Below are 113921 nucleotides of genomic sequence, written 5' to 3' on the forward strand. Positions count from 1 at the left end.
GCGCTGCCGGTAGCCGTTGCGGGAGTTGATCCGCTCGCTGCTGCGCTCGCCATAACCGGCCCCGCACATGCTGTCGGCCTCGGCTGACATCAACGTCTCGGCCATGGTCTTCACCATGGATCGCAACAAGTCGGGGTCGTCGGTGTCGATCTGCTGCGCCAGCCACTGCGCGGGCGTCACACTGTTGTCTGCGGCCATCACGTGTTCTCCTTCGATCTTGGTTTGCGCCTTCGAAGGATCACGCGATGGCCGTCATCATTTCACGACGACACACCTGTTGACCAGGTCAAACTCGTACACCACTCCCGTGGACGCAACCGCGAGTGAGGCGGGGCGCAGAGCGATGGCCTGATGGAGCCTGGGTTCAGGGCGGTGAACGGCGGGTGCAGGTCTGACGTCAGGAAGAGTGGTCTTCTGGTATCGCCAAGAAGTGGCTGTGTTGTGAAGGGCCACCTGCTCCCTAGGTTGTGGCTTTCCTCGTGTTAGGCATTGGCTGCTTGTCCATGTTTCCAGGATGGTCGATGCCTCAGCTCTTGCCCTAAGGAGATCATTTGATCAGCATCGGCAAGCTCGTGCCGTCCGACCGAGATGTGTGGGAAGGCCTGTTCAGGGCGTACATCGACTTCTACCAGCGCGTCGAACCGGCTGAGATGTACGAACGCGCATGGCAGGAATTTCAGGCGGACACCCGCATGCATGCCTTCGGCGCGCGCCTGGACGGTCGACTCGTCGGTATCACGCACTTCCTGGTCCATGCCAGCACCTCGGCCCCTGACGCCGACGTCTGCTATCTCCAGGATCTGTTCACCGCCTCCGACGTCCGGGGCAGGGGAGTGGGGCGCATGCTGATCGAGGCCGTCGCAGACTGGGCTCGTGATCGCGGTTGCTCCCGGGTCTACTGGAACACTCATGAGTCGAACAGCACCGCGCGTCGTCTGTACGACAAGGTCGCCGAGAACAGGGGTTTCATCAGATATCAGATCGAACTGCCCCGGTAGGGCTTGATTGACGGTTGCTGCTCTCGCCTTGAGGTCCCGTTCTGGGCGATGAGAGTGGGTCACGACGGATACCGAGGGAGAGGTCAGGCCAAGGGAGAGGGGGATGTGGGCTTGGCGGCAGCCGGGGTGATCGCCGGCGGAGCAGGTTGAGTCACCGCAAGCGGTCATCCTTGTCACCTGGGCCCTCCAGATGCCCGCGAATGAGGGCAAATGGCCCCGCTGGGCAGGCAAAGCGGGGTGGCGACGTCCAACGCTTTTCCGAATCCAGGTAGCGTTCGCACTATGGCATCGCCAACTGGAACCACCGACGCACCCTTCGGTCGCATGTTGACCGCGATGGTCACGCCGTTCACCCATGACGGCGACGTTGACTACGCGGGCGTACGGCGCCTGGCCACCTTTCTGGTGGACGAGCAGCGTAACGATGGTTTGATCGTCAACGGGACGACGGGTGAGTCGCCCACCACCTCGGACGATGAGAAGCGACGGATTGTCGCCGCCGTCCTGGAGGCTGTGGGTGATCGCGCGATGGTTGTGGCCGGCGTGGGGACGAATGACACTCGCCACAGCGTCAAGCTTGCCAAGCAGGCGGCGGAGGTGGGGGCCCACGGTCTGCTGGTGGTGACGCCGTACTACAGCAAGCCTCCGCAGGAGGGGCTCTATCGGCATTTCACCGCCGTTGCCGACGCCACCGAGTTGCCGGTGATGCTTTACGACATCCCGGGACGCAGCGGCGTACCGATCAAGACTGAGACGCTGATTCGGCTGGCGCAGCACGACCGCATCGTGGCCGTGAAGGACGCGAAGGGCGATCTCTTTGCTGCCAGCCAGGTGATGACGGCGACCGATCTCGTCTTCTACTCCGGTGACGACCTGCTCAACCTGGCCTGGCTGTCCCTCGGTGCCGCAGGGTTCGTGAGCGTCGTCGGACATGTGGTGGGCTCCGAACTGGCTCGCATGATCGCGTTGCACAAGAGCGGTGACGTCAGGCAAGCGCTGGCGGTACACGGCCAGGTGGCCCCCGTGGTGGACGGGATCATGCTGAAGGCCGGTGGCGCGATCATGGCAAAGGCGGCACTGAGTCTGGTGGGTGTGCCGGTGGGATCGGTACGCCTGCCGCTCGTGGACGCGACAGAGAAGCAAATCGCCGAGCTGCGTGCTTGCCTGGTAGCCGGCGGGGTGAAGTTGACGGACGCATAGGAACGGGGAGGAACCGGGAGTTTTGAGAACACGATTTGACCATGGGGGCCGGGCATGAGCCATCCGCATCCTGAGCTTGGCCCCCCGCCGGAGCTGCCGTACGGCGGCTTGCGCATCGTCGCGCTCGGCGGGTTGGGTGAGATCGGCAGGAACATGGCCGTCTTCGAGTACGACGGTCGCCTGCTGGTCGTCGACTGCGGGGTACTGTTCCCCGAGCCCGACCAGCCGGGCGTCGACCTGATCCTGCCCGACTTCGATTACATCAGGGACAGGCTCGACGACATCGAAGCCGTCGTCCTGACACATGCCCACGAGGACCACATCGGGGCGGTTCCCTACCTTCTGCGCGAGCGGCGCAACATCCCGCTCATCGGATCCAAGCTCACGTTGGCCCTGATCGAGGCCAAACTGACGGAGCACAGGATCCAGCCGACCAAGCTCGAGGTCATCGAGGGTGAACGGCACGTCTTCGGGCCTTTCGACTGCGAGTTCCTCGCGGTGAACCACTCGATTCCGGACGCGCTGGCCGTGGCGATCAGGACGCCTGCCGGCATCGTCCTGCACACCGGCGACTTCCGTATGGACCAGTTGCCGAGCGACGGCCGGCTCACCGACCTCGGCGGTTTCGCCAGGCTCGGCACCGAGGGTGTCGACCTGCTGATGTCGGACTCCACCAATGCCGAGGTGCCGGGCTTCGTCACCAGTGAGCGGGAGATCGCGCCGGTCATCGACGAGGTGATCCGCACTTCCGAGCAGCGCGTGATCGTGGCCAGCTTCGCCTCGCACGTGCACCGCATCCAGCAGGTCATGGACGCCGCGGCCAAGCACGGCCGCAAGGTCGCCCTGGTAGGACGGTCGATGGTGCGGAACATGGGGGTGGCCCGCGATCTGGGCTACCTCAAGGTGCCGCCGGAGCTGATCGTCGACTCGCGTGACATCGAGGAGTGGCCGCCGGAGGACGTGGTGCTGGTCTGCACCGGCTCCCAAGGCGAGCCGATGGCGGCGCTGTCGAGGATGGCCAACCGCGATCACCCGATCCGCATCGCCGAGGGCGACACCGTGTTGCTGGCCTCGTCCCTGGTACCGGGGAACGAGACCGCGGTCAACAAGGTGATCAACGGGCTCACCAGGTGGGGCGCCCGCGTCGTGCACAAGGGCAACGCCAAGGTGCACGTGTCCGGACACGCGGCCGCCGGCGAGCTGCTTTACGTCCTCAACCTGACCCGTCCCTCGAACTTCATGCCGGTGCACGGGGAATGGCGACACCTGCGGGCGCACGCCAAGCTTGCCGCGCTCACCGGTGTTCCGGACGACCACATCGTGATCGCCGAGGACGGCGTCGTGGTGGACCTGGTCGACGGCAGAGCGAGGATCGTGGGAGCGGTTCACGCCGGGTACGTCTATGTTGACGGCACCTCGGTCGGCGAGATCACCGACACCTCGCTGAAGGATCGAAGGATTCTCGGCGACGAAGGATTCATCTCGGTGGTCGTCGTGGTCGACTCCGCCACTGGGAAACTCACCGCCGGCCCCGAGATCCACGCGCGTGGGTCCGGCATCGATCCGGCCCAGTTCGAGGAGTTCATTCCGCAGATCGAAAGGGCGCTCCAGGAGAAGGCCGCAGACGGTGTGGTCGACATGCAGGAGATCCGCCGAGTCGTGCGTCGCACGGTCGGCCGGTGGGTCAGCGACACCTATCGTCGCCGTCCCATGATCATCCCTGTCGTGCTCGAAGTCTGAGCCTCTGGGTGGTACGGCAGGCGCCTGAGCCTGCCGTACCAGCGGTTGCGGACCGAACCTCTGCCGCATCGGCCCTCGCTGGGTACGGAGACCCGCGATGGCTATCTGTTCTGACCGAGGGCGCCTGCGGAAGATGTCATGGCTTGCCGGACGGCGGCGGACACGCCGTACCAAGGCCCCTAGAACGCGCAACTCAAGCGTCCCTCCTGCGAATGAGCCAGACGGCGGCCAGCAAGGGAAGAACCGCGTACGCCACCGATACGGCGACGGCCGCTGGAGGAGACAGCAGTGAGCCGTACACCGAAGTGGTGATGAGGTCGCCGGTGATCTCTCGGGCCAGCGCGCCGATCATGACCGAGCCCAGCCGTTCGCTCCAGGGTTCCGGGATGTTGCCCACGATCATCGGGATCACATAGACAAGCCCCACCAGCAAGGTGATCGCGCCTGCAGCGGAACGCAGAAACGCGCCCAAGCCCAGGCCCAACAGAGCGAAGACCGTCACCGTGAGACCGGTGACGAGCAGGAACGGTAGCTTGTCCGTAAACGGGACCAGATAGGCGCCGGAGAAGCGGTCACCAAGCACCCCACGCGAGACGAAATAGGTTCCGAACACTGCAATCGGGCCAATGACCAGGCTCACTGCGGCCACTACGACGGCCTTTGCGGCGAGAATCGGCCATCGACGGGGGACGACCGTCAGACTCGTTCTGATCAAACCGGTGGTGTATTCAGAAGTGATGACCAACGTGCCCAGGACACCCATACAGAGCTGCGGCACGATCACCAGGACCTCTTCCAGGTCTGCCACCCGGGCGCTTGCGCGCTGCTCCACTGAGGCGTTGTCGTACATGCCGGCCGCCATCGAGGCGAGGGCCAGGCCCAGGAGAATCGTGCCGAGGCTGATACCGACGACGAGGTAGGAGGAGCGGACGGAACGCACCTTCAGCCACTCCGAAGTGAGAACACTCATGCGTCCCTCCGCTTGAACATGACGAAACCGACAATGAGAGCGATGGCCGGATAGAGGAGGAGGGCCAGGAGTGCGGCCCATGGCGGTAGGAGGCCGTCGCCAAGCCGTGACGAGAGGCGATGACCGGCCAACTGCGGAACCAGGTTCGGCAGCAGCAACGTGGCAACACGCGTGCTCCACGGCGGAGGCAGATAATTGACGACGCCGGGCAGGATGAACAGCAAGGTCACCACCGAAACGATCGCCCCCGCCGTAGACCGCATGGCCGCCCCCAGACCGAGCCCCACCAAAGCCAGCGCAGTCACCGAGATCCCCGCGGCGAACAGCATCGGCAGATCATCGGCCAAAGATGTCTCGTTGAAGCCCAACCGGTGGCCGGCGGCGATCAGGCGGCTCGCCGAATAGGTGACCAGCAGAACGACGTACGCCGTTGTCGAGGTGGTCAGGCCGACGACGACGGCCTTGGCCAGGAACAAGGTGCGGCGCTGCGGGACGACAGTGAGACTGGTACGGATCATTCCTGTCGCGTACTCGGATGTGATCGCGAGTACGCCCAGGACGGTCAGGCTCATCTGAAGGAGTGGCAGGAATCCCTGTTCCGGCGCGGCTGCCTGGACGGACCCTCGTTCGTCGGCGAGGCCGCCGACATAGACCGCCCACACCGCGCCGAGCATCATCATCAGTGCGGCAGCCCCCACCACGTGCCAGGTCGAAGTCACCGACCGGAGCTTCAGCCACTCGGACGACAAGGTTGCCTTCATCTCGTCGCACCGAACTGCACGCTGCTCGCAGTCAGGGCCATGTAGGCGTCTTCCAGTGAGGCATGGCCCGCGGTCAAGTCGGCTACCGTGGCGTGCGCGATCAGCCGCCCTCGGCCGAGGACCACGATGCGTTCAGCGGTCAACGCCATCTCACTCATCAGGTGACTGGAGAGCAGGACCGCCCTTCCCTCGCCGGCCAGCGAACGCATGAGGTCGCGGATCCAGCGCACGCCGTCGGGGTCGAGGCCGTTGACCGGCTCGTCGAACAGCAGGACGCCAGGATCGCCGAGCAACGCGGCGGCGATACCGAGCCGCTGTTTCATGCCGAGAGAGAAGCCGGCCACGCGTTTTCGCGCCACATCCGTCAGCCCCACCTGTTCAAGGACCTCAGCCACCCTTGTGGTGCCGATGCCGTTGGTGGTGGCCAGGCAGAGCAGATGGTTGTAGGCGGTGCGCCCACCGTGGACGGCACCCGCATCGAGCAGCGCCCCCACCTCGTGCATGGGTTTCCTCAAAGAGGCATAGCGTCGGCCGTTGACCAGGGCCAAGCCGGAGGTCGGCGCATCCAGGCCCAGGATCAGGCGCAGCGTGGTGGACTTGCCGGCGCCGTTGGGGCCGAGGAAGCCCGTCACATGGCCAGGCTCGACCGTGAAGGACAGATCGTCTACGGCGAGCGTGTCGTCGTACCGCTTGGTGAGGTGCTGAAGTTCGATCACGCTGAACAAGATGCGGCACGCCGGGTCGCCGCCGCATCGGACCACGGTCCGAACTTCAAGGTCAGACCCTGGGTTGACGTGCTCAGCTTGGCGAGCGGCTACCGTTCAACACGTGAACGAGAACCACCCCTTCTTCGCCAGGCGTTGGAGCCGCCGCCAGTTGATCATGCTGGATCTGGCGGCGGCGCTGGGGTTCGCGTTCGTGTTCTTCACAGCTGCCGTCACCACGCCGGATATGCCGCTGTGGATGAAGATCGCCCTTCCGTGCGGGCTGGGATTGCCGCTGGCGGTGCGAAGGCTCTGGCCTCTCCCCGTCTTCTGTCTCACGCTGTTGCTCGCCGTCACCGCCGCGATGGTGGATGCGGTGGCGTACGCCTACATCGCACCCGCGTTTGCGATGTACATCGTTGCGATGTCCGACAGGCTGGGAACCCTGATCCCATCCTCGGCCATCGGTGTGGTGAGCATGATCAGTGTGCTCGGGCTGGTGGTGGCAGGGGGAGCGCCACGCGAGGGCGCTCCGTTCTGGCTGGTGCACATCGACCAACCGCTGGTCGGGATCGCGGCGCTCGGCGGAGCCTGGACGATAGGGCGGGCTGTGCGGGAACGCCGGCTGTACGCGGCGCGGGATGCCGAGCGATTTGCGGAGCATGCGGTGACGCAGGAGCGGTTACGCATCGCGCGAGAGCTGCACGATGTCGTGACCCACAGCGTAGGACTGATCGCGGTCAAGGCGGGCGTGGCCAATCACGTGCTGGCCACCAGGCCGGAAGAAGCACATGACGCCCTCCGCGTGATCGAGACTGCCAGCAGGAGTGCCTTGGTGGAGATGCGCCACCTGCTGGGCGTGCTGCGTTCCAACCAACTGCCCGATTTTGCTCCCGTGCCGGGGATCGCAGGATTGGAGGGCTTGGCGGAGCAGGCCAGGCAAGCCGGGGTTGCGGTCGAGCTTGATCTACGGATCGGGGTGGCTGACACCGACGAGACGCGGCCAGGAGATCGTGTTCAGGCTGGCAGCACGTCACGTGGCCGGGCAGACAGGTCGTCGCGTGAAGAAGAGGAGCCTTGTGAAGGGCCGCGCGCCATGCCTCCGAACGGCGACTGTGGGCCGCACGAAGACCTGTCGGGGGGAGCCACCTCCGTGCCTGGAGTGGGCGGAGATCGAGAAGCCACTGTGGCGGGAGGGAGACGGTTGCCTGACGGTGTGGAGCTGTCTGTCTATCGCCTCGTGCAGGAGGCGCTCACAAACGTGGTCAAGCACGCCTCGCCCACTCGGTGCCGGGTGTCCGTTGCCGCAGAGGAGGGTGAGGTACGCATCGAGGTGATCGACGAAGGGCCGGGCAAGCGCTCGTTGTCCCCGGACGGCGCCGGTCACGGACTTATTGGGATGCGGGAGCGGGTCATGATGTACGGCGGGGTGTTCGAAGCGGGGAATCTGCCGCGAAGGGGCTTCCGTGTGTTCGCGTGCCTGCCCTATCAGGAGCTCTCGTGATCAGGGTCGTAGTCGCTGACGATCAGGCCCTCCTCAGGGGAAGCTTCACGATGTTGGTCGATTCCGAGCCTGACCTGATGGTTGTTGGCGAGGCGTCGACCGGTTCCGAAGCCGTGTCGGTCGTCTTGGAGCGGCGGCCGGATGTGGTGTTGATGGATGTTCGCATGCCGGAGATGGATGGCATCGAGGCGACGCGGCGCATCGGGGCTGTCTCGCGAGTTCTCGTGGTAACCATGTTCGATCTTGACGCGTACGTCTACGATGCGCTTCGGGCTGGGGCGAGCGGGTTTCTGCTCAAAGACACGCCGCCGGCTGACCTGCTCGCTGCCGTTCGGGTGGTTGCGAGCGGCGAGGCTCTGCTGGCGCCCACGGTGACGCGACGCTTGATCGAGGAATTCACGAAGACTCCCGTGGTGCAGCGGCCGCAGGGGCTCGAAAAGCTGACGGGTCGCGAGCGGGAAGTGCTGTTGTTGATCGCTCAAGGACTTTCCAACGGGGAGATCGCTGATCATTTGCGGTTAAGTGTGGCCACGATTAAGACGCATATCGGCCGGTTGCTGGCGAAGCTGGGGGCGCGCGACAGAGCACAGCTGGTCATCGCGGCGTACGAGAGTGGGCTGGTTTCCGCAAGGCGATGACTCGGGGTGAACCTGATGTGAGATGTCGGGTGGGACGTGCTTGCCCAGGTAGGGAGCTGGCGCCTTCTCGCGAGTGACGAGTGGACCTCAAGTGGTCGGTTCTGTCGGCGGCGATGCGGTGGGTTCTGAGCCGGAGTTCTGATGCGGTGCGGTATCTCAAGGGATCGGTGGACGGTTGGCGTAGGTTGCGCGGATGGAGTGGGGCCTTTGTGGCGATCCTCTCCATGTGCCCTTCTGTGTGATGGAGTGCAATTTTGGCTTCCTGGGGTGCTTGGCGCCTATTGGGTACCTCAGGAATTGTGATGATCACGCTTTGACTGCGCAGAATCTATGTAAGGGAACGCGGCTGGTGAGTATCAGAAAACACGAGTCGCAGCGCCATGGTCGAAATCTGCCAGGTTGATCGGAGGGTTGGGCGTTAGGCCGTCGCCAAGCTGTGGACGGTGGCCTGGCTTGCGAAGGGTTTGGCCGCCACCGAACCGGGCCTGTGTCAGGGGCGGACGTGCTGGCGCCTTGATGTGGCCGCCATTGATGTCAATGCGACAGGTGGAGCTGGCAGAGGGTATTTGTCCGGTAACAGAGCACTTGAGTGCGGCACGGAAATGCTGTGTGCGAGAGCCGGCCCGCGTGGGCACCCATGAAGGGGTGGTGCCCACGCGGGCCGGGTGGAGGAAGAAGGTAGGTGCCCGCGCGGGCAAAATGGAGGGGGTTTCTAAGTGCCCGCGCGGGTGTCTGTGGGATCCTGTGTTGGATCGGACTTGTCCTACTTTGAACAGGTTAATGCGGTCCCTGTTCGGGTTTCCGGCTCGCTCAGGGGAAGATTACTAGTCGGACGCCTCTTTGTGGGCGTGAATCCTTATGTTGATGCTGGTGGGGTTGGTGAGCGCGGGCGGTTCAGTAGCAGCGGATTGAGAATCTTCTTCCGCGCCTTCTGGGGGATTTTCGGGGGTTCGAGTTGGTAGTCCCCGATCTTTCCTAATCCTAGATGGGCGTGGGTGGGGTGGAAGTGGAGAGGGAGCCGGATCGTGCTCGTCTTCGGCTTGTGCTTCCTCTAGGACTCGTGCCCAGGTTCCGTCTTCGGTCCAGCGTTTGAATCGTTCGTAGCAGGTTTGCCAGGGGCCGTAGCGCTCTGGGATTTCCCGCCAGGTTGCTCCAGTCTCGAAGCGCCACAGGATTCCGTTCACTACTTGCCTGTGTCCCCGCCAAGGCCGGCCGGGGCCTGCGGCAACCGGGAGCAGAGGTGCGATTCGTTCCCATGCCTTGTCGGTCAACTCGCCACGTCTCGCCACGGGTCACAATCTAAGCGGGATCAGGTGGTCGTTGTAAGGGGGTTATGGAGGTGTTCTTGGGGCGGAAGTGTGTGGGCGGGGCGGGAACGGCGAAAATGCCTGGCTATTTGAGAGATACGTCTGTGAATCTTGAAGGTTGACTGTTTTTGGAGTTTGTTTTCGAAGGATGATGATATTTCGTGTGACTTGGGGCTTGCCGGGATGACTTGGGGAGGCGCTATTCGCGCACTTTGAGGTGAAATGCTTTGATGGATGCCTGTTGGAGGTGCGTTGCATTTGTCGTGTTGGGTGACGATGACTTTTTGGGTGCACCTTGATGGTTGTTTGTGAATGCCGGCGAGGTGTGGGTGAGTGGCAGAGCGGGGAGGAGGGTGCCCCCCGGGTGGGAACGGCTCGCTACAGAGGCGCCTCGTGCGAGGGGTTGCCTCGGCGGGGTTGAGGGGCGGGGCGGGTCGCGTCGCTGGCGAGCCTTGGTGGTCGTGTGTAGTCGATGCTTCGAGGTGTATTCAGAGGCGCTCGGGTGGCTTGCCTGGTTGGGGGCGTCTGAGGTGCGGTGTTCGGAGTTTGGGATGCGGTGGTGAGGGGTGCGCGTGGGGGATGTGGTGGTGGGGCTAATGGCCTCGTGGTGGAGGTGGGCGGAAAAGTAGATTTGTCTCATGAGTGATGTGCGTGTGGTGTTTCGGAAGTATGGCGGGGCTCTGCACTGGAACCATCCGGGCAGGGTGCTTGGGGATGATCAGCACGGGATCTGGGTGGCGGTGCCGGGAGGGACGGTCGCGCGGAAGGGGGAAGGGCCGGCCGTCAAGTGGGAGACCCACGCGATCATGCTCTTCCCGCGGGATGCCTGGTGGACGGCATCGTTCAATGCGGCGCCGCATCGTAGTGAGGTCTACGTGGACGTCACCACGGTTCCAGAGTGGCGTGATGACGAGGTCACCATGTTGGACCTCGATCTCGACGTGATCAGGATGCGGGACGGGCGGCTCATTCTCGATGATGAGGACGAGTTCGCCGAGCATCAGGTGCTGCTGGGGTATCCGCCGGAGTTGGTAGCTCGGGCGGAAGAGAGTGCGCGGTGGTTGATGGATGAGGTGGGGGCGCGAAGGGGGCCGTTCGGGGGAGCGCACCTGAAGTGGCTTGCGATGTTGGATTGAGTGCCGTCGGAGCTGGTGGTGGGGTTGGGACGGCAGGAGCCCAGTCCTGGGCCGGGGACATTGCTGGGACTGGGTGGTGTGTCGGTCGTCGGGTACGGCGGGTGGCGGGCTGCTCGGGTGGGTGATCTTCGGTGCTGGGCTGCGATGCAGGTTGCGACGTCGACGTCCGGTAGGGGGCGGCTTGATCTGAGGGGTGGGCTGTTCGGTGGGTGAGGAGTCTGCTTCCGCTGCGTTGCTGCCGTTTCTGGTCGGGCCGGCTGCGGGCTTTCCTAAAAGCGGCGGGTGTTGGGGTTGCGTCTGCGGCTGATCTTCACCGTTGGCGGGTTGTCGGTCAGCCGTTGAGCCTGTCTCTGCCTCGGTCGGGCTGTTGGCGATCTAGGCAGGTGCGTGTCTGGGCCTCGGGCGTTGATGTGGGGCACGTGCTGATGGGTGTGTATCTGGTGGTCAGCTGATCCGGTGCTGCTGGTGATCGGTGAGTTAGACGCTTCGGGTAGGCGGCTGGGTATGGGGCTCGATCTGTTCCGAATGTTGGTCGGTGTCCTGTGATGCGTGCGTAGCTGATTCGGGTGGCTTAGGCGCTCTTCAAGGCAGTTGCGTGGGGGAGTTTGTGGTGGCTCGTGGTTCGGGCCTCGATGCTCGGGGCGCTCATCGGGGGGGGAGGGGCCGCATGTCCTGGGCTGGGGTCTCTGCTGGCGTTATGGGCGCGATCAGAGCTTTGTTGGTGTTGAGGTCAGGGGAGATGGCGTAGGGCGTTTGTGAGGGCTGAGAGGCGCTGAGGGGAGGCCAGACCTGCGTGGTAGAGGTGGAATTCTGAGGCGCCGGCGTGGGCGTAGGCCTTCAGGTGCTCAGTCAGGGTGGTTGCGTCGGCCGGGCGGGGTGGGAGGGCCAGGACGTAGGCGCCTACTCGTTGGCCAGGGGTGCACAGGTTCGCCAAGGCGGTGAGGCGGGCGGCGTCTGTGGTGGTGTCGCCCCAGCAGTTGCCTACGAGGACGTCCAGGTCTGGGTCGCCGTCGGGGAGGGCGGCGAAGGGGCCGGTCGCCCAGGGGGTCGGGTTGGCGTGCAGGGTGATCGGCGTGGTCGGGGCCGTTGTGCGGGCGGCGGAGAGCAGACGGTGGCGGAGGGCAGCTGACAGTCGCACGCGGATCGCACGTACCTCGTCGGTCAGCGGGCCGAGGGCGTGGTCCATCGTGTCGGCCTTGGGGGGATAGGGGTCGGTTTCGGGTGAGGTGGTTGCTGGGTGGTCGAGGATTGTGCGGATTCGAGGGGCGGTTTCTGAGGGGTAGTGGGGGGTGCAGGTTCTGCAGAAGCAGAGGGAGAGGAGGTCGGTGTCGGTGGGGGTCCAGTCGGCGCCGGAGGTCTTCTCGTGGATGCTCTGGTGGGTGAACCCCATCGGTCCGCAGGCCTCCAGGATCAGGCCGTCCGGTTCGGCCAGGGTGAGGGTTTCCGTGACGAGGGTCTCGCAGTACTCCAGGACGTCCTCGTGGGCGGGGCATAGGGCGTACGGGTAGGGGTCGCCGAAGGCGTTGCGTACGACCAGGTCGGGGAACCGGGTGCCCAGGTAGGAGTTGTGGGTGAGGACGATCCAGGCGTGGACCTTCAGGCCGGCCCGGCGCAGGGCCGTCTGGGCCTGGAGATAGGCGTCCGGCGGGGTCCAGGTGGGAGCGGCGGGGACCAGGCGGGACCAGGTGTGCAGGCGGATCGGCAGGTAGAAGGCAGGGTGGGGGACGTCCAGTACGCGGTGTGCGGGGTGGTACGGGGTGACGGCGCGGGTGGAGTGATAGGCGGCCGCCAGGGCGATCGTGTCCACGCCCAGTTCGGCGAGGCGGGTGGGGGCCGTCGGGTCGCCGACGACGTCCCAGGGATAGACGTAGGCGACGTTCACCAGCGGGGTCTCCTCGTAGAAAAAGTGGGCTCGAAACGCCGCATGTAGGTGGTGTCGTCGCGGGCCCGGACGCCGCACGTCTCGTACTGCTCGTTCATGATCGCCAGTGCGTCGCGGTCCAGTTCGACGCCGAGGCCGGGGCCCGCGGGGACCGGTACGGCGCCGTCGGTGAAGCGCAGGCTGCCGGGGAGCACCACGTCCTGGCCGTCCTGCCAGGGGGTGTGGGTGTCGCAGGCGAAGGTCAGGTTCGGGGTGGCGGCGGCGAGATGGGTCATCGCGGCCAGGCTGATGCCGAGATGGGAGTTGGAGTGCATCGACAGGTCCAGGCCGAAGGTGCCGCAGACCGTGGCGATGTGCGCCGATCGTACGAGGCCGCCCCAATAGTGGTGGTCCAGCAGGAGCACGCCGATCGCGCGGGCGGAGATGGCGGGGGGCAGGTGTTCGGGGGTGACGACGCACATGTTCGTGGCAAGGGGCATCGGGACGGCCGCGGCCACCTCCGCCATGCCCGAGATGCCCGGTGTGGGGTCCTCCAGGTACTGGAGGGCGCCGTCGAGTTCGCGGCCGACGCGGATGGAGGTCTCGACGGTCCAGGCGGCGTTGGGGTCCAGGCGGAGGGGGATCCCGGGGAATGCCGCGTGCAGGGCCCGGATGCCGGCGATCTCCTGGTCGGGCGGCAGCACGCCGCCCTTCAGCTTGATCGAGGAGAAGCCGTACTCCTTGATCAGGAGGGCTGCCTGTGCCACCAGGCCCGCCTCGTCGAGGGCCGGGCCGAAGCGGTCGGGGTCGGCGCCGGGGTGGGCCGCCCATTTGTAGAAGAGGTACGCGCTGTAGGGGACGGCGTCGCGGACGCGTCCGCCGAGCAGGTCCACGACCGGTACGCCGGCCGCCTTGCCGCGGATGTCCAGACAGGCCACCTCGAAGGGGGAGAAGACCCGGTCGACGCTCTTCTCCTTGGTGGCGACGCCGGTCAGGCCGTGCAGGTCGGTAACGACGTCGCCGACGGTCGCCGAGACGCGGGCGTACATCTCGTTGGTGGCATGGACGTCGAGGCCGAGCAGGACCTGTGCGCACTCGCGGACCTTGGTGAGGTGGCCGAGGTCGCCGTAGGTCTCGCCGAGTCCCGAGATGCCCTCGTCCGTGACGATCTCGACGATGGTGCGCAGGGCCCATGGTTCGTGCACTCCGGCGGCGTTCAGGAGGGGCGGATCCCGGAAGGCGACGGGGGTGACGTGGATCTGCCGGATGATCATTTCAGAACCGCCGTCCATATATGTGAACAAATGCCAGATTTGTGGACAGGTTGCCGCCACTGTAAGAATCGGGCTCAGACAGTGTCAAGACTGCGAAGGGCCATGTGATGATCTACGGATACGACCCCAGGACCGGTGAGACCGTGGGCAGCGCCGTGCCCGAGACCGACAGCGCCGGGGTCGGTCTGATCGTCTCCGCGGCGGCGGCGGCCGGCGCCGCGTGGCGGGCGACCCCTGCGGACGAACGGGCGCTGGCGCTGGAGGCCGTCGCCGACGCGCTCACCGCGCACGTGGACGAACTGTGGCAACTCGCCGACCAGGAGACCGCCCTCGGAGAGATACGGCTGCGCGGCGAGGTGGCGCGTACGGCCGGCCAGTTCAGGCTCTTCGCCCAGGTCGTCCGGGACGGCGGCTACCTGGAGGCCGTCATCGACCACGCCGACCCCGCGCTCACCCCGCCGCGGCCGGACGTGCGGCGGATGAACCATCCGCTGCCCGGTGTCGTCGCCGTCTTCGCGGCGAGCAACTTCCCGTTCGCGTTCTCGGTGGCGGGTGGCGACACCGCCTCGGCGCTGGCCGCCGGGTGTGCCGTGGTGGTCAAGGCGCATCCGGGGCATCCGAACACGTCCGAGCGGGTGGCGAAGATCGTACGGAATGCCCTGCCATATCCGGACCTGCTCGGGCTGGTGCAGGGGATGCAGGCAGGCGTCGATCTGGTATGGCATCCGCGGGTGGTCGCGGCCGGGTTCACCGGGTCGGTGGCGGGCGGCAAGGCGATCCGGAAGCTGATCGACGAGCGGGAGACGCCCATCCCGTTCTATGGCGAATTGGGCAGCGTCAATCCCGTGGTGGTGCTGCCGTCGGCGCCGGCGAAGGAGGTGGCGAGCGGGTTCGCGGCGTCGCTGACGCTGGGGGTCGGGCAGTTCTGTACGAATCCGGGGCTCATGTTCGTGCCCGAGGACGACGAGCTGCGCGAGGCGCTGGTCGCGGCGATCGAGGGGACCGCCGCGACCGGGCCCATGCTGGCCGAACGGATCAGGGACGGGTATCTGGGAGGGCTCGGACGGCTCGGCGAGCTGCGGTTGCTGGCCGAGGGGAAGCCGGGGGAGGGGGCCTGGGCGGTGGCGCCCAAGGTGTTCACGACGGATCTGGAGTCGTTCGGGGAGAGGTTGCCGGGGATTGCGGAGGAGTGTTTCGGGCCGGCGGCTGTTGTGGTGACTTATCGGGATATTTCGGAGCTGCGGAGGGTGTTGGAGCGGCTGGAAGGGGCGTTGACGGCGACTGTTCATGGCAGTGATCCGGATGAGGCCGAGGAGGTCGTCGAGGTGCTCGGGCGGAAGGCGGGGCGGCTGATCTGGAACGGGTGGCCGACGGGGGTGGCGGTCTGCTGGGCGATGCATCACGGGGGGCCGTGGCCGGCTTCGACGTCGGCGTTCACGTCCGTGGGGGCGGCGGCCATCGGGCGGTGGGTTGCGCCTACGGCGTATCAGGACTGGCCGGAGGTGTTGCTGCCTGAGGAGCTGAAGGAGGGCAACCCGCTCGGGATCCCGCGCCGGGTCGATGGGGGACTGCAGGCAGGGTGATGCTGAGAGTGTCCTTGGGAGGTGGGGGCTCGGCTCGATGGGGGCGGGAGCGAGCCCTGTGCCTGCGTCTGCGTCTGCGCCTGAGCTTGCGGCTGGGCCTGGGCCTGGGGGCGAGGTCGCGGGGGTGATGGGGCGTGAGGGTATGCGGTGGGCGCGGGCTGGGGCGCGTTCTGACCTCAGGGCTCAAGGTGGCCTGGGTGGTGGGAGGGCTCACTCATCGAGGGCTACTGAATAGCTGCTCGATGGGACCGACTCGCTGACCCCGTCAGGTGGTGGCGAGGTGTAGGCCGGTGGTTGTGAGGTGTCGCAGGGTGGTCAGGTGGTCGGGGGTGAGGTCCGTCAGGGGGGCGCGTACGCCGCCCACGTCCAGGCCTCGTAGGCGTACGCCTGCTTTGACCAGCGATACCGCGTACCCCGGCACCAGGTCGCGCAGTTCCACCAGCGGCAGGTAGAAACCGGTCAGCAGGCGGCGTACGAGTGCGTCGTCCCCGCTGGTCACCGCCTTGTGGAAGGCCAGCGCGATCTCGGGGGCGAAGGCGAAGACGGCGCTGGAGTACAGGTTCACGCCGAGGCCGCGGTAGGCCGGTACGGTCAGCTCGGCGGTGGGCAGGCCGTTGAAGAACGTGAACTCCCCGCTGGGCGCGGCGGCCCGGACGGTCAGGATGATGCGCTGGAGCAGGTCGAGGTCGCCGAGACCGTCCTTGAAGCCGATCACGTTCGGCAGCGCGGCGAGCTCGGCCACGGCGGCGGGGGAGAAGCGCGCGTTCCCTCGCTGGTAGATGATGACCGGGAGGTCGGTGGCGGCCGCCACTTCGCGTACGTACCTCACCAGGCCGGACGGCGGGGCGCTGACCAGGTACGGGGGCAGCAGCAGCAACCCGTCGGCGCCGCTGTCGGCGGCGGCCCGTGCGATGGCCCTGGCCATGGGGAGCGGTCCGCCCGCGCCTCCGAACACGGGCACGCGGCCCTGCGTCGCCGCGACCGACGTGGTCATGACCTTGGTGTAGTCGGTGAGGTCGAGGGCGTTGAACTCGCCGGTACCGCAGGCGGCGAACACTCCTCCCGCTCCGGCGGCGACCCCGTCGGAGACGTGCTTGGCCAGCACCGCCTCGGCGACGGCGCCGTTGCCGTCGAAGGGGGTCACGGGAAAGAAGAGAACACCATCCAGCCGCATCGGCAGTCCTTCCAAGGAGGGGGTCGGCGGGTGCCCGGTCGGCGATTCCGCCGACGTCGGGGTGGTGGATGCCTGTCGGCGATCCTTCCGAGGTGAGGGTCGGTGGATGCCCCGGCGGGGGCATCCACGCAAGGCGGGTATTTGGTGGAGGCCCTGGCGATGGTGCCGGCAAGGCGGGCCGCCCCTCGCTGGTCGGCGAACGGAACGTGCCCGTCAGCATGGCGATGATGCCGGCAAGGCGGCCCACTGGTGGATGCCCAGCGGGGGCATCCCCGCAAGGCGGGCATCTGGTGGAGGGCCTGGCGACAGTCCGTGCAAGGCGGTGGTCCTGGCGGCAGTTCGTGCAAGGCGGTGGTCCTGGTGACAGGCCCCGCAAAGTGGGTGCCGTGGCCGGGGGTCTTGCATGGTGGATTACTGGTTGGTGGGCTCTGCGAGGTGGGGACTAGCGGATGCCTTCTCTGCGGAGGGTGGCGGCCAGTCTGCGGGTGTGGTTGATCACTGCTTCGGTGATCCGCTCGATCTCGGCCGGTGGCAGCCCCACCGGCATCGAGCAGCTGATCGCGTCGGTGGCCGGGATGCGGTAGTCGACCGCCACGGCCACGCAGGCCACGCCCGGCGTGCCCTGCTCGCGTTCCAGCGCCCAGCCCCGGGTGCGCACCTGGTCGAGCTCGCCGGTCAGCTTGGTCAGGTCGGTGATGGTGTGGTCGGTCAGCGCCCGCAGCGGGTCGGGCAGCAGGGCCACGACCTCGTCGTCCGTGAGCTGGGCGAGCAGCACCTGGCCGAGCGCGGTCACGTGGGCGGGCAGCCGCCGGCCCACCCTGGGGATCACGTGGCCGGCCTCCCGCGACTCGCGGGTGGCCAGGTAGAGGACGTGGGCCTCGTCCCGGCGGGCGAAGTGCACGGTGTGGCCGATCTCGTCCCGGAGGTCCTCCAGGGTCTCCTGGGCGAAGCGCAGCGCCGGGTCCTTGTCGAGGTACGCGGTGCCGGTCAGCAGCGCGTGCGGCCCGATCCCGAACGCGGACCTGGTCGTGTCCGTCTCCACCCAGTTGAGCTCGACCAGGGTGCGCATGAGGGCGTGCAGGCTGCTGCGCGGGAAGCCGGTGCGCTGCTGGAGCTGCGCCAGCGTGAGGTGGTCGTGGGACTCCGCCAGGGTCTCCAGGATGCGTACGGTCCGCTCGGCGGACTTGACCAGCTGTGGCTCCATACTCGTCCCATCTCGGCGGCGACGGCTTCAGGGTGTCAGGATATGGGATCCCGTCCAGATACATGGACATCTACCCCTTGATTGCGCCGCTGGTCAGACCCCGCATGAACTGCCGCTGGAACGCCAGGAACGCGATGATCGAGGGCAGCAGCGCCAGCAGCGAGGCCGCGAGCAGCACGCCGATGCCGACCTCCTCGTCCGAGCGGAGCGAGCGCAGCGCGATGGGCAGGGTCCAGGTGCTGGAGTCGGTCGAGACGATCAGGGGCAGCAGGTACTGGTCCCAGATCATGGTGAAGCCGAAGACGCCGATCACGCCGAGCGCCGGACGGCACAGCGGCACGATGATCGTGGCGAAGATGCGCAGCTCGCCCGCGCCGTCGATGCGGGCGGCCTCCTCCAGCTCGACCGGCACCTCCTTCATGAACTCGGTCATCACCAGGATCGAGAAGCCCCAGGCGCCGACGGGAAGGATCATCCCGGCGTACGTGCCGATCAGGTTGAGGTGGAGCACGGGCAGGTCGGCGAGGACCAGCGACAACGGGATCGCGATGATCTCCTCGGGCAACATCATCGTGGCCAGCATGAGCAACATCACGACGGTCATGCCGCGGAACCTCTTGCGTGCCAGCGAGTACGCCGCGAACACGCTCACCAGCAGTTGCAGCAGCAGCCCGAACCCGACGACGACGAAGGAGTTGAACAGGTAGAGGTAGACGTTCTTCTCCCCGGCCTGGACGAAGTTCTCCAGGGTCAGGTCGTCGGGCCACAACGAGAAGGACGTCGGGTCGATCGTCCTGCTGAACGCGCTGACCAGCAGTCCCACCAGCGGTCCGGTGAAGACCAGCACCATCGCGGAGTAGAGCAGGACCTTGCCGGCGGTGGCGGCCGGCCCCTTGCGCGCCCCCAGGCCCAAGGCGCTGTCGAACCTCATGCCGCCTGCCTCCTGCGCAGCGTCTGCACGACGAGGGTCAGCGCCAGCGTGGCCAGGAACAACACGATCCCGCCCGCCGAGGCGACCCCCAGCTCGTTCTTCTGGAACCCGAGCTTGTAGATCAGCGTCATCAGCACCTCCGACGACCCGTCGGGGCCGCCGTTGGTCAGGACGTAGACCTCGACGAACACCCGCAGCCCGCGGATGGCGGCCAGCGTGAACAGGATCCAGAACACCGGCCGCAGCGCCGGCAGCGTGATGTGCCGCAGCCGGCGCCAGGTGGACGCGCCGTCGACGGCGGCGGCCTCGTACAGGGTGCGGTCCACGCCGACCAGGCCGGCCAGGAAGATCATCATGTCGTACGGCGTCCCGCGCCAGACGCTCATCAGCATGATCGACCAGAGTGAGGAGTCCTCGCTGCCCAGCCACGGCTGCGGGTCGATGCCCAGCCGGCCGATGATGACGTTGAGCATGCCGGTGTCACCAGGATGGAACATGATCCGCCACACCTCGGCCACCGCGGCCATCGTGGTGACGACCGGGAGGAAGGCCGCGGTCCTGACGAACCACAGGTAACGGGCGGTGCCCTCGATGAGCAGCGCGAGCACCAGCCCGAGCAGGAGCGAGCCGAGCGTGGTGCCGAGCGCCAGTACGAGGCTGTGCCAGATGGCCGAGGCGAAGGCGTCGTCCGCGATGATCGTGCGGTAGTTGTCGAGGCCGACCCATTCGTCCGAGACGTACTGGACCTTGTTGAAGCTCTTCCACAGGCCGAGGGCCATCGGGATGAACTTGAAGTACAGGAACAGCAGCAGGGCGGGGGCGAGGAACAGCCAGGCGACCAACGTCCCCCGCCGCCGGGCCGGGCCGGGTCCGGTGCGGCGGCGAGGGGGCGCCGTCGTGGCCGCCGCCCGCGTGACGGCCGGGGTCATGACGCTTTCTGGCTCTGCAGTTCCTGGGTGAGCTTGGTGGTCAGCTCGCCCATCTTCGCCTTGACGTCGGCGCCGCAGTCGGCCCATACGGCGTTGACGACGTCGGCGGAGTCCTGCCGGATGGGCGCCCAGTTGGGCACCGGCGGCGCGTAGACGGCGTGGTCGTAGGACTCCTGGAACACCTTCCAGCGCGGGTCCTGCCGCTCGGCGGCCAGGTCCACGCCCTTGTTCACGGGCAGGCGGACGATGGCGCCGTTGGCGTCCTTGTTCATGCCGATGCGCTGGCCGTCGGGGGAGATCGCGAACTCGGCGAACTTCTGCTGGGCGTCGGGCATGTCCGATCCGGCCATCAGGTAGACGTTCTCGCCCTCGCCGAGGGTTCCGGGGCCGCCGGAGGGGCCCTTGGGCACCGGCAGCACCTCGATCCTGTCGGTGCCGATGCTCTTGACGAACCGGGCCAGCACGTACGGGCCGACCAGGTAGATGCCGCCCTGTCCCTTCTCGAACACTTCGTGCGTGACGGTGGTGTCGTTGCTGACCGCGCCCGGGTTGACCGTCTTGCTCTTGCAGAACTGGTCCTGGAGGTACTGCACGGCCTCGACGGTCCTGGGGTCGTCCGTCATCGCGGCGAACCTGCCGGGGCCGGTGGGCTTCACGAAGTCGCCGCCGTTGGCGTAGATGAGGGAGGAGGCGTACCAGGAGGCGTAGCCGCGTTTGGTGCCGGCCGGGATCACGAAGCCGGCGGTGTCCTTCTGCCCGTTGCCGTCGGGGTCGTCGTCGGTGAAGGCGCGGGCCAGTTCGGCCAGGTCCGCCCAGGTCTGCGGCGGTCGCAGGCCGACCTTCTCCCGCCAGTCCTTGCGCACGATGAGGGCGAAGGCCTGGGCGGAGAAGGGCGCGCCGTAGAACTTGCCGTCGGAGCCGGTGGCCGCTTTCCAGGCCAGGTCCGAGAGCTGGTCGCCGCCGGTCAGCTTGCCCTTGTCCACCTCGCGCAGCCAGCCCTGGGAATGCATGTTGCCCAGTTGCGCGGTGTCGTTGACGACGATGTCGGGAAGCGCCTTCTGGGACGCCTGCTGGTTCAGTTTCGTCTCGAAGTCGTCGAAGAGGGCGACGACTTTGGTCTTGATCCCGCTGGCCTTGGTGAATGCGCCGGCGAGTTTCACCGCCGTCTTCGCGGAATCGGAATCGGGCGCCTGCCTGATCCAGATCTCCAGCGTGTCGTTCGTGCTCGATCCCCCGGAACCGCAGCCCGTCAGCGTTGCGGCCAGGCTCGCGGCGAGCGCGACCCCCAGCAAACGGCGTGACATCAGACCGCCTCCCGTTCACATACGTGGACACGTGTCGTGTGCATGAACTTGTTCCTGTGACGGTAACTACGGCGATATAGACCGGTCAATATTCAAGGATGTGAATTTATGCCAGAATTGTGTACAACGGTTGACATGCGCATTCTGATGACCGGAGCCGCGGGAAAAGTCGGCACGCTGCTCCGCCCCCGGCTCGCCCGTCCGGGGCGCACGCTGCGGCTCTCCGACCTCCACCCGGTCGGTACGGGCCCGGACGAGGAGTGGGTGACCGCCGACCTCGCCGACGCCGCGGCCATGGCCGAGGCCATGAAGGGTGTGGACGCCGTACTCCACCTGGGCGGCCAGAGCCGCGAGCACCCGTGGGACGACATCGTGCACGCCAACGTCAACGGCACCCACGTGCTCATGGAGGCCGCCAGGAACGAGGGCGTCGAGCACCTGGTGCTCATGGGCAGCCACCACGCGGCCGGCTTCCACACCAGGCCGCGGGACGGCTCAGACCTCCCCGACTACGCCTTCCCGCGCCCCGACACCTTCTACGGCGTCAGCAAGGTCGTCATGGAGGCCCTGGGCAGCCTCTACCACGACAGGTTCGGCATGAACGTGACCGTGATCAGGCTCGGCACCTGCAACGAGGGCTCGGCCGACACCCGCGGCCTGGCCACCTGGATCTCGCCCGACGACCTGGCCCGCCTGGTCGAGGCCGCGCTGACCGCGCCCGGCCACCACGTCGTCTGGGGTGTGTCCGGCAACGCCCGCCGGTGGTGGTCGCTGGAGGAGGCCCGCCGCATCGGCTACGACCCCCGCGACGACTCCGAGCCCCAGGCCGCCGCGCTCGTCGCCGAGCAGGGCGAGCCCGACCTGGCCGACCCCGTGCACGACCGCGCCGGAGGGATGTTCACGCTGAAGGAGCTCGGCGGCTCCTGGTAGGCAAACGGTTGCAGAAACCTTGACGGCCGGACCGTCGAAGGTCAAGGCTTAGCCCTGGCAACCGTTTGCAAGGGAGGACGGCGATGGCGACGACGATCAAGGACGTCGCACGCGCCTGCGGCGTGCACGTGTCAACCGTCTCACGCACCTTCTCCGCGCCGCACCTGGTCAATCCTGCCACGCGCAACCGCGTGCTGGCCGCCGCCGAGGACCTCGGCTACCGGCCCAACAGGGCGGCCAGGGCGCTGACGACCGGGCGTACGTTCAATCTCGGCCTCATCGTGGCCGACATCGCCAACCCGTTCTTCCCCTCGCTGATCAAGGCCGCCCAGGCGCAGGCCAGGGGCCGCGACTACCACGTCTTCGTGGCCGACACCGACGAGGACCCGCGGGTCGAGGAGGAGCTGATCAGGACGTTCGCCAAGCAGGTGGACGGCGTGCTGCTGTGCAGCCCCCGCCTGTCGAACCGGATGATCGAGCGCCTGGCCGAGGACGTGCCGTTCGTGCTGGTGAACCGGCGGATCAAGGGCATGCCCGCGGTGCTGATGGACGTCGGCAAGGGGGCCAGGCTCGCGCTGGAGCACCTGGCCGGGCTCGGCCACCGCAGGATCGCCCTGCTCTCCGGCCCGCCCGGCTCGTGGACCAGCAACGAGATGCAGGCCGCCGCCGCCGAGATGCCGGGTCTCGACCTGGTCTTCTTCGGCCCCAACCAGCCCACCGAGTCGGGCGGCCGGGCGGTGGCCCCCGAGGTGGCCGCGTGCGGGGCGACCGGCGTGCTGGCCTACAACGACCTCGTCGCGCTCGGGCTCATCGAAGGGCTGACGGCGATGGAGATCGGCGTACCGGACCGGATCAGTGTGATCGGGTTCGACGACATCCTTCCCGGGCGGCTCGGCCGGCCCAAGCTGACCACGGTGGCGATGCCCGCCGCGACGGCCGGGCGGATGGCGGTCGACCTGCTGCTGCAGTCAGAGGGCGAGGGCGCGGTGATCACCCTGGACACCGACCTCATCGTCCGCGAGTCCACGGGAAGGGCCAACACATGATCTTCGGAACGCTGCCGTCGGGCGAGACCGTCCAGCGCGTGGAGCTGTCGTCCGGACGGCTGCGCGCCGAGGTGCTCACCTACGGCGCCGTCCTGCGCTCGCTGGAGGTCGGCGGCCTCGACGTCGTGCTCGGCCTGGACACGCTGGAGGACTACCTGACCCGCAGCCGCTACTTCGGCGCCGTGGTCGGCCGCTACGGCAACCGCGTCGCCGGCGGCCGCTTCACCCTCGACGGCCGCGAGCACCGCCTGCCGGTCAACAACGGCCCCAACAGCCTGCACGGCGGCACCGAGGGCTTCGACCGCAGGGTGTGGACGATCACCGCCCGCACCGCCACCTCGGTCACCCTCGAACTGACCAGCCCCGACGGCGACCAGGGCTACCCCGGCACGCTCACCGCCTCGGTCACCTACACCCTGGACGACGACGCCCTCCGCCTCGACTACGCCGCCGAGACCGACGCGCCGACCGTGCTCAACCTCACCAACCACTCCTACTTCAACCTGACCGGCGGCGGCGACGTGCTCGGCCACGTGGTCAGGATGGAGGCCGGCCACTACCTGCCCGTGGACGACGGCAAGATCCCCACCGGCGAGCTCGCGCCGGTCAAGGGCACCGACTTCGACTTCACCGAGCCGCACGCGGTGGGCGACCGGCTCGGCGGCGCTTACGACCACTGCTTCGTGCTCGACGGCGGCGTCGAGGTCACCGCGGGCGGCCTGACCATGCGGGTGACCACCACCGAGCCCGCCGTGCAGTTCTACGCGGGCGGCATGCTCGACGGGGTCGCCACCCCGTACGGGCCCTTCGCCGGGTTGTGCCTGGAGACCCAGCACTTCCCCGACTCGCCGAACCAGCCGCACTTCCCGTCCACCGTGTTGCGGCCCGGCGAGCGCCACACGTCCTCGACCGCCTACCGGTTCACGGCCTGACCCCGCGCAGCTCCGCCGCCGCCTTGATCACCAGCAGCGCCACGTCGTCCTGCGACGGCTCCTTGGCGAACGTCTCGACCGCGTGCCGTACGCGCTCGGCCACCCCGTGGGCGCTCAGCCCACGGCAGCCGGACAGCAGGGCCGACAGGCCGTCGTCGTCGTCGAGCAGCCGGTCGCCGTTGCGCCGCTCGGTCACGCCGTCGGTGACGCACAGCAGCACCTCCTCCGGCGCCAGCTCGAACGTCTCGACGTAGAACCTCGCGCCGGCCTCGATGCCGAGCAGCAGTTGCGGCGCGGCCACCGTGTCGACCACGCCGTTCGCGCGCAGCAGCAGGGGCGGCGGGTGCCCGGCCGAGGCGATCGTGCACAGCGCGCCGCCCTGGGGGAGCGGGGTCAGCTCCCCGCACAGCAGGCTGAGGAAACGGTCCTCCTCGACCTCCTCCAGCAGCGCCTGGTTGAGCCGGTCGAAGATGTCGGCCACCGTGTAGTGCTCCTTGGCCAGCAGGCGTACGGCGTGCCGGGCCAGGCCGGTCACCGCGGCCGCCTCGGGACCGCTGCCGCACACGTCGCCGAGGGCGAAGCACCAGTGGTCGGAGACCGTGAACAGGTCGTAGAAGTCGCCGCCGACGTCGGCGCCCTCCTCGGCGGGCTCGTAGACGACCGCCGACTCCAGGCCCGGCATGGGCGCCGCGCGCATGGGCAGCAGGCTGCGCTGCAACACCCGCGAGGTGGTCGCCTGCCGCGCGTACAACATGGCGGTGTGCAGGTTGAGGGCGACCAGGCGGCACAGGTCGGCCAGCAGGTCGGCCAGCTCCAGCGGCAGAGTCGGCTCGGCGCGGCCGATCACCAGCGCGCCGTGCGAGCGGCCCTGCGTGAGCAGTGGGAACGACAACACGGTCTCGGCGCCGACCGGCCAGCTCACCTCGTTCAGCGCGGTACGCGGGATCGCCGGCAGCGACCTGCGCAGGTTGGCGTTGTAGCGCTCCTCGCTGTGCCAGACGTGGGCGAGCCTGGTCATGCCCGCCAGGTCGGTCAGGTAGACCGCCGCCCAGGTCGCGATCTTGGGTACGACCAGCTGCGCGGTCAGCGCGGCGATCAGCTCCTCGTCGTGCACCCCGGCCAGCAGCTCGCCGGCCTCGGCCAGGAAGGAGAGGCGGCCGCGGTGGGCGCGTTCGCGCTCGGCCAGCCGTTCGCGCTGCACCGGCACGGCCACCTGGTCGGCGATGTGCTGGAGGCTGACCGTGAGCTCCTGGTCGAAACGGCCCGGCTGAGCGGCGGTCACCACGATGTAGCCGGTCACCTCGCCGCCCACGCTCATCGGCGCGCACGCCAGCGACCTGGCCCGGAGCTGCTGGGCCAGCTCGACGTCGCCGGCCAGCAGGTCGTCGATCATCGACGGCGTCCTGCCGTCGGGGCCGAACACGCCCGCGGCCAGCACGCCCACCAGCCCCGCCGTCGCGCCCGCGCCCGCCGCCACCCCGAACCGGTCGCCGCCCTCGGCGGCCAGCAGCACGTACGCCGCGTCGCCGCCGCTGCTGGTCTGGACGATCTGGGCGATGGTGTCCAGCAGCTCGGCGAACGGCATGTCCCGGTCGAGCAGGTCCTTGATCCGCCGACCGGCCTCCCTGCGCAGCGGCGCGGCCGGCGGCGTCAGCACGTAGCGGTGGTCGCCGGCCACGATCATCCAGATCGACCGGTGGTCCTCGGGGCCGCCGCGGCTGCGTACGTGCGAGACGTAGACGGGGATCAGCCGGCCGTCGGCGTGCCGCATCCGGGCCTCGCCCCGCCAGCGGCCCAGGGACAGGGTGCCGGCCAGGGACATCGCGTACGGGCCGTGGCCGCGCCAGGCCACCAGCTCGGCCAGCGGCATGCCGACCGCCTGCTCCGGCGTCCAGCCCAGCAGCTTCTCGGCCTCGGAGTTCCAGGACAACACGGTCCCGTCGCCGTCGGCGAGCAGCACGCCGACGTGCAGCCCCTCGATGGGCGTGGCCACGGTGGCCGGCACGAGCCCCGGCGTGCCGACCATGACCTCCTGGTGGTCGGGCCCGTCGGTCAGCTCCAGGCGGACCCACACCCGCTTGGCGGTCCTGGTGTAGGTGACGCCCCAGGCGTCGGCCAGCATGCAGGCCAGGGCGAGCCCGCGCCCGGACGTGCGCATCACGCCGTTCGACACCGCCTCGGCGGACACGGCCTCGGCCGTCAGGACCGTCCGGGCGGGATGGTGGTCGTCGACCTCGATCTCGAGTCTGGCCGGGCTCGCCGAGACGTCGAGACGGCAGGTCAGCTCGATGCCGGTGCCCGCGTGCACCACGGCGTTGGTGACGAGCTCGCTGGTCAGCAGCACCGCGTCCTCGGCCAGGTGGCTCAGGCGCCATTCGCTGAGCACCTGGCGGATGAATCGGCGCGCGTGCGCGGGCGCGTGGGGAGTGCCGTCGAAGGCCGTGCTCGACACTCGGGTCGTGTCCACTCTGGCGGTCCTAGTACATCACTCGATGTGGCAGTTCGGTGACTCTCAGAGTGGCAGAACGGTGCCGTTGATACCTCCTGTTGTGAAGAAGGAGCCGCGGGCTACCGTACGCCGCGAAGAAGACCGACCAGGGGCGCCGCGGCCACCGCCGACGGCAGGTGTTTGGCCATCGCGAACGCGCCCAGGAAACGCCCGGCCTCGCGCTCGTCGGGCAGCACCTGGGTCACCATGCCGAGGTCCACCGCGTAGTAGACGCCGGTCGCCGCCCCCGAGACCACGGCCACCAGCACCACGACGGCCACGCTCGCGGTCGCCGCCTTGAGCAGCAACATGGCGGCCAGGATCACGGTCGTCCACAGGACGAACGCCCGGCCCCTGCCGATCCTGGCCGACCAGCGCCCGCCCAGGTAGGCGAGCAGGCCGGACAGCAGCGTGCTGACGATCGTGGTCAGGCCGATGGCCCGAGACGGGGTTGGCGATCACGGTGGCCACGCCGCCGATGGTGGCGACCAGGCCGCGGCGCAGGCGTACCGGCTCCTGGGGGAGCGTCATGGCAGCAGCGCGGCGCGCAGCCGCTCGATCCGGTCGGCCGTGAGGCCGTTGGCGAGCAGGAACGTCTCGGCGCCGCCCAGTTCGTCCAGGGTGGCCAGGAACGTGCGCATGGCGCTCTCGGGGGCGTCGAGCAGCGCGCCCGGTACGGCCGCGGGGCCGTCCGGCCCGGACAGGCCGAGCATGAGCAGGATGTCGGGCAGCGCCGGCGCGGTCAGGGCGTAGTCGCGGACGATGGCCTCGTGGTCCACGTCGAGCAGGTCGAGGATCAGGGCGACGACCATGCCGGTCCGGTCCTTGCCGGCGGCGCAGTGCACGAGCGCGGGCAGGCCGTCGGCGATCTCGGCGATCACTCCGGCGAACCAGGAGGCCCGGTGCCGGAGGAGGCCGGCGTACAGGTCGCCGAGGTCCAGGTCGGCGGGCAGTGCGGCGAGCTGGGCGGGGGAGGAGGTGTTGCCCGCGCCGAGCGTGGCGTGCCGGGTGTCCTCGGGGGTGAGGGTGTGCGGTTGCGCCGAGCGGTAGAGCACGCCCGGGCGCAGGGAGGTCGCCGCGGCGACGTCCCGGAGGTTCAGGAGGGGCATGTGTCATATATATGAGTTGGCGGTCTGCGGGCAGACTGCCTGCGTGTGGCCGACGGGTGAACCCTGACGCGCCTTTAAGGTGTTCACGTGCCACGACAAGCCCGCTACCGGGAGATCGCCCACGTCCTCGGCAGATCCATCGAGTCGGGGGAGCTGGCTCCGGGCGAGCGCCTGCCGACCGAGGACGCCCTCGCCGAGCGTTACGGCGTCCACCGGCTGACCGCCCGCCAGGCGATGGTGGAGCTGCGCAAGGCCGGCCTGGTCGAGACTCGGCAGGGGCTCGGGAGCTTCGTCAGACGGGCGCCGCGCAGGATCGAGGTCTCCGTCGATCCCGAGACCCGCAGACACCGCCCTTCGGACATCGCGGGCATGGCGGGCCTGTTCACCGGCGGGGAGCGGCTCGTGGAACGCGGCGAGGTGGCGCATCCGGCCGCGGCCGGTCACCTGCGGCTGCCCGGCGGCGTCGTGCACGAGATCACCACCCTGCTCAGGAACGGCGAGCGGCCCTGCGTGCTCAGCCGCTACCGCCTGGCCTCCGAGCTGGCCGGGCTGCGCCTCGACCCGAAGGCGGGCGTGCTGGCCTCGCTGGAGGCCGCCGGCCACGCCTACCGCTACGCCTGGCACGCCATCTCGGCCGAGCCCGCCGACCTGCACGACCAGAGCATGCTGGAGATGGAAGCGGGCGAGGCGGTGCTGGTGCGGGAGGGGCTGCTCACGCACGACGGGCGGCCCGTGTGCCATGTCGAACGGCGTTGCCGCGGCGACATGATCTCGTTCGTCACCCGATATGACTGAGCAGCACCTCGGTGTCCAGCTCGTAGACCGGCGGGGCCGGCGACAGCGGCACGAGCGTGGTGAGCACGCCTGACGGGCCGAGGTCCATGCGCGTGAACGCCTGCGAGGCCAGCACGAGCCGCACGTCCGACCCTTCGAGCATGCGGGCCGGCCGGGCGGGCTCGCGCGGGCCGATGCCGTCCATGAGGGGCAGCACGCTGGGGATCGGCGGGTGGTGCGGCACCAGCACGCTGCCGTCGGGCGCGGGTTCGGCCAGCGTGTCCGCCGGCCAGGCGAGCTGGTCGTCGTCGAGCTCGCCGTGGTGGTGGCCGGGCGCCGAGGTGTCGAGCGCGATCAGCCGCAGGCCGCCCGCCATCGTGACGGCGTCCCAGGAGCCCCCGCCGAGCCGTGCAGCGGCCCCTCGGGTACGACATGGACATCGGTCAGATGGATCAGCCTGTACGTCATGACCGCTGACGATGCACGACGACACTGAACGTGACCGGTCATCTATATGAATAAAGTCGGACATTTCGGGCGCACGGCGCGTCCTCGCGCGTGCGGCGGCGTCTCCGACGTACCTTTGGCATCATGGCCACCCGTACGCCGAAAAGCGCATCGAAGGGGCCGGCGAAGCGGTCGGCCTCGCCTCGATCGACCCCCGCGAAGCGGCCGGCCACGGCGGCGGGGCGACCGAAGGCGAGGGCCGCGGGCTCCGGTCGCAAGTCCTCCGTGACCCACCCCGACCCGATCAGCTGGGTCTTCACCATGGTCGGCAAGCTGATCGTCGGCTTGTGGATGCTGCTCGCCAACGGCATCGGCAGCACCGCCCGCGCGCTCGGCAAGAACGCCCGCGAGCTCGACCCCGCCCACCGCCGCGACGGCGTCGGCCTGTCGGTGCTGGCCGGCGCGATCGTGCTGGCCGCGATGACCTGGCGCAACCCCGAGGGCACGGTCTCCAGCGTCGTCAACACCACCGTGCACGCCCTGTTCGGCTCGCTGGCCTGGGCGCTGCCGCTGCTGCTCGGCCTGCTGGCCTGGCGCTACCTGCGCCACCCCGACCAGAACGCCGACACCGGCCGCATGGTCATCGGGTGGAGCGCGCTCATGGTCGGCGTGCTCGGCGTCATCCATGTGGCCAACGACACCCCCTACCCGGCGGGCGACGGGCAGGGCATGGACAAGGTGTCGGCCGCCGGGGGCATGATCGGGTTCATCGTGTCCGCGCCGCCGATGAGCATCCTGCCGTCCTGGATCACGATCCCGCTGCTGATGTTGTTGTCCGGGTTCGGCGTGCTGGTGATCACCGCCACGCCCGTCCACCGCATCCCCGAGCGGCTCTCGGAGCTGCGGCACATGCTGTTCGAACGGCACGCCGAGCAGCCCGCGCCGCGGGGGCCGGGCAAGCGCAAGCCCAGGGCCAGGAAGACCGACGCCGAGGGCGCCGAGACGGTCAAGCCATACGACACGCCGGTCATCGCCGAGAAGGACAAGCTGGCCGACCACTCGCCGGAGATCGTGCCGGGGCTGACCGACGGGCCCGCGGAGGAGGAGCCGTCCGCGCCGGAGCGCAGGCCGGAGCCGCCGGAGCCCACACCCGCGCCGCGCAAGGTCGAGCAGCTCGTGCTGTCGCCGCAGGCGGGGCCGTACAGTCTGCCCGACCTGCAGTTCCTCAAGCAGGGCAGCGCGCCCAAGCCGCAGACCAAGGCCAACACGACCGTGGTCAACGCGCTGACCAGCGTGCTGGAGCAGTTCACCATCGACGCGCAGGTGATCGGCTTCACCCGCGGCCCGACGGTCACCCGCTACGAGATCGAGCTGGGCCCCGCGGTCAAGGTGGAGAAGGTCACCGCCTTGACCAAGAACATCGCCTACGCCGTCAAGTCCGCCGACGTCCGCATTTTGTCGCCGATCCCCGGCAAGTCGGCGATCGGGGTCGAGATCCCCAACGCCGACAAGGACCTGGTCTCGCTCGGCGACGTGCTGCGCTCCCAGGTGGCCCAGGCCGACCACCACCCGATGATCGTGGGCCTCGGCAAGGACGTCGAGGGCCGGACCATCGTCGCGAACCTCGCCAAGATGCCCCACCTGCTCATCGCGGGCGCGACCGGCGCCGGAAAGTCGGTCTGCGTCAACGGCCTGATCACCAGCATCCTCATGCGCAGCACCCCCGACGAGGTGCGCATGGTGCTGGTCGACCCCAAGCGCGTCGAGCTGAGCGTCTACGAGGGCATCCCCCACCTCATCACCCCCATCATCACCAACCCGAAGAAGGCCGCAGAAGCCCTCGAATGGGTCGTGGGCGAGATGGACCGGCGCTACGACGACCTGGCCGCCAGCGGGTTCCGGCACGTGGACGAGTTCAACAAGGCCGTACGCGCGGGCAAGCTGGTGCCGCCGCCGGGCAGCGAGCGGGTCTACCAGCCGTATCCGTACCTGCTGGTGATCGTGGACGAGCTGGCCGACCTCATGATGGTGGCCCCGCGCGACGTCGAGGACTCGATCGTCCGCATCACCCAGCTCGCCCGCGCGGCGGGCATCCACCTGGTGATCGCCACCCAGCGGCCCTCGGTCGACGTCGTCACCGGCCTGATCAAGGCCAACGTGCCCTCCAGGCTGGCCTTCGCGGTGTCGTCGCTGACCGACTCGCGGGTCATCCTCGACCAGCCGGGCGCCGACAAGCTGGTTGGCCAGGGTGACGCGCTGTTCCTGCCGATGGGCGCGAGCAAGCCCATCCGGATCCAGAACGCGTTCGTCTCGGAGAAGGAGATCGCCGAGATCGTCTCGCACTGCAAGGAGCAGATGCAGGTCGAATACCGCGACGACGTGGCCGCCGCGCCGGTCAAGCGGGAGATCGACGAGGAGATCGGCGACGACCTCGACCTGCTGATCCAGGCCGCCGAGCTGATCGTGACCACGCAGTTCGGCTCGACCTCGATGTTGCAGCGCAAGCTGCGCGTCGGCTTCGCCAAGGCCGGGCGGCTGATGGACCTGCTGGAGAGCCGCAACGTGGTCGGCCCCAGCGAGGGCTCCAAGGCTCGCGAAGTCCTGGTGAAACCGGACGATCTGCCTGGCCTGCTGGCGGACCTGCGTGGCGAATGACCCCAATGCACGGTTCCACGGCGATAACTGATTGAATATGAACCACTACGCACTGTCGTGGTGGGGAGGCGTTCGCTGTGCAGGAACAGAGCATCGGGGCCATGCTGGCAGCGGCCAGGCAGGCGGCGGGAATGACGGTCGCGCAGGTCAGCGCGGCCACGCGGATCAGAGAAACGATCATCAACCACATCGAGCAGGATGACTACGAGCAGTGCGGGGGCGCCTTCTACGCCCGCGGTCACGTCAAAGCCATCGCCAAGGTCGTCGGCCTCGATCCCGAGGCCACGGTCCACCTGTTCGACCAGCAGCACGGCGGGGCGCCGCAGCCCGTGCGCGCCGCGGCCGTGTTCCAGGCCGACCGCACGCTGGCCCTGCGTGAGCGCCGGGGGCCCAACTGGACGATGGCGCTCGGCGTGGCGCTGGCCGTCGTGGTGGTGTTCGGCACCGTACGGGTGCTCGGCGGCGCCAGCGACCAGGTGCACACCGCCGACGTGCACGCCATCACGCCCAAGCCCAGCGTGCCGCCGAACACGCCCATCACCGAGGCGCCCCGTGCCGCGGCGGCCAAGGGCAAGGTGACCAAGGGCATGGTCACCCTGAAGATCAAGGCCAAGCGGACCTCGTACGTGAACGTGCGCGACGGTGAGGGCCGCATGCTCTTCGCCGGGATGTTGCAGGCCGGCAACAGCTCGACCTGGCAGGCCGCCGACAAGCTCAGCCTGCTCCTCGGGGACGCCGGGGCGGTGTCTTTGCAGGTCAACGGCAAGAAGGTGGACAAGCTCGGCGGTCGGGGGGAGATGGTGAGCCGCTCGTTCGGGCTCTCCACGACGCCTCCGAGGTAGTCCGGCGGGGAGGCCGTGCATCAGGTGGTGGCCAACTCCCGATACCGTAGTGTTCACCATGTCATCCCGCCGAACCGCATCGCTGATCACTCTGGGCTGCGCGCGCAACGAGGTCGACTCCGAGGAGCTGGCCGCGCGACTTGAGGCTGCCGGCTGGCAGCTGGGCGACGACGACCCCGACGTCGTCGTCGTCAACACGTGTGGCTTCATTGACTCGGCCAAGAAAGACTCCATCGACACGCTGCTCGCCGCCGCCGACTCCGGGGCGAAGGTGGTGGCCGCGGGCTGCATGGCCGAGCGCTACGGCAACGAGCTGGCCGAGGCACTGCCCGAGGCGAGCGCCGTCATCTCCTTCGACGACTACACCGAGATCGGCGGCCGGCTCGACGACGTGCTGGCCGGGCGTCCGCTCAAGCCCCACACGCCGCGCGACCGGCGCACGCTGCTGCCCATCTCGCCGGTCGAGCGGGGCAACGCGCCCAAGACCGGCATCCCGGGCCACGGCGACCTGCCCGACGGGCTCGCGCCCGCCAGCGGGCCGCGGGTGCTGCGCAAACGGCTCGACGAGAGCCCGGTGGCCTCGCTCAAGCTGGCCTCCGGCTGCGACCGGCGCTGCACGTTCTGCGCCATCCCGGCCTTCCGCGGCGCCTACGTCTCGCGCAATCCCGACGAGCTGCTGGCCGAGGCCGACTGGCTGGCCCACCGGGGCGTGCGCGAGCTCGTCCTGGTCTCGGAGAACTCCACCTCCTACGGCAAGGACCTCGGCGACCTGCGGGCGCTGGAGAAGCTACTGCCGCAGCTCGCCGCCGTGCCGGGCATCGACCGGGTGCGGGTCAGCTACCTGCAGCCGGCCGAGCTGCGGCCCGGCCTGATCGAGGTCATCACCGCCACCGAGGGCGTGGCCGACTACTTCGACCTGTCCTTCCAGCACGCCAGCGGCAGCGTCCTGCGCCGGATGCGCCGCTTCGGCGACCCCGAGCGCTTCCTCGGCCTCCTGGAGAGCGTGCGCAAGGGCGCTCCCGAGGCGGGTGTGCGCTCCAACTTCATCGTGGGCTTCCCGGGCGAGACCGAGGAGGAGTTCGGCGAGCTGGTCGGGTTCCTGGAGCGGGCCAGGCTCGACGTCATCGGCGTGTTCGGCTACTCCGACGAGGACGGCACGGAGGCCGCCGGGCTGCCGGGCAAGCTCGACCAGGTGGTCATCGACGAGCGCGTGCGCGTGCTCACCGAGCTGGCCGAGGAGCTGACCGCCCAGCGCGCGGAGGAGCGCATCGGCACCGAGGTCGACGTGCTCATCGACGACGACCTGGGTGACGGCGGCTACGAGGGCCGGGCCGCCCACCAGGGCCCGGAGGTCGACGGTTCGGTGACGGTCCAGGGCATCGGCCTGGTCAAGGGACAGATCGTGCGCGCGGTCGTGGTCGACGCCGAGGGGGTTGACCTGATCGCGCGCATCAAGGCCAGTCCATGACCAGGGACGAGCGCCGCGTGGTGAGCCCGTGGAACATCGCCAACGTCCTCACGGTCCTCCGGTTGGCGCTCGTCCCCTTCTTCGTCTTCTGCCTGTTCCTGCCCGGCACCGGCTGGCGGCTGGCCGCGCTGGCGGTGTTCGGGGTGGCCTCGATCACCGACCATCTCGACGGCGAGCTGGCCCGGCGCTACGGCCTGATCACCGACTTCGGCAAGATCGCCGACCCGATCGCCGACAAGGCGCTCACCGGGGCGGCGCTGGTGTGCCTGTCGATCCTCGATGAACTGCCGTGGTGGGTCACGATCGTGATCCTGGGCCGCGAGCTGGGCATCACGCTGCTCCGGTTCATCCTGCTGCGGCACGCGGTCATCCCGGCCAGCTACGGCGGCAAGGTCAAGACCGTGTTGCAGATCGCCGCGATCGTGCTCTACATCCTGCCCGGGGTGCCGTGGCCGCTGCGGTGGGCGGCGATGGGCGCGGCGCTGATCGTGACCGTGGCCACGGGCGTCGACTATCTCGTACGCGCGGTCAAGCTGCGCCAGGTCGCCAGACGGGCGCGTGGGGAGTGATCTGAGCGATGGCGGACGTGGCCGAGGTTCTGGCCCTGCTGGTACGGCGGGAGGCGACCGTGGCGGTGGCCGAGTCGCTGACCGGGGGGCTCATCGGGGCCGCGTTCACCTCGGTCTCGGGGTCCTCCAAGGCGTTCAGGGGCGGGGTGATCTCCTACGCCACCGATCTCAAGCGCGATCTGCTGGGCGTGCCGGGCGGGCTGCTGGAGCGCGAGGGGGCCGTGCATCCGGAGGTGGCGGCGGCGATGGCCGAGGGGGTCGCCCGGGTGTGCGGGGCCGCGTACGGGCTGGCCGTGACCGGGGTGGCCGGGCCGGAGCCCCAGGACGGCAAGCCCGTGGGCCTGGTCTACGCGGCCGTTCATGGTCCCGGTGGGGAGTTCCTTGTCCGGGAGTTGACCCTGGACGGGTCGCGTGAACGTATCAGGGTAAGGACGGTGCACGAGGCAGTCGATCTCCTCGCAGGTGTGCTGAAGGCTAACAAAGGGGAACATTCCGGATGATTACCGTGTTACGTCCCGAGCGAACATGCGAAGCACGGTCTGACGCGGTGTCGGTGGATACGGGTACGGTGGAGCTGTGAGTGAGGTCCGTGAGCCAACTGCAAGCACCGAGCGCCCGGCAGGCGGGCCTGATGAGTCGCGCAACCAGGCACGAGCGGCAGACCCGGGGCGGCGACGCCCCATGATGACGGCGAGGAGTATGTACGAAGCAAAGAAGACCAATGTGCGGCACGATCCGATCGCGCGGGGCGTGGTGAAGACATCCGCGCCGGGGAGGGAGCGACAGATGATTCTGCTGCGTCAGCTGCTCGGTGACGTGCTGAGGCGGTTGCGGGTGCGTCAGGGGCGCACGCTTCGAGAGGTGTCCACGCTGGCGCGTGTCTCGCTTGGCTACCTGTCCGAGGTCGAGCGTGGCCAGAAGGAAGCCTCGTCCGAGCTGCTCGCGTCGATCTGCGGTGCCCTCGGAGTGCCGCTCTCGCAGGTGTTGCGTGAGGTTTCCGACCAGTTCGCGCTGGCGGAGCTGCAGGCCGCGCCTGTTTTGGCCGACATGCCCGAGCACGAGCGGCTGCCCCTTGCCGAGACGGTTCCCGGGTCGATCTCCGACACGGTGTTCCCCGAGGTCAAGGACATGGTGGCGGCCTAACGCGGCTGGCAGCCACCACACCACAGGATGAGCCTTTCCTGTGGCTGTGCCCCCATCTCCCCGCGGCTGATGCGGGTGCCGCATCGGCGACAGGGTCTCCCTGCCCTGCCATAGACCCAGGTCTGGTTCGCCGGGCGGCGATCACCTGTCGTCACCGTGCCGGCGTGCCCCTTGTTGGCCTCCAGGAGCCGGTGGGCCAGTGTGACGAGCCCTTCGAGATCCTCGATCTCCCCGACCTTCTTCCACGGCCAGATCCCGCGCAGGAACAGGGTCTCGGCGCGATAGATCGTGCCGATCCCCGCCAGGTTGCGCTGATCGAGCAGCGCTTCCCCGATCGTCCTGTCCGGCGCCCCTCGTAGCCTTCGCACGGCCTCGGCCGGATCCCAGTCGGCGCCCAGCAGATCGGGCCCCAGATGGCCCACGAGCCGCTCCTCGTCGGCGGTCCTCACCAGGTCCACCATGCCGAGTTTGAGCCCCACCGCCTGCCACCGCTCGTTGGCCAGGATCAGCCTGACCTGATCGCCGCCGGCCGTACGCCGGCCGGCGGGAACGATCAGCCAGCGTCCGTCCATGCGCAGGTGGGTGTGCACGGTCAGGCCGCCCTCCACCCGGGTGAGCAGGTGTTTGCCCCTGGAGACCGTCGTGATCACCGCTCGGCCCCTCAGGTCGGCGGTGGCGTGCCGCGGGACGCGGAAGTCCGACCTGGTCAGCACGCGGCCGTCGAGCGCGCCACGCAGGCGCGCGGCGGTGCGGTGGACGGCGTCTCCCTCGGGCATCCCTCCAGTCTAGGTTTCCGGCCGGCGGGGATCCGGGGTCGCGCCGTCCGGTGGGGTCAGTCCCAGGCGGCCGGGTCGGCGGCGAGCTGGCGGACGCGGTCGGGCAGGCTTCCCGTGGCGACCTGTTCGAGCGTGACCTCCTCAAGGATGGCTCGCTCGGTGGCCCGCAGGGCGATCCATACCTGCTGCAACGACTCCGCCGGGCCCCGGTAGCCGACGTGTTCGGGACGTTCGCCCCGTACGTTCGCCAGCGGCCCGTCAACGGCCCTGATCACGTCCGCCAGGGAGATGTTGGCGGCGGGCCTGGCCAGCACGTAGCCGCCCTCAGGGCCCCGCTGGCCGCGTACGAGGCCGGCACGGCGCATCTGGAGCAGGATGTTCTCTAGGTATTTGGGCGGCATGTCCTGTTCCTTGGCGAGCTCACCCACGGTAGTCGGGCCCGCGCCGGCTGCGGCGAGTTCAGCGGCGGCGCGGAGGGCGTAGTCGACACGAGCGGAAAGGCGCATGTTCTCGATTATCCCTCCTGGTCAACACTGGTTAGGCGCAAGGTCGTCAGAAGGGGCAGGTGATCCGAATACGGCAGACGCGGCGCCTGCGCGGAAACGGCCGTCAGTCCCTTGGTGATCAGCACGTGGTCGATGCGCTCCTTGGGGGCGTCGGCGGGTGAGGTCGGCGGGTCACCGAACGCCGTCAGCGGGTCGGTCAGCCCGGACGCCTTCAGCACCTCCATCGCCGGGTCGGTGGGCCGCGTGTTGAGGTCGCCCGCGAGGATCACCGGCCGTCTGACCTGCCCCTCGGCCCCGGCGCCCCCTTGGCCGGCCTCGTCGGCGTCCCGTCCGGAGGCCAGGGAACGGGCGATCGCGGCCACCTCCGGCGCCTGGTCGTCGGGGGCCTGCAAGTGGGTGTTGACGATGCCCACCTCCCGGCCGCCGACCTCCAGGACGATCGCCTGGGCCTGCGCGCCCGTCGGGTAGTCGTGCTTGCCCAGGCGGTGCGAGTACACCTGCTTGACGGGCAGGTTGGTGAGCAGCGCGTCACCCCACACCTCGTCGGCGGCGGGGGCGAAGTGGTAGCGCATGCCGAGCCCGCGGGCGATCCTGGCCAGGTCGTCGTGGCCGCCGTTGAGCAGCCAGCCGCGGTCGACCTCGCTGAGCAGCACGACGTCGGGCTTCTGGGCGGCGGCCCACGAGGCGATCCGGTCCAGCGACAGGCGGCCGTCCAGGCCGTAGCCCATGCGGATGTTGTAGGCGATCAGGGTGAAGGTGTCGCCCTGCCTGGCCCGTACGGGCGGCGCGGACGGCGTGCCCAGCGTGAGGAGGCCCACCAGGAGGACGGCGAAGGCCGGGGGCAGCCAGCTCATCCGGACCCGTGCGGTAGGCGGTGGCGCACGCCGGACGAGGGCCGTGACCGCGCCGAGAACGGCCACCAGCACCGCCACCGCGACGAGGATCGCGCCGTTGGGGAAGCCCAGGTCGAGGTCGTAGGCGGCGTAGTAGAGGAACAGGGCCACGAAGAAGACCAGTCCGCCGCCGAGCACGGCCACGCCCGTCCGCCGCCCGCCGGGATGGTCCGGCCGCGCGGTCCCGGCCAGCAGGAGGCCGACGCTGCCGATCAGCAGCACGCCGATGTAGGACGCCCCCATCACGAGGGTCAGCGTGAAGACCACGAGCATGACCCCGGTGACGAGGTCGAAGAAGGGCGACAGCGGCGGACGGGCGCTCTGCGCCATGGTCATGACCAGGACGACGGCGAGCAGCGCGGCGCCCGGCAGGGCCTGCCACAGGGACAGCGGGCTCTCCTCGGGCTTGGCCCAGCCCGTGGCGGCCACGCCGGTCAGCAACATCGCCGGGCCGAGCAGGAACCAGGTCAACGCGGGCGCGCGGTCCACCTCGGCGTCCGGGGCGGGGGGACGTACGAGGGTCAGGAAGGCGGCGCAGACGGAGAGCGCGGCGAGCCAGGGGAGCACGCCGTCACGCCAGACCAGGTCCACGCCGTCCAGCAGCAGGTGGACGATCAACGACAGGCACAGTCCGCCCATGATTCCGGCCGGTACGGCCCGCCGGGGGACCGTGTGGGCGCAGCCGTACAGGAAGACCAGGCCCGCGGTGACGCCAGCGGAGGCGACGTAGAGCTGGCCGACTCCGGACTGCAGCAGGATCCTGGCCAGGACCAGCGCCGCGGCGCCGCCGAGCAGAGCGTGGCGCGGCTTGGCTAACAGCGCCAGGAAAGGCAGGATGAACCAGGCGGCGGCGTAGAGGCCCATCAGCTCAGGCGGAGTCTCACCCGCGCGGCCGAACAACGTGATCAACGACGGAAGGAAGACCCTCGACACATCCAGCAGCAGCACGAGGCCGAGCGCGAGCATGATCGCCGGGCCGCGGGGGATAGTCATGAGGCATCCTCGTGTTCGGCTCCGATGATATGCAAGAGCTGGGGCGCTAAACTTCCAACAACCTTTTCGATTTTGACGGTGGGATATCAGCGTGGAGCGTCGTCCTGGTGTGCCCAGACTTCTCCGGGAGATCAACGATCGGGCCGCACTGGAGCTGTTGCTGGACACCGGTCCGATGACGAGGGGACAGATCGGCGACCTGACCGGTCTGTCCAAGGTCACCGCCTCCCAGACGCTCGCGCGACTTGAGGAGCGCGGCCTGGTCGAGGTGGTGGGCGCGCAGGCGGGCGGCAGGGGGCCGAACGCGGCGCTCTACTCGGTGATCCCCTCCAGCGCGTACGTGGCCGGTCTGGAGGTCGGGCCCGAGCTGATCTCCACCGCGGTCGCCGACATCCACGGCCGCACGGTCGCCGAGGTCACGGTCGACCCCGGCGGCCACGACGACCCGGTCGCCGCCGTCCACGGCGCGATCGTCAAGGCCTGCCGCAGCGCCAAGGTCAGCCTGGCCAAGCTGCGCGGCGTGGTGATCGGCACCCCGGGCGTGGTCGACCCGCGCAGCGGCGACGTACGTTTCTCCTTCGACCTGCCGGGCTGGCACGAGGGCATCCACGAGGCGCTGGCCGGCGATCTGCGGCGCGAGGTGACGATCGAGAACGACGTCAACCTGGCCGCCATCGCCGAGCACGTCGACGGCGCGGCCAAGGGCGTGGACGACTTCGTGCTGATGTGGGCCAGCCGGGGTCTCGGCATGGCCGTCATGCTGGGCGGCAAGCTCCACCGGGGGCGTTCGGGCAGCGCGGGGGAGATCGGTTACCTGCCGGTGCCCGGCGTGCCGCTGCCGGAGAACATCCACACGACGCCGGGCCGGCTGCCGTCGCTGGCGGGCGGCCTGCAGTCGCTGGTCAGCGCCGAGGCGGTGGCCGAGCTTGCCAAGAGTTACGGGCTGGAGGCCGAGAGCGCCGCGGAGTGCGTCGAGGTCGCGGTGGCGGCGGTCTCCCACGGCGAGCCGATGCTCGACGAGATCGCCAACCGGCTGGCGCTGGGTGTGGCGGCGGTGTGCGTGATCCTCGACCCGGGGCTGGTGGTGCTGGCCGGGGAGGTCGGTCACGCCGGGGGATCCGCGTTGACGTCCAGGGTGGAGGAGGCCGTGGCGCGGATCTGCCCGGTGCGGCCGCAGGTGGTCACCACGGCGGTGGCCCACAAGAACCCGGTGTTGCGCGGCGCGGTGCTGGCCGCGCTGGACCAGGCGCGCGAGGAACTCCTCGCGCCCTGACCCGGGTTCCGCCCGAGCGCGCTGCTCGGGCGGGTTCCGGCCGAACACGGCGCTCAGGCGGGTTCCGTCTGAACGCCGAACGCGGCGCTCAGGCGGGTTTCGCCTGAACGCCGCGCTCGGGGTGGGTTTCGCCTGAGCGGGTGCTCAGGCGATGATCAGTTCCACGGCGGCCTGGGCGTTGGCCCTGGCCGCCCCGTACGTGGCGATGTAGGCCGCGCTGTCGGGCCGCCAGACGGGCAGGCCCATCTCGATCACCGTCGCGTCCTGGCGGGCCGCCACCAGGGCGGAGACCAGTTCCTGGCTCTCCTGGTAGCGGTGGGCGTCCTTGACCACGATGACCAGCGACCGGTTCGCGGCCTTGGCCAGCAGGGCGGGGACGTCGGCGGCCGCCGGCTCGACCCGGATGATCTCCGCGTCCGGCAGCCACGGGCCCACACCCCATGGCACGTTCCCCACGGCGATCGTGGGCGGGGTGTCCACCTCGATCACCAGGGGTTCGACCAGGGGTTCCGTCTCGCCGGTCAGCCGTACGGCGCGGCGGGCGGCGTGCAGGCCGACCCCGTTCTGCCCGGCGGCGACCACCTCGGGCGTGCCGAACCAGGAACGCAGGGCGCTGACCCGGTCGGCCGCCTCCTCCAGCCTGGCGGCCGGCAGGCGGCCCTCGGCCACCGCGGCCACGATCTCCGCGATGACCCGCTGGACGTCGTCCTCGCCGGGGATCGGGCCGAGGCAGATCAGGTCCGACCCGGCCGCGAGCGTGAGCACGGCGCCGTTGGCCAGGCCCACGCTCTTGGTGATCGCGTGCATGTCCAGCGCGTCCGTGATGACCACGCCGTCGTAACCGAGCTCGCCCCTGAGGAGCCCGGTCAACGCGGCGGCCGACAGGGTGGCCGGGGTGTCCCCGGTCACCACCGGCACCGCCACGTGCGCGGTCATCACGGTCTTCGCGCCGGCCTCGATCGCCGCCCGGAACGGTGCGAGCTCGCGGGCCCGCAGCACGTCCAGGCCGACGTCCACGACGGGCACGGCCAGGTGGGAGTCCACCCGGGTGGCGCCGTGGCCGGGGAAGTGCTTGACGCAGGCGGCCACGTTCACCGACTGCAGCCCAGCGACCGCCGCGACCGTGTGCCTGGCCACCAGCGCCGGGTCGGCGCCGAACGACCTGGTCCCGATCACCGGGTTGTCGTCCTCGGTGTTGACGTCGGCGCTCGGCGCCAGGTCCAGGTTGATGCCGCACGCGGCCAGCTCCGACCCGATGGCGGCGTAGACCCGGCGGGTCAGGTCGACGTCGTCGACCGCCCCCAGCGCCGCGTTCCCCGGGTACGGGCTGCCCACGTGGTAGTCCAGCCTGGTGACGTCCCCGCCCTCCTCGTCGAGCGAGATGACGGGCTCGGCCGAGGCGCGCAACGCCGTGGTGAGCGACCTGACCTGGTCGGGACTGGCGACGTTGAATCCGAAGAGCGTCACGCCGCCCAGGCCGTTGTCCAGCTCACGCAGCACCCAGTCGGGCGCAGTGGTGCCCTGGAAGGCGACGAGCAGCGTGCCGGCCGCGAGGCGACGCAGCCCCCGATCACTCTGACTCATGGCTCCTCATCACTCGAATGACGGCACGATCGGGTACGGCTCGGAGCAGCCCGAGCCGTACGAGGATCCGCGCCCTTTACCCCTTCACGGCCCCGGCCGTGAGACCGGTGACCATGCGGCGTTGTACCAGCAGGAAGAAGACGACCACCGGAAGGGTCATCAGGGTGGAACCGGCCATGATCGCGCCCCAGTCGACGCCCTTCTGGCCGAAGAAGTACTGCAGTGCGACCGGCATCGTGTACCCCTCGGAACCCGACATCAGGTAGAGGGCGAACACCAGATCGTTCCAGGCGGTGATGAAGGAGAAGATGCTCGTGGCCACCAACCCCGGCGCGACCAGCGGGAACAGCACCTTCCAGAACGTGGTCAGCCGGCTCGCGCCGTCGATCCACGCCGCTTCCTCCAGTGTCCGCGGCACCGCCGCCACGAACGTGCGCAACATCCAGATGCCGAACGGCAGCGTCAGCGCGACCTGGGTGATGATCAGCCCGAGGAGCTGGTCACCGAGGCCGACCCGCTTGACCATCATGTACAGCGGGATGAGCAGGCCCTCCGACGGCAACATCTGCACGATCAGCAGGACGACCAGGAACGTGCCGCGTCCCTTGAAGCGGAACCGGGCGATCGCCGTGGCCGACAGCAGCGCGAAGACCGAGCCGATGAGCACGGTGCCGAGCGCCACGATCGCGCTGTTGCGCATGTAGAGCCAGATGGAGTTGTTGGCCACGCCCTCCGTCAGCACCCGCGCGAAGTGGTCGAACGTGAAGTGCGTCGGGAACGGGATGAACTCCGTCGTGAAGATCTGGTCGTTCTCCTTGAAGCCGGTGGAGACCATCCAGTAGACGGGGAAGACCGCGTAGAGGAAGACCAGCACGCCGGCTGTGTTCAGGAGGATCTTCCCGAGCTTCTTGCGGGCGAGCGGGTTCACATCTCCTCCTGCTTCACGATCTGCCGGACGTACGCGACGGTGATGATGAGCAGGATGATCGTCAGCACGATGGAGATCGCCGCGCCCGTGCCCAGCTTCTGCGGGGGCTTGAACGCCTCCGCGACCGAGTACATCGACAGGTTGAAGCCGTCCCGGTTCGTCGGGCCGTTCATCAGCACGTAGAGCTGGCTGAAGACCTTGAAGTCCCAGATGATCGACAGGATCGTCAGGACGGCGAAGACCGGCTTGAGCAGCGGCAGGGTGATCTTCCTGAACGTCCGCCACGCCCCCGACCCGTCCACCTTCGCCGCCTCGTACAGCTCGGCCGGGATGCCCTTGAGGCCCGCCAGCACCGAGACCGCGATGAACGGGAACCCGGCCCACACCACGCACACGACCAGTGCGACGTAGAGCGGGAAGCTGTCGTTGAGCCAGGGGGTGCCGGTCCAGTCCTGCTGACCCGCCGGTGGCGCGGCCAGCCAGTCGGGCAGCAGGTTGAGCAGCCAGTTGACGATGCCGGACTCGGCGTCGAAGAGCGAGCGCCAGATGACGCCCTGCGCGACCGGCGGCACGGCCCAGGCGAACATGCACCCGATGACCACGAACAGGGACATCCTCTTGCCGAGCTTGTTCAGCAGTACGCCGACCGCGGTGCCCACGATCAGGGTGAGGCTGACGGCGACGAAGGCGAACACCACGGTGTTGCGCAGCGCCGACCAGAAGATGTCGTTGGAGAGGATCTTCTCGAAGTTGTCCAGGCCCACCCATTCAGCGGGCCTGCTGCCCCTGATCTGCGCGAGTCCGACCTTCTGGAAGGCCATCACGACGAGCTGGAACATCGGGTAAAGCAGCAGTACCGCGATGACCAGCAGACCGGGGACGAGCAGGACGTACGGGATGCTCCAGGAGGGCATCCCGCTGCTCTTGACGGGTCCGCCGCCCTTCTTACGGCGGCGCCCCGGGGCGGGGGACGAGCCCCTGCCCCGGGTGACCGTAGTCGTGTTCGCCATCGTTACTGGTTCAGGATCTCTTCGAGTTCCTTGTTGGCGTCAGCGAGAGCCGCGGCGGTGTCCTTCTTGCCCTCGATGACGGCGCGCGCCGCGTTCTGCAGCACGGCCTTGGTGGCGTCGGCCTCGGACCAGTTCGGGTCGGCCGGGAACGCCTTGGCCTTGGCGAAGGCCTGGGCGAACGGACCCTGTGCCGGGTCCTCGTTCAGCGCTGCCAGGGTGTCGGGGTAGACAGGCAGCAGGCCGCCTTCCTTGGCGTAGCGGTCGGCCCAGGTCTTGCTGGTGGCGAGCTTGATGTACTCCTTGCCGAGGTCGGCCTCCTTGGTGCCGCCCCACAGCGCGATGTCGTTGCCGCCGAAGAAGGACGGGGCCAGGCCGCCGGTCTTGGCGGGCAGCGGGAAGAAGCCGAGCTTGTCGCCCTTCAGCTTGCCCTTGGAGTCTTCCTCGATGCCGGGCAGGTCCCAGCCGGCGGTGAGGTACATCGCCACCTTGTTGTTGGCGAAGCGCTTGCGGATGTCGACCGTGTTCAGCGTCAGGTTCGCCTTGCCGGACAGGCCGTCCTTGACCAGACCGGTGTAGGTCTCGAAGCCCTTGGTGAAGCCGGGCTCGGTCAGCTTGCCGACCCACTTGTCGCCTTCCTTGACGGCGAACTCGCCGCCCTCGGACCAGGCGAAAGCGGCCAGCAGGTGGTTGGCGTCGGAGCCGCCGTTGAAGGCGAAGCCGTCGACGCCGGCGCCCTTGGCCTTCTGGATCTTCTTGCCCGCGGCCACGAGCTCGTCCCAGGTCTTCGGAACCTCGATCTTGAGGTCCGCGAACCAGTCCTTGCGGTAGAGGACGGCGCGGGCGCCGGCGCCCCACGGGATGCCGTAGACCTCGCCGTCGACCGTCTCGTAGCCGTAGAGGTTCTCGGGGATCTGCGCCCGGTCGCCCTCGTGGGCGATGTCAGTGATCGGGGTGAGCGCGTCCTGGCTCTGCCACATGGGGACCTGGTCGTTGCCGATCTCGGTCACGTCCGGGCCGGCGCCCGTCGCGGCGGCCGCGAACTTGTCGGCCACCTGCGGCCACGGGATCCACTCAAGCTTGACCTCGGCGCCGGTCTGAGTCTTGAACTCGGCGTTGAGCTCTTCCATGTACTTGGCCGCGGCCGGGTTGCTGTCACCGAGGCGCCAAACACTGAGCGTCTTGCCCGCGAACTTGGGTCCACTAGAGGCGGGGGCGGCAGCCGTGCTGGACGACGGCTTCGGCTCCTCGCCGGACCCACAGGCAGCCAGGCCCAGGGCCAGGGCGGCCGTGGTGACCGTAGTGGCTGTGATCTTCGCGATCCTCACAGGGTTCTCCCTTCCCGGGTGCTGGCCTACGGTCCGCACCAGGCTGATCGTCAAATGCCGAACGACGCTGTTAAACTAACAAGAAACTTTCTTAAAAGAAACGCTCGTTAGCCATTCGTGACGAGAGGGGTGCGGTAATGAGTCGAAGCCCGGGGATCCCCCGGTTGCTGCGCAGGTTGAACGACCGCTCGGCACTTGAACTCCTCCTCGCGGACGGCCCGCTGACCCGCGCCGAACTGGGAGAGCGAACGGGGCTATCCAAGGTAACCGCAGGTCAGCTGCTGGCTCGCCTGGAAGAACGGGGCCTCGTGGAGGTCGCGGGCGAGCGCGCGGGAGGCAGAGGTCCCCACGCCGCCCTGTACGCCGTGGTTCCCTCCAGCGCGTACGTCGCCGGGCTGGAGGTGCTGCCCGAGAGCCTCACCGTCGGTGTGGCGGACATCACAGGTAAAATCGTTGTCGAGGTGACGGTCAACCCCTCCGACGGCCGGGATCCCGTCAAGGCGGTCCACTCGGCCGTGCAGCGGGCCTGCGCCACGGCCAGCGTCGAGCTCTCCCAGCTCCGCTCCTTCGTCATCGGCACCAGAGGCGTCGTCGATCCCCGCAGCGGCGACGTGCGCTGGTCCTACGACCTGCCCGACTGGCACGTCGGCGTACTGGCCAGCCTCCGCGAGACCCTGGGCGCCTCGGTGACCATAGAGAACGACGTCAACCTGGTCGCCCTCGCCGAGAGCCGCTACGGCGCCGCCGTCGGCCGCGACGACTTCGTGGTCATCTGGGCCGGCGTCGGCCAGGGTCTCGGCGTGATGCTCGGCGGCAGGCTGCACCGCGGCATCACCGGCGGCGCGGGCGAGATCGGCTGGCTGCCGGTGCCGGGCGAGCCGCTGCCCGCCGACGTGTCGCAGCCGCAGTCGGGTTCCTTCCAGCGCCTGGTGGGCCATGACGCCCTGCGCGGCCTGGCCGGCGAGCACGGCGTGATCGGCTACACCGTGCCCGACCTGGTACGCAACGGCGACGAGCACTACCTCGACGAGGTCGCGGGCCGCCTGGCCGTGGGCGCCGCGGCCGTGGCCGTCGTGCTCGACCCCGAGCTGATCGTGCTCAGCGGCGACGTCGGGCGGGCCGGCGGCGAACGGCTGGCCGCCAAGGTCCAGGAGGCCGTGGCCCGCGTGTGCCCGAGCCAGCCGACCGTGCTGACGACCAAGGTGACCGGGAACGCGGTGCTGCGCGGGGCCATGGTCGCCGCCCTTGAGCAGGCCCGGGAGCAGGTTTTCTCCGACACTGTGTGAGAATTTCTGCCCATGTGGCAGCTCGACACCGACGTAGTCCTCATCTCCGACCCGCGTGTGACCGCGATCCCCGTACGGGAGTGCGGCGAGCCGCTGGCTGACGTACGCGGGCGGCTGCGGGTCGACAAGCGCATGGCCGACCGCGACGGCGCGTACGCGCATCTGCGCGCGGGCCTGCTCGACCGCCTGGAACAGGCCGAGCGCGACCTTCCCGAGGGCTTCCACCTGCTGATCGTCGAGGGCTACCGCCCGATCGCCACCCAGCGCCGCATCTTCGAGGGCTACCGCGCCGAGCTGCTGGACGCCTACCCCGGCATGACGCCCGAGCAGTCCCACGTCGCGGCGAGCCGCTACGTCTCGCCCGTGGAAGTCGCCCCCCACACCGCCGGCGCAGCCGTCGACCTGACCCTGTGCGCGCCCGACGGCACCGAGTACGACATGGGCACCCAGGTCAACGACAACCCCGAGGAGAGCGGCGGCGCCTGCTACACGGCCGCGGCGGGCATCCCGGCCGAGGCCCGCGTCCACCGCGAGATCCTGGCCGCCGCCCTGGAGCCCGTGGGCCTGGTCAACTACCCGACCGAGTGGTGGCACTGGTCGTACGGCGACCGCTACTGGGCCATGTCCACCGGCGCCCCCGCCGCCCTGTACGGTCCTGCCCCCTTCTAGCCAGGTTTTCCACAGGCGGCGGTACGGGCACAACCTCAAGCGGAGGCTTCTGGACTCCCCAGCGAGGTGTGCATGGTTCCGTTGATCGGGATCGAAGAGGAATACCTCGTCGTCGATCCCCGCACCCGCCACGTGGTCCCCCGAGCGGCCGACGTCCTGGCCGCCGCGACGGACATGCTCGACGTGGCCTACGAGATCACCCGTTTCCAGGTGGAGGCCCGCACGCCACCCTCCGCCGACCTGAGCGAACTGGGCTCCCACCTGCGGGCGGCCCGGAAGGAGGTGGCCCAAGCGGCCCGGTCGTGCGGTCTGGCGGTGGTGGCCAGCGGCATCCCGGTGCTCGGCGACGTCATGTCCCCGCCGCTCACCGACGACCACCGCTACCTACAGGGCAAGGAGCTCTACCGGGCGTTGCAGGACGAGATCAGCATCTGCGCCCTGCACGTGCACGTCGACGTACCGGACGAGGAGGTCGCCGTGTACGTCGGCAACCATCTGAGACCCTGGCTGCCGACGCTGATCGCGCTGGCCGCCAACTCGCCCTTCTTCGTGGGCCGCGACACCGGGTACGCGTCCTGGCGGGTGATCAGCTGGGGACGGTGGCCGGTGTCCGGCGCGCCGCCGTACTTCCCGACGTTCGCCGACTACGAGCTGGCGCTGCGGGCGTTGTCGGAGTCGGGCGCGCTGATGGACCCCAAGACGGTCTTCTGGGACACTCGTCCGTCGCCGCGGTTGCCGACGGTCGAGATCCGGGTGGCCGACGTGCCGCTCGACGTGAGCGACAGCCTGACGATCATCGGCCTGATCCGGGCCCTGGTCGTGACCGCCCTGCGGGCGGTGGCGCGCGGCGACCGCGGGCTGCCGATCCCGTCGGAGGTGTTGCGGGCCGCCTACTGGCGGGCTGCCCGTGACGGGCTGGTCGGCGACAGCCTCGACGTGCGGCACGGCACGCTCGTGCCCGCGACGGTGATGGCCCGACGCCTGTTCGCCCACGTACGTCTCGCGCTGGCCGAGGCCGGCGACCTGTCCTTCACCGAGGAGGGCCTGGAACGGCTGCTGCGCAAGGGGTCGGGCGCGGTACGCCAGCGGCGGGTGCACGCCCGCGGCAACGACCTGGCCGACGTCGTGGACGACCTGATCGAGGCCACCGTCGCCTGAACCGCCCGTCTACCGCAGCGCGAGCACCGCCGCCACGCCGAGGCCGAAGGCCACGACGACGCCGCGCAACACGTTCGGCGGCATCAGCCGGGCCACGCGGGTGCCGAGGAAGCCACCCGCCAGGCTGGCCGGCGCGACCACCGCCACCGCCTGCCACTCCACCGGCCCGAACAACGCGAACGCCACCACCGCCACCGTACTGATGACCAGCGACAACGCGGCCCGTACGGCGTTGACCCGGTGCAGGTCGTCGTGCAGGAACATGCCGAGCACGGCCAGCAGCAGCACGCCCATGCCGCCGTTGAAGTAGGCGCCGTAGCAACCGCCCAGGAACACCCCGGCGTACACCAGCCTGCTCGGGGCCTGCCCGGCCGCGCCGCCGAAGCGGGACCGCAACCACGGCTGGGCCAGCAGCGCGAGGCTGGCGAAGGTCACCAGCCACGGCACCAGCGAGTCGAACAGCCGGCCCGGCGTGAGCAGCAGCAGCGCGCTGCCCGCGGCCGCGCCCGCCGTCGTCGCGGCCGACAGTGTCACCACCCGGCGCCGCTGCCCCCGCAGCTCGGCGCGGTACCCGAGCACGCCGCCCAGGTAGCCGGGCCACAGGGCCACCGCGTTGGTCACCGACGCCGTGATGCTCGGGTAGCCGAAGGCCATCAGCGCCGGGAAGGAGATGAGCGTGCCGCCGCCGGCCAGGGCGTTGACCGCCCCCGCCAGCAGCCCGGCACCGGCCAGGAACGCGAGATCGGCGAGCGTCATCGGCCCACCGCGTATCCCTGGGCGCCACGCGGGTTGGCGGCGGCCTTGAGGAAGCCGCCGTCGCGGGCCACCGCGCTCAGCCTGCCGAGCGACCACGGGCCCTCGACCTCGACCTCGTGCCCGCGCCGCCGCAGCTCGGCCACGACACCCGGATCGAGCCGCTCCTCGACGTGCAGCACCCCGGGACGCGAGCCGCGCGGGAAGAACGAGCTGGGGAAGTGCGCGGAGTGGAACATGGGGGCGTCGATCGCCTCCTGGAGGTTCAGGCCGCCGTGCACGACGGCCAGGAAGAAGTTCACGCTCCACTGGTCCTGCTGGTCGCCGCCCGGCGTGCCGAACGCCAGCCACGGCCTGCCGTCCCTGGTCGCGAACGACGGCGACAGCGTGGTGCGCGGGCGCGTGCCGGGCCGCAGCGAGGCGGGCAGCCCCTCCTGGAGCCAGAACATCTGCGCCCTGGTGCCCAGGCAGAAGCCCAGCTCGGGGATCGTGGGGGAGCTCTGCAGCCAGCCGCCGCTGGGCGTGGCCGAGACCATGTTCCCGAACCGGTCCACGACGTCCACGTGACAGGTGTCGCCCCGCACCGCGCCGTCCGGCGTCACCACCTGCTCACCCGCGCCGGTCTGCTCCCGCGTGCCCGTCAGCGGGGTGTGGCGGGCGATCGTGGGTTCGCCGAGGCCCGGACGGTTGCCGGTGGTCGCCGTGGCGGGCGCGAGGTAGGCGGGCAGCCGCGGGTCCCGGCCGCCGGGGGAGCCCGGCCGCAGCTCCAGGCTGGCCTCCGGGCCGATGAGCCGCCGCCGCTCCTCGTTGTACGCGGGGCCCAGCAGGTCGGACATGGGCACGTCCGCGTCGCCGTACCAGGCTTCGCGGTCGGCGAAGGCGAGCTTGGCCGCCTCGGTCACCGTGTGCACGTAGTCCGCGCCGAGGAACTCCATGGCGTCGAGGTCGTACCCGGCCAGCAGCGCGAGCTGCTGAAGGAAGACCGGCCCCTGCCCCCAGGGACCCGTCTTGTACACGGTGTGCCCCCGGTAGTCGAAGCCGGCCGGCTCCTCGACGGTGGCCGACCAGCGTGCCAGGTCGTCCCCGGTGAGCAGGCCGCCGTGCACCTCGCCGGAGCTGTCCCGCCAGGCGGTGCCGGCGCTGAACGCGGCCACTGCCTCGGCGACGAAACCCTCGTACCAGGCGCTTCTGGCGGCGGCGAGTTGTCCTTCGCGAGAGCTCGACGCGGCTTCGGCCTCGGCGACCAGCCTGCGGTAGGTCTCCGCGAGCACCGGGTTGGCCAGCCGCGAACCCGGCGCGGGCACCCGTCCGCCCGGCAGCCAGGTGGCCGCGGACGTGGGCCAGTCCCGCGTGAACAGCTCCTCGACCGTGCCGATCGTGGCGGCGATCCGGTCGAGCACCGGCACGCCGTGCTCGGCGTAGTGGATCGCCGGGGCCAGCACGTCGGCCAGCGACCAGGTGCCCCACCGCTCCAGCAGCAACATCCACCCGCCGAACGCGCCCGGCACCGTCGCCGCCAGCAGGCCCGTGCCAGGGACGACGTCCAGGCCCAGCGCGGCGAAGCGCTCGACGGTCGCGGCGGCGGGCGCCACGCCCTGGCCGCACACCGCCGACACCCGCTGCTCGGCCTCGCTCCACAACAGGATCGGCACCTCGCCGCCGGGGCCGTTGAGATGCGGCTCGGCGACCTGCAACACGAACCCGGTGGTCACCGCCGCGTCGAAGGCGTTGCCGCCGCGTTCCAGCACGCCCATCCCGGCGGCGGAGGCCAGCCAGTGGGTGCTGGCGACCATGCCGAAGTCGCCCGTCAGTTCGGGTCTGGTGGTGAACAACGCCGTCTCCCTGTCCGCTCGGGTTCAGGAGACTGTATACAACACCTCACATTTCAGGCATCCCCGGGGCCTTCGCCGGCCTCCCGGGGCGCGGCCGCGAGGAACGACCGGCGCGCGGCGGCGACGTGCGCGACCGCCCTGGCCTGGGCCTCGTCCTCGTCGCCCGCGGCAATGGCCTCGCACAGGCTCAGGTGCTCCGACCAGGAGTGCGGCCCGCGGGCGGCGGCGGTCTGGCTGAAGACCCACTGCGCCCGCTGCAACATCGGCTTCATCATCAGGTTGAGGTAGGAGTTGCCGGCCGCCTCGCCCACGGCCAGGTGGAAGGCGGTGTTGAGGTCGGCCACCTCCTCCAGCCGCCCGGCCTCCACGGCCTCCCTGGCGTGGTCGAGCATCCGGCGCAGCCGGTCGGCGGCCCCGGGGGAGCGCTTACGTGCCGCCAGCCGCGCGGCCAGGCCCTCGATCGCCATCCGCACGTCGAAGAGCTCCTCGCCCTCCTCGGCCGACAACCGCGCGACCGTCGCGCCGATCCGCGGGACGACCTCGACGAACCCCTCGGCGGCCAGCACCCGGATGGACTCGCGTACGGGGTTGCGCGACACGCCGAGCAGCGCGGCCAGCCGGTCCTCGACCAGCCGTTCGCCCTGGGCCAGCTCGCCGCGGAGAATACGGCGGCGCAGCTCCTCGGTGACCTCGTCCCGCAGGGTCTGGTGGGCGGCGCCCAGAGTCAGATCAGCCATATGAGCGCTCATCGTATACAAGAGCGGGCCGGTCGGAGGATGATCATGCCCGTCGCCACCGGCCGGCGCAGCCCCGGCTCCATGTACGTGGCCAGGAACCACGGGTGGCGAAGTCGCCCGTTCGCCACGAACCCGGCCGCCACGATCCCCTGTGGGACCAGCGGGATCGCGCCCGGCGACCAGCAGTACATCACCAGCGTGCGCTGCGCCTTGGACAGGTCGGGCAGCTTGAACACGGACTGCCGCCGTTCACGCCGCCGTACGGTGCCGGCCCGGCGGCCACGCCACCAGCCCCGCACCGCCGCCGAGCAGCGAGAAGAACTCCGGACGCAGCGTCTCGTCCCGCAGGTCAGGCGCGCAGGCGCAGTCCCCTCGGCGTGGGGTGGAATCCGGCCGCCTCCAAGGCCGCGGCCAGCGGCGACTCCACGATGGACGCGCCGTCGGCCCGCTCCACCGTCAGCTTCCCGAGCGCGCCGTCACGTACGGCCAGGGCCAGGGCGTCGACGGCCGGCTGAAGACGTTCGTCGTCGGCGAACGACAACAACGTCTTGCCGCCCCGCTCCACGTAGAGGACGAGGTAACCGTCCACGAGCACGACCAGCGCGCCCGCCTTGCGGCCCGGTTTGTGCCCGGCGTCCCCCGGCCGCTGCGGCCAGGGGAGCGCGGCGCCGTACGGACTGGCGGGATCGGCCGCGGCCAGCACCACGGCCCGCCGCCCCGCCACAGGCCGCCCGGCCCCCGGGCCGCCGGGAGGAGCGAAGCCTTCGTCGGGCCCGCCGCCCGTCGGGGCGATGCCCGGAGCCATGGCGCGCATGCGGTCGACCGCGCCCGGCAACGCGAACTGCGCGCCTCCGAGCCCCTCGACGAAGTACCCCCGCCGGCACCGCCCGCTCTCCTCATAAGCACGAAGGACCTGGTAGACGGGCGTGAACCCGCCAGGCAACCGCTCGGACGTCACCGCCCCCCGCGTCACCACCCCGTGCCGTTCGAGCAGCACCTCGGCCTGCGCGTGAGCCCGCTGCGTCGTGTCGTCGGCGGGCCCGGGCAGCAGCCACCACCGCCCGGCCACCGTCGGCGGCCCGCTCCTGGACGGCAGCACGGCCCGGCGCCGCCGCGTCGTGGCCGGCCGGTGCGCGGGACGCCCGGTGCCCAGCGTGGCCCGCAGCGGCGCGAGCGTGTCCCCGGACACCCGGCCCGACCACACCAGATCCCACAACGCCGAGACCAGCGTGGCGTCGTCGAGCGCACCGCCCTGGGCGCCGAGCTGGTCGGAGATCCCACGGAAGAACAGCGCGCCCCCGCCGCCCAGCAGGTCGAGCACCCGCTCGTGCAGCGGCGTCATCGTGATCTCGGCGGGCTCGGGCAGCAGCAGCGGCGCGGTGTCGGCGAAGTAGAGCGACACCCATCCGTCGCCGCCGGGCAGCGACCCCTGCCCCACCCACATCACCTCGCCCGACGACGTCAGCTCGTCGAGCAGCGCCGGATGGTAGCCGGGCACCCGCGAGGGCAGCACCAGCGTCTCCAGCGCAGAGGCCGGCACGGCGGCGCCCTGGAGCTGCTCGACGGAACGCACCAGCGCGTCCATCGCCCTGGCCGCCCCGGCCCGCGAACCGTCGGGCGCCGCCGAGCCCGAGCCGGTGATGCCGTGCCAGGTGGGCAGGAACCGCGCCAGCGTCTCGGCCGCGACCGGCTCGACCTCCTTGCGCAGCCGGGCCAGCGACCTGCGGCGCAACATCCGCAACACCCCGGCGTCGCACCACTCCTCACCCCGGCCGCCGGGACGGAACTCGCCGTTCACGACCCGCCCCGACGTGGCCAGCCGCCGCAGCGCGTCGATGACCACGGCCGCGCCCAGACCGAAGCGGGCGGCGGCCGTACCGGCGTGGAAGGGGCCGCGGGTGCGGGCGTGCCGGGCCACCAGGTCGGCCAGCGGGTCGGGCACCGGTTCCAGGAACACGTGCGGCACCCCCACGGGCAGCGGCACGCCGAGCGCGTCGCGCAGCCGGGCCGCGTCCTCGACGGCCGCCCACTGCTCCTCGCCAGCGACGCGCACGCGGATGGCCCGGCGCGCGCGTTCGAGCTCCTCCAGCCAGGACGGGTCGCCGCCGCGCACGCTCACGTCGGGCGTCAGCAGCGGCCCGTGCGAACGCAGCAGGTCGGCGAGGTCCTCGGCGTCGCGCAGCGGCCGGTCGAGCCGGGCCAGCTCGCGTTCGCTGGCCACGATCACGTCGGGGTCGAGCAACTCGCGCAGGTCGGCCTGGCCGAGCAGTTCGGCCAGGAGCGTGGTGTCCAGCGCCAGGGCCTGGGCGCGGCGTTCGGCCAGCGGGGCGTCGCCCTCGTACATGAACGCGCCCACGTAATGGAACAACAACGACGCCGCGAACGGCGAGGCCTGCGAGGTCTCCACCTCCACCACCCGGACCCTGCGCGCCGCGATGTCCCGCATGAGCTGGACCAGCCCCGGCACGTCGAACACGTCCTGGAGGCACTCGCGCATCGTCTCCAGCACGATCGGGAACGAGGCGTACTGGGAGGCCACCCCCAGCAGGTGGGCGGCCCGCTGGCGCTGCTGCCACAGCGGGCTGCGCCGGCCCGGCACGCGGCGCGGCAGCAGCAGCGCCCGCCCCGCGCACTCCCTGAACCGGGAGGCGAACATGGCCGACCCGCCCAGCTCCTCGGTGACGATCTGCTCGATCTCCTCGGCGTCGAACGCCGCCACGTCGGTGGGCGGCTCGGCCAGCGTGTCGGGGATGCGCAACACGATGCCGTCGTCGGAGTGGACGGCCTGGACGTCGATGCCGTAACGCTCGCGCAGCCGCCGGCTGATCGCCAGCGCCCAGGGCGCGTGCACACGCGCGCCGTAGGGGGAGTGGATCACCACCCGCCAGTCGCCGAGCTCGTCGTGGAAACGCTCGACCAGCAGAGTACGGTCGTCGGGCACGTAGCCGGTGGCCTCGCGCTGCTCGTCGAGATAGGCCAGCAGGTTGCCCGCGGCGAACTCGTCGAGCCCCGCCTCCCTCATGCGCTCGGTGGAGCCCTGCTTGGCCTGCTCCCGCAGGAACTGCCCGATCGCCCGGCCCAGCTCGGCGGGACGCCCGGCCGTGTCGCCGTGCCAGAACGGCAGCTTGCCCGGCTGCCCGGGAGCGGGGGAGACCAGCACCCGGTCGGCCGTGATGTCCTCGATCCGCCACGAGGTCGCGCCCAGCACGAAGACGTCGCCCACACGCGACTCGTAGACCATCTCCTCGTCGAGCTCGCCCACCCGGGACGCCTTCTCGCCCACGAGGAACACGCCGAACAGCCCGCGGTCGGGGATGGTGCCGCCGTTGGTCACGGCCAGCCGCTGCGCGCCGGGCCGCCCCTGGAGCGTGCCGGTGACGCGGTCCCAGACGATACGGGGCCGCAGCTCGGCGAACTCCTCGCTCGGGTAGCGCCCGGCCAGCATGTCGAGCGTCGCCTCCAGCGCGCCGCGCGGCAGTGTGGAGTAGGGGGCGGCCCGCTTGACCAGGGCCTCCAGCTCGTCGACGGTCCAGTCGTCGAGCGCGGTCATCGCCACGATCTGCTGGGCCAGCACGTCGAGCGGGTTGCGCGGGTAGCGCAACTCCTCGATCTGCCCGCTGCGCATGCGCTCGGCCACCACGGCCGTCTGGACGAGATCGCCCCGGTACTTGGGGAAGATCACACCCCGGGAGACCGCGCCCACCTGGTGGCCGGCCCGGCCGATGCGCTGCAACCCGCTGGCCACGCTGGGCGGGGCCTCCACGCACGCCACCAGATCGACCGCGCCCATGTCGATGCCCAGCTCCAGGCTGGACGTGGCCACCACGGCGGGCAGCCGCCCCGACTTGAGCGCCTCCTCGATCTGCGCCCGCTCCTCCTTCGACACCGAGCCGTGGTGGGCGCGGACGATCTCCGTCACCACACCCTTGCTCGCCCCCGCCTGGGCCATCATCTCGGCCGGCATGCGCCTGGGCGGGGCCGGATCCTCGTGGTCCTGCGGCGGTGTCTCCCAGATCGACAGGTCGACGGCCTCCAGCCCCTGCCGCCGCCCGTAGGCCAGCTCGTTGAGCCGGGTGCACAGCCGTTCGGCCAGGCGCCTGGAGTTGGCGAACACGATCGTCGAACTGTGGGCCTCGATCAGGTCGAACAGCCGGTCCTCCACATGAGGCCAGATCGACCGGCCGGACGGCTCGACCTGCTCCGGATCGGGCGCCCCCTCCATCTCCGTCATGTCCTCGACCGGGACGACGACCTCGATCTCGATGCGCTTGTCGGACGGCGGCTGCACCACCGTCGCAGGGCGCGTGCCGCCGAGGAAGGCGGCCACCTCGCTCACCGGCCGCACGGTCGCCGACAGCCCCACCCGCTGCGCCGGACGCTCCAGCAGCGCGTCGAGCCGCTCCAGGCTGAGCGCCAGGTGGGCGCCGCGCTTGGTGGCCGCGACCGCGTGCACCTCGTCGACGATCACCGTCTCGACGTCGCGCAGCGCGTCGCGCGCCTGGCTGGTGAGCAGCAGGAACAGCGACTCGGGGGTGGTGATCAGGATGTCGGACGGCTTGGCGGCGAACCGCCTGCGTTCTTCGGCCGGCGTGTCGCCCGAACGGATCGCCACCGAGATCTCCGGCACGGGCAGCCCGAGCCGCCGCGCCGTCTGCCTGAGCCCGGCCAGCGGCGCGCGCAGGTTGCGCTCGACGTCGACGGCCAGCGCCTTGAGCGGCGACACGTAGAGCACCCGCGTCCCCGGCTTCGCGCCCTTCGCAGGGGACTTCGGCGCTTTCGCGCCCGCCTTCGCGGGGGGCTTCGACTCTTTCGCGCCCGCTTCCGCCGGGGGCTGATCGGCCGCCCGGGCCGCGAGCCTGTCGAGCGACCACAGGAACGCCGCCAGCGTCTTGCCCGACCCCGTGGGGGCGACGACCAGCGTGTTGTCACCGCGCGCGATCGACTCCCACGCGCCCTCCTGGGCCGCCGTGGGCGCCTGGAAGGCCCCGGCGAACCATTGCCTGGTCACCTGGCTGAAGTGGTCTAGCGAGCTCACCAGCACATACTGCCTCGCGCCACTGACAGAAAACGTATTGGCGGAGCGCCCGGTGATTGAGGTGGGGTCATGACGGACATAGAGCGACCGTGACCATTGACTATGCCGCCGTCGAGAACCGACGCGCACAACTGCGACAACAGTACGCCTTACCGCACCGGCCGTCGAGCAGCGCCCGTGGCCTGCACCACGTGGCCCTGTTGTCGTCCGATGTGGAACGAACCATCAAGTTCTACCAGGAACTCCTGGAGTTCCCGCTGACGGAGATCATCGAGAACCGCGACTACAGGGGTTCGAGCCACTTCTTCTTCGACGCCGGCAACGGCAACCTGCTCGCCTTCTTCGACTTTCCCGGGCTCGACCTCGGCCCGTACCAGGAGGTGCTCGGCGGTCTGCACCACGTGGCGATCTCCGTGGACCCCGCCACCTGGGAACGTCTGCGGGGCAAGCTGGAGATGGCCGGCGTGCCGCACCAGATCGAGAGCGGCGCCTCCATCTACTTCAAGGACCCCGACGGCGCCCGCCTGGAGCTGCTCGCCGACCATCTCGGTGAGATGTACGGCGCGCGGGTGTTGTGACCGTGCGTCGCAGGCTCAGCGCCGCGACGCCCTGCGCGTGCGCGGCCTGCCCGCACGCGGTTCCTGCCTGATTCCCGCGTGCCGTTCCGATCGCTGTCCCTTCTCCTTCTGTACGGCCTGCCGCATCGCGAGTAACAGCCGGCGGCGCCTGGCCCTGTTGGCCTTGGTCCTGGAGGTCTTGGGGGGCGAGGACTTGGGGGTCTTTGGCATGCGGATGTCTTACCCACGCCCGACGCGATTCCATACTTGGTTCATGCGCCTGACCGAGTTCTGGAGACGGATGAACGCCCATTTCGGTGAGACCTACGCCGAGTCGTGGGCCCGCGACTACGTGATCGCCCCGCTGGGCGGCCGTACCGTGACGCAGGCGCTGGCCGACGGCGAGAGCGCCAAGACCGTGTGGCGGGCCGTGTGCCAGGTGGAGGACGTCTCACCCAGACTGCGCTGAGTCCAGCGTCCGGCGCAGCGAGGCCGCCGCGCTCTCCAGGTCGTCCGCGCCGCCCTGCCCGCCGGGCGACCACAACAACGTCCAGCCCCCGCTGGAGGGGGTGGCGAAGACGATCGTCTGGCGGCGCGTACGCGGGTGCCACACCCACAGCACCGGGTCGTCGCCGCCGACCAAGCGGCTTACCAGCCCCTGGTGGGGCAGCAACTCGGCGAGCGCCTCCAGAAGGGCTCGTCGTTCCCCGGTGTAGCCACTCGCCACTTCGCCGCCTCCAGCCTGTCCCTGGAGTGAGTCTCCCCAGCTCACGGCGTCTGACAACACGCCGGGGCCAACCCGTACGCCGTCACTTCCGACGTGTGGGGAGGACGGCCGTGACGTCGCCCTCCCTCCTCCCCACACACTCCTCCCCACACGGCGATCCCGTACGGCGATCCCGTACCGATCGGTGTCCCAGGGACCCGATCACATGACGCCCGTCCATGTGGGACAGGCGTTCATCCGACCCGGACCCGTACAACCGCCCATCCGGGCGTACCCCATCACGTCCGCCCGCCGCGCGCAGTCGCACGGCAACGATCCCCAGGGCAGACCCCACGGCCAATCCGGTAGTGACGACCATGAACGCGAGCGGCATCCGAGCACCGGCCTCGCCCTCCTTTGAACACGCCGCATGCATCCCAGCAGCGTGTTCGTGATGTGATCGAACAATCGTTCGGCTACGATGTAACAGCCGAACCAGGCCACGCCTTCCCCGGCCGTCACGGAAAATGTCGGTGGCAGGCCGTAGCTTTCACTCGACTGATCGGACCACGACCCTCCAGAGGGAGCTCCCATGGCTATCAACGACCGCGAGAAGGCCCTCGAGACCGCGCTCGCTCAGATCGAGCGGCAGTTCGGCAAGGGCTCCGTCATGCGACTGGGCGACGACGCCCGAGCCCCCATCGAGGTGATCCCCACCGGGTCGATCTCCCTTGACGTGGCCCTCGGCATCGGCGGCCTCCCGCGCGGCCGCATCGTCGAGATCTACGGCCCCGAGTCCTCCGGCAAGACCACGATCGCCCTGCACGCGGTGGCCAACGCCCAGCGGGCCGGCGGCATCGCGGCGTTCATCGACGCCGAGCACGCCCTCGACCCCGAATACGCCAAGAAGCTGGGCGTGGACACCGACGCGCTGCTGGTCTCCCAGCCCGACACCGGTGAGCAGGCGCTTGAGATCGCCGACATGCTGATCAGGTCCGGCGCGGTCGACATCATCGTCATCGACTCGGTGGCCGCCCTGGTGCCCAAGGCCGAGATCGAGGGCGAGATGGGCGACAGCCACGTCGGACTCCAGGCCCGCCTCATGTCCCAGGCCCTGCGCAAGGTCGCCGGCGCGCTCAACAGCACCGGCACCACCGCCATCTTCATCAACCAGCTCCGCGAGAAGATCGGCGTCATGTTCGGCAGCCCCGAGACCACGACCGGTGGTAAGGCGCTGAAGTTCTACGCCTCCGTCCGCATGGACATCCGCCGCATCGAGACCCTGAAGGACGGCACGGAGGCGGTCGGCAACCGCACCCGGATCAAGGTCGTCAAGAACAAGATGGCCCCGCCCTTCCGCGTCGCCGACTTCGACATCCTCTACGGCGTGGGCATCTCCCGCGAGGGCGGTCTCATCGACATGGGCGTCGAGCACGGCTTCGTCCGCAAGTCGGGCGCCTGGTACACGTACGAGGGCGACCAGCTGGGCCAGGGCAAGGAGAACGCCCGTAACTTCCTGAAGAACCACCCCGACATGGCCAACGAGATCGAGAAGAAGATCAAGGACAAGCTCGGGGTCGGCCCCAAGCTCGACGCGCCCGCCGAACCGGCCGCCGCCGCCCCGGCTCCCGCCGCCGCGCCGTCGGGCCGTGGCTCGAAGTCCACCCCCAAGCCGGGTGACGTCTGATCGGTCGGCACATGAGTGACAGGGATCCGTCGCAGGCGCCCCGTTCCCAGGACTGGGGCGCATGGCCCGATCTCCCCGCCTCGGGGGAGCGCAGAAAGCGCGGACCCCGCGGCCCCCGGGCCACCACCCCTGAGCCGGCGCCCCGGGCGACCGACCGCCCGGCCCCCGCTCAGGGATCGCGTGGCCCCGACCTGGCCCGTTCGGCCGCAGACGGCTGGCCATCGGTAGACGAATGGCACGAACAACGCGCCCGCCTCCGAGCCGCCACCCCACCGACCACGGACACCCCTCTGACAGGTGACGGTCTCCCGGCCACTGACACCACCCCGCGGGACACCTCCATGTCCGGTGACACCACCGAGCCCACCTTCGCTCTGGACTCCCTCCCGGCCACTGACACCACCCCCACCGACCCCCCTCCGTCCGACCACGACGAGCCGTCCGACCCGGCCGTCCATGACGAGGTGGACGGCTCGGCCGCCCATGACGCCACGGTCGCGGCTGACGACGCTGATGGCGCTGACGGCGCAGTCGTCGAGGCTGACGGCAGTGGTGATGATGCGGTCGAGGCCGACGACGTGGCTGTCGCGGCTGACGCGATGGTCACCTCCGATTGGCACTCGGAGCGCCGGACGGCTGTTGCCGTGCCTCCGGCGTGGGGGCCGGGCCGGGACATCGCCCCGCCGACCTTCACCTGGCCCGGTCAGCAGAGCTCCCCGTCCGCCGAACCCGACACGGGCCCGGCCGACGAGGCCGCCGCAGGGCTGGGTGGTGAGCGTGGTGGCCTGTTGGATGCGATCGCATCCGGTTGGGGTCAGTCGGCCGAGGAGCGGGATCGGGCTGAGGAGGGCGTTGCCGATCGCCGTACAGGTGATCGAGCCGGTGGCCGGCCTTTCCAAGGGCGCTCGGAGGATCGTGCCGAGGCGCCGATCTTCGTATGGCCAGGTGAGCGTACCGGCCGTTCCGGTGGTGACGCCGCTGCTGCGGGCGGGCCTTCCGACGCCGGTGCCGTACGAGCCGGTAAGGGCGTCTCCGGAAGACGTAAGAAGAGGACCCGGAACGGCGAGGGTGTCACCGAAGATCCTCTGAATGAGGTTGGTGGCCGTGGCGGTGAAGGCTTCTCCGGTGGGGAACTGCGTGAGCCGGACGCCCAGGACGGCAGCGAGGGCTCTGAACGGCGTCGGGGTGAGCGGGAAGACCCGCATGAGCCGAGCGGCGTTGTTGAAGGCACGCCGGGGGCCGAGGTTCCTCCGAAGGCGAAGTACGACGCCGACGGGTGGCATTCCGAGGTACTGGCCGGAAGTAGCTGGTTCGCCGAGGAGCAGCAGGCGAGCGGTAGGAAGCGATCGAGCAAAGACCGATCGGGCAAAGAGCGATCGGGCAAGGGACGTCGCGCGGGTGGACGAGGGGCCGGCGGGGAAAGCGGTCACTCCGAGGAGGAAGCGGCGGGAAACGGCTCGTCCGGGGAAAACACCGGGGGAAACGGCTCGTCCGGGGGAGACGTCGGGGCGAGCGGTTCGTCCTGGGCGGACGCGAAGGGGAGCGGCTCGTTCCGGACGGCCGAAGGGGGAAGCGGCTCGGTCGGAGGGGGCTCGGAGGGAAATGAACAGTTCGGGGGCTCAGAGGGGAGCGGGCTCTTCGGGGGAGGCGGCTCGGAGGAAGGTGGGCTGTTCGCGGGGGGATCCGGGGGGAGCGGTCGGTCTGGGAGGCGTGCTAAGGCGAGTGGCCGGTTCGGGAGAGGGACTCGGGGGCGTGGGGCGTTGCCTGACGGGCCCGACGCCGAGAGTTCCGCTGCGGCGGGGCCCGAGGCGGATCCGGAGTCGGTGGCGCGGGCCATCTGTCTTCGGTTGCTCACCATGGCTCCCAAGACCCGGGCGCAGCTCGCCGAGGCCCTTCGCAAGCGGGACGTACCGGACGAGGCCGCGGAGAAGGTGCTCGATCGGTTCGCCGAGCTCGGGCTGATCAATGACGAGGCGTTCGCGGAGGCGTGGGTCGATTCCCGGCATCACGGGCGTGGTCTTGCGAAGCGGGCGCTGGCGGCCGAGTTGCGCCATCGGGGCGTGGACACCGACACCGTCAAGGAAGCCGTAGATCGCCTGGATTCCGACCAGGAGGCTGAGACGGCCCGGCGGCTGGTGGAACGCAAGCTCGCCTCCACCCGGTCGCTCGATCCGCAGACCCGTACTCGGCGTCTGGCCGGCATGCTCGCGCGGAAGGGGTACTCGTCCGGGGTGGCCTATCGGGTGATCCGGGAGGCTCTCGAACAGGAGGGCATCGATCTGGAGGATGACTTCTCCTGATCTTCTTCGGAGGCGCCCGGTCCCGATCCCGAGGGGTGTGTCCCCACAAAGCTCTGGGGCTGAGGTCTGAGGGGCGTGGGCGGCAGGGTGTTGAGGGAGAGGGGAAGGCGGGGACAAATGGGGGTGATCGTGGGTTATGTGGTTGATTGGGGAGATTCGGGCCCGTAAGACACGCTTGAGGACGCGTTTGCTTGCTCGTGACCTGTTCGACGCATAACCTCGACGGCAGTGAGGAGTTACTCCGCGCAGTGCGGATTTGCCATACCGGTGAACGACGGACGAACGAGCTCGGTTGATCGAGGCAGGCGAGGTGTCGGCTATGGGGGTCGATGCCCGGTCAGTCTTGGCTTGACATCGGTCCTGGAGACGACGCCGACCGGGCGTTCTGTGGCGCGCACGTGACCCCTCCCGTTTTGGGTCCGCGTTATGAGGTGTTGACGACGCGAGGAGGGCGGGGCGCACATGCAGCCGCTGGTCGTGGTGCTGATGGTGGCGGTGCTCGTGCTCGCGTTCGGGATGATCGCGGCGCTGCTCGTCGTCATACGCCGGACCTCAGGCGGTCTGCCCCGGAAGGGCGGGCCGAGCCCCGAGCAGGTGGAGGCCGTACACACTGAGCTTGAAGAGGCTCGGGAGAAGGCCAGCGAGATCCGGACCAAGGCGGAGAGCGACGCCGAGGAGATCCTGCGCAGGTCGGAGACCGCCACCGAGAGCGCCGCGCAGATGCGGCGAGAGGTCGAGGAGGAGAGCCGGATCCTGAAGTCCGAGCTCAAGGAGCTCCGGACCGATCTCGAACGCAGGGAGGCCAGGCTGGCCGAGCGCGAGCAGCGGCTCGACGAGGAGGCCAGGCGGCAGGCCGAGCGGGACAGGAAGCTGGCCGAGACCGAGGTCGAGCTGGCCGACCGGCGCGAGGAACTGCTCCAGGTCGAGGAGGAACGGCGGGTGATCCTGGAACGGGTCGCCGGGCTGACGGGGGAGCAGGCCAAGTCCGAGCTGGTCAGGGAGATCGAGAACCAGGCCAAGCGTGAGGCGGCGCTGATCATCCGGGAGATCGAGAGCGATGCCCGCAAGGAAGGCGAGAAGCGGGCCACCAAGATCGTGACGCTGGCGGTGCAGCGGGTGGCGGCCGAGCAGACGGCGGAGTCGGTCGTCAGCGTGCTGCATCTGCCCGGTGACGAGATGAAGGGCCGGATCATCGGGCGCGAGGGCCGCAACATCCGGGCGTTCGAATCGACCACCGGCGTGAACCTGATCATCGACGACACCCCGGAAGCGGTGTTGTTGTCGTGTTTCGACCCGGTACGCAGGGAGACGGCGCGGCTCACGCTGGAGAAGCTGGTGCTGGACGGACGCATCCATCCCCAGCGGATCGAGGAGGCGCACGACCGCAGCCGCCAGGAGGTGCAGGACCTCTGTGCGCGGGCGGGTGAGGACGCGCTGGTCGAGCTGGGCATCACGGACATGCACCCGGAGCTGACGCTGCTGCTCGGGCAACTTCGCTACCGCACGTCCTACGGACAGAACGTGCTCAAGCATCTGATCGAGTCCGCGCACATCGCCGGCATCATGGCGGCCGAGCTGAAGATGAACCAGCAGCTCATGAAGCGGTGCGCGCTGCTGCACGACATCGGCAAGGCGCTCACCCACGAGGTCGAGGGCAGTCACGCGCTGATCGGCGCGGAGATCGCCCGCCGGTACGGCGAGCAGGAGGACGTGGTGCACGCCATCGAGGCGCACCACAACGAGGTCGAGGTGCATACGGTCGAGGCGGTGCTCACCCAGGCGGCCGACGCCATCAGCGGCAGCCGGCCGGGGGCGCGCAGGGAGTCGCTGGAGGCGTACGTCAAGCGGCTGGAGCGGCTGGAGGAGATCGCGCAGTCGTACGAGGGCGTGGAGAAGGTGTTCGCCATGCAGGCCGGGCGGGAGATCCGGGTCATGGTCAAGCCTGACGCGATCGACGACATCCAGGCGCAGGTGATCGCCCGGGATGTGGCCAAGCAGGTGGAAGAGGAGCTGACGTACCCGGGGCAGATCCGGATCACGGTGGTGCGGGAGTCGCGGGCCACCGAATTCGCCCGCTGACCCCCGGTACGTCGGGAGAGCGTGGCTGTCCCCTGGGGAGTGGATGATCAGGGGGCGGCTGACGGGCCGCGGGTGGCGAGGGTGGTCGCCGGGTGGCGTTGCAGGTGGCCGGGGCGGTCGCTGATGGTGCCGCAAGGGGATCAAGAGGTGTGTTCGGCGAACGCGCTGGAGGGCTGGGCGGGCGCGGTTGGGGTGCGCCCGCCCAGTGGGTGGGTTTGATGGTCAGGCCAGGCGGATTCGGGGGTCGAGGAGGCCGTAGGCGATGTCCACCAGGAGGTTGGCCACCACTACGGCGGTGGTGGCGAGGATGACGACGCCCATGATCACTGGTAGGTCGCCGCTGATGAACGCCTGCACCACCGCCTGCCCCACGCCGCCGAGGCCGAAGACCGACTCCGTCACCACCACGCCGCCGATCAAGGTGCCGATGTCGACGCCGAGCTGGGTCACCACGGGGGTCAGCGCGGCCCGCAGGCCGTGCCGGTAGATGACGCGGCCCTCGGGTACGCCCTTGGCGCGGGCCGTACGGATGTAGTCCTCGCCGAGGACGTCCAGCATGGAGCCCCGGGTGAGGCGGGCGTACGAGGCCGCCTGGACCATGGCCAGGGTGATCCACGGCAGGATCAGGTGCCGGGCCCATTCGCCGGGGTTGTCGGAGAAGGCCACGTAGGAGTCGGGTGGCAGGATGGGCGCGCCTGCCATGGAAAGCTGGAAGAAGAAGAAATACAGCAGGAGCAGACCGACCACGAACGTCGGCATCGACACCCCGGCCAGGGCCAGCGTGGTCAGCACGCGGTCGAGGAACGACCGGACCCGGGTGGCGCTGAGCACGCCCGCGCCGACGCCGAGGCAGAACCACAGGACCGCGCCCCCTAGCACCAGCGAGAACGTCGGGGGGAAGTCCTGGGCGAGCAGCTTGCCCACCGATTCGCCCGAGAAGTACGACTGGCCCAGGTCGCCGTGCAGGAGCCGGCCGAGGTAGTCGAAGTACTGGACGATGGTCGGGCGGTCGAGGCCGAGGTTGTGGCGGATCAGGTCGACCTGTTCGGGGGTGGCCTGGCGGCCGGCCAGCGTACGGGCGGGGTCGCCGGGGGCGACGAAGAACAGGAAGAACGTGCCCAGGGAGACCAGCCACAGCACCAGCAGCCCGAGCAGCGCCCTCCGCAGGAGGAACCGTCGCAACATCAGCCCACCACCCCCGATGCAACTAAGGCTCCGACAAGGGGGAGGGAGATGGGGCTTACGAAGGGTCCGATGAGGGGCCGGGCCAAGGGTTCTACGAAGGAGCGGGTGAGGGGGCGGCCCAAGGGACTTACGAAGGGGCCGATGAAGGGGCCGGCCAAGGGGTCCGCGAAGGGGCCGATGAGGGAGCGGGCGAAGGGGCCTTCGTAGGGGTGGAGGGACACGGAGCTAGTGAGGTGCGGCATCGGAGCTCCCCGAAGCGGGTGCGGCGGCGGGGCGGGTGCGGCGGCGGGTACGGCGTCGCCGGCGGCTGAACAGCCGTTCCATACGCGGATCGATGGCATCCCTGATCCCGTCGCCCACCAGGTTGAACGCCAGCGTGGTGATCAGCAGCGACGCCGCAGGGAACCCCAGATACCAGTACGCCACCCGGTAGAACCCCTGAGCCTCGCTCAGCAGGTTCCCCCAGGACGGGGTGGGGGGAACGATCCCGAGCCCCAGATAGGACAACGTGGACTCGAACACGATCGCCGCCGGCACCAGCAGCGTGGTGAGCACGATGACGGGGGCCAGCAGGTTCGGCAGGATGTCCACGAACATGATCCGCGCGTCGCCGGCCCCCATCGACCGGGCCGCCTCCACGTACTCGCGTTCCTTGAGCGAGAGTGTCTGACCTCGGACCACGCGGGCGATGGCGGCCCAGGAATAGAACGAGATCACCCCGATCGTCGCGGTCAGCGAGGGCCCGGCGATGGACACCACGGCGATCGCGAAGATCAGGTACGGGAACGACAACACCACGTCCATGAGCCGGGACAGGATGGTGTCGATGACGCCGCCGTAGTACCCGGCCAGCAGCCCGATGACGACGCCGATCAGCGCCGCCACGCCGGTCGCGACCACGCCGACGAGCAGCGAGACGCGCGCGCCGTACAGAACCCTGATGAACAGGTCGCGGCCGAGGCGGTCGGTGCCGAACCAGAACTCGCCGTTGGGCCCGACGGGCAGGCCCTCGTCGGTGATGCCGGTGTCGCGGAACTGTTCGTCGGGGTCGTGGCCGTTCCAGGCCGAGATGAGCGGCGCGGCCAGGGCGAGCAGGCACAGCAGTACGACGACGATGCCCGACACCAGGGCCACACGATCGGACCTGATCCTGGCCCAGGCGAGCTGCCAGGGGCTGCGGCCGGCGATCGTACGGTCGGCGACGGCGTCCGGACGGATCTCCGTGAGTGTCATGTGGTCCTCCCGGCGGTCAGGTCCTCGCCCGCCTCGACGGGGTAATGACAGGCCACCAAGTGCTCCTGGGCCACCAGCTGCGGTTCCTCGGCCGAGCATCGGTCCCGCGCCTTCGGGCACCGGGGATGGAACCGGCAACCCTCGGGCGGGTCGATCGGCGAGGGCACGTCGCCGGTGAGGATGATGCGGTGCCGCCGTTCGGCCTCGTCGGGGTCGGCCACGGCGGTCGCCGACAGCAGCGCGTTCGTGTACGGATGGCGCGGCACCGCGTGCAGTTCCTCGGCGGAGGCCAGTTCGACCACCTTGCCCAGGTACATGACCGCGATCCGGTCGCTGACGTGCCGCACCACCGACAGGTCGTGCGCGATGAACAGGTACGTCAGCCCGAAGTCGTCCTGGAGGTCCTTGAGCAGGTTGAGGATCTGGGCCTGGATGGACACGTCGAGCGCCGACACCGGCTCGTCGCAGATGATCAGCCGGGGCCGCAGCGCGAGCGCCCGCGCGACCCCGATGCGCTGCCGCTGACCGCCGGAGAACTCGGCGGGGAACCGGTTGTAGTGCTCGGGGTTGAGCCCGACCCGTTCCATCAGCTCCTGGACGGTGCGCCGCAGCTCCTGGCCGCTCGCGACCCGGTGGATGACGAGCGGGTCGGCGATGATCGACCCGACCCGCCGGCGCGGGTTCAGGGAGCCGTACGGATCCTGGAAGATCACCTGGATGTCGCGGCGGTAGGGCCGCATCCGGCGGCGCGGCAGGTTCGTGATGTCCGCGCCGTCGAACCGCACGCTGCCCGAGGTGATCGGATGCAGGCCCGCGATGCAGCGTGCCAGCGTGGACTTGCCGCAGCCGGTCTCGCCGACCAGGCCCAGCGTCTCGCCGGGCGTCAGCGACAGGCTGACGCCGTCCACGGCCTTGACCTGCCCGATCGTCTGCTTGATCAGCATGCCGCTGGTGATGGGGAAGTATTTGACCAGGTTCTCGACTTCGAGCAGCATCACGCCTCCTCAGCCGTGACCCGCGGCGCCTGCTTGCGCAGCGCCTCCGCCTCCGCGCCGAGCCCGACCGCCTCGTGCGGCAGCCAGCACGCCGAGGCGTGCCCGCGCGCGCCGGTGACGGAGGCCAGTGGCGGCCGTTCGGCGGGACAGACCGGCATGACGTACGGGCAACGCGGATGGAAGGCGCACCCGGACGGGATCGCGATCAGGCTCGGTGGCGAGCCCGGGATGGGCCGCAGCCGCCCGCCGCGGTCGCCGGTGCTGCCCGGGATCGACTCCAGCAGCCCCTTGGTGTACGGATGGTGCGGGCTGTAGTAGAGCGTGCGCCGGTCGGCCCGCTCGACCACGAGCCCGGCGTACATGACCATGACCTCGTCGGCCATGCCGGCGACGACGCCGAGGTCGTGCGTGATGAGGATGAGCGCGATGTCGAACTCGGCCTGCACCCGCCCGATGAGCTCCAGGATCTGCGCCTGGACGGTCGCGTCGAGCGCGGTGGTCGGCTCGTCGGCGACGATGAGCTTCGGGTTGAGCGCGAGCGACATGGCGATCATCGCGCGCTGCCGCATGCCCCCGGAGAACTGGTGGGGGTAGTCGTCCACCCTGCGGTCCGGGCGGGGGATGCCCACCAGGCCCAGCAGCTCGACGGCCCGCTTCCTGGCCTCGGCGCGGCGGGTGTCGGGACGGTGGACGCGGATCAGCTCCTCGATCTGCCAGCCCACCTTGTAGAGCGGATGGAGGCTGGTCAGCGGGTCCTGGAAGACCACGCTGATCTCCGCGCCGCGGATCCGGCGGAGTTGTTCGCGGTCGAGTTCGAGCAGGTCGATGCCCTCGAACAGGGCCGTGCCCGAGATGTCGGCGTCGGGGGTCAGCCCGAGGATCGCCTGGGTGCTCACGGTCTTCCCGCTGCCGGACTCGCCGACGATCGCCAGCGTCTGGCCGCGGTCGACGGTGAACGACAGCCCCCGCACCGCCTGGACCACGCCGTCGGATGTGGGAAAGGCCACCTGGAGGTCGGTTACCTCAAGCAGGCTCATATGTCTCCCTCACGGTTGTCCCGCGGACCCGCCGGTCGGCGGGCCCGCGGGACACCGGTCGTCAAGGCGTGTTGGGGTTCAGCCAGAGGTTGGTGACGTCATAGATCTGGTACGACGGCAGATACAGGGCGTTCTGCACCCGCTTGTTCTTGTACAGCGGCGTGTTCTGGTTGTTCAGCGGCACCATCACCGCGTCGCCCAGCACCGTCTGGTCGGCCTGGTGCCACAGCGCCGCGGCCTTGGCCTGGTCGGTCTCGGCGAGCGCCTGCTTGATCAGGTCGTCCACCTTGGGGTTGCTGTAGCAGCCGTAGTTGCTGGTGCCGGCGTTGCAGTTGGTCTGGAACAGCGGTTGCATGACCGCGCGGCCGTTGTTGCCGTACCAGTCGGGGATCCAGCCGGGGGCCGACAGGTCCCACTCGCTGTTCTTGGCGTGCGAGGGCGTCTGCAGGTAGGTGTAGTAGTCGCCCTGGCGCAGCGGCAGGCCCTTGACGGTGATCCCGCACTTCTTCAGGTCGGCCGAGTACGACTGGAAGTTGGCCGGGTGGTTGCCCGCGTTGCGGAAGGCGCCGATGAGGGTCAGCCCGTCGGGGTAGCCGGCCTCGCTCAGCATCTGCTTGCACTTGGCCGGGTCGCCCTGGTCGTTCGGCGTCGGGTACGGGTTGTACTCCTGGTAACCGATGTTGCCGGGCGGGATGACCGTGTGCAGCGCGGTCGCGACGTCGGCGCCGCCGTAGATCTTGGCGATGGCGGTCTTGTTGATCGCGTACTCGATGGCCTGGCGGACCTTGAGCTTGCCCATCGCCCCGCCGGCGTTCTTGCTCTGCAGGTTGAACACGACGTACGGGTTCGTCACGGCGCCGGGGTAGATGGTGAAGTTGGGGTCGTTGCTCTTCAGCCGCGGGATCTGCGCGGTCGGCACCGGCAGGTCCCAGGACAGGTCGGCACTGCCGGCCTCAAGCTGCTGCTGTACGGCGTCCGGCTCGGCGACGCCCATCTTGACCTCGATGGCGTTGACGTACTGGTGCCGGATCGGGTCGGACTCCTGCTTCCAGGCCGGGTTCTTCTCCAGCTTGATCGACTTGGTGGCCACGTACGAGGTGATCTTGTAGGGGCCGTTGGAGATCACGTGCTGGCGGAAGGTGGCGTCGTCGGGGACGTACTGGTCGTACTCCTGCGGCGCGGCCGAGGCGAAGTTCAGGGACAGGACGTTGAGGAAGTCACCGGCCGGCTGGGTCAGCGTGAAGACGACCGTCTTGTCGTCCTTGGCCTGCACACCGGCGATGTCGTGGCCGTTCTGGAAGTCGGCCAGGGCCTTGGCGGTGGGCTTGGCCTTCTCGAACGCCTTGATGTAGGCGTCGCAGTATTCGGCCATCCCCTTGATCGTGCTGGTGTAGTAGCCGGGCGCGCCGGAGCCCGCCACCGGGTTGCAGATGCGCTTGAAGCCGCGGACGAAGTCGCTCGCCGTCACCTGCCGCGGCGGCTGGGTGTCCCACTGCACGCCGTCCCGCAACTTGATCGTGTACGTGAGCTTGTCGGCGCTCAGGCCGCCGTTCGCCTCGGTGGGCAGTTCGGTGGCGATGTCCGGGAGCACCTCGTAGCCCTTGGTGGTGTCGGCCCCCGCGGCCACGCCTTGGAGGGCGAAGAGCTGGCGCGAGTAGCCGCGCATGATCCCGATGGTGACGACGTAGTAGATGCTGGTCGGGTCGAGATGGTCGACGTCGCCCGAGCCCACGAGCCTGAGCGTGCCGCCCGCGACGGGGCTTCCGGAGCTCGGGGCGGTGGCGGTGGGCGGCGCGGAGTTCTTGGCTCCGTTCTCCGTCGCGCAAGAGGTGGCGAGCAGAGTTGCCGCCGCCACCGTGATGATGCTGAGATGGCGCAAGCTGGCCATCTGGCCTCCCTCGTGCCGAGATGGGGTGTTCGTGGCTGGCACAGCTGGGGCGCGCGTCGTGGCCGCGATGCGCGCCCCACGTTTGCTGTGTCGAGCAACCCACGCCTGAGGGAGACTGTCGAGATCGGTTTACGTAACTGTTTGCGACTAGCGACTGCTTGGTAATGCTGGTTCAGTCTGAATTACGTCCAGGTATTGCGACATTAACTGAATAGCTGCTGGTAGAAGGCCAGCTCGGCGGCCAGTGCCGCGACGCGTGTTTCCAGCCGGCGAAATCCGTGGGATTCGCCGTCGAAAGCCAGATAAGTGCAGGAGACTCCGCGCTCGGACAACGCGTCGGCGAAGGCCGTCGACTGCTCGGGCGGCACCACCGGATCGTCGAGCCCCTGAAGGAGCAACATCGGGCAGGACACGCCGTCGACCAGGCCGAGCGGCTCCCTGGAAGCATAGACGGCCGGGTCGTCGCCGACGAGCCACTCCACGTAACGGGACTCGAAGTCGTGGGTGTGCGCCACGAGGGGGGCCAGCGCGCTGACTCCGTAGTAGGACACCCCGCCCGCGAACACGTCGGACCGGCAGCAGGCGGCCATCACCGTCCAGCCGCCCGCGCTGCCGCCGCGCACCGCGATCCTGGCCGGGTCGGCGAGGCCCGAGTCGGCCAGCCAACGCGCGGCGGCGACCGTGTCGGCCACGTCGACCAGCCCCCACTGGCCTCTGAGCCGCTCCCGGTAGGCGCGGCCGTAGCCGGTGGAACCGCCGTAGTTGACGTCGAGCACGCCGATGCCGCGCGAGGTCAGGAACGCCTTCTCCAGGTCGAGCGCGGTGTCGGAGTGGGCGGTCGGCCCGCCGTGCACGAAGACCACGTACGGTGCCGGCTCCTCGCTCACCTGGTGGAGGAAGGCGTGGACCGGCCGCTCGCCCGGCACCACGACCGCGCGCGGATCGGGCACCCCGGACAGGTCGGGCAGGCGTTCGGCGGCGCGCATGAGCGGCTCGGCCCGGCCGGAGGCGACGTCGACCCGTACGACCGAGCGCGGCGTCCTGGCCGCGTGGCCGATCCCCGTCACCGTCATGCCGTCGGCCGCGAGCGCCGCCTGCCAGCCCGCCCAGGGCACGTCGAGGTCGTGAAGCGCTCCCGTGGCCGGGTCGAGCACGCCCAGCCGCAGGTCGCCGCGCCCGTGCAACACCGCGAGCCGCCCGTCGCCGAGCACGGTGTACGGCGCCCCGCCGAGCTGCCACGGCGGCTGCGTGAACTCCTCCTCGGCCGGGCACAACGCCCGGGCCTGCCCGCCGTCGAGGCCGCACTCGTGGAGGTTCCACCAGCCGGAGCGGTCGGAGACCAGGTAGAGGGTGTCGTCGTCCTTCCACGCGGGCGAAAGAACGGACTCCGTCTCGCCGCCCAGCAGCGTGCGGGCCTGCCCGTCGCGCAGCCGGACGACGCGCAGCTCGGTGCCGTCCCAGGGCATGCGGGGGTGGTTCCAGCAGACGTAGGCCAGGTGGGCGCCGTCGGGGGACAGGACGGGCGAGGCGTAGAAGTCGTGGCCGGAGGCCCGCTCGCGGGGCTCGCCGCCGGCCAGCGGGATCGACACCACCGAACGGGTGATCTTGCCGTGTCCGTCGTGCTGCTCGCGCACCGCCCAGACCTCGTCGTCGCGGACGGTGAGGTCGGCGTATCTGGAGCCCTCGGTGGTGAGGGGTTTCGGTCGGCCGTTTTCGCGGAGAATGTACAGGCGCTGATCGGCCAGGCTGGTGAAGACCACCTCGCCGGCGGGCGTCACGGCATAGGGACGGCCGCCGTACTCGTGCACCCGGGTGCGGGCGCTCCAGGGCGCGGGCAGCAGGTCATGGCAGGTGCCGTCGGCCTCGCGGCGGACGATCGCGGTGCGGCCGCCCTCACCGGGACGGTCCTCGGTCCACCACACCCGGCCGCCCTCGGCGACGGGCCAGCCGGGACGCAGACCGGCCGCGGCCACGTCGTGGGCGGAGATGGGGGATGGCCAGAAAGGCATACTCGCATCCTGCCGGAAGATCGGGGGCCGTGGGGCGCGATCAAGAACATCTCTCGGGCGGCGGCATCGTCGTGGGCAGCCTGAGCCCGGTCTCGCCGAACCATTTGCGCAGCAGCCGGGTGGCCGTGCCGTCCCGCCACATCTCGGCCACGGCCTGGTTGGCCGCCTCGCAGGTCTCGATGTCGCCCTTTTTCAGGCCGATGCCGTACAGCTCGTCGGTGAAGGGGTCGTTGAGCAGCCGGAACAGGCCGGGGACCTGCTGGGCGAAGCCGGCCAGGGTCAGGTCCTCGGTGGAGACCGCGTCGAGCTCGTTCGCGCTGAGCTTGCGTACGCAGTCGGAGTAGTTGGCCGCGGGCACGGCCACGACGGGCAGGTCGAGCTTGCCGTCCGGCGGCGGGTCGGCGACCCGTTTGAAGGAGTTGGAGCCGGGCACCTGGCACACGCGTTTGCCCCGCAGGTCGTCGACCTGGTGGATGTCCGGATTGCCGGCCAGGACCATCGTGTCCTGGTGCACGAGCACGTACGGACCGGCGAAGGTGACCTTGGGGCGGCGTGCCTCGGTGATGGAGTAGGTGGCGAACACCATGTCCACGGTGCCGTTCTGCAGCAGGGCCTCGCGGCCCGCGGCGGGCGCCTCCCACCAGGTGATGTGCACGGGCCGGCCGTCGGCCAGCTTGGCGACGACGTACCGGGCGACGTCCACGTCGAAGCCCTCGGGGTCGCCCGTACCGACCTTCAGGCCCAGGCTCGGCTGGTCCCACTTGGTGCCCACGACGACCTGGCCGGTGCCCCTGATCTTGCCCAGGACACTGGAGTAGGCGCCCCCGCCGCCGCACGCGACCGGTACGGCGATCGCGACCGCGCCGGCCAGCACCACCGCGACTGCACGCATCCGCACGGACAGGAGTCTGTGCGCTGGAGGGCCGCGGTGAGCGGGTCGGCGGGCCGCGTCGGCGAAGATCTTGAGCTTTCTTTACGGGACGGCGGCGGGCTCGGGTGCCCGCCGCCGTCCCCGCCGTTCTCGCCGGTCACTCCACCGGGATGTCGGGCGCCATGCCGCCGCCCTCGGTGCCCTGGCCGGTGGCGACGCCGACGGCGGCCGAGCCCGGGGTGGCGATCGGCCGCGCGGAGGTCTTCCTGCTGCGCCGGCTGCGCCGCTCCAGCCACGTGGCCAGGTAGCTCAGCGTCATGTTGAGCGCCACGTAGATGATGCCGATGACGATGGCCGCCGGGATCAGCGAGCCGAAGTACGCGGCCGGCAGGATCTTGAACCCGGTGTTGAGCAGGTCGACGTAGGCGATGATGTAGCCGAGCGCGGTGTCCTTCAGCAGCACCACGAGCTGGCTGACGATCGCCGGCATCATCGTCGTGACCGCCTGCGGCAGCAGCACCATGCGCAACACCTGGCTCTTGCGCATGCCCACCGCGTACGCGGCCTCGGCCTGCCCCTTGGGGATGGCGTGCACGCCCGCGCGCACGATCTCCGCCAGCACCGAGCCGTTGTAGAGCATGAGGCCCAGCACGACCGAGATGAAGGCGTAGTCGCCGCCACCGGCGATCGTGGGCGCCAGGTAGAAGATGAAGAAGATCAGCAGCAGCAGCGGGATGGCCCTGAAGATCTCCACCACCGCGGCCGCCGGGACCCTGATCCAGGCGTGGTCGGAGAGCCTGGCCAGGCCGAAGACCGCGCCGAAGACCAGCGCGAGCGCCGCCGCGGCGACCGCCGCCTTGAGCGTGCCGAGCAGGCCGGGCAGGATGAACTCCTGCCACACCTCGGCCGTCAGGAACGGCTGCCAGATCTTGCCTTCCCACTGGCCCTTGGCGTCGAAGCCCCGGTAGACGAAGTACGCGGCGGCCAGGACCGCCACGAGACTGATCGCCGTCAGCAGGTGGTTGCGCAGCCGCGCGCGCGGCCCGGGGGCGTCGAACAGGACGGATGCGCTCATCGTGCCACCGCCAGACGCCGGGCCAGCCAGCCGGAGAGGAAGCCGACCGGCATGGTCAGCGCCATGAAGGCCACGACCACCCCGAGGAAGATCGGGATCGAGGCGCCCGTGGTGTCGAACGTGAGCTTCATCTCGGCCGCCACCTCACCGGCGAACCCGCCGGCGACGGCCACCGTGGTGTTCTTGATCATGGCGATCATCACGCTGCCCAGCGGCGCGACGACCGAGCGCAGCGCCTGCGGCAGGATGATCATCCGCAGCGTCTGCATGAAGGACAGGCCGATCGCCCTGGCGGCCTCCGCCTGCCCCATCGGCACCGTGTTGATGCCCGAGCGCACCGCCTCGCACACGAACGCCGCCGTGTAGACCGACAGGCCCATGGCGACGATCCAGAAGGAGTTCGTCCGCGGCACGTCGGAGAAGATCAGGCCCAGCTGGTCACTCAGGCCCAGCGCCGAGAACGCCAGCACCAGGGTCAGCGGGGTGTTGCGCACCACGTTCACATAGACCGTGCCCACCGCGCGCAGCACGGGTGTCGGGGAGACCCGCATCCCGGCCAGGACCGTCCCGAGGATGAGGGAGACGACCGCGGCCACGAGCGAGAGCTTGATGTTCTCCAGGAAACCCAGCGCGAGGTTGGGGAGGTACTTGATTAGTTCGTCCATCGTGCTCCACCGCATAGAGCGGCGGCGGCCGGGATCCCGGCCGCCGCCTCTGGCGTGACTAGCTGCAACCCTCGGCCGGGGGCGCGGTCTCCGACAGCTTCAGGCCCTGGATGCCGCCGAACCACTTCTCCAGCAGCTGCTTCATGGTGCCGTTCTCCCACAGCTTCTTCACCGCGGTGTTGACGGCCTCACACGTCTTGCTGTCGCCCTTCTTCAGGCCGATGCCGTACTTCTCGTCCGTGAAGCCCTGGCCGAGCACCTTGAAGTTGCCGCCGGCCTGCTTGGCGAAGCCCGCCAGGATCAGGTCGTCGGTGGTGACGGCGTCGAGGTTGCTGCCCGACAGCTTCTGCACGCACTCGGAGTAGTTGGCCGCGTCGACGGTGGTGGCGTCGATGTCGAGCTTGCCGTCCGGGGGCGGGTCGGTGACGCGCTTGTAGGAGTTGGAGCCGGCCGCCTTGCAGATCTTCTTGCCCTTGAGGTCCTGCGGGGCGTTGATCGAGGCGTCGTCCTTGCGGACCATGATGTCCTGGTGGGCGATCACGTACGGGCCGCCGAAGGAGACCTTGGCCTTGCGCTCCTCGGTGATGGAGTACGTGGCGAAGATGATGTCGACCGTGCCGTTCTGGAGGAAGGGCTCGCGGTTGGAGGAGGCGGACTCCTTCCACTCGATCTGGGCGTCCTTGCCGCCGTTCATCTCCTTCAGCACGGCCTTGGCGACGTCGACGTCGAAGCCCTCCGGCTCCGACCCCTTCTTCAGGCCCAGGCTCGGCTGGTCCCACTTGGTGCCGACCACGATCTTGCCGCCGTCCTGGACCTTCTCCACGACGCTGGCGTAGGTCTTGTCCCCGCCGCAGGCGGCCAGAGCGGCGAGCATGCCCGCAGCCGTGACCACCGCTCCCAAACGACGCATGTGCATGTATACCTGCCTCAAAATCTCAGTGCGTGAGGATCTTCGAAAGGAAATCACGCGCCCGGTCGGTCTGCGCGTTGGTGAAGAACTCGTCGGGGGTGTTCTCCTCCACGATCTGGCCGTCCGCCATGAACACCACTCGGTTGGCGGCCCGGCGGGCGAATCCCATCTCGTGCGTGACGACCATCATCGTCATGCCGTCACGTGCCAGCCCGATCATCACGTCGAGCACCTCCTGGACCATTTCCGGGTCCAGCGCGGAGGTCGGCTCGTCGAACAGGATCATCTTCGGGTCCATCGCCAGCGCTCGCGCGATCGCGACCCGCTGCTGCTGGCCGCCGGAGAGCTGGGCCGGGTACTTGTCCGCCTGCGCGGCGATGCCCACCCGTTCCAGCAGCTCCATGGCCCGCCTGTCGGCCGCCTGGCGATCCTGGCGGCGCACCTTGATCGGACCGAGCGTGACGTTCTCACGGATGGTCTTGTGCGCGAACAGGTTGAAGGACTGGAACACCATGCCGACCTCGGACCGCAGCTTGGCCAGCCCCCTGCCCTCCTCGGGCAGCACCTGGCCATCGAACACGATCCTGCCGCCGTCGATCGTCTCCAGGCGGTTGATCGTCCGGCACAGCGTGGACTTCCCACCGCCCGAAGGGCCGATGACCACCAGAACCTCGCCACGAGAGACGGTCAAGTTGATGTCCTTCAGGACGTGCAAGGCCCCGAAGCGCTTGTTGACGCCCTCCAACAGAACTAGTGGAGTGGCGTCGCCGTTCTCCGTCATGGACCAAAACGGTAGAGGTCATTAAGGCGCTGGTCACTAACCAGGTGGTACCGATCCGGTCACATCGTGCCGTCAAGCTGGTGTTTTAGACGCCGGCGGCTGTCGCGAGCCGGACAACGACTACCCTTGAACCTGCCATGACTGTGACCCAGGAGAGCGCCCGCACGTACGAAGTGCGCACATACGGGTGCCAGATGAACGTGCACGACTCCGAGCGCCTTTCCGGCCTGCTGGAGGACGCCGGCTACGTGCCGGCCCCCGACGGCGAGACGGGCGACGTGGTGGTGTTCAACACGTGCGCCGTGCGGGAGAACGCCGACAACCGCCTCTACGGCAACCTCGGCCACCTGCGACCGGCCAAGACGAGCAATCCGCGCATGCAGATCGCGGTGGGCGGCTGCCTGGCCCAGAAGGACCAGGGCGAGATCGTCCGCAAGGCACCGTGGGTCGACGTCGTCTTCGGCACCCACAACATCGGATCTCTGCCGGTGTTGCTGGAGCGGGCCCGCGTGGCCGGCGAGGCCCAGGTGGAGCTGAAGGAGTCGCTGGAGGTCTTCCCCTCCACCCTGCCCACCAAGCGCGAGTCGGCCTACGCGGCGTGGGTCGCGATCTCGGTCGGCTGCAACAACACCTGCACGTTCTGCATCGTGCCGTCGTTGCGCGGCAAGGAGAAGGACCGCCGGCCCGGCGACGTCCTGTCCGAGGTCCGCACCCTCGTCGGCCAGGGCGTGCTCGAAGTCACCCTGCTCGGCCAGAACGTCAACACCTACGGCGTGGAGTTCGGCGACCGGCTGGCCTTCGGCAAGCTGCTGCGCGCCTGCGGCGACATCGAGGGCCTGGAGCGGGTGCGTTTCACCTCGCCCCACCCGGCCGCCTTCACCGACGACGTGATCGCCGCCATGGCCGAGACGCCCAACGTCATGCACCAGCTCCACATGCCGTTGCAGTCGGGCTCCGACCGCGTGCTGCGGGCCATGCGCCGTTCCTACCGCGCCGAGCGTTACCTCGGCATCATCGAGCGCGTACGCGCCGCCATGCCCGACGCGGCCATCTCGACCGACATCATCGTCGGCTTCCCCGGCGAGACCGAGGAGGACTTCCAGGCCACCCTCGACGTCGTCCGCCAGAGCCGCTTCGCCAACGCCTTCACCTTCCAGTACTCCATCCGCCCCGGCACGCCGGCGGCCACCATGGAGGACCAGATCCCGAAGGAGGTCGTCCAGGAGCGTTACGAGCGCCTGGTGGCCCTTCAGGAGGAGATCTCCTGGGAGGAGAACAGGAAGCAGGTCGGGCGCACGCTGGAGGTGCTGGTCGCCGAGGGCGAGGGGCGCAAGGACGACGCCACCCGCCGCCTGTCGGGCCGGGCCGCCGACAACCGCCTCGTGCATTTCGCGGTCGGCGAGGAGACGCCCAGGCCCGGTGACATGGTCACGGTCGAGGTCACCTACGCCGCCCCCCACCACCTGGTCGCCGACGGCGCCGTCCGCGACGTACGGCGCACGCGGGCCGGTGACGCCTGGGAGGCCCGCCAGGGCGCCCCGGCGAAGGGTCCGGGCGTGCTGCTCGGCATGCCGTCCGTCGGCCGCCCGCCGGCTCCCGCCCCCGTGGCCGACGCCTGCTCGGCCCACTGACCTTCCGCGTTCCCGCACCCCGCCGCCCGTTCCGGACGGCGGGGTGTCTCATGTGTCAGCGGGTGAGGCGGTCGAGGAAGCTGTAGCACGGTTGCCGCCGGAAGTCGTCGAACGTGGCGCACGGATCGGGCATGCCCTGCCGTACGGGCGGCTCCGGCGCGGGGGGCGCGACCCGGTCCGGTTCCGGGACGGAACGTTCGCGGGGCGGCGGCTGCGGCGACACGTGCGGAGCCGGACGGTGGACGGCGGCCCGGCGCGGCGGACGCGGGGACGCGACGAGCGGCGGACGCGTGGGAACCGCCCTGGGGGAGACGGCCACGGCCCTGGCCGACGGCGGAACGCCCGCCACGGGCGTGGCCACGACGGGCTCGCCGGGCGCCGGTACGGCTTCGAGCCACCCCGGGGTCCACCCCGGGGTCCACGGCCCCGCGGAAGGGGTGGGCGGCGTGACGGACGGCCCGTCCGCCGGCGGGACCGCGGCCTGCGAAGGAAAATACGATCTTGGGATAAGCGGTGTTTCCTGATCGAATTCACGATTGCTTTGCGGGCGCGATTCCGAAGGCCCGGCGAATGCGAGGAATATCCCGAGACCGGCCGTGACGAGTACCCCGGCCGCTCCGGCCGCGGCGCCCAGGCGAGGACGGCCACCTGCGCAAACAGATCTTTGGGGGGACAAGTCGTGATTCCTTTGTGATTGGTGTGCGAGCATTCCGCTGATGCGGCTAGTGTGGTCCATCACCCGCGGAAGCCGGCGAGCTTTCCCCGATACGACCGCAGGGAGCTGCACCACCATGCATGATCCGACCGAACCGGATCGTCAGGAGATCCTCTCCGGGCCGGGCCCGTCCAGAAGGGCCCCCGGCAGGAACAGGAAGACCGTCCTCATCGCCGCCTCGGCCCTCGTCGGTGTGCTCGCGGCGGGCGGCGCCGGCTATTTGCTGGCCGCCAAGCCCGGCCAGGGCACGCAGCAGGAGCAGGGCGCCGGGCGGCCGTCCCCGGCGCGGAGCGGCGGCGACGAGGTGTTCGACGCCGACGAGGAGGCCACCATGGGCGACGCCACCACAGACGCCCCCGACGACGCCTCCACCGACGACGGCCTGCCCACCGACGGTTCCGACGACTCCGCCATGGGCGACGCGGTCACGGACGGCGGTTCCGACCCCGCCGCCAAGGGGTCCACCGGCTCCGACGGCGGCACGACCCAGACGGGCACCGGCAAGAAGCCGACGACCCCGTCCAAGGCCCCGCAGCAGCCCGACGCGGACCTGCCCGCCGACGGCCCGGCGGGCGAGCTCAGCGGGCAGTGCGCCAAGAGCGGCTGCTGAGCCGCCGGCCGCCAAGTGGCTCGCTCCTTCCGGCCGGTATTGGACCTGCTGGAGAGCCGGGCGGCCTCGTAGGGTTCCGGGCATGACGACTGACAGAGCGGCCACTGACAGAGCTGCCACTGACAGAGCTGCCACGCTGCGCCGGCTGCACGTGCCCGGCAGCCCGCTGATCCTGCCCAACGTCTGGGACGCGGCCTCCGCGCGCGCCGTCCAGGAGGCCGGGTTCCCGGTGGTGGCCACCGGGAGCGCGGCCGTGGCCCGCGTGCTGGGGTACGCCGACGGCGAGCGTACGCCGGTCGCCGAGATGATGGCGGCCGTGGCCCGCATCGCCGCGGCCGTGGACGTGCCCGTGACCGCCGACGTCGAACGCGGCTACGGCCTCGCGCCGCGGGAGCTGGCCGAGCGGCTGGCCGAGGCCGGGGCCGTGGGCTGCAACGTGGAGGACTCCGACCCGCGTACCAAGGAGCTGGTGGACGCGGGGGCGCAGGCGGAGTTCCTGGCCGGGCTGCGGGCGGCCGCGGGCGCGGACCTGGTGATCAACGCGCGGGTCGACACGTACGTCACCGGTCTGCGCGACCGGGCGGCGGCGGTGGAGCGCGGGCGGCGCTACCTGGAGGCGGGGGCCGACTGCGTGTACCCGATCACGCTGGAGGACGAGGACGAGATCGCCGCCCTGGTGACCGAGGTGGGCGGGCCGGTGAACATCCTGTTCAGGCCGAAGGCGCCGTCGTACGCGCGGCTGGCGGAGCTGGGGGTGGCCCGGATCAGCTTCGGCGGCGGGCTGCACCAGGCGGTGCACGCCTACGCCCAGGGGCTGTTCGCCGGGGTCAGGGACGGCCGCGACCCCTACGCCGGCTGACTCGGAGGCGACGGCCGAGATCTCCGCGCCGGCTGACCCCTGAGTGGCCGGCGATCCCCGCGCCGGCTGACCCCTGAGTGGCCGGGCGGGATCTCCGCGCAGGTCGACCCCCTGAGCGACCGGGGGCGGGCGGGGGCCGCGTACGCTTGCGCTCGTGCTTGTCGCCGCGGCCGTCTGCCCGCAAACCCCGCTGATCGTGCCCCGGCTCCCCGAGCTTCGCGCGGCCTGCCTGACCGCGGTCGCCGCACTCCGGGACGCCCGCCCCGACCTGCTGGTCGTGGTGGGCGGCGCGGAGACGACGCGGGCCTACGACGGCGCCGCGGCGGGCAGCCTGCGGCCCTGGGGGTTCGACGTCACCGTGGGCGAGGGCCCGCCCGTGCTGCCGCTGTCCCTGACCGTCGGCCGCCTGCTGCTGGACGGCGAGCCCGTCCCGGCCCGGTCGGTCGCCCACGACGCGACGCCGGCCGAGTGCCGGGCGATCGGCGCGGAGCTGGCCGCCGCGGGCAGGGTGGCGCTGCTGGTCATGGCCGACGGCTCGGCCTGCCTGACCCCGCGGGCCCCGGGCCGGTACGACGAGGCGGCCGGGCCGTACAACGCCCTGGTCGCCGGGGCGGTCGGTCAGGCGGACGCGGCGGCGCTGGCCGCGCTCGACCCCCGTGAGGCCGACCGGTTGTGGGTGACCGGCCGCGCGGCCCTGCAAGTGCTGGCGGGCGCGGCCGAGGGGACGGCGCTGACCGGCCGGCTCCTCATGGAGGCCGCCCCCTACGGCGTGGGCTACTTCGCGGGCGTGTGGACCTGACGGCGCGGCACCGGGATTTTCATCAGGTCGCGCGCGGTGACGACCTCGCCGTCGAAGCTGCGCCGCACCTCCTCGACGAAGGCCGGCTCCTCGGCGAACCCGTAACGCTCGGAGAAGTGCGTGAGCACCAGCCTGCGCACACCCGCGTCGGCCGCCACCACCCCCGCCTCGAACGCCGTCAGGTGCCCGTACTCCTTGGCCAGCGCGCTCTCCGCGGACAGGAACGTCGACTCGATCACCAGCAGGTCGGCCCCCGAGGCCAGCTCGAAGACGGCGTCGCACAGGCGGGTGTCCATGACGAACGCGGCGCTCTGCCCCGGCCTGGGCTCGCTGCACTCGGCGAGCGTGACGCCCCGGACCGAGCCGGTGCGCTGGAGCTCGCCGACCTCCGGGCCGCGGATGCCGTGGCGGGCCAGCCGGTCGGGCAGCATGCGGCGGCCGTGCGGCTCCTGGACGCGGTAGCCGTAGGACTCGACGGGGTGCGACAGGCGGCGCGCGATGACCGGGCCCACCCCGGCCAGCTCGCCGGAGACCGGATGTTCCTCGATCACCGAGGTGTCGGCGAACGCGGCCGCGTGCCGCAGCCTGCGCCAGTAGGTCTCGCCGGAGGCGGGGAAGAGCGCGCGCACCGGGTGGCGCACCCGGTCGCGGGCGATGCGCTGCACGACCCCCGGCACGCCCAGGCAGTGGTCGCCGTGGAAGTGGGTCAGGCACAGCCAGTGGACGTCGTTCGCGCTCAACCCGGCGTGCAACATCTGCCGCTGTGTGCCCTCACCTGGGTCGAAAAGGAAGCCTTGACCGTCCCAGCGCAGAAGGTACCCGTTGTGGTTACGGTGTCGGGTGGGCACCGCGCTGGCGGTGCCGAGCACCACGAGTTCACGTGAGGACATGATGACCACGGTCGCCTACGCCGAGGTGCCGACGCCGGTCGGCCCGTTCGTCCTGGCCGTCACCGAGCAGGGGCTGGTCGCGTCGGGATGGGGATCCCGCGCGGGACTGACCGGCAGGCTCGGCCTGGCTGAGGTTCATGATGCGGATCGTACGGCCTCAGTGGTCGGCGAGCTGAATGCTTATTTCGCGGGCGAGCTGCGCGACTTCACCACGCCCGTGGACTGGCGGCTGATGACGGGGTCGCGGCTGCAGGTGCTCCAGGCCCTGCACCGGGTCCCGTACGGGAAGGCGGTCACGTACGGCGAGCTGGCCCGGCGGGCCGGGTCGAGCGTGCCCGCCCGCGGCATCGGGTCGATCATGGGCTCCAACCCGATCCCCATCATCGTGCCCTGCCACCGGGTGGTCGCGGGCAACGGGCTGGGCGGGTTCAGCGGCGGCGTGGGCGTGGAGACCAAGCGCTGGCTGCTGACCCACGAGGGATACCTGCAGCCGACGCTCCTCGACCTGTAGTTGGTCCGGCCACTACCGGACAGTTGACACACTGGTCGGTGTGCGCCAGCAGCCAGTCATCGCCGTCGTGGGCCCCACGGCGGCCGGGAAGTCCGACCTCGCCGTGGATCTCGCGCTCCGGCTCGGGGGCGAGTGCGTCAACGCCGACTCCATGCAGCTCTACCGCGGCATGGACATCGGCACGGCCAAGCTCACCCCCGCCGAGCAGCGCGGCGTCCCCCATCACCTGCTGGACATCTGGGACGTCACGGTCACGGCCAGCGTCGCCGAGTACCAGCGGCTGGCCAGGGAGCTGTTCGCGAAGATCGACGTCCCGGTGCTGGTCGGCGGCAGCGGCCTCTACGTCCGGGCCGCCATCGACGACCTGGAGTTCCCCGGCACCGACCCGGTGATCAGGGCCCGGCTGGAGGAGGAGCTGGCCGAGCGCGGCCCGGCCCCCCTCTACGAGCGGCTGCGCGAGCTCGACCCGGCGGCCGCCGCGGCCATCCTGCCGAGCAACGGCCGCCGCGTCGTGCGCGCGCTGGAGGTGATCGAGCACTCCGGCCGGCCGTTCTCGGCCACCATGCCCTCCTACGACGCCGTCTACCCGAGCGTGCAGATCGGCCTGGAGGTGCCGCGGCCCGTGCTGGACGAGCGCATCGAGCTGCGGGTCGGCCGCATGTGGGCGGCGGGCCTGGTCGGCGAGGTCCGCGAGCTGCTCGGCCAGGGGCTCGCCGAGGGCCGTACGGCGGGCCGCGCGCTCGGCTACGCCCAGGTCATCCGGTTCCTTGCGGGGGAGTGGAGCGAGGAGCAGGCGTTCGCCGAGACGGTCAGGGCCACCAGGCGCTTCGCCCGCCGCCAGGAATCGTGGTTCCGCCGCGACCCCCGGGTGCGCTGGCTCCCGTACGACGCCCCCGACCTGCTTGAACGCTCCCTTGCGCACATCGCGGAGCCGGGTGCGGCATAAACTCAGGCAATGCGGTTTCTCAAGGGGCACGGCACCGAGAACGATTTCGTCATCCTGCCCGATCTCGACGACGGCCTCGATGTGTCGGCCGCGCTCGTGGCCAAGATCTGTGACAGGCGGGCCGGGATCGGCGCCGACGGCGTGCTCCGGGTCGCCAGGACCAAGCAGCACGCGGAGGTGGCCCAGCACGCCGAGGTGGCCGAGTGGTTCATGGACTACCGCAACGCCGACGGCAGCGTCGCGGAGATGTGCGGCAACGGCGTACGCGTCTTCGCCCGCTACCTGCTCGACGCCGGTCTGGTGGAGGGCACGGAGTTCGTCCTGGCGACCAGGGGCGGCCCGCGCAGGGTCCGGTCCGAGCCCAACGGTGACATCACGGTCGACATGGGCAGGCCCTCCGTGCTCGGCGAGAGCACGGCCAGCGTCTCCGGCCACGAATACCCCGGCCTGCGCGTCGACATGGGCAACCCCCACCTGGCCTGCGCCATCGGCGACCCCGTCGTCCAGGTCGACCTGAGCCACCAGCCCGGCTTCGACACGGGCGTCTTCCCGGCGGGCGTCAACATCGAACTGTTCAACCCGGTCGGCGTCAGCCGCGTGGTGATGCGCGTCTACGAGCGCGGCTCGGGCGAGACCCGTTCCTGCGGCACCGGCGCCGTGGCCACCGCCGTGGCCGCCGCCCACCTGTCCGGCGACACCACCGGCACCTGGACCGTCGAGGTCACCGGCGGCACGCTGACCGTCATCCTCGACGAGGACACGAGTTACCTGTCCGGTCCGGCGGTGATCCTGGCCAGCGGCGAGCTGATGCTTGCAGAATGATGTTCTCCTGAGCGATGCTGGGTCCACTTCCCGAACCGAGAAGGGGTGGAGATGGCGGACCCACGTACCACGGCAGTGCAGGTCAAGGCGCCCATCGGCCAGTACGGCGGTGGCTTCATGGTCTCCCGCGAGGCCAAGGCCCTGTGCGAGGAGCACGGGCTCGGCCCGCGCGAGCTGTACTTCCGCGGGCGCTGCGGGGTGCTCGGCGAGTGCCACGCCGACGTCGTCACCTCGGTCGCGGTCTTCTTCCCCGCCGCCCACGTCGAGGAGAGCTGGAACGGCGGCAGGAAGATGCACGTCGAGCGGGCCGTGGAGCTCTACGCCGAGGCGTGCAGGCAGTGGGGACGGCGCAAGCTCGGCGGCCACGACGGCTGCGCCAGGATCGCCGAGCTGCTCGAACCCGTCGTCGCCCAGGCCTCGCCGGTCGGCGCGCCGCTGTTCGCCGGCTGGCGGGCGGTGCCGCTGCCGGACGACCCGCCCGCGCGCGCCGTCCAGCTCATGCACGTCCTGCGCGAGCTGCGCGGCGGCCTGCACGCCAACGCCGTGCTCGCGGCCGGCCTGGACCCCCTGGAGGCCACGCTGGCCGCCACCCACGACGCGACCCCCTTCGGTTACGCCGACGGCGTGACGATCGCCAGGTTCTTCACCTGGCCCGAGCCCTACCCCACGCCCGGTCCCGAGGTCGTCGCGCGGCGGGCCGAGGTCGAGGAGACCACCGACGACCTGATGGCGCCGGTCTTCTCGGTCCTGCGTGACAGCGAATCGGACGAGCTGATCGAGCTTCTGCGTTTTGGGCACGCTCGTTGACCTGGCAGACTGACTGCCCATGGACGTGGACATCTGGGCCTGGGTCGGCGAAACCCAGCAGCAGCTTTCCGAGGCGGGCAACGTTGGCCTCGCCATGGCGCTGGGAGACCTTCCCGCACAGGCCTACGAGGGCCGGTATCCGCAGCTCGACGTGATGGCCCCGGCCATCGCCCAGCAGGCCGAGACGCTGGAGCTGCCCTGGCTGGAGTTCTACGCCCGCTACTGGCACCTGATGGGCCGGATCGGCGACCGGGCCCAGGGCGCGGTGGCCATCGACGACGCGCGGCAGCTCCTCACGTTCGCCCAGCGCGAAGACGTGCGTGAGTGCCCGGCCACGCCGGCCGCCGTCGAGGCGATGGCCGTCGTGTGGGCCAACACCGACGGTCCCGGCTACGCCGGCGAGCGCCTGGAGACGGTGGCGGCGTTCCTTGAGGGGATGAGCCCGGAGCGGCCGGCGTTCTGCGGCCTCGTGACCCAATACGTATCGGCGCTCATCGACGCGGGCCGGGCCGAAGAGGCCGTCACCTACGCCGAGTCCGCCGTCGAGCGGCTGCGCACGGCCGGTCGCGAGGCGAGCTGGGAGCTCGGCGCCGAGGGCGCCCGCGCGCTGCTGGCCGCCGGCCGCGCCGACGACGCGCTGGCCGCGCTGCAGGCCGCAGCCGACTTCACGCCCGACGACCCGCCCGCCAAGGCCCACCGCGAGGGTGTGCGCCGCGCGCTCATCCTGGCCGAGCTCGGCCGCACTGCCGAGGCCGTCGACGCGCTGCCCGACCTCGACGTGGTCGGCGAGCACCCGCGGGTCTTCGTCGAGTGGTCGCGCGCGGTCAACAAGCTGGCCGGCTCCTCCCAGATCACCAACACCTGGCAGCTCGGCCGCGTGCTGCGCCAGTGGATCGACTACTTCGGCATGATGGGCGGCTACCGCGCCCGCGTCGAGCTCGCGCTGGTCGCGGGCGAGCTGGCCCTCGCCAGGAAGGGTGTGTGGCAGGCCCGCCTGCTCGCCGACCTGGCCGACTCCGGCGCGGCCGAGCTGCGCGAGACCGGCGACCTGGCCGAGCGCATCGCCGGGCTGCGAGCCGCCGCCGACGCCACGTCCGAGCCCGAGGCCCCCGGGCCCCTGCCGGAGCGGGTCGGGCTCTTCGACGCCGCCGACGGCTTCAACGCCGACCCCGAGAAGTGGGTGGGCTGGCTCGCGCCGCTGTCCGGCGAGGACCTTGAGGCGACCCGCCGCCACACCACCACGCTCGGCTTCCTCGGCTTCCCCGCCGCGGGCGCCGACATCTACTGGAAGCTGCTGGTCGACTCCGGCGACACCGCCGACGCCGACCCCGACGACGTGGCCTACCTGACCACCCTGCTCATCGAGGCCCGCCAGGACGAGCGGCTGGAGCAGATGGCGGCGCTGCTGCCGCACGCCGCCCAGTACCTCGCGCTGGCCAGGCTCCACAGCGCCCGCGAGCGCTGGCAGGAGACGCTCGACGCCGCCGAGCACGCGGTCGCCGCCGGGGCCGGCATCGAGGCCAGGCGCCTGCTGTCCGGCGCCGCCCAGCAGCTCGACCACAACGACAGGGCCGCCGGCGTGCTGCTGGAGGTGCTCGACGAGCTGACCGACGAGGACACCTGGCGCATGGTCGTCATGGCCACCTCGGCGGAGGACTGGGACACCGTCCGCAAGGGCGCGGCCAAGATCGGCATGCCGATCAAGTCCAAGCAGGGGCCGATCGAGGAGGAGATGGGCCTGATCAGGCTGATCCTCCCGGCGCCCGACGGCGGCCAGCGGCAGGTGTTGTCCATCCGTACCGGCCCGGCCACGGCGCGGCTCGCGCTGCCGCAGCCGCGCGGCATGGACTACAACGCGGGCGACCTGGTCGTGTTCGACCCGCAGTTGCTGGAGCCGGTCCCCGAGGACCCGCAGGAGCAGCAGAACTTCGTGCCGCCGTTCGCGGCGGTGCGCATCCTGCGGCCCGGCGGCTACACCAGCTACTTCTTCGACGGCGCCGCGCCGAGCGAGGAGGACTGGGCGGAGTTCACCGAGGTCATGGCCGAGCGCGGCTGGCCGATGTGGGTCTACAGCGACGAGAACTACACCGTCACCCACCCGACCAGCGGCGAGTCGCTGCCGGGCGTGTTCGGCTGGGTCGCGGTGCCGCCGGACGTTTCGGCGGCCGAGGTCGACGCCCTGCTCGACGACGCCACCGAGCGGTGGGTGCACCCGCTGGCCTGGCTCGACCTGGCCCGCGAGATCGACGTCGAGATCGAGCGGCACGAGCGCATCGTCAAGGAATACGGGCTCTGACGTGCTGGAGCGCTTCAGCCTCGACGGCAAGGTCGCCATCGTCACGGGCGCGTCGTCGGGGCTGGGCGTGGCCTTCGCCCGCGGGCTGGCCGAGGCCGGCGCCGATCTCGTGATCGGCGCCCGGCGCGCGGACCGGCTGGAGGAGACCAGGCGCCTGGTCGAGGAGACCGGGCGCCGCTGCCTGGCGATGCCTACCGACGTGGCGGTTCCGGAGGAGTGCGACGCGCTGGTCGCCGCGGCCGTGGCCGAGTTCGGGGCGGTCGACGTGCTGATCAACAACGCGGGGGTCGGCACCGCCGTGCCCGCGGTGCGCGAACGGCCGGAGGAGTTCCGCCGGGTGGTGGAGATCAACCTGCACGGCACCTACTGGATGGCGCAGGCGTGCGCGCGGGTGATGCGGCCGGGCTCGTCCATCGTGAACGTCGGCAGCATCCTCGGCGAGACCACCGCCGGGCTGCCGCAGGCCGCCTACAGCGCCTCGAAGGCGGCGGTCGCCGGGCTCACCCGCGACCTGGCCCAGCAGTGGACGGCGCGGCGCGGCATCCGGGTCAACTGCCTGGAGCCGGGGTTCTTCGGCTCGGAGATGACCGAGCAATATCCGCCCGGCTACCTGGAGCAGATGCTGGAGCTGCGGGTGCCGATGAAGCGGGCGGGGGAGCCGTCCGAGCTGGTGGCGGCGGCGGTCTTCCTGGCCAGTGACGCCTCTTCGTACGTCACCGGGGTGACGCTGCCCGTGGACGGCGGGATCCTGATCACCTAGAGGTGCGTCCAGTACGTTGTCGGGAATGACCGCCCCCTTCGTACGTCCGTACCGTCCCGCCGATCTGGCCGCCGTCTATGACATCTGCGTGCGCACCGCCGACGCCGGTGGCGACGCCCGCGGCCACTACGCCTCCGATCTGCTCATGGGCGACATCTTCGCCGTCCCGTACGTGACCCTGGAGCCCGAGCACGCCCACGTCGTGGACGACGGCGCCGGCCAGGCTGTCGGGTACGTCCTCGGCACCGCGGACACCGCGGCGTTCGTCCGCCGCTACCGCGAGGAGTGGATCCCGATGTCGGCCGCACGCTGCCCCCTGCCCGCCGATCCGCCGGTCACGGCCGACGACCTGATGCTCGCCCTGCACCACCGGCCCGAGCGCATGCTGCTGCCGGAGCTGGCCGGGCACCCGGCCCACCTGCACATCGACCTGCTGCCCGGCTGGCAGGGCAAGGGCTGGGGCCGCCGGCTGATGAGCTCGTTCGTCGACGGCCTGCGGGTGGCCGGGGTGGCCCGGCTGCACCTGGGGATGGTCAGCACGAACGTGTCCGCGCGGGCCTTCTACGACCGGCTCGGGTTCGCCGAGCTGGCGGTGGCCGTCGCGGGGCCGGTGACGTACCTGGGGCGGGACACCTCGCCGCTCGGCTAGCTCTTGTCCCTGAGGATCCGGGGCCTTATGTTCGTTGCGTAGTCCGGTGCGTGTTGCGTATTAAGGAACAACCGGAGGCGTGATGGGTCGGCCGCGCGTGGTCATCATCGGAGCGGGGATCGTGGGATGCGCGGTCGCCGACGAGCTCACCGAACGCGGCTGGACCGACGTCACCGTGGTCGACCGGGGGCCGCTGTTCGCCGCGGGCGGCTCCAGCTCGCACGCCCCCGGCCTGGTCTTCCAGACGAACCCGTCCAAGACCATGACCGAGTTCGCCGCCTACACCGTGCGCAAGTACACCGCGCTGGGCGAGCGCTGCTTCCGGCAGGTCGGCGGCCTGGAGGTGGCCACCACCCCCGAACGCTGGACCGACCTGCACCGCAAGCTCGGCTGGGCGCAGTCGTGGGGCGTCGAGGCCCGCCTGCTGGACGCCGGTCAGTGCGCCGAGCTGTGGCCGATGCTCGACCGCGGCAGGGTGCTGGGCGGCCTGTACGTCCCCAGCGACGGCCTGGCCGGAGCCGTGGCCTGCGGCGAGACGCAGGCGGGGCGGGCCACCGGACGCGGGGCCCGCTTCCTCGGCGGGCACACCGTGACGGGCGTCGAGCAGAAGGGCGGCCGGGTCACCGGCGTGTCCTGCACGGTCGCGGGCGAGTACCGGACGATCCCGGCCGACGTGGTCGTGTGCGCGGCGGGCTTCTGGGGCCCCTCGATCGGGAAGATGGCCGGGCTGACCGTGCCGCTGCTGCCGCTGGCCCACCAGTACGCGAAGTCCGGCCCGCTGCCCCCGCAGCCCGAGGGCCCGATCCTCCGCCACCAGGACCGCGACCTGTACGTCCGGCAGCACGGCGACCGCCTCGGCATCGGCTCCTACGCCCACCGCCCGATGCCGGTCGCCCAGCACGAGATCGCCCTCAAGGGCACGACCATGCCCTCGGTGCAGGCGTTCACCGAGGAGGACTTCGACCCCGCCTGGCGTGACGCCGCCGAACTGCTGCCCGCGCTGGCCGAGTCCAAGTACGAGGACGGCATCAACGGCGTCTTCTCCTTCACCCCCGACGGCTTCCCGCTGATCGGCGAGGCGCCGAACCTGGACGGCTTCTGGCTGGCCGAGGCCGTGTGGGTGACGCACTCGGCCGGGGTGGCCAGGGCGGTGGCCGACCTGCTGGTGACCGGCCGGTCGGAGGTGGACCTGCACGAGTGCGAGCTGGCCCGCTTCGAGCAGGCGCAGCTCTCGCCCGCGTTCGTCGAGGAACGCGGGCGGCAGAACTTCGTCGAGGTCTACGACGTCATCCACCCGTTGCAGCCCATGGAGTCGCCGCGCCCGATGCGGACCAGCCCGTTCCACCCCCGGCAGGTGGAGCTGGGCGCGTTCTTCCTGGAGGCGGCCGGGTGGGAGCGGCCGCACTGGTTCGGCGCGAACGAGCCGCTGCTCGCAGGCATGGAGGAGCCGCGCGTCGGCGCCGCACCCCGGGACGCGTGGGCGGGCCGCTACTGGTCGCCCGTCGCCGCCGCCGAGGCGTGGGCCACCCGGGAGCGGGTCGCGCTCTACGACATGACCTCGCTCAAGCGCATCGAGGTCGGCGGCCGGGGCGCGGCGGCGTTCCTCCAGCACATGACCACGAACAACGTGGACAAGAGGCCCGGGACGGTCACCTACACGCTGCTGCTGGACGCCCGGGGCGGCATCCGTTCCGACCTCACGGTGGCGCGGGTGGAGGAGGACCGGTTCCAGATCGGCGCGAACGGCAACCTCGACCTCGACTGGCTGGCCCGGCACGCCCCCCACGGGGTGCACATCAGGGACATCACGCCCGGCACCTGCTGCGTCGGCGTGTGGGGACCACAGGCGAGGGAGCTGTTGCAGGGCCTCACGGACATGGACCTGTCCAACGAGGGCTTCCGCTACTTCAACTGCCGGTCCGGGTACGTCGGCCAGGTCCCGGTCCTCGCGATGCGCGTCTCGTACGTGGGCGAGCTGGGCTGGGAGCTCTACACCAGCGCCGACATGGGCCTGAAGTTGTGGGACACGCTCTGGGCCACCGGGATGCCGGTCGCGGGCGGCCGGGCCGCGTTCAACAGCCTGAGGGTGGAGAAGGGGTACCGGCTCTGGGGGGTGGACATGACCACCGAGCACGACCCGTACGAGGCCGGGCTGGGGTTCGCGGTCAAGGCGGACAAGGACTTCATCGGCCGCGACGCCCTGTCCACCGAGCCGGTCCGCAGGCTCGTGCCGCTGCTCAGCGCCGAGGTGGTCATGGGCAAGGAGCCGGTCTCGCACGCCGGCCGCGTCGTCGGGTACGTCACCAGCGCCGCGTACGGGCACACCGTCGGCCGGCCCATCGCCTACGCCTGGTTGCCCGCCGAGCTGGCCGGGCCTGGGACAAGGGTGGACATCTCCTACTTCGGCCGCCGCGTGCCCGCGGAGGTCGCCGCCGAGCCGTTGTACGACCCCCAGATGGAGAAGATCAGACGTTGACCCACCCCGGCTTCCTCTGGCGCAACCCCGACCCCAGGCCCGCCTATGACGTCGTCGTCGTGGGCGGCGGCGGGCACGGCCTGGCCACCGCCTACTACCTGGCCAGGAACCACGGCCTGACGAACGTCGCCGTCCTGGAGAAGGGCTGGCTGGCCGGCGGGAACATGGCCCGCAACACCACCATCATCCGCTCCAACTACCTGTGGGACGAGAGCGCGGCGATCTACGAGCACTCGCTGAAGTTGTGGGAGGGCCTGAGCGCGGAGCTGGACTACGACCTGATGTTCAGCCAGCGCGGCGTGCTCAACCTGGCGCACACCCTGAGCGACGTGCGCGAGGGCAGGCGGCGCGTCAACGCCAACCGGCTCAACGGCGTGGACGCCGAGTGGCTGGACGCCGACGAGGTCGGGAAGTTCTGCCCGGTCGTCAACGTGTCCGGCCGGGCCCGGCATCCCGTCCTGGGGGCCACGTTGCAGCGGCGCGGCGGCATCGCCAAGCACGACCACGTGGCGTGGGCGCTGGCCCGCAAGGCGGACGCGTACGGGATCGACCTGATCCAGGGCTGCGAGGTCACCGGGTTCGAGATCACCGGGAACCGGGTGACGGGCGTGCGCACCTCGCGGGGACGCATCGCGGCGGGCACGGTCGCGCTGGCCGCGGCCGGGCACACCTCCGTCCTGGCCGAGCGGGCCGGGCTCCGGCTGCCGCTCCAGTCGCACCCGCTCCAGGCGCTGGTGTCGGAGCTGCTGGAACCGGTGCTGGACTGCGTGGTCATGTCCAACGCCGTCCACGTGTACGTCAGCCAGGCGCACAAGGGCGAACTGGTCATGGGGGCGGGCATCGACGCGTACAACTCCTACGGGCAGCGCGGCGGGTTCCACGTGATCGAGGCGCAGATGGCGGCGGCCCTGGAGCTGTTCCCGGTCTTCAGCCGGGTCCGCGTGCTGCGTACCTGGGCCGGGATCGTCGACGTCTCGCCCGACGCCTCCCCGATCATCGGCGCCACCCCCGTGGACGGCCTCTACGTCAACGCGGGCTGGGGCACCGGCGGCTTCAAGGCCACCCCCGGCTCCGGCTGGGTGTACGCCGACACGATCGCCAACGGCCGGCCGCATCCGCTCGCCGAGCCGTTCGCGCTGGAGCGGTTCACCACGGGCGCGCTCATCGACGAGCACGGCGCGGCGGCGGTGGCCCACTGATGATGCTCATCGACTGCCCCTGCTGCGGCCCGCGCGACGAGAACGAGTTCCACTACGGCGGCCAGGCCGGCGTCCCCTACCCCGAGAACCCCGCCGACCTGTCCGACCAGGAGTGGGCCGCCTACGTCTTCCTGCGCGCCAACCCCAAGGGCTGGTTCCGCGAACGCTGGTTCCACACGCACGGCTGCCGGACCTGGTTCGCCGTCGAACGGCACACGGTCACGCACGAGATCAGGAAGGCGCCATGAGGTTCACCTTCGACGGCCGTACCCTCCAGGGGGCACCGGGCGACACGCTGGCCGCCGGGCTGCTGCGCAACGGGGTGCGCGTGGTCGGCCGGGGGGTGGAGTCGGGCCGTCCGCGCGGCGTCTTCTCGGCCGGCCCCGAGGAGCCGAACGCCCTGGTCCGCGTGGGCGCCGACCCGATGCTGGCGGCCACGACCGTGGAGCTGTACGACGGGCTGGAGGCGTGGAGCCTGCGCGGCAAGGGCCGGGTGGACCTCGACGCGGCCGACGACCGCCGTTGCGACAAGGGGTACCTGCACTGCGACGTGCTGGTGATCGGCGGCGGCCCGGCCGGGCTCGCGGCGGCCACAACGGCGGCGGCGGGCGGCGTCCGGGTGATCCTGCTCGACGACCAGCCGCGCCTGGGCGGCGACCTGCTGAACAGCCGGGTGCTGCTCGACGGCGCGCCCGCGCTGGACTGGGCGGACTCGCTCGACCTGTCCGGCGTGCGGGTGCTCACCAGGACCACGGCCGTCGGCCACCACGACCACAACTACGTGGTGGCCGTGGAGCGGCGGGCACGCGGCGAGCGGCTGTGGCACATCAGGGCCCGCCGGGTCGTACTGGCGACCGGCGCGCACGAACGTTCGCTCGCCTTCCCCGGCAACGACCGCCCCGGCGTCATGCTGGCCGCCGCCGCCCGCGCCTACGCCAACCGGTACGGCGTGCTCCCCGGCCACCGCGCGGTGGTCCTGGCCTGCGCAGACTCCGGCTACGAGGCCGCGCGGGACCTGCGGGCGGCCGGGGTGGAGATCGCCGCGATCGTCGACCCGCGCCCCGAAGGGCTGACCCCCGCCACGCTGGCCGGGCAGGTGGTGACCGGCACCACGGCCGGCGCGGACGGCGTGCTGACCGGCGTACGGGTGGGGGACCGGCACATCGAGGCCGACCTGCTGGCCGTCGCGGGCGGCTGGAACCCCGCCGTGCACCTGTTCAGCCAGTCGGGGGGACGGCTGCGCTTCGACGACGGCCTCCAGGCGTTCGTGCCGGACGTCTCGGTCCAGGCCGAACGCTCCGCGGGCGCCTGCCGCGGCCTGTACGGCACCCGCGAGGCCATCGCCGACGGCCACGCCGCCGGACGGGAGGCCGCCGGATCGGCCGCCCGCGAGCTTCGCGTCCCCGACTGCGACGAGCGGCCGCCCCGGCCCCCGGCCAAGTTGTGGCTGGTCGAGGGGGATGACGACGAGCCCGCCTTCGCCGACCTGCACCGCGACGTGACCGTGGCCGACCTGGCCAGGGCGACCGGGGCCGGGATGCGTTCGGTCGAGCACGTCAAGCGCTACACCACCGCGGGCACCGGCGCCGACCAGGGCAAGACGTCGGGCGCGGTCGTCGTCGGCGTGATGTCGGCCCTGCTCGGGACCGCTCCTGGGCAGGTGGGCACGACCACGTTCCGGCCGCCGTACACGCCGGTGTCGTTCGCCACGCTCGCCGGGCGCGACCGCGGCGCGCTCTCCGACCCCGTCAGGACCACCGCCATGCACGCCTCGCACGTCGCGGCGGGCGCCGTGTTCGAGGACGTCGGCCAGTGGAAGCGCCCCCGCTACTTCCCGCTGGACGGCGAGCCGATGGAGGCGGCCGTGCTGCGCGAGTGCCGGGCCGCGCGCACGTCCGTGGCCGCCATGGACGCCTCCACCCTCGGCAAGATCGACATCCGGGGCGCGGACGCGGGCGTGTTCCTCGACCGGATCTACACCAACATGTACTCCACGCTGGCCGTCGGCGCCTGCCGCTACGGCCTGATGTGCCGGGCCGACGGCATGGTGTTCGACGACGGCACCACGACCAGGCTGGCCGAGGACCGCTACCTCATGACCACGACCACCGGCAACGCCGCCGCCGTGCTCGACTGGCTGGAGGAGTGGCGGCAGACCGAGTGGCCGGGGCTCGACGTCTCCTTCACCTCGGTCACCGACCACTGGGCGACGGTGGCCGTGGCGGGCCCGAAGGCGCGCCGCGTGCTCGCGGCCGTCGCGCCCGGCGCGCTCGACCTGGCCTTCATGCGGTACGCGGAGACGGACGTGCTCGGCGTGCCCGGCCGGGTGTTCAGGATCAGCTTCTCCGGCGAGCTGGCCTACGAGGTCAACGTGCCCTGGCCGTACGGGAGGGCGTTGTGGGAGGCGGTGCTGGAACTGGGCGCGGTGCCGTACGGGACCGAGGCCATGCACGTGTTGCGGGCCGAGAAGGGGTTCGCGATCGTCGGCCAGGAGACCGACGGCACGGTCACCCCGCACGACCTCGGCATGTCGTGGATCGTCTCCGCGCGCAAGCCCGACTTCGTGGGCAGGCGCTCGCACGCCCGCCCCGACACCGCCCGGGAGGGCCGCAAGCGGCTGGTCGGCCTGCTCGCCGACGACCCCGCGACGACGATCGAGGAGGGCGCCCAGCTCGTCAGGGGTGAGCCCGGCGTCGCGCCCATGCTCGGCCACGTGACCTCCGGCTACGCCAGTGCCGCGCTGGGGCGTACGTTCGCGCTGGCCATGGTCAGGGACGCGGTGCCGGGGGACCGGCTCACGGCCGTGTCGGGGACGGCGGCGCACGACGTGACGGTCGTCGAGCCGGTCCTGTACGACCCGGACAACACCCGCCGCGACGGCGACCTGGACAACACCCGCCGCGACGGCGACCCGTTGGAGGGCGCGCCGGTCGGACCTGGCGGGTCCCTCACGAGGGGGAGCCCGGCCGCCGCGTTCGCCGGGCGGTTCGCGGCGGCGAGCGGGCCGTCCGTACGGCTGCGCGAGGCGGCGTTCGAGCCGATGTGGGAGGTGCGGGGCGCCGACCCGGGCGTCGGGCTGCGGCTGGGGTCGTCCTGGTGGCTGGTCGCCGGGGAGGCCGCGCCGGGCCCGGACTGGGTGGACGTCTCGGGGCAGCGGACGATCCTGGAGTTGTCGGGGCCGGCGGCGCTGGACGTGCTGATCACCGGCTGTCCCGTGGACCTGCATCCCGGCGTGTTCCCGGGGCACGCGCAGACGCTGCTGGGGAAGACCTCGGTGATCCTGGAACGGCGGGCGCCCGACGTCTACCGGATCCACGTCAGGTCGTCGTTCACGTCGTACCTGGCAGAGTGGCTGTTGGACGCCATTTTGGCGTTATAAGGCCATTTAGGGGTACTCGCTATACCTAGACTTTACGAAAACAGGGAGTCTGGGGGATCACGTGCGCGCACGGGCGTTCATGGCCGGTCTGGCCGCGGTGACGATGTTGACCGGCTGCGGGGGCCTGGCGGCGCAGTCGGGCGGCAAGGACCCGGCCAAGCCGGACTCGGCGTCGGTCTCGGACGCCCGCAAGAAGCTGGACAAGCTCCAGGTCAAGGGCCGCGCCGCGCGTACCGGCTTCGACCGGGACGAGTTCGGCCCCGCCTGGTCGGACGTGGACCACAACGGTTGCGACACCCGTAACGACATTCTCAAGCGCGACATGAAGGACGAGACGTTCAAGGCCGGGACCCACGACTGCATCGTGCTCAGCGGCACGCTCGACGACCCGTACAGCGGCAAGACGATCAGCTTCAAGCGCGGCCAGGACACCAGCACGGCCGTCCAGATCGACCACCTGGTGCCGCTGTCGGACGCCTGGCAGAAGGGCGCCCAGCAGTGGTCGGCGACCAAGCGCAAGGAGTTCGCCAACGACCCGCTGAACCTGCTGGCGGTGGACGGCCCGCTGAACGGCCAGAAGAGCGACTCCGACGCGGCCACCTGGCTGCCGCCGCGCAAGGCGTACCGGTGCGCGTACATCGCCCGCCAGATCGACGTCAAGAGCAAGTACGACGTCTGGGTCACCGCGGCCGAGAAGACCGCCATGGAGGGCATCCTCAAGGACTGCTGACACCCGCGGAACCGTGCCCGCCCGGGAAGCCCGGCGCGCGCTGAGGGGCGGTCAACGCCACCTCCACGCGGGCCCCGCCGCCGTCGGGGACCGTGACGGCCAGCGTGCCGCCGCAGGACTCGGCGGTACGCCGGGCGATGTCCAGCCCGAGCCCGGTCGAGCCGCGCCCGCTGTTCCCCCGTTCCAGCAACCCCGGGTCGAACCCCGGCCCCGAGTCCTCCACGACCAGCAGCGCGCCGGAGGGCCGCGGCGACAGCCGTACGGACATGGCGGTCCCCTCCGGCGTGTGCGCGAACACGTTGCCGAGCAGCGCGTCCACGCACGCGGCCAGTTCCTCGCCGCCGACGGCGACCGGCGCGGGGACGTCGGGCAGCGACACCGACACCGGCCGCCCCTGATCCTCGGCCAGCACCGACCAGAACCGCACCCGCTCCCGCACCACCTCGGCCGCGTCGCACGGGCCGCGCCCGGCCGAACGCCGCCGCGCCTCGGTGATGACCGCGCTGACCGCCCGCTCAAGGGCGTCCACCCTGGCCTGCACCCGGCCCGCCTCCTCCGGGTCGCGCAGCGACTCCGCCTCCAGCCTGAGGCCGGTCAGCGGCGTACGCAGCCGGTGGGACAGGTCGGCGACCGACTCGCGCTCGGCCGCCAGCAGGTCGCCGATGCGCCCGGCCAGGTGGTTGAGCGCCATCGCCACCGACCGCACCTCGGGCGGCCCGCCCGGCTCGGCCCGCGCGCTCAGGTCGCCACCGGCCAGCCGATGGGACACCCGCGCCAGCCCGTCCACGGGCCTGGTCACGGCCAGCGCCAGCCGGTCGGCCAGCACGATGCCGAGCACCACGAGCCCCAGCCCGAGCACCAGCAGCGCCAGCCAGGCCGCCCGCACACCCTGCGTCAGCTCGGCGTCCGGCACGAACACCCTGATCACGGCGGTGCCGTCGGGCGACTGCGCCGACACCAGCACCTCCCTGCCGCCGGGGGCGGCGGCGGTCACGCTCCGGCCGGTCGCGGCCAGCCGTACGGCGTCGGAGCGGGCGGCGGGCGCGCCCAACGTCGTCTCGTGGGGCAGGAACACCGTCACGGGGCGCGGCACCTGCTCGACGGCCAGCGCCAGGTCGGGCGTGCCGACCGCGACCGCCACGGACTCGGCGGCCGCGGTGGCCCTGCTCATCGCGCCGTTCTCGGCCACCGCCCCGATGAGCAGCGCCATCGGCACCAGCAGCGCGATCAGCACGAGCGACGTCGTCGCCGCCACCAGCAGCGCCAGCCAGCGCCTCACGACGGGCCGACCAGCTTGACCCCGACGCCTCTGACGGTGTGCAGGTAGCGGGGTTCGGCCGCGGTCTCGCCGAGCTTCCTGCGCAGCCACGACAGGTGCACGTCCACGGTCTTGTCCGCCCCGCCGTACGGGAGCCGCCACACCTCCGTCAGCAGCTCGCGCTTGGTGACCACCTCGCCGGGCCGCGCCGCGAGGAAGTGCAGCACGTCGAACTCGCGCGGCGTCAGGTCGAGCGACACGCCGTCGAGCGTGGCCGTACGCGCCCGGGGATCGACGCGCAGCCCGCCCACGGCAAGCGGTTCGGGCGCCGCCTCGCCCGCGCGCCGCAACACGGCCCGCACCCGGGCGTCGAGCTGCGCCGCGCTGTACGGCTTGACCACGTAGTCGTCGGCCCCCGCGTCCAGGACGGGGACCATCTCGGCGTCGCCGTCGCGGGCGGTCGCCACGATCACCGGCACCCGGCTCACCGCCCGCAACATGCGCAGCAGCTCGACGCCGTCCAGGTCGGGCAGGCCCAGGTCGAGCACGATCAGATCGGGACGGTCCTGCACGGCCAGCCGCAGACCCTCCAGCGCGGTCGGGGAGGAGGAGACCGCGTGGCCGAGATCGCGCAGGCCCCGGCTCAACGACGTCCGGATGGTCACGTCGTCCTCGATGAGCAGGATGTCAGCCATATACCCAAACCGTAACCGGTCCCTGACAGTGCGCCGAGCATCCTTAGGATGCCCTTAACCTGCGCTTAGCCGTACATGGGAGAGGGTGGGGGCGTGAAACGTCTCGTGCTGGCCTGGGCCGCCACCGCGGTCGCCGCGACCGGCGCGGCGGTCGCGGTGCTCGGCCTGCTCGGCACCGGCGTCACCGGCACCTCCAGCCGGGTGCTCAGCGGGCCCGAGGTGCGCGCCGCCCTGGCCACCGCCACCGCGCGCGCCGCCACCCCGCCGCCCCGCACGGCCGCCCGCGCCCAGGACCGGCTCGTGCGCAGTCCGGGCGGTACGGTGATCGCCTCCTGCTCCGGCGGCGGCCTGGTCACCCTGCGCTCCTGGAGCCCCGCCCAGGGTTACTCGGTGGACGGCGTCGAGGCGGGCCCGGCGCGCGAGGCGAAGGTCGAGTTCGAGCCGGAGGACGGCCGGGAGGTCGAACTAAAGATTATCTGCACCCCGGAAGGCCCAGCCGCCCGCTGACCACCCCGCCGCTAAAGGCGCGCCCGGTTCCAGAGGGGTCAGGATTCGGCGGCGAGGGCTGACTTCGTCAGTTCGGCCTGGCGGGTGATCTGGCCCATGACGATCGGGTTGACGCCCTTCGCCGCGAACAGCGCGACCATCCGGTCCATGACGGCCTCGGCCCGCGCCAGGTCGCCCTGGCGGGCCTCGGCCCTGGCCAGGCGGCGCAGGACCAGGTTGAGGGTGATGTTGTCGACGCCGTCCTGGCGGGCGACCCTGGACAGGTGCTCGATGCCCTGCTCGGGGTCGGGCGGCCGGACGTGCAACCGTCTGTCCGCGGTCAGCGCCTTGAAGCCGCGTTCGGCGTTCAGGCCCTTGACCAGCCGGGCGTAGACGGCCAGGGGATGGCTGCCGTACCGGTCGAGCAGCTCGTCGAGGGCCTGGTTGCCGGCGCGCAGGGCCGTCGAGTCCGAGCCGAGCAACGAGAACAGCTTGCCCTGCTCCTCGCCCAGCATCAGCTCGGCCACCGCGTGGTCGTCCGCGCCGACCGGGAGGCGTACCCGGACCACGCACGGCGGGGAGACGACGCGGGAGCCGTCGGCGGCGACGTACTGGGCGTGCACCCGGTACTCGCCGGGCCGCTGGAAGTAGTGGCCGTCGCGGCCGTGCCCGATATACGCGCTGCGGTACATGGCCGGGTTGCCGTCGTCCAGGCGGATCCGGGGCGAGGTGTCCACGCAGTGGCGCATCATCGGGCGGTACAGGACGGTCCGGCCGCCCGGTTGGGTGATCGAGACCTGGGTGAACTCGGTGTCGGGGTGGAGGTGGCCGTGCGTGCTGCGCGGCTCGCCCGTGACCGCGAGCTTGAGCTCGACCACGACCGGCTCACCCAGCTCGAACGCCTCCTTGGCGCGCAGCTCCAGCCGCAGCCCCGAGTGGTCCTCGACCGGCGGCTCGAACGGGACCACCTCGGCGGCCCCGCTGCCGAACGCGTTCGCGCCCATGGCCACGTCGCGGTAGAAGCCGTGGCGGAGGTGGACCAGCTCCGGATGGGTGAACTGGAACGGGAAGGCCGCCCAGTAGCCGGGCTCGCCGCCCGGACGGTAGTTCTGCACGTAGTTCATCCACGACAGGTCGCCGAAACCGCCCTGGGGGCCCAGCGGCTGCGGCGGCACGGCCAGATCCTTCTGCCAGGAGTGCAGCAGGTTGAACGCGTGCCCCAGCTCGTGCATGTACGTACGCAACTGCGCCCGCTGCGCCTCCGGCGTCGTGCCCTTGATCTCCTCGTAGAAGACCGCCGAGCCCTGCCGCTGGTGGGCGTCGTCGTAGTCGAACATGATGCCCCGATAGCCGCCCACGTGCCTGCTCGCCACCAGCAGCCACACCCGCCAGGCCGGGGCGTCGGCGTACCTGCTGAACTGCTGGGTCATCGCGTGGTGCAGCTCGGCGTCGTCCCACGCCAGGTCGGCGCCGGCGCCGTCCACGGGGATCACGCCGGGTGGGGCGAGGGTCAGCTCGACGCCGGCCTCGGCGTAGGCCGCGACGACGCTCAGCGTCCTGGCCGGGGAGCCGGACGGCGCGGGCAGCGAACCCGTCCCGTACGACACGAACGGCACGGCCCCCGCCACCGAGTCCTGCTCCAGCAGCACGCTGCGGAAGTACGGCGAGGTGAAGGCCAGCGGGAAGACGCGCCCGGCCAGCGCCGCCGTGGCGCCCTGGCCGGTGATCGTGACGCTCACGTCCTCCGCCGGGCTGTCGAAGGTGAACGCCCCCCGCCCCTCGACCCGCGTCCCGTCCCCCTCGGCCCGTACGACCGGGGAGCCGACGACGAACGAGCCGGCGTAGGAGGTCGTCGAACCGGCCACCGTGAACAGGTCGCCGCTGACCCGGCCGGCCGGACGGGGACCGTCGACGTCCACCCTGAGCGCGAGCCGCGAATCGCCGTCCTGTCCCTCGTACAACCCGCTGATCATGGCAGCTCCCCGGGGGATGGCTGGGTCATATGCCAGGACACTTCTCCGGCGGCGCGGGCGTGTCAACGACCTCCGCGAACTTCCAGCGCCCCCAGCAGCTCCTCGGACGCCTTGGTGATCGCCTCCACGGCCCGGTCGAACGCCTCGGCGTTGTGCGCGGCGGGGGCGCGGAAGCCGGAGATCTTCCTGACGTACTGGAGCGCGGCGGCCCGCACGTCCTCCTCGGTCACGCTGTCGGCGTACGGCGGCCTCAGGGTCTTGATGCTTCTGCACATGGTTTCAACGGTAATAGCCGATGCGCTGGCTTATCTCCTTCGCGCCCTCGACGAGCAGCGCGCCGACCTCGGGCAGCCGCTCGGGCGTGAGCCGGTAGGACGGCCCCGACGCGCTGACGGCGGCCACCACCGAGCCGTCGGCCCCCCTGACCGGGGCCGCCACGGCGTTCAGGCCCACCTCAAGCTCCTCCACCGTGGCCGCCCAGCCGCGCTCCCTGATCTCCTCCAGGCCCAGTTCGGCGGGGGAGGTGAGGGTGCGGGGCGTGTAGCGCTCCAGCTCGCCGGCCAGGCGGAGGGCGCCGAAGGCGAGCAGCACCTTGCCGCTGGAGGTGGCGTGCGAGGGGGTGCGCTGGCCGACCCAGTTGTGGCCGCTGATCGCCGCCGGGCCGCGTACCTGGCTGATGTTGACCGCGTCGCCGTCCTGGGGGACGGCGATGTTGACGGTCTCGCCGACCGTCTCGGCCAGGCGCAGGCACACCTCGCGGCTCTCCCGCGACAGGTCGAGCTGGGCCGTGGCCGCGCCCGCCAGCCGTACGACGCCGAACCCCAGCCGGTAGCGCCCCCGGTCGCCGCTCTGCTCCACGAGCCCGCCCTGCTCCAGGGCGGCCAGCAGCCGGAACGCGGTGGACTTGTGCACGTCGAGCTCGACCGCGAGGTCCGTCACCCGGGTGGAGCCCTCGCGGGCCAGGATCTCCAGGATCGCGATGGCCCGGTCGACGGACTGAACCGTCGTGCTGTTGCTCATAGCGCAACACGATAACCGGTTGCCCCGCTCCGCACCCGGGCCGCCGCCTCAGCCGCCTCAGCCGCCCGGGGCGAGTTCGCGGCCGAAGTCGTGGGCGATCCTCCGCATGCCCTCGGCCAGCTCGTCGCGGTCCAGGGCGTCGATGCGCTCGGCCGGCCCCGACACCGACATCGCGGCCACCACCCGCTCGCCGTCCCGTACGGGCACCGCCAGGCAGTGCACGCCCAGCTCCTCCTCGCCCAGGTCCATGGCGTAACCGCGTTCCTCGACCCGGTCGAGCTCGGCCAGCATGCCGGCGATGTCGGTGATCGTGTTCGGGGTGCGCCGCGGCATGCCCGTACGCTCGAACACCGCCACCGACTCCGCGGCCGGCCGTCCCGCCAGCAGCGCCTTGCCCACGGCCGTGCTGTGCGGCAACACCCGCCGGCCGACCTCGGCGAACATGCGCAGCCTGCGCGGCGAGGGCACCTGCGCCACGTAGACGACGAAGTCGCCTTCGAGCACGGCCAGGTTGGCGGTCTCGCCCGACAACTCCACCATCCGCGTCAGGTACGGCTGCGCCCACACGCCCACCATGCTCTCCGCGATGCCGCCAAGCCGGACCAGCCCGCCGCCCAGCGCGTACCGGCGGTCGGACTCCTGACGTACGTAACCGCGGGCGAGCAGCGTCTGCAGCAGCCGGTGGATGGTCCCGTACGGCAGGCCCGTGCTGGCCGCGATCTCCGACAGCCCGGCCTCGCCGCCGTGCTCGGCCAGCGCCTCCAGCACGTCGAGCGCCCGCTCGACCGACTGGACGCTCACAGGGACACCCCGCGCAGCGAGGCGTCCAGCACCTCGGCGGTGTGGGCCACCCTGATCTCCTTCCCGGCCCGCCGCATCGCGGAGGCGATCTGCATCGTGCAGCCCGGATTGGCCGAGACCAGCAGCTCGGCCCCGGTCGAGCCGACCGCCCCGGCCTTCCGGTCGCCGAGGTCGCGGGCCGCCTCCGGCTGAAGGATGTTGTACGTCCCCGCCGACCCGCAGCAAATCGCCGACTCCGGGATCTCCCGCAGCTCCAGCTCCGGGATGCCGCGCAGCAGCTCGCGCGGCTGGGCCCGGACGCCCTGGGCGTGGGCCAGGTGACAGGCGTCGTGGTAGGCGACGGTGAGCGGCAGCGGATGCCGCCTGGCCACCGGGCCCAGCTCGGCCAGGAACTCCGACAGGTCCATCACCTTGAACCCGGGATCGGCGCCGAGCAGCTCGGCGTACTCCTTCATCGTGGAGCCGCAGCCGGCCGCGTTCACCACGACCGTCTCGACCCCGGCCCTACGGAACGCCCTGACCGTCCGGCGGGCCAGCCGCCGGGCCTGCTCCGCGCGCCCGGCGTGCACGCTGAGCGCCCCGCAGCAGCCCTGCCCCGCCGGGACGAGCACGTCGCAGCCCTCCAGCGCCAGCACCCGCGCGGTGGCCGCGTTCACCTGCGGGAAGAACTCCCCCTGCACGCACCCGGTCAGCATCCCCACCACGGCCCTGCGCCCGCCCCTGGCCCTGACCAGGCGCGGCAGGCGCTGCCGGTGCTCCACGGGCGGCGCGAGCGCGGCCATGGCCCCGAGGCTCGGATGGACCCGCGCCAGGAACGGCGCCATCCGCCCGGCCAGCCACATCGTGGGCCGCAGCAGCCGCAGCCGGCGCGGGTAGGGGAACAGGCTGAACACGATCTCCCGCACGGCCCGCTCCCGGGGCTCGCGCACATGCGTACGCTCCACCTCGACCCGGGTCAGCTCGATCAGCCGGTCGTAGCGCACGCCCGACGGGCAGGCCGTGACGCACGCCATGCAGCCCAGGCAGGCGTCGAAGTGCCCGGCCATCTCCGGCGTCACCGGAGTGCCCTCGACGTGCTGCTGCATCAGGTGGATACGCCCGCGCGGCGAGTCCATCTCCTCGCCCCACAACGCGTACGTCGGGCAGGTCGGCAGGCAGAACCCGCAGTGCACGCAGTCGCCGATCAGCTCCGGGTCCATGGTCAGACGCCTCCCGTCAGCCGTCCGGGCGACATCCTGCGCCCCGGATCGAACCGTTCCTTGACCCGCCGCATCAACGGCAGCGAGCTCACCCGTCCCCACCTGTCGACCCCCGCGTACGGGGTGGCCAGCACGTTCACCCGGCCGCCCGCCGCCTCGACCCGCTCCCGAAGCCCGGTCACCAGGGCCGGCAGGGCGGCCTCGCCGACGGGCTCCCACGGCTCCAGCGACACCCGCCCGGCGACCGCCGAGCCGCGCAGCGACAGGCCGCACCCGGCCGCCGCCGCCAGCACCGCGCCGCAGGCCGCGGGTGGGAAACGTACCTCGACCAGCAGCTCGTTCGCCGGGACCAGGCCCCACCAGGGCGGCGGTACGGAGGTCACCGTACCGGCGCCGGCCAGGTCGCGCAGCGCTTCGGCCCGCTTCCCGGCCGCCGTGCCCTCCACCAGCGCGGCCAGCGTCACCGGACCGCCCGGCTCCGGACGGTCCACCTCGACCGCGCTCGGCTCGGCCTGCGAGGCCGCCAGCGCCGCGGCGATCCCCGGCACGTCGTCCGCGGGCACCTCGGCGACCACCCAGCATCGCTCGCCGGGCAGCGGATGCAGCCGGAACGTGGCCTCCGCGATCACCCCGAGGGTGCCGTACGAGCCGGTGAAGAGCTTGCCGAGGTCGTAGCCCGCGACGTTCTTGACCACCTTGCCGCCCGACCGGGCGATCGTGCCGTCGGCCAGCACCACCGTGATACCGATGAGCAGGTCGCGGGCGGTGCCGTAACGGAAGGCGCGGGGACCGGGCAGCGCGGCGGCGAGCGTGCCCCCGACGGTCGCGCCCTCGGCGAACGGCACGTCGAGCGCCAGCTCCTGCCCCTCGGCCGCGAGCACCCCGGCCAGCGCCTCCATGGTCACCCCGGCCTGGACGCGCACCACGAGGTCGCCCGCCGCGTGCTCCAGGACCTCGTTCATGCAGCACAGGTCGAGCAGCACGTCGCACCGCTCCGGCGGCGGCCCCCAGTGGAGCTTCGTGCCGCCGCCCACGGGCACCGCCGCCAGGTCGTGCGCGGCGCAGGCGCGCAGCACGGCGGCGATCTCCTCGACCGTCTCCGGCAGCGCCACCCACCGGGCCGGCACGCCGCCCACCACGTCGCCGGGACCGGCCTCCCTGACCGTCACGCCGGTGCCCGAGAGCGGGCCCGAGCACTGATCCGTCATCAGAACTGCTCCGCCCTGCCCGACTCGACCAGCGGATGCACACCCTTGCGCACACCCGGCACCTCGCCGCACAACCGCGGCGTGGGGAACACCTTGCCCGGGTTCGACAGGCCGCCCGGATCGAACGCGCACCGGACGAGCTGCATCGTGTCCAGGTCGGCCGCGGTGAACATCTTCGGCATGTACCGGGACTTGTCCACCCCGACGCCGTGCTCGCCGGTGATCGAGCCGCCGTGCTCGATGCACAGGTCGAGGATCGCGCCCGAGACCGCCTCGGCCCGCTCGCCCGCGCCCGGCTCGGCGTCGTCGAACAACACCAGCGGGTGCAGGTTGCCGTCGCCGGCGTGGAAGACGTTGGCCACGCGGATGTCGTGCTCGCGCGAGAGCCGGTCGATGGCCGCGAGCACGCCGGGCAACGAGGTGCGCGGCACCACGCCGTCCTGGACGATGTACGCCGGGCTGATCCGCCCGACGGCCGCGAAGGCCGACTTGCGCCCCTTCCAGATCGCCGCGCGCTCGTCCGGACCGGCCGCCACGCGCAGCTCGAACGCCCCCGAGCAGATCTCCGTCAGCCGGGCGAACTCCCGCTCGACCGCCTCGCGCGGCCCGTCCAGCTCCACGATCAGCACCGCGCCCGCGCCGCGCGGGTAGGAGCAGGCGACGGCCGCCTCGGCCGCCTCGATGGCCAGCGCGTCCATCATCTCGATCGCGGCCGGCACGATGCCCGCCCCGATGATCGCCGACACCGCCCGTCCGCCCTGCTCGATGTCCTCGAACGCGGCCAGCACCGTGGTCACCGCCTCCGGCGCCCGGCTCAGCCGTACGGTGATCTTGGTGGCGATGCCCAGCGTGCCCTCCGAGCCGATGAACGCGCCGAGCAGGTCGTAGCCCGGGTCCATACGGTCGAGGACGACCAGGTCGCCGTCCGGCGTGACGATCTCGCACGCCTCGACGTGGTTGACGGTGAAGCCGTACTTGAGGCAGTGGGCGCCGCCGGAGTTCTCGGCGACGTTGCCGCCGATGGAGCAGACCTGCTGGCTGGAGGGGTCGGGGGCGTAGTAGTAGCCCTGGTCGCGCACCGCCTCGGTGATCGCCAGATTCGTCACGCCCGGCTCGACCACGGCCCTGCGGTCGGGCAGGTCGATCTCCAGGATCCGGCGCATCTTCGAGGTCACGATGAGCACGCCGTCCTCGCGGGGGAGCGCGCCGCCCGACAGGCCCGTGCCCGAACCCCTGGCCACGAACGGCACCCCGAACTCGTTGCACAGCCGTACCACTCCGGCGACCTGCTCGGCCGTCTCGGGCAGCACGACGACGCCCGGCGTCGCCCGGTGGTTGGTCAGGCCGTCGCAGTCGTAGGTGCGCAGGCGTACCGGGTCGGTGATCACCGAGTCGGGAGGCAGCAGCGGACGCAGCGCCGCCGTCAGCGTGTCGAGCACCGGTCTCCTTCCAGGTCTCTCACCTCATAGTGTGCGTTCGTATGGCCCGATCTGGCCACTTTTCGGAGGCGACCTGGCCGGTTTTCGGAGGTGCGGATATGTCCAGTGGGCGGCATGTCCGGTGGTGCTGGTCATATTCGGCAGTGCGGTTATGTCCGGCGCTGGCGCGCCGGACATAACCGCAAATTTCACCATCTACGGCATTTGCGCGTACGCCGGCAGCGTCAGGAACTCGGCGAAGTCGTCGTCCAGCGCCACCTCCTTGAACAGCGCCGTCGCCTGCCCGAACAGCCGCTCGTCGTAGCCCGGCTCGGCGGAGATCCGGTCCAGCTCCTCGGCGATGATCCGCTCCACGAGCTCCTTGGTCACCTGCTCACCGGTGTCGGCCAGCGTGATGTCGTTGTGGATCCACTGCCAGATCTGCGAACGCGAGATCTCGGCCGTCGCGGCGTCCTCCATGAGGTTGTGGATCGCGACCGCGCCCAGCCCGCCCATCCACGCGGCCAGGTAGCGCAGGGCCACGTCGACGTTGTTGCGCAGGCCCGTCTCGGTGATCTCACCGGGCGTCTCGGACACCGACAGCAGGTCGGCGGCCGACACGCTGACGTCCTCGCGCAGCCGGTCGAGCTGGTTGGGCCGCGACCCGAGCACGCCGTCGAACACCTCGCGGCACACCGGCACCAGGTCCGGATGCGCCACCCACGAGCCGTCGAACCCATCGCCCGACTCGCGCTTCTTGTCCGCCCGCACCTTCTCCAGCGCCACCGCGTTCACCTCGGGGTCGCGCCGCGAGGGGATGAACGCCGCCATCCCGCCGATGGCGTGCGCGCCGCGCTTGTGACACGTACGCACCAGCAGTTCGGTGTAGGCCCGCATGAACGGCGCCGTCATGGTCACCGCGTTCCGCTCGGGCAGCAGGAACTCCCGCCCCCGCGTACGGAACTTCTTGATCACGCTGAACAGGTAGTCCCAGCGTCCCGCGTTGAGCCCGGCCGAGTGGTCGCGCAGCTCGTAGAGGATCTCCTCCATCTCGAACGCCGCCGGACAGGTCTCGATGAGCACGGTCGCCCTGATGGTCCCGTACGGGATGCCGAGCAGCTCCTGCGCCCGCGTGAACACGTCGTTCCAGAGTCGCGCCTCCAGGTGCGACTCCATCTTCGGCAGGTAGAAGTACGGCCCCTTGCCCTTGTCGAGCTGCCGCCGCGCGCAGTGGAAGAAGTACAGCCCGAAGTCGAAGATCGACGCCGACACCGGCCGCCCGTCCACCTGGGCGTGCTTCTCGTCCAGGTGCCAGCCGCGCGGACGCACCACGATCGTGGCCAGCTCGTCGTCGGGCCCGAGCGCGTACGTCTTGCCGCCGGTCTCGAAGTCGATCGCCCGGTCGAGCGCCTCGCGCAGGTTGAGCTGCCCGGACACGCAGTTCTCCCAGAGGGGGGAGTTGGCGTCCTCGAAGTCGGCCAGCCACACCTTGGCGCCCGAATTGAGCGCGTTGATGGTCATCTTCCTGTCGACCGGGCCGGTGATCTCGACGCGGCGGTCCTCCAGGCCGGGGGCCGGCGGCGCGACCCGCCACTCGCCCTCCCTGACCTCCTTGGTCTCCGGCAGGAAGTCGAGCGTCCCGCCGGCCGACAGCTCCGCCTGCCGCGTCTGGCGGGCGTCGAGCAGCTCCAGCCGCCTGGCGCCGAACTCCCGCTGGAGAGCCGCCACGAAGTCGAGCGCCTCCGGCGTGAGGATCTCGTCGAACCGTTCGAGCATCGGGCCGGTGATCTCCATGTCCCCTCTTTTCCGCATCATGGAAAACAAATTCTGGATTGTGGAAGTGAAGCTACCCCTGCCAGGGATCCCGGGTCAAAGGCTGGGGTATCCCTGGGTCGTCTTCGGGGGCATCCCCGATGCGGGAGGTGTCATGCCCGCGAAAGGATCGGAGGCATGAAGACGATTGCTGTGGCGGGCGGGCTGCTGGCCGCCGCGCTGGTGCTGACGGGCTGCCGGATCGAGAGCTTCGGCGGTTCCACGAACCAGGACACCGTGTCCTACGAGGTGAAGGACAAGGTTTCCAAGCTGCAGGTCAAGAGTGACGCCGGAGACACCGTGATCACCGAGACCGACGGCACGGCCATCCGCGTCATCGAGACGTTGCGCTGGCGGGGCGACGACAAGCCCCGGCCGCAGCACAAGGTCGAGGGCCAGGCGCTCTTCGTGACGTACGACTGCCCGTCGAACTGGGGGAGCTGCAGCGTCGACTACAAGATCGAGATCCCCAAGGGCCTTGCCGTCGACCTCGACAGCGGTTCGGGCGACATCACCCTGCGGGCGCTGAGCGGCCAGCTCGACGTCGAACTCGGCTCCGGTGACATCGACGGCTCGAACATCACGGGCAAGAAGGCGTACGTCAAGGCCGGATCGGGCAACGTCGAGCTCAAGTACGCCGCCGCGCCCGACACCGCGGAGCTGGAGTGCGGCTCGGGTGACATCACCCTGCGGGTGCCCACCGGGGCCTACGACATCAAGACCGACGTGGGGTCCGGCGACGCCACCGTACCGATCAAGTCCGACCCGGCCTCGCCCCACAAGATCTCCCTGACCGCGGGTTCCGGCGACGTGGTGGTGTCCGCGGGATAACCAGGTGATGACTCCCGGGATGTCGTGCCACCATCGTGGGAAGACACCGAGGTGTCCAGACGTTTCCCTCATAGAGATGACACGAATGCACGAATACACCGCGCTCGACGAGTTCGAGACCGGCGACATGGACCTCGAGGAGCGCCAGGCGCTGCGCCGCGTGGCGGGCCTCTCCACCGAACTCCAGGATGTCTCCGAGGTCGAGTACCGGCAGCTGCGGCTCGAGCGGGTCGTCCTTGTCGGCGTCTGGACCTCCGGCACAGCCGAGGACGCCGAGAATTCCCTGCTGGAGCTCAAGCTCCTGGCCGAGACGGCCGGGTCCGAGGTGCTCGAAGGGCTCATCCAGCGGCGCCAGAAGCCCGACCCGGCCACGTACATCGGCTCGGGCAAGGCCCTGGAGCTGCGCGACGTGGTCGACTCGACCGGCGCCGACACCGTCATCTGCGACGGCGAGCTGACCCCCGGTCAGCTCCGCCAGCTCGAGGAGACGGTCAAGGTCAAGGTCATCGACCGTACTGCGCTGATCCTCGACATCTTCGCCCAGCACGCCAAGAGCCGCGAGGGCAAGGCCCAGGTCGAGCTGGCGCAGCTGCAGTACCTGCTGCCGCGCCTGCGAGGCTGGGGTGGCAACCTGTCCCGCCAGGTCGGCGGCCGCGCCGCGGGCGGCGTGGGCATCGGCGGCCGCGGCCCCGGTGAGACCAAGATCGAGCTAGACCGGCGCCGCATCCGCGAGCGCATGTCCAAGCTGCGCCGCCAGATCAGCGGCATGTCCACCTCGCGCGAGACCATGCGCCACCGGCGCCAGCATCGCGAGGTCCCGGCCGTGGCCATCGCGGGTTACACCAACGCGGGCAAGTCCTCGCTGCTCAACCGCATCACCGGTGCGGGCGTGCTGGTCGAGGACGCGCTGTTCGCCACGCTCGACCCGACCGTACGCCGCGCGCGCACGCCGGAGGGCCGGCTGTTCACGATCGCCGACACCGTCGGGTTCGTCCGCCACCTGCCCCACCAGCTCATCGAGGCGTTCCGGTCCACGCTGGAGGAGGTCGCCGACGCCGACCTGATCCTGCACGTGGTCGACGGCTCGCACCCCGACCCCGAGGGGCAGCTCGCGGCCGTCCGCGAGGTGTTCGCCGACATCGAGGGCGCCTCCGAGGTGCCCGAGGTCGTGGTGATCAACAAGGCCGACGCGGCCGACCAGGAGGTGCTCGACCGCATCGCCAGGCGCGAGCGCGACAGCATCGTGGTCTCGGCCCGTACCGGCAAGGGCGTCACCGAGCTCATGCGGCTCATCGAGGAGCGGTTGCCGCGCCTCGACCACGAGATCCACCTGCTGGTGCCCTACGACCGGGGCGACCTCGTCTCGCGTGCCCACAAGGAGGGCGAGGTGCTCTCCGTCGAGCACGTCGGTGACGGCACCGTCCTGCACGCCCGCGTGTTGCCGAGCCTGTTCCAGGAGCTGGAGCGGGTAGGTAAGCCGGTCGAACGCGTCTCTTAGCGGGACGGCTGGGCAGCTCTCGCTCAAAGTAGCGCAGAGCTGCCCAAATAGGGCAGTGGTCCGCGAACCCCGGGATTGCTAGGATGGCCAGACCTAACGTTGGTCTGGCTTTTGGGTTTCGGTTCTGGGTTTCGGATGATGACGTCGAGTGCCACAGTCGTCAGCGGGGGCCAGGGGGCAAGGCGTGCCCGGGTGACGGATGGGATGAGTGGTCTTTCTTCCGAATAACCCTGTACACCAAGCCCGGCTGTGAAATAACGTAACTGAACTGAAATCGTCGGATCATGTCTCTGGCGATACGGTCACCGCACAACATCACGCGGATGAGAGCAGGAGACCCCCCATGTCGTCCGGACCCGGAGCGGACTCAGTGGGCGCGGCACAGGCCGTGCGCCGGGTGCTGCGCCTGCGCGGGGCGGTGGTGCGATGACCGTTCGACTCTTGACCAACATCGGCCGCCTGTGGACGGGCAACGAGGTCCTCAGCAACGCGGCCATCCTCGTGCACAACGACCGCATCGCCTGGGTCGGGCGGGCGCCCGACCTCCCGCAGAGCGTGCCCGGCGTCGTCGATGACATCGTCGACGTCGACCACGTGGAGAATCTCGGCGGCGCGCTCGTCACGCCCGGTCTCATCGACGCGCACACCCATCCGGTCTACGCCGGCAACCGCTACGCCGAGCTGGCGATCCGTACCGGTGGTTCCAGTGCGGCCTCGATCACCGCGGCGGGCGGCGGCGTCGGCTCCACCGTCACCGTGACGCGCGGCACCGACCCCTGGACGCTGTGCAACGGCGTGCGCGAGCGCCTGCGGAGCTGGCTGCTCAGCGGCACCACCACCGTCGAGGCCAAGACCGGCTACCACCTCACCCGCGACGGCGAGCTGGCCGACGTGAGGCTCCTGCGCGAGCTGGAGAAGGAGCCGATGATGCCGCGGGTGCACGTCACCTTCCTCGCGGCGCACGTCGTCCCGCCCGAGTACTTCGGCCGCCAGCGCGAGTACGTCGAGGCCGTGGGCGCCTGGTGCGCCGACGCGGCGGCGGCCGGCGCCGACAGCGTCGACGTCTACTGCGACGAGGGCCACTTCACCACCGAGGAGTCCCGCTGGGTCCTCGCCTCGGGCCGCAACGTCGGGCTGCTCCCGCGCATCCACGCCGGCCTGTTCAGCCGTCGCGGCGCCGTGCAACTGGCTGCCGAGCTCGGCTGCGCCTCCGCCGACGGCCTGCACCACATGTCCGACGAGGACATCGCGATCATGTCCCGTTACGGCGTGCCCGCGGTGGTCTGCCCGGCCACGGCGCTCCAGCGCGGCCACGTGCCGCCGGTCCGCCAGATGATCAAGCACGGCGTGCAGATCGCCCTCGGCAGCGACCACAACCCCGGCTACTGCGGCATCACCTCGATGTCGCTGGTCATCGCCATGGCGGTGTCGGCGTTCGGCATGAGCGTCAACGACGCGCTGCGGGCGGCCACGCTGGGTGGCGCGACCGTGCTCGGGGCGCCCGACCGCGGGGTGCTGGCTCCCGGGCGACTGGCCGACATCGTCCAGTGGGACGCCGACCACGAGGGCGCCTTCGCCTGGTCCTTCGGGCTCAAGCCGCGCCGGGTGTGGCGGGGCGGGACGCCCGTCCAGTAACGCCGCATCCGGGATTCGGTGGCTAATCTCGGGATATGCCGCCCTCTGTCGCCGTCGTCACCGATTCCACCGCGTATCTGCCTGCCGTGCCCGGGGTGACGGTGGTGCCCGTACAGGTGGTCGACCGCGGCATCCCTCGTGACGAGGACACCTTCACCGGCGACCTCGCCGGCGTCACCACCTCGCGCCCGTCGCCCTCCCGCTTCGCCGCCTGCTACGACGCGCTGGCCGCCGCCGGCGCGACGGGTGTGGTCTCGATCCACCTGTCCGGCGAACTGTCCGGCACCGTCGACTCGGCCATGGCGGCGGCCGAGGGCGTGTCCGTGCCGGTCGAGGTGATCGACAGCCGTTCCATCGCGATGGGCCTCGGCTACCCCGTGCTGGCTGCGGCCCGTTCGGCCGCGTCCGGGGCCGCAGTGCCCGCCGTGGCCGCCGCCGCCCGCCGCGTCGCCGCCGCCACCAGGACCTTCTTCTACGTGGACACGCTGGAGTACCTGCGCCGCAGCGGTCGCATCGGCGCCGCCGCCTCGCTGTTCGGCTCGGCTCTCATGATCAAGCCGCTGCTGCACATCGTGGACGGGCGCATCTCGCTGCTGGAGAAGGTCCGTACGTCGGCGCGGGCGATCGCACGGCTGGAGGACCTGGCGGTGGAGGCCGCGGCGGCGTACTCGGGGGTTGTGGAGGTGGCGGTGCAGCACATGGGGGCGCGGGGGCGGGCCGAGATGCTGGGCGAGCGGTTGTCCAAGCGGGCGCCGGGCGGGGTGGCCGAGGTGCGGGTGGTGGAGGTGGGGGCGGTGATCGGGGCGCATGTGGGGCCGGGGATGCTGGGGGTGACGGTCACGCCGTACGAGGGGTGACCTGGTGCTTTCCGCGCCTGCTTTCCCGGGGCGGTTGTCCACAACCCTCTTCGTCCCTCGCCTTGTTCATCCCCAGAACCTGATTCGGTGACTTCTGGCGGGGGGCGTGTCCCTAGGTTCGTCGGCGTGCGATCTCAGGACCCGACGGCGGAGCGGACCATAGCCGAATCCAGGCTACGGTCGATCACCACCCCTGCCCGTAGGCCCCGCTCAGGGCGACGCAGCATGCACCCCTACCCCGACGAGCCCTGGAACGCCCCAAAGGCGCAGCTCAAAGCCGTCCTACCGTTGGCCGAAGACCCTCGAAGGAGGCCAAGGCCCAAGCAGGGGACAAATCCCCAAGCCGAGCCTTCGACTGATGCCGAGGCCGCGGCGTGGCCCGTGCGTGGGGCGGAGCCCTGGTCCGAGGCGTGGGCCGCTTTCGAGGCCGCGCCGCGATCTGAGCACCGGGCCGATCCGCAGTCCGAGACGTGGGCTGAATCTCAGGTCGCAGAGGCCCCGTCGCGGCCCACCGGCCGTCGGCTGACGGGCAGTCCTGCCCCCATGCCTCCCACCTTCCAGGCGTTCCGGGCCGCCATCACCTCCTCCCAACCCGCCACCGCCCTCGACCTCGGCAGGCCCGGCCTGCGTGTGCTCATTGCCGTAGGCGCCCTGGCCGTCGCGACCGCCGCCTTCTTCGTCTGGCGCTCCCAGCCCACCCCCGAGCCCCTGGCACCCCCACCCGCCATCGCCCCGCTGACGCCGTCGCCCACCGCCAAGGTGACCGTCCAGGTGGCGGGCAAGATCCGTAAGCC

99 protein-coding genes and 1 pseudogene (1 of these 100 running past the window's edge) are annotated in these 113921 nt (G+C 70.6%); 48 read left to right on the plus strand and 52 right to left on the minus strand.

The features are described from left to right. Nucleotides 1–198, minus strand: a 198-nt coding sequence (locus tag IEZ27_RS33080) for a transposase (protein WP_229824576.1), incomplete at its 3' end; no start/stop codon positions are given. 353 nt (nt 199–551) lie between these two features. Here IEZ27_RS33080 and IEZ27_RS33085 point away from each other — a divergent pair. The 3 genes from IEZ27_RS33085 to IEZ27_RS33095 all read left to right on the plus strand — a co-directional run bounded on the left by IEZ27_RS33085 (nt 552) and on the right by IEZ27_RS33095 (nt 3938). Further along, complete coding sequence (locus IEZ27_RS33085; protein ID WP_125633788.1) at nt 552–998, plus strand: GNAT family N-acetyltransferase; 447 nt, start codon at nt 552–554, stop codon at nt 996–998. Nucleotides 999–1280: 282 nt separating this feature from the next. Further along, on the plus strand, nt 1281–2198 hold the full coding sequence (gene dapA / locus IEZ27_RS33090) for a 4-hydroxy-tetrahydrodipicolinate synthase (protein WP_189650856.1): 918 nt from the start codon (nt 1281–1283) through the stop codon (nt 2196–2198). Nucleotides 2199–2252: 54 nt separating this feature from the next. After that, nucleotides 2253–3938: a ribonuclease J gene (locus tag IEZ27_RS33095; protein WP_189650857.1), complete on the plus strand. Its 1686-nt coding sequence runs from the start codon at nt 2253–2255 to the stop codon at nt 3936–3938. A gap of 193 nt (nt 3939–4131) precedes the next feature. Here IEZ27_RS33095 and IEZ27_RS33100 read toward each other — a convergent pair whose 3' ends face one another. The 3 genes and pseudogenes from IEZ27_RS33100 to IEZ27_RS33110 form a co-directional block, all read right to left on the minus strand. Further along, entirely contained in the window at nt 4132–4908 is a 777-nt protein-coding gene (locus IEZ27_RS33100) for an ABC transporter permease subunit (protein ID WP_189650858.1), read from the minus strand. Continuing rightward, entirely contained in the window at nt 4905–5669 is a 765-nt protein-coding gene (locus tag IEZ27_RS33105) for an ABC transporter permease subunit (protein WP_189650859.1), read from the minus strand. The genes IEZ27_RS33100 and IEZ27_RS33105 overlap by 4 nt, the downstream gene beginning before the upstream one ends. A gap of 68 nt (nt 5670–5737) precedes the next feature. Then, nucleotides 5738–6385: pseudogene (locus IEZ27_RS33110) on the minus strand (ABC transporter ATP-binding protein); the annotation flags it as partial. Between the two features lie 112 nt (nt 6386–6497). Between IEZ27_RS33110 and IEZ27_RS54265 the strand changes: the two are divergent. Further along, the gene (locus IEZ27_RS54265) at nt 6498–7877 is read left to right on the plus strand and encodes a histidine kinase (RefSeq protein ID WP_229824577.1); all 1380 of its coding nucleotides are present in this window, start codon (nt 6498–6500) and stop codon (nt 7875–7877) included. After that, the gene (locus IEZ27_RS33120) at nt 7874–8515 is read left to right on the plus strand and encodes a response regulator (protein ID WP_189650861.1); all 642 of its coding nucleotides are present in this window, start codon (nt 7874–7876) and stop codon (nt 8513–8515) included. Before IEZ27_RS54265 ends, IEZ27_RS33120 begins: the two co-directional genes overlap by 4 nt. An 824-nt stretch (nt 8516–9339) precedes the next feature. Here IEZ27_RS33120 and IEZ27_RS55625 read toward each other — a convergent pair. Beyond that, nucleotides 9340–9804: a transposase gene (locus tag IEZ27_RS55625; protein WP_379478616.1), complete on the minus strand. Its 465-nt coding sequence runs from the start codon at nt 9802–9804 to the stop codon at nt 9340–9342. 656 nt (nt 9805–10460) lie between these two features. Here IEZ27_RS55625 and IEZ27_RS33130 point away from each other — a divergent pair. Beyond that, the gene (locus tag IEZ27_RS33130) at nt 10461–10958 is read left to right on the plus strand and encodes a DUF402 domain-containing protein (protein WP_125633774.1); all 498 of its coding nucleotides are present in this window, start codon (nt 10461–10463) and stop codon (nt 10956–10958) included. A gap of 730 nt (nt 10959–11688) precedes the next feature. On the opposite strand, the gene IEZ27_RS33135 is transcribed toward IEZ27_RS33130, so the two are convergent. Together IEZ27_RS33135 and IEZ27_RS33140 are read right to left on the minus strand one after the other, a co-directional pair. Beyond that, complete coding sequence (locus IEZ27_RS33135; RefSeq protein ID WP_189650862.1) at nt 11689–12840, minus strand: hypothetical protein; 1152 nt, start codon at nt 12838–12840, stop codon at nt 11689–11691. Continuing rightward, nucleotides 12837–14093 carry a glucarate dehydratase family protein gene (locus tag IEZ27_RS33140; RefSeq protein WP_189650863.1) on the minus strand — a complete coding sequence of 419 codons (1257 nt, stop codon included), beginning with the start codon at nt 14091–14093 and terminating at the stop codon, nt 12837–12839. Before IEZ27_RS33140 ends, IEZ27_RS33135 begins: the two co-directional genes overlap by 4 nt. 107 nt (nt 14094–14200) lie before the next feature. Between IEZ27_RS33140 and IEZ27_RS33145 the strand changes: the two genes are divergently transcribed. Continuing rightward, nucleotides 14201–15676 carry an aldehyde dehydrogenase (NADP(+)) gene (locus IEZ27_RS33145; protein ID WP_189650864.1) on the plus strand — a complete coding sequence of 492 codons (1476 nt, stop codon included), beginning with the start codon at nt 14201–14203 and terminating at the stop codon, nt 15674–15676. A 265-nt stretch (nt 15677–15941) separates the two neighbouring features. Here IEZ27_RS33145 and IEZ27_RS33150 read toward each other — a convergent pair whose 3' ends face one another. The 5 genes from IEZ27_RS33150 to IEZ27_RS33170 form a co-directional block, all read right to left on the minus strand. Beyond that, nucleotides 15942–16850, minus strand: coding sequence for a 5-dehydro-4-deoxyglucarate dehydratase (locus IEZ27_RS33150; protein ID WP_189650865.1), 909 nt, complete (start codon nt 16848–16850; stop codon nt 15942–15944). A gap of 442 nt (nt 16851–17292) precedes the next feature. Beyond that, entirely contained in the window at nt 17293–18054 is a 762-nt protein-coding gene (locus IEZ27_RS33155) for an IclR family transcriptional regulator (RefSeq protein WP_125633765.1), read from the minus strand. A 70-nt stretch (nt 18055–18124) separates the two neighbouring features. Beyond that, nucleotides 18125–18985 carry a carbohydrate ABC transporter permease gene (locus IEZ27_RS33160; RefSeq protein ID WP_189650866.1) on the minus strand — a complete coding sequence of 287 codons (861 nt, stop codon included), beginning with the start codon at nt 18983–18985 and terminating at the stop codon, nt 18125–18127. Further along, the gene (locus IEZ27_RS33165) at nt 18982–19914 is read right to left on the minus strand and encodes a carbohydrate ABC transporter permease (RefSeq protein ID WP_189650867.1); all 933 of its coding nucleotides are present in this window, start codon (nt 19912–19914) and stop codon (nt 18982–18984) included. Before IEZ27_RS33165 ends, IEZ27_RS33160 begins: the two co-directional genes overlap by 4 nt. Further along, nucleotides 19911–21218, minus strand: coding sequence for a sugar ABC transporter substrate-binding protein (locus IEZ27_RS33170; RefSeq protein ID WP_189650868.1), 1308 nt, complete (start codon nt 21216–21218; stop codon nt 19911–19913). Before IEZ27_RS33170 ends, IEZ27_RS33165 begins: the two co-directional genes overlap by 4 nt. Before the next feature lie 135 nt (nt 21219–21353). Between IEZ27_RS33170 and IEZ27_RS33175 the strand changes: the two genes are divergently transcribed. The 3 genes from IEZ27_RS33175 (at nt 21354) to IEZ27_RS33185 (ending at nt 24126) form a co-directional block, all read left to right on the plus strand. Beyond that, nucleotides 21354–22148, plus strand: coding sequence for an NAD-dependent epimerase/dehydratase family protein (locus IEZ27_RS33175; protein WP_229824578.1), 795 nt, complete (start codon nt 21354–21356; stop codon nt 22146–22148). Between the two features lie 83 nt (nt 22149–22231). Continuing rightward, the gene (locus tag IEZ27_RS33180; protein WP_189650869.1) at nt 22232–23194 is read left to right on the plus strand and encodes a LacI family DNA-binding transcriptional regulator; all 963 of its coding nucleotides are present in this window, start codon (nt 22232–22234) and stop codon (nt 23192–23194) included. Continuing rightward, entirely contained in the window at nt 23191–24126 is a 936-nt protein-coding gene (locus tag IEZ27_RS33185; RefSeq protein ID WP_189650870.1) for an aldose epimerase family protein, read from the plus strand. Before IEZ27_RS33180 ends, IEZ27_RS33185 begins: the two co-directional genes overlap by 4 nt. Here the strand turns inward: IEZ27_RS33185 and IEZ27_RS33190 are convergent. The 3 genes from IEZ27_RS33190 to IEZ27_RS33200 form a co-directional block, all read right to left on the minus strand. Continuing rightward, complete coding sequence (locus IEZ27_RS33190) at nt 24116–26593, minus strand: SpoIIE family protein phosphatase (protein WP_189650871.1); 2478 nt, start codon at nt 26591–26593, stop codon at nt 24116–24118. The two genes, IEZ27_RS33185 and IEZ27_RS33190, sit on opposite strands and share 11 nt — an antisense overlap. Before the next feature lie 101 nt (nt 26594–26694). Further along, nucleotides 26695–27051 (minus strand): MFS transporter, encoded by a 357-nt coding sequence (locus IEZ27_RS55630; protein ID WP_407672895.1) that lies wholly within the window; start codon nt 27049–27051, stop codon nt 26695–26697. 90 nt (nt 27052–27141) lie between these two features. Next, entirely contained in the window at nt 27142–27723 is a 582-nt protein-coding gene (locus tag IEZ27_RS33200) for a tyrosine-protein phosphatase (RefSeq protein ID WP_189650873.1), read from the minus strand. Nucleotides 27724–27810: 87 nt separating this feature from the next. On the opposite strand from IEZ27_RS33200, the gene IEZ27_RS33205 reads away from it, so the two are divergent. Then, on the plus strand, nt 27811–28518 hold the full coding sequence (locus IEZ27_RS33205; protein ID WP_189650874.1) for a GntR family transcriptional regulator: 708 nt from the start codon (nt 27811–27813) through the stop codon (nt 28516–28518). Here IEZ27_RS33205 and IEZ27_RS33210 read toward each other — a convergent pair. Further along, entirely contained in the window at nt 28502–28873 is a 372-nt protein-coding gene (locus IEZ27_RS33210) for a metallophosphoesterase family protein (RefSeq protein WP_189650875.1), read from the minus strand. The two genes, IEZ27_RS33205 and IEZ27_RS33210, sit on opposite strands and share 17 nt — an antisense overlap. A 215-nt stretch (nt 28874–29088) precedes the next feature. On the opposite strand from IEZ27_RS33210, the gene IEZ27_RS33215 reads away from it, so the two are divergent. The 6 genes from IEZ27_RS33215 (at nt 29089) to IEZ27_RS33240 (ending at nt 35621) form a co-directional block, all read left to right on the plus strand. Next, nucleotides 29089–31599, plus strand: coding sequence for a DNA translocase FtsK (locus IEZ27_RS33215; RefSeq protein WP_189650876.1), 2511 nt, complete (start codon nt 29089–29091; stop codon nt 31597–31599). 77 nt (nt 31600–31676) lie between these two features. Next, nucleotides 31677–32441 (plus strand): helix-turn-helix domain-containing protein, encoded by a 765-nt coding sequence (locus tag IEZ27_RS33220; RefSeq protein WP_125633741.1) that lies wholly within the window; start codon nt 31677–31679, stop codon nt 32439–32441. Between the two features lie 58 nt (nt 32442–32499). Then, nucleotides 32500–33909 (plus strand): 30S ribosomal protein S12 methylthiotransferase RimO, encoded by a 1410-nt coding sequence (gene rimO / locus IEZ27_RS33225; protein ID WP_189650877.1) that lies wholly within the window; start codon nt 32500–32502, stop codon nt 33907–33909. Next, nucleotides 33906–34478 (plus strand): CDP-diacylglycerol--glycerol-3-phosphate 3-phosphatidyltransferase, encoded by a 573-nt coding sequence (pgsA, locus tag IEZ27_RS33230; RefSeq protein WP_189650878.1) that lies wholly within the window; start codon nt 33906–33908, stop codon nt 34476–34478. The genes rimO and pgsA overlap by 4 nt, the downstream gene beginning before the upstream one ends. An 8-nt stretch (nt 34479–34486) precedes the next feature. After that, nucleotides 34487–34978 (plus strand): CinA family protein, encoded by a 492-nt coding sequence (locus tag IEZ27_RS33235; RefSeq protein WP_189650879.1) that lies wholly within the window; start codon nt 34487–34489, stop codon nt 34976–34978. A 286-nt stretch (nt 34979–35264) separates the two neighbouring features. Beyond that, nucleotides 35265–35621, plus strand: a complete 357-nt coding sequence (locus tag IEZ27_RS33240; RefSeq protein WP_189651000.1) for a helix-turn-helix domain-containing protein — start codon at nt 35265–35267, stop codon at nt 35619–35621. On the opposite strand, the gene IEZ27_RS33245 is transcribed toward IEZ27_RS33240, so the two are convergent. From IEZ27_RS33245 to IEZ27_RS33255, 3 genes are read right to left on the minus strand one after another with little or no spacing between them, the layout of a single operon-like run. Beyond that, on the minus strand, nt 35618–36397 hold the full coding sequence (locus tag IEZ27_RS33245) for an Fpg/Nei family DNA glycosylase (protein ID WP_189650880.1): 780 nt from the start codon (nt 36395–36397) through the stop codon (nt 35618–35620). The genes IEZ27_RS33240 and IEZ27_RS33245 overlap by 4 nt on opposite strands. Nucleotides 36398–36453: 56 nt before the next feature. Further along, entirely contained in the window at nt 36454–36903 is a 450-nt protein-coding gene (locus tag IEZ27_RS33250) for an RrF2 family transcriptional regulator (RefSeq protein WP_189650881.1), read from the minus strand. Between the two features lie 8 nt (nt 36904–36911). Continuing rightward, complete coding sequence (locus IEZ27_RS33255) at nt 36912–38789, minus strand: endonuclease/exonuclease/phosphatase family protein (RefSeq protein WP_189650882.1); 1878 nt, start codon at nt 38787–38789, stop codon at nt 36912–36914. A 91-nt stretch (nt 38790–38880) separates the two neighbouring features. Between IEZ27_RS33255 and IEZ27_RS33260 the strand changes: the two genes are divergently transcribed. Continuing rightward, complete coding sequence (locus IEZ27_RS33260; RefSeq protein WP_189650883.1) at nt 38881–40062, plus strand: ROK family transcriptional regulator; 1182 nt, start codon at nt 38881–38883, stop codon at nt 40060–40062. Between the two features lie 144 nt (nt 40063–40206). Here the strand turns inward: IEZ27_RS33260 and IEZ27_RS33265 are convergent, their stop codons facing one another. The 4 genes from IEZ27_RS33265 to IEZ27_RS33280 form a co-directional block, all read right to left on the minus strand. Further along, nucleotides 40207–41646, minus strand: a complete 1440-nt coding sequence (locus IEZ27_RS33265; RefSeq protein WP_189650884.1) for a glycoside hydrolase family 3 protein — start codon at nt 41644–41646, stop codon at nt 40207–40209. Nucleotides 41647–41722: 76 nt separating this feature from the next. Beyond that, the gene (locus tag IEZ27_RS33270) at nt 41723–42574 is read right to left on the minus strand and encodes a carbohydrate ABC transporter permease (protein ID WP_189650885.1); all 852 of its coding nucleotides are present in this window, start codon (nt 42572–42574) and stop codon (nt 41723–41725) included. After that, entirely contained in the window at nt 42571–43584 is a 1014-nt protein-coding gene (locus tag IEZ27_RS33275; RefSeq protein WP_189650886.1) for a carbohydrate ABC transporter permease, read from the minus strand. Before IEZ27_RS33275 ends, IEZ27_RS33270 begins: the two co-directional genes overlap by 4 nt. Nucleotides 43585–43586: 2 nt before the next feature. Then, nucleotides 43587–44909, minus strand: a complete 1323-nt coding sequence (locus IEZ27_RS33280; RefSeq protein ID WP_189650887.1) for an extracellular solute-binding protein — start codon at nt 44907–44909, stop codon at nt 43587–43589. A 137-nt stretch (nt 44910–45046) separates the two neighbouring features. Between IEZ27_RS33280 and IEZ27_RS33285 the strand changes: the two genes are divergently transcribed. The 3 genes from IEZ27_RS33285 to IEZ27_RS33295 all read left to right on the plus strand — a co-directional run bounded on the left by IEZ27_RS33285 (nt 45047) and on the right by IEZ27_RS33295 (nt 48022). Next, the gene (locus IEZ27_RS33285) at nt 45047–46195 is read left to right on the plus strand and encodes an ROK family transcriptional regulator (RefSeq protein WP_189650888.1); all 1149 of its coding nucleotides are present in this window, start codon (nt 45047–45049) and stop codon (nt 46193–46195) included. Between the two features lie 12 nt (nt 46196–46207). After that, the gene (locus IEZ27_RS33290; protein WP_189650889.1) at nt 46208–46864 is read left to right on the plus strand and encodes a M15 family metallopeptidase; all 657 of its coding nucleotides are present in this window, start codon (nt 46208–46210) and stop codon (nt 46862–46864) included. 72 nt (nt 46865–46936) lie between these two features. Next, complete coding sequence (locus IEZ27_RS33295; protein WP_189650890.1) at nt 46937–48022, plus strand: carboxylate-amine ligase; 1086 nt, start codon at nt 46937–46939, stop codon at nt 48020–48022. 9 nt (nt 48023–48031) lie between these two features. Here IEZ27_RS33295 and IEZ27_RS33300 read toward each other — a convergent pair whose 3' ends face one another. From IEZ27_RS33300 to IEZ27_RS33320, 5 genes are all read right to left on the minus strand, one after another. Continuing rightward, nucleotides 48032–48778 (minus strand): sulfite exporter TauE/SafE family protein, encoded by a 747-nt coding sequence (locus IEZ27_RS33300; RefSeq protein WP_125633711.1) that lies wholly within the window; start codon nt 48776–48778, stop codon nt 48032–48034. Further along, the gene (locus IEZ27_RS33305; protein WP_229824590.1) at nt 48775–50568 is read right to left on the minus strand and encodes a gamma-glutamyltransferase family protein; all 1794 of its coding nucleotides are present in this window, start codon (nt 50566–50568) and stop codon (nt 48775–48777) included. Before IEZ27_RS33305 ends, IEZ27_RS33300 begins: the two co-directional genes overlap by 4 nt. A gap of 92 nt (nt 50569–50660) precedes the next feature. Continuing rightward, the gene (locus IEZ27_RS33310) at nt 50661–51344 is read right to left on the minus strand and encodes a GntR family transcriptional regulator (protein WP_189650892.1); all 684 of its coding nucleotides are present in this window, start codon (nt 51342–51344) and stop codon (nt 50661–50663) included. Nucleotides 51345–51352: 8 nt separating this feature from the next. Then, nucleotides 51353–51643 (minus strand): hypothetical protein, encoded by a 291-nt coding sequence (locus IEZ27_RS33315; protein WP_189650893.1) that lies wholly within the window; start codon nt 51641–51643, stop codon nt 51353–51355. 50 nt (nt 51644–51693) lie between these two features. Beyond that, nucleotides 51694–56382, minus strand: a complete 4689-nt coding sequence (locus tag IEZ27_RS33320; protein WP_446686173.1) for an ATP-dependent helicase — start codon at nt 56380–56382, stop codon at nt 51694–51696. Between the two features lie 86 nt (nt 56383–56468). Here IEZ27_RS33320 and IEZ27_RS33325 point away from each other — a divergent pair, with 86 nt between their 5' ends. Next, nucleotides 56469–56957 carry a VOC family protein gene (locus IEZ27_RS33325; RefSeq protein WP_189650895.1) on the plus strand — a complete coding sequence of 163 codons (489 nt, stop codon included), beginning with the start codon at nt 56469–56471 and terminating at the stop codon, nt 56955–56957. Between the two features lie 253 nt (nt 56958–57210). Further along, nucleotides 57211–57405, plus strand: a complete 195-nt coding sequence (locus IEZ27_RS33330; protein ID WP_125633704.1) for a DUF3046 domain-containing protein — start codon at nt 57211–57213, stop codon at nt 57403–57405. On the opposite strand, the gene IEZ27_RS33335 is transcribed toward IEZ27_RS33330, so the two are convergent. Then, nucleotides 57388–57663: a hypothetical protein gene (locus IEZ27_RS33335; protein ID WP_189650896.1), complete on the minus strand. Its 276-nt coding sequence runs from the start codon at nt 57661–57663 to the stop codon at nt 57388–57390. The two genes, IEZ27_RS33330 and IEZ27_RS33335, sit on opposite strands and share 18 nt — an antisense overlap. A gap of 571 nt (nt 57664–58234) precedes the next feature. On the opposite strand from IEZ27_RS33335, the gene recA reads away from it, so the two are divergent. The 3 genes from recA to rny all read left to right on the plus strand — a co-directional run bounded on the left by recA (nt 58235) and on the right by rny (nt 63708). Then, nucleotides 58235–59329, plus strand: a complete 1095-nt coding sequence (recA, locus tag IEZ27_RS33340; RefSeq protein ID WP_125633700.1) for a recombinase RecA — start codon at nt 58235–58237, stop codon at nt 59327–59329. 341 nt (nt 59330–59670) lie between these two features. Next, complete coding sequence (gene recX / locus IEZ27_RS33345) at nt 59671–61629, plus strand: recombination regulator RecX (protein ID WP_268246103.1); 1959 nt, start codon at nt 59671–59673, stop codon at nt 61627–61629. A gap of 462 nt (nt 61630–62091) precedes the next feature. After that, the gene (rny, locus tag IEZ27_RS33350; RefSeq protein ID WP_189650897.1) at nt 62092–63708 is read left to right on the plus strand and encodes a ribonuclease Y; all 1617 of its coding nucleotides are present in this window, start codon (nt 62092–62094) and stop codon (nt 63706–63708) included. A gap of 222 nt (nt 63709–63930) precedes the next feature. Here rny and IEZ27_RS33355 read toward each other — a convergent pair whose 3' ends face one another. From IEZ27_RS33355 to IEZ27_RS33405, 11 genes are all read right to left on the minus strand, one after another. Then, nucleotides 63931–64893: an ABC transporter permease gene (locus IEZ27_RS33355; RefSeq protein WP_229824579.1), complete on the minus strand. Its 963-nt coding sequence runs from the start codon at nt 64891–64893 to the stop codon at nt 63931–63933. Nucleotides 64894–65118: 225 nt separating this feature from the next. Beyond that, nucleotides 65119–66126, minus strand: a complete 1008-nt coding sequence (locus IEZ27_RS33360; protein WP_189650898.1) for an ABC transporter permease — start codon at nt 66124–66126, stop codon at nt 65119–65121. Beyond that, nucleotides 66123–67121, minus strand: a complete 999-nt coding sequence (locus IEZ27_RS33365; RefSeq protein WP_189650899.1) for an ABC transporter ATP-binding protein — start codon at nt 67119–67121, stop codon at nt 66123–66125. The genes IEZ27_RS33360 and IEZ27_RS33365 overlap by 4 nt, the downstream gene beginning before the upstream one ends. Then, nucleotides 67121–68158, minus strand: a complete 1038-nt coding sequence (locus IEZ27_RS33370) for an ABC transporter ATP-binding protein (protein WP_125633692.1) — start codon at nt 68156–68158, stop codon at nt 67121–67123. The genes IEZ27_RS33365 and IEZ27_RS33370 overlap by 1 nt, the downstream gene beginning before the upstream one ends. Nucleotides 68159–68219: 61 nt before the next feature. Further along, nucleotides 68220–70046 (minus strand): ABC transporter substrate-binding protein, encoded by a 1827-nt coding sequence (locus tag IEZ27_RS33375; RefSeq protein ID WP_189650900.1) that lies wholly within the window; start codon nt 70044–70046, stop codon nt 68220–68222. A gap of 203 nt (nt 70047–70249) precedes the next feature. After that, nucleotides 70250–72055 (minus strand): S9 family peptidase, encoded by a 1806-nt coding sequence (locus IEZ27_RS33380; protein WP_189650901.1) that lies wholly within the window; start codon nt 72053–72055, stop codon nt 70250–70252. 40 nt (nt 72056–72095) lie between these two features. Then, the gene (locus IEZ27_RS33385) at nt 72096–72947 is read right to left on the minus strand and encodes a glutamate ABC transporter substrate-binding protein (RefSeq protein ID WP_229824591.1); all 852 of its coding nucleotides are present in this window, start codon (nt 72945–72947) and stop codon (nt 72096–72098) included. A gap of 136 nt (nt 72948–73083) precedes the next feature. Then, complete coding sequence (locus tag IEZ27_RS33390) at nt 73084–74001, minus strand: amino acid ABC transporter permease (protein WP_189650903.1); 918 nt, start codon at nt 73999–74001, stop codon at nt 73084–73086. Then, complete coding sequence (locus IEZ27_RS33395) at nt 73998–74666, minus strand: amino acid ABC transporter permease (RefSeq protein ID WP_125633684.1); 669 nt, start codon at nt 74664–74666, stop codon at nt 73998–74000. The genes IEZ27_RS33390 and IEZ27_RS33395 overlap by 4 nt, the downstream gene beginning before the upstream one ends. Before the next feature lie 58 nt (nt 74667–74724). After that, a complete protein-coding gene (locus IEZ27_RS33400) occupies nt 74725–75576 on the minus strand; it encodes a glutamate ABC transporter substrate-binding protein (RefSeq protein WP_229824580.1) in 852 nt (283 codons plus the stop codon). Nucleotides 75577–75601: 25 nt separating this feature from the next. Further along, on the minus strand, nt 75602–76357 hold the full coding sequence (locus IEZ27_RS33405; protein WP_189650905.1) for an amino acid ABC transporter ATP-binding protein: 756 nt from the start codon (nt 76355–76357) through the stop codon (nt 75602–75604). 137 nt (nt 76358–76494) lie between these two features. Here IEZ27_RS33405 and miaB point away from each other — a divergent pair, with 137 nt between their 5' ends. After that, nucleotides 76495–77988, plus strand: coding sequence for a tRNA (N6-isopentenyl adenosine(37)-C2)-methylthiotransferase MiaB (gene miaB / locus IEZ27_RS33410; RefSeq protein WP_189650906.1), 1494 nt, complete (start codon nt 76495–76497; stop codon nt 77986–77988). Nucleotides 77989–78043: 55 nt separating this feature from the next. On the opposite strand, the gene IEZ27_RS33415 is transcribed toward miaB, so the two are convergent. Then, nucleotides 78044–78349, minus strand: coding sequence for a hypothetical protein (locus tag IEZ27_RS33415; protein ID WP_189650907.1), 306 nt, complete (start codon nt 78347–78349; stop codon nt 78044–78046). Nucleotides 78350–78779: 430 nt separating this feature from the next. Between IEZ27_RS33415 and IEZ27_RS33420 the strand changes: the two genes are divergently transcribed. The 3 genes from IEZ27_RS33420 (at nt 78780) to IEZ27_RS33430 (ending at nt 80971) form a co-directional block, all read left to right on the plus strand. Further along, on the plus strand, nt 78780–79313 hold the full coding sequence (locus IEZ27_RS33420) for a flagellar basal body-associated FliL family protein (RefSeq protein ID WP_189650908.1): 534 nt from the start codon (nt 78780–78782) through the stop codon (nt 79311–79313). Between the two features lie 82 nt (nt 79314–79395). Further along, a complete protein-coding gene (locus IEZ27_RS33425; protein WP_189650909.1) occupies nt 79396–80172 on the plus strand; it encodes an isocitrate lyase/PEP mutase family protein in 777 nt (258 codons plus the stop codon). Nucleotides 80173–80326: 154 nt separating this feature from the next. Continuing rightward, entirely contained in the window at nt 80327–80971 is a 645-nt protein-coding gene (locus IEZ27_RS33430) for a class III extradiol ring-cleavage dioxygenase family protein (protein ID WP_189650910.1), read from the plus strand. Here IEZ27_RS33430 and IEZ27_RS33435 read toward each other — a convergent pair. Then, nucleotides 80947–81861 carry a ribonuclease Z gene (locus IEZ27_RS33435; RefSeq protein ID WP_189650911.1) on the minus strand — a complete coding sequence of 305 codons (915 nt, stop codon included), beginning with the start codon at nt 81859–81861 and terminating at the stop codon, nt 80947–80949. The genes IEZ27_RS33430 and IEZ27_RS33435 overlap by 25 nt on opposite strands. On the opposite strand from IEZ27_RS33435, the gene IEZ27_RS33440 reads away from it, so the two are divergent. The 12 genes from IEZ27_RS33440 (at nt 81860) to IEZ27_RS33495 (ending at nt 96436) form a co-directional block, all read left to right on the plus strand. Beyond that, nucleotides 81860–82372 carry a methylated-DNA--[protein]-cysteine S-methyltransferase gene (locus tag IEZ27_RS33440; RefSeq protein ID WP_189650912.1) on the plus strand — a complete coding sequence of 171 codons (513 nt, stop codon included), beginning with the start codon at nt 81860–81862 and terminating at the stop codon, nt 82370–82372. The genes IEZ27_RS33435 and IEZ27_RS33440 overlap by 2 nt on opposite strands. A gap of 40 nt (nt 82373–82412) precedes the next feature. After that, the gene (gene miaA, locus IEZ27_RS33445; RefSeq protein WP_189650913.1) at nt 82413–83318 is read left to right on the plus strand and encodes a tRNA (adenosine(37)-N6)-dimethylallyltransferase MiaA; all 906 of its coding nucleotides are present in this window, start codon (nt 82413–82415) and stop codon (nt 83316–83318) included. A 9-nt stretch (nt 83319–83327) separates the two neighbouring features. Beyond that, a complete protein-coding gene (dapF, locus tag IEZ27_RS33450) occupies nt 83328–84140 on the plus strand; it encodes a diaminopimelate epimerase (RefSeq protein ID WP_189650914.1) in 813 nt (270 codons plus the stop codon). Between the two features lie 51 nt (nt 84141–84191). After that, nucleotides 84192–84947 carry an SCO6745 family protein gene (locus IEZ27_RS33455; RefSeq protein WP_229824581.1) on the plus strand — a complete coding sequence of 252 codons (756 nt, stop codon included), beginning with the start codon at nt 84192–84194 and terminating at the stop codon, nt 84945–84947. Nucleotides 84948–84966: 19 nt separating this feature from the next. Further along, nucleotides 84967–87243: a tetratricopeptide repeat protein gene (locus IEZ27_RS33460; protein WP_189650915.1), complete on the plus strand. Its 2277-nt coding sequence runs from the start codon at nt 84967–84969 to the stop codon at nt 87241–87243. A 1-nt stretch (nt 87244) separates the two neighbouring features. Beyond that, a complete protein-coding gene (locus IEZ27_RS33465; protein ID WP_189650916.1) occupies nt 87245–88003 on the plus strand; it encodes an SDR family NAD(P)-dependent oxidoreductase in 759 nt (252 codons plus the stop codon). Between the two features lie 25 nt (nt 88004–88028). After that, entirely contained in the window at nt 88029–88652 is a 624-nt protein-coding gene (locus IEZ27_RS33470; protein WP_189650917.1) for a GNAT family N-acetyltransferase, read from the plus strand. 82 nt (nt 88653–88734) lie between these two features. Beyond that, nucleotides 88735–91128: a GcvT family protein gene (locus tag IEZ27_RS33475; protein WP_189651004.1), complete on the plus strand. Its 2394-nt coding sequence runs from the start codon at nt 88735–88737 to the stop codon at nt 91126–91128. Continuing rightward, the gene (locus IEZ27_RS33480; RefSeq protein WP_189650918.1) at nt 91125–92327 is read left to right on the plus strand and encodes a sarcosine oxidase subunit beta family protein; all 1203 of its coding nucleotides are present in this window, start codon (nt 91125–91127) and stop codon (nt 92325–92327) included. Before IEZ27_RS33475 ends, IEZ27_RS33480 begins: the two co-directional genes overlap by 4 nt. Then, nucleotides 92327–92575, plus strand: a complete 249-nt coding sequence (locus IEZ27_RS33485) for a sarcosine oxidase subunit delta (protein WP_189650919.1) — start codon at nt 92327–92329, stop codon at nt 92573–92575. The genes IEZ27_RS33480 and IEZ27_RS33485 overlap by 1 nt, the downstream gene beginning before the upstream one ends. After that, on the plus strand, nt 92572–95706 hold the full coding sequence (locus IEZ27_RS33490) for a 2Fe-2S iron-sulfur cluster-binding protein (protein WP_189650920.1): 3135 nt from the start codon (nt 92572–92574) through the stop codon (nt 95704–95706). Before IEZ27_RS33485 ends, IEZ27_RS33490 begins: the two co-directional genes overlap by 4 nt. Before the next feature lie 61 nt (nt 95707–95767). Further along, nucleotides 95768–96436, plus strand: a complete 669-nt coding sequence (locus IEZ27_RS33495) for an HNH endonuclease family protein (protein WP_229824582.1) — start codon at nt 95768–95770, stop codon at nt 96434–96436. Here IEZ27_RS33495 and IEZ27_RS33500 read toward each other — a convergent pair. Both IEZ27_RS33500 and IEZ27_RS33505 read right to left on the minus strand, forming a co-directional pair. Then, nucleotides 96423–97715 (minus strand): sensor histidine kinase, encoded by a 1293-nt coding sequence (locus tag IEZ27_RS33500; RefSeq protein WP_189650921.1) that lies wholly within the window; start codon nt 97713–97715, stop codon nt 96423–96425. The two genes, IEZ27_RS33495 and IEZ27_RS33500, sit on opposite strands and share 14 nt — an antisense overlap. Next, complete coding sequence (locus IEZ27_RS33505; protein ID WP_125633646.1) at nt 97712–98389, minus strand: response regulator transcription factor; 678 nt, start codon at nt 98387–98389, stop codon at nt 97712–97714. The genes IEZ27_RS33500 and IEZ27_RS33505 overlap by 4 nt, the downstream gene beginning before the upstream one ends. Before the next feature lie 93 nt (nt 98390–98482). On the opposite strand from IEZ27_RS33505, the gene IEZ27_RS33510 reads away from it, so the two are divergent. Continuing rightward, nucleotides 98483–98896 carry a hypothetical protein gene (locus tag IEZ27_RS33510; protein WP_189650922.1) on the plus strand — a complete coding sequence of 138 codons (414 nt, stop codon included), beginning with the start codon at nt 98483–98485 and terminating at the stop codon, nt 98894–98896. 38 nt (nt 98897–98934) lie between these two features. On the opposite strand, the gene IEZ27_RS33515 is transcribed toward IEZ27_RS33510, so the two are convergent. The 8 genes from IEZ27_RS33515 to aceB form a co-directional block, all read right to left on the minus strand. Then, nucleotides 98935–100848, minus strand: coding sequence for a hypothetical protein (locus IEZ27_RS33515; protein WP_189650923.1), 1914 nt, complete (start codon nt 100846–100848; stop codon nt 98935–98937). Nucleotides 100849–100910: 62 nt separating this feature from the next. Next, nucleotides 100911–101123, minus strand: a complete 213-nt coding sequence (locus IEZ27_RS33520) for a DUF2277 domain-containing protein (RefSeq protein ID WP_125633640.1) — start codon at nt 101121–101123, stop codon at nt 100911–100913. A gap of 4 nt (nt 101124–101127) precedes the next feature. Further along, entirely contained in the window at nt 101128–101868 is a 741-nt protein-coding gene (locus IEZ27_RS33525; RefSeq protein WP_189650924.1) for an IclR family transcriptional regulator, read from the minus strand. A gap of 57 nt (nt 101869–101925) precedes the next feature. Beyond that, entirely contained in the window at nt 101926–102669 is a 744-nt protein-coding gene (locus IEZ27_RS33530) for an IclR family transcriptional regulator (RefSeq protein ID WP_189650925.1), read from the minus strand. Beyond that, nucleotides 102666–103868 carry a (Fe-S)-binding protein gene (locus tag IEZ27_RS33535; protein WP_189650926.1) on the minus strand — a complete coding sequence of 401 codons (1203 nt, stop codon included), beginning with the start codon at nt 103866–103868 and terminating at the stop codon, nt 102666–102668. The genes IEZ27_RS33530 and IEZ27_RS33535 overlap by 4 nt, the downstream gene beginning before the upstream one ends. A gap of 2 nt (nt 103869–103870) precedes the next feature. Then, nucleotides 103871–105076, minus strand: coding sequence for an FAD-binding oxidoreductase (locus tag IEZ27_RS33540; RefSeq protein WP_189650927.1), 1206 nt, complete (start codon nt 105074–105076; stop codon nt 103871–103873). Beyond that, entirely contained in the window at nt 105076–106515 is a 1440-nt protein-coding gene (locus IEZ27_RS33545; protein ID WP_189650928.1) for an FAD-linked oxidase C-terminal domain-containing protein, read from the minus strand. The genes IEZ27_RS33540 and IEZ27_RS33545 overlap by 1 nt, the downstream gene beginning before the upstream one ends. Nucleotides 106516–106710: 195 nt before the next feature. Continuing rightward, complete coding sequence (aceB, locus tag IEZ27_RS33550) at nt 106711–108288, minus strand: malate synthase A (protein ID WP_189650929.1); 1578 nt, start codon at nt 108286–108288, stop codon at nt 106711–106713. A 156-nt stretch (nt 108289–108444) separates the two neighbouring features. Between aceB and IEZ27_RS33555 the strand changes: the two genes are divergently transcribed. The 5 genes from IEZ27_RS33555 to IEZ27_RS33575 form a co-directional block, all read left to right on the plus strand. Continuing rightward, complete coding sequence (locus IEZ27_RS33555; protein WP_189650930.1) at nt 108445–109137, plus strand: DUF4097 family beta strand repeat-containing protein; 693 nt, start codon at nt 108445–108447, stop codon at nt 109135–109137. Nucleotides 109138–109222: 85 nt separating this feature from the next. After that, nucleotides 109223–110635 (plus strand): GTPase HflX, encoded by a 1413-nt coding sequence (gene hflX, locus IEZ27_RS33560; protein WP_189650931.1) that lies wholly within the window; start codon nt 109223–109225, stop codon nt 110633–110635. A 426-nt stretch (nt 110636–111061) separates the two neighbouring features. Then, nucleotides 111062–112270 carry an imidazolonepropionase gene (hutI, locus tag IEZ27_RS33565; protein WP_125633626.1) on the plus strand — a complete coding sequence of 403 codons (1209 nt, stop codon included), beginning with the start codon at nt 111062–111064 and terminating at the stop codon, nt 112268–112270. Nucleotides 112271–112305: 35 nt separating this feature from the next. Next, nucleotides 112306–113127: a DegV family protein gene (locus IEZ27_RS33570; protein ID WP_189650932.1), complete on the plus strand. Its 822-nt coding sequence runs from the start codon at nt 112306–112308 to the stop codon at nt 113125–113127. A 543-nt stretch (nt 113128–113670) separates the two neighbouring features. Further along, on the plus strand, nt 113671–113921 hold the 5' end (the start) of the coding sequence (locus IEZ27_RS33575) for a ComEA family DNA-binding protein (RefSeq protein WP_189650933.1). Its footprint extends 379 nt past the window's final position; only the first 251 of its 630 coding nucleotides appear in the window; its start codon is at nt 113671–113673; its stop codon lies beyond the right edge, outside the window.

The organism is Nonomuraea spiralis (genome assembly GCF_014648435.1).
Taxonomy (GTDB): Bacteria; Actinomycetota; Actinomycetes; order Streptosporangiales; family Streptosporangiaceae; genus Nonomuraea; species Nonomuraea spiralis.

What these genes read in the sequence shown, in the direction of transcription:
- dapA (WP_189650856.1), top strand. Translation starts at nt 1,281, where the DNA reads ATGGCATCGCCAACTGGAACCACCGACGCACCCTTCGGTCGCATGTTG.
- IEZ27_RS33095 (WP_189650857.1), top strand. Translation starts at nt 2,253, where the DNA reads ATGAGCCATCCGCATCCTGAGCTTGGCCCCCCGCCGGAGCTGCCGTAC.
- IEZ27_RS33100 (WP_189650858.1), bottom strand. Translation starts at nt 4,908, where the DNA reads ATGAGTGTTCTCACTTCGGAGTGGCTGAAGGTGCGTTCCGTCCGCTCC.
- IEZ27_RS33105 (WP_189650859.1), bottom strand. Translation starts at nt 5,669, where the DNA reads ATGAAGGCAACCTTGTCGTCCGAGTGGCTGAAGCTCCGGTCGGTGACT.
- IEZ27_RS33130 (WP_125633774.1), top strand. Translation starts at nt 10,461, where the DNA reads ATGAGTGATGTGCGTGTGGTGTTTCGGAAGTATGGCGGGGCTCTGCAC.
- IEZ27_RS33140 (WP_189650863.1), bottom strand. Translation starts at nt 14,093, where the DNA reads ATGATCATCCGGCAGATCCACGTCACCCCCGTCGCCTTCCGGGATCCG.
- IEZ27_RS33145 (WP_189650864.1), top strand. Translation starts at nt 14,201, where the DNA reads ATGATCTACGGATACGACCCCAGGACCGGTGAGACCGTGGGCAGCGCC.
- IEZ27_RS33150 (WP_189650865.1), bottom strand. Translation starts at nt 16,850, where the DNA reads ATGCGGCTGGATGGTGTTCTCTTCTTTCCCGTGACCCCCTTCGACGGC.
- IEZ27_RS33155 (WP_125633765.1), bottom strand. Translation starts at nt 18,054, where the DNA reads ATGGAGCCACAGCTGGTCAAGTCCGCCGAGCGGACCGTACGCATCCTG.
- IEZ27_RS33160 (WP_189650866.1), bottom strand. Translation starts at nt 18,985, where the DNA reads ATGAGGTTCGACAGCGCCTTGGGCCTGGGGGCGCGCAAGGGGCCGGCC.
- IEZ27_RS33165 (WP_189650867.1), bottom strand. Translation starts at nt 19,914, where the DNA reads ATGACCCCGGCCGTCACGCGGGCGGCGGCCACGACGGCGCCCCCTCGC.
- IEZ27_RS33170 (WP_189650868.1), bottom strand. Translation starts at nt 21,218, where the DNA reads ATGTCACGCCGTTTGCTGGGGGTCGCGCTCGCCGCGAGCCTGGCCGCA.
- IEZ27_RS33175 (WP_229824578.1), top strand. Translation starts at nt 21,354, where the DNA reads ATGCGCATTCTGATGACCGGAGCCGCGGGAAAAGTCGGCACGCTGCTC.
- IEZ27_RS33180 (WP_189650869.1), top strand. Translation starts at nt 22,232, where the DNA reads ATGGCGACGACGATCAAGGACGTCGCACGCGCCTGCGGCGTGCACGTG.
- IEZ27_RS33185 (WP_189650870.1), top strand. Translation starts at nt 23,191, where the DNA reads ATGATCTTCGGAACGCTGCCGTCGGGCGAGACCGTCCAGCGCGTGGAG.
- IEZ27_RS33200 (WP_189650873.1), bottom strand. Translation starts at nt 27,723, where the DNA reads ATGCCCCTCCTGAACCTCCGGGACGTCGCCGCGGCGACCTCCCTGCGC.
- IEZ27_RS33210 (WP_189650875.1), bottom strand. Translation starts at nt 28,873, where the DNA reads ATGGCGGGCGGCCTGCGGCTGATCGCGCTCGACACCTCGGCGCCCGGC.
- IEZ27_RS33215 (WP_189650876.1), top strand. Translation starts at nt 29,089, where the DNA reads ATGGCCACCCGTACGCCGAAAAGCGCATCGAAGGGGCCGGCGAAGCGG.
- rimO (WP_189650877.1), top strand. Translation starts at nt 32,500, where the DNA reads ATGTCATCCCGCCGAACCGCATCGCTGATCACTCTGGGCTGCGCGCGC.
- pgsA (WP_189650878.1), top strand. Translation starts at nt 33,906, where the DNA reads ATGACCAGGGACGAGCGCCGCGTGGTGAGCCCGTGGAACATCGCCAAC.
- IEZ27_RS33235 (WP_189650879.1), top strand. Translation starts at nt 34,487, where the DNA reads ATGGCGGACGTGGCCGAGGTTCTGGCCCTGCTGGTACGGCGGGAGGCG.
- IEZ27_RS33240 (WP_189651000.1), top strand. Translation starts at nt 35,265, where the DNA reads ATGATTCTGCTGCGTCAGCTGCTCGGTGACGTGCTGAGGCGGTTGCGG.
- IEZ27_RS33245 (WP_189650880.1), bottom strand. Translation starts at nt 36,397, where the DNA reads ATGCCCGAGGGAGACGCCGTCCACCGCACCGCCGCGCGCCTGCGTGGC.
- IEZ27_RS33250 (WP_189650881.1), bottom strand. Translation starts at nt 36,903, where the DNA reads ATGCGCCTTTCCGCTCGTGTCGACTACGCCCTCCGCGCCGCCGCTGAA.
- IEZ27_RS33255 (WP_189650882.1), bottom strand. Translation starts at nt 38,789, where the DNA reads ATGACTATCCCCCGCGGCCCGGCGATCATGCTCGCGCTCGGCCTCGTG.
- IEZ27_RS33265 (WP_189650884.1), bottom strand. Translation starts at nt 41,646, where the DNA reads ATGAGTCAGAGTGATCGGGGGCTGCGTCGCCTCGCGGCCGGCACGCTG.
- IEZ27_RS33275 (WP_189650886.1), bottom strand. Translation starts at nt 43,584, where the DNA reads ATGGCGAACACGACTACGGTCACCCGGGGCAGGGGCTCGTCCCCCGCC.
- IEZ27_RS33285 (WP_189650888.1), top strand. Translation starts at nt 45,047, where the DNA reads ATGAGTCGAAGCCCGGGGATCCCCCGGTTGCTGCGCAGGTTGAACGAC.
- IEZ27_RS33290 (WP_189650889.1), top strand. Translation starts at nt 46,208, where the DNA reads ATGTGGCAGCTCGACACCGACGTAGTCCTCATCTCCGACCCGCGTGTG.
- IEZ27_RS33295 (WP_189650890.1), top strand. Translation starts at nt 46,937, where the DNA reads ATGGTTCCGTTGATCGGGATCGAAGAGGAATACCTCGTCGTCGATCCC.
- IEZ27_RS33300 (WP_125633711.1), bottom strand. Translation starts at nt 48,778, where the DNA reads ATGACGCTCGCCGATCTCGCGTTCCTGGCCGGTGCCGGGCTGCTGGCG.
- IEZ27_RS33305 (WP_229824590.1), bottom strand. Translation starts at nt 50,568, where the DNA reads ATGGTCGCCAGCACCCACTGGCTGGCCTCCGCCGCCGGGATGGGCGTG.
- IEZ27_RS33310 (WP_189650892.1), bottom strand. Translation starts at nt 51,344, where the DNA reads ATGGCTGATCTGACTCTGGGCGCCGCCCACCAGACCCTGCGGGACGAG.
- IEZ27_RS33330 (WP_125633704.1), top strand. Translation starts at nt 57,211, where the DNA reads ATGCGCCTGACCGAGTTCTGGAGACGGATGAACGCCCATTTCGGTGAG.
- recA (WP_125633700.1), top strand. Translation starts at nt 58,235, where the DNA reads ATGGCTATCAACGACCGCGAGAAGGCCCTCGAGACCGCGCTCGCTCAG.
- recX (WP_268246103.1), top strand. Translation starts at nt 59,671, where the DNA reads ATGTCCGGTGACACCACCGAGCCCACCTTCGCTCTGGACTCCCTCCCG.
- rny (WP_189650897.1), top strand. Translation starts at nt 62,092, where the DNA reads ATGCAGCCGCTGGTCGTGGTGCTGATGGTGGCGGTGCTCGTGCTCGCG.
- IEZ27_RS33355 (WP_229824579.1), bottom strand. Translation starts at nt 64,893, where the DNA reads ATGTTGCGACGGTTCCTCCTGCGGAGGGCGCTGCTCGGGCTGCTGGTG.
- IEZ27_RS33360 (WP_189650898.1), bottom strand. Translation starts at nt 66,126, where the DNA reads ATGACACTCACGGAGATCCGTCCGGACGCCGTCGCCGACCGTACGATC.
- IEZ27_RS33365 (WP_189650899.1), bottom strand. Translation starts at nt 67,121, where the DNA reads ATGCTGCTCGAAGTCGAGAACCTGGTCAAATACTTCCCCATCACCAGC.
- IEZ27_RS33370 (WP_125633692.1), bottom strand. Translation starts at nt 68,158, where the DNA reads ATGAGCCTGCTTGAGGTAACCGACCTCCAGGTGGCCTTTCCCACATCC.
- IEZ27_RS33375 (WP_189650900.1), bottom strand. Translation starts at nt 70,046, where the DNA reads ATGGCCAGCTTGCGCCATCTCAGCATCATCACGGTGGCGGCGGCAACT.
- IEZ27_RS33380 (WP_189650901.1), bottom strand. Translation starts at nt 72,055, where the DNA reads ATGCCTTTCTGGCCATCCCCCATCTCCGCCCACGACGTGGCCGCGGCC.
- IEZ27_RS33385 (WP_229824591.1), bottom strand. Translation starts at nt 72,947, where the DNA reads ATGCGTGCAGTCGCGGTGGTGCTGGCCGGCGCGGTCGCGATCGCCGTA.
- IEZ27_RS33390 (WP_189650903.1), bottom strand. Translation starts at nt 74,001, where the DNA reads ATGAGCGCATCCGTCCTGTTCGACGCCCCCGGGCCGCGCGCGCGGCTG.
- IEZ27_RS33395 (WP_125633684.1), bottom strand. Translation starts at nt 74,666, where the DNA reads ATGGACGAACTAATCAAGTACCTCCCCAACCTCGCGCTGGGTTTCCTG.
- IEZ27_RS33400 (WP_229824580.1), bottom strand. Translation starts at nt 75,576, where the DNA reads ATGCGTCGTTTGGGAGCGGTGGTCACGGCTGCGGGCATGCTCGCCGCT.
- IEZ27_RS33405 (WP_189650905.1), bottom strand. Translation starts at nt 76,357, where the DNA reads ATGACGGAGAACGGCGACGCCACTCCACTAGTTCTGTTGGAGGGCGTC.
- miaB (WP_189650906.1), top strand. Translation starts at nt 76,495, where the DNA reads ATGACTGTGACCCAGGAGAGCGCCCGCACGTACGAAGTGCGCACATAC.
- IEZ27_RS33420 (WP_189650908.1), top strand. Translation starts at nt 78,780, where the DNA reads ATGCATGATCCGACCGAACCGGATCGTCAGGAGATCCTCTCCGGGCCG.
- IEZ27_RS33425 (WP_189650909.1), top strand. Translation starts at nt 79,396, where the DNA reads ATGACGACTGACAGAGCGGCCACTGACAGAGCTGCCACTGACAGAGCT.
- IEZ27_RS33440 (WP_189650912.1), top strand. Translation starts at nt 81,860, where the DNA reads ATGATGACCACGGTCGCCTACGCCGAGGTGCCGACGCCGGTCGGCCCG.
- IEZ27_RS33435 (WP_189650911.1), bottom strand. Translation starts at nt 81,861, where the DNA reads ATGTCCTCACGTGAACTCGTGGTGCTCGGCACCGCCAGCGCGGTGCCC.
- dapF (WP_189650914.1), top strand. Translation starts at nt 83,328, where the DNA reads ATGCGGTTTCTCAAGGGGCACGGCACCGAGAACGATTTCGTCATCCTG.
- IEZ27_RS33455 (WP_229824581.1), top strand. Translation starts at nt 84,192, where the DNA reads ATGGCGGACCCACGTACCACGGCAGTGCAGGTCAAGGCGCCCATCGGC.
- IEZ27_RS33460 (WP_189650915.1), top strand. Translation starts at nt 84,967, where the DNA reads ATGGACGTGGACATCTGGGCCTGGGTCGGCGAAACCCAGCAGCAGCTT.
- IEZ27_RS33470 (WP_189650917.1), top strand. Translation starts at nt 88,029, where the DNA reads ATGACCGCCCCCTTCGTACGTCCGTACCGTCCCGCCGATCTGGCCGCC.
- IEZ27_RS33475 (WP_189651004.1), top strand. Translation starts at nt 88,735, where the DNA reads ATGGGTCGGCCGCGCGTGGTCATCATCGGAGCGGGGATCGTGGGATGC.
- IEZ27_RS33485 (WP_189650919.1), top strand. Translation starts at nt 92,327, where the DNA reads ATGATGCTCATCGACTGCCCCTGCTGCGGCCCGCGCGACGAGAACGAG.
- IEZ27_RS33490 (WP_189650920.1), top strand. Translation starts at nt 92,572, where the DNA reads ATGAGGTTCACCTTCGACGGCCGTACCCTCCAGGGGGCACCGGGCGAC.
- IEZ27_RS33505 (WP_125633646.1), bottom strand. Translation starts at nt 98,389, where the DNA reads ATGGCTGACATCCTGCTCATCGAGGACGACGTGACCATCCGGACGTCG.
- IEZ27_RS33515 (WP_189650923.1), bottom strand. Translation starts at nt 100,848, where the DNA reads ATGATCAGCGGGTTGTACGAGGGACAGGACGGCGATTCGCGGCTCGCG.
- IEZ27_RS33520 (WP_125633640.1), bottom strand. Translation starts at nt 101,123, where the DNA reads ATGTGCAGAAGCATCAAGACCCTGAGGCCGCCGTACGCCGACAGCGTG.
- IEZ27_RS33525 (WP_189650924.1), bottom strand. Translation starts at nt 101,868, where the DNA reads ATGAGCAACAGCACGACGGTTCAGTCCGTCGACCGGGCCATCGCGATC.
- IEZ27_RS33535 (WP_189650926.1), bottom strand. Translation starts at nt 103,868, where the DNA reads ATGGACCCGGAGCTGATCGGCGACTGCGTGCACTGCGGGTTCTGCCTG.
- IEZ27_RS33540 (WP_189650927.1), bottom strand. Translation starts at nt 105,076, where the DNA reads ATGACGGATCAGTGCTCGGGCCCGCTCTCGGGCACCGGCGTGACGGTC.
- aceB (WP_189650929.1), bottom strand. Translation starts at nt 108,288, where the DNA reads ATGGAGATCACCGGCCCGATGCTCGAACGGTTCGACGAGATCCTCACG.
- IEZ27_RS33555 (WP_189650930.1), top strand. Translation starts at nt 108,445, where the DNA reads ATGAAGACGATTGCTGTGGCGGGCGGGCTGCTGGCCGCCGCGCTGGTG.
- hflX (WP_189650931.1), top strand. Translation starts at nt 109,223, where the DNA reads ATGCACGAATACACCGCGCTCGACGAGTTCGAGACCGGCGACATGGAC.
- hutI (WP_125633626.1), top strand. Translation starts at nt 111,062, where the DNA reads ATGACCGTTCGACTCTTGACCAACATCGGCCGCCTGTGGACGGGCAAC.
- IEZ27_RS33570 (WP_189650932.1), top strand. Translation starts at nt 112,306, where the DNA reads ATGCCGCCCTCTGTCGCCGTCGTCACCGATTCCACCGCGTATCTGCCT.